115 protein-coding genes, 2 tRNA genes, 5 pseudogenes and 2 riboswitches (1 of these 124 only partly in view) are annotated in these 109,806 nt (G+C 61.8%); of the genes and pseudogenes, 70 read left to right on the top strand and 52 right to left on the bottom strand.

Annotated elements, in window-relative coordinates:
- Positions 1–31 precede the first annotated feature (31 nt).
- A tRNA-Ser gene (locus LZK81_RS11850) sits at positions 32–121 on the top strand.
- A 73-nt stretch (positions 122–194) separates the two neighbouring features.
- On the opposite strand, the gene LZK81_RS11845 is transcribed toward LZK81_RS11850, so the two are convergent.
- The gene (locus tag LZK81_RS11845; protein ID WP_046606996.1) at positions 195–605 is read right to left on the bottom strand and encodes a VOC family protein; all 411 of its coding nucleotides are present in this window, start codon (positions 603–605) and stop codon (positions 195–197) included.
- An 83-nt stretch (positions 606–688) separates the two neighbouring features.
- Positions 689–1,117: a tautomerase family protein gene (locus tag LZK81_RS11840; RefSeq protein ID WP_233953414.1), complete on the bottom strand. Its 429-nt coding sequence runs from the start codon at positions 1,115–1,117 to the stop codon at positions 689–691.
- Between the two features lie 117 nt (positions 1,118–1,234).
- On the opposite strand from LZK81_RS11840, the gene LZK81_RS11835 reads away from it, so the two are divergent.
- Positions 1,235–1,867 (top strand): TetR/AcrR family transcriptional regulator, encoded by a 633-nt coding sequence (locus tag LZK81_RS11835; protein ID WP_046606998.1) that lies wholly within the window; start codon positions 1,235–1,237, stop codon positions 1,865–1,867.
- A gap of 15 nt (positions 1,868–1,882) precedes the next feature.
- On the opposite strand, the gene LZK81_RS11830 is transcribed toward LZK81_RS11835, so the two are convergent.
- On the bottom strand, positions 1,883–2,602 hold the full coding sequence (locus LZK81_RS11830; RefSeq protein WP_233953413.1) for a Crp/Fnr family transcriptional regulator: 720 nt from the start codon (positions 2,600–2,602) through the stop codon (positions 1,883–1,885).
- A gap of 142 nt (positions 2,603–2,744) precedes the next feature.
- On the opposite strand from LZK81_RS11830, the gene LZK81_RS11825 reads away from it, so the two are divergent.
- The 17 genes and pseudogenes from LZK81_RS11825 (at position 2,745) to LZK81_RS11745 (ending at position 19,836) form a co-directional block, all read left to right on the top strand.
- Positions 2,745–2,993, top strand: coding sequence for a DUF6894 family protein (locus LZK81_RS11825; protein ID WP_105430413.1), 249 nt, complete (start codon positions 2,745–2,747; stop codon positions 2,991–2,993).
- A 256-nt stretch (positions 2,994–3,249) separates the two neighbouring features.
- Positions 3,250–4,302, top strand: a complete 1,053-nt coding sequence (locus LZK81_RS11820; RefSeq protein ID WP_233953412.1) for a septal ring lytic transglycosylase RlpA family protein — start codon at positions 3,250–3,252, stop codon at positions 4,300–4,302.
- 67 nt (positions 4,303–4,369) lie between these two features.
- Positions 4,370–5,548 carry a D-alanyl-D-alanine carboxypeptidase family protein gene (locus tag LZK81_RS11815; RefSeq protein ID WP_233953411.1) on the top strand — a complete coding sequence of 393 codons (1,179 nt, stop codon included), beginning with the start codon at positions 4,370–4,372 and terminating at the stop codon, positions 5,546–5,548.
- Positions 5,549–5,599: 51 nt separating this feature from the next.
- Positions 5,600–6,298 carry a dTMP kinase gene (tmk, locus tag LZK81_RS11810; protein WP_304655747.1) on the top strand — a complete coding sequence of 233 codons (699 nt, stop codon included), beginning with the start codon at positions 5,600–5,602 and terminating at the stop codon, positions 6,296–6,298.
- Positions 6,295–7,323: a DNA polymerase III subunit delta' gene (locus LZK81_RS11805; RefSeq protein ID WP_233953410.1), complete on the top strand. Its 1,029-nt coding sequence runs from the start codon at positions 6,295–6,297 to the stop codon at positions 7,321–7,323. The genes tmk and LZK81_RS11805 overlap by 4 nt, the downstream gene beginning before the upstream one ends.
- Positions 7,324–7,427: 104 nt before the next feature.
- Complete coding sequence (metG, locus tag LZK81_RS11800) at positions 7,428–8,981, top strand: methionine--tRNA ligase (RefSeq protein ID WP_233953409.1); 1,554 nt, start codon at positions 7,428–7,430, stop codon at positions 8,979–8,981.
- 10 nt (positions 8,982–8,991) lie between these two features.
- Positions 8,992–9,775: pseudogene (locus tag LZK81_RS11795) on the top strand (TatD family hydrolase).
- Between the two features lie 3 nt (positions 9,776–9,778).
- Positions 9,779–10,600 (top strand): MBL fold metallo-hydrolase, encoded by an 822-nt coding sequence (locus LZK81_RS11790; RefSeq protein WP_233953408.1) that lies wholly within the window; start codon positions 9,779–9,781, stop codon positions 10,598–10,600.
- A gap of 174 nt (positions 10,601–10,774) precedes the next feature.
- The gene (locus tag LZK81_RS11785; RefSeq protein WP_233953407.1) at positions 10,775–11,785 is read left to right on the top strand and encodes an IS30 family transposase; all 1,011 of its coding nucleotides are present in this window, start codon (positions 10,775–10,777) and stop codon (positions 11,783–11,785) included.
- Between the two features lie 184 nt (positions 11,786–11,969).
- Positions 11,970–12,128, top strand: a complete 159-nt coding sequence (locus tag LZK81_RS11780; protein WP_233953406.1) for a hypothetical protein — start codon at positions 11,970–11,972, stop codon at positions 12,126–12,128.
- A 94-nt stretch (positions 12,129–12,222) separates the two neighbouring features.
- Positions 12,223–12,570 (top strand): DMT family protein, encoded by a 348-nt coding sequence (locus LZK81_RS11775; protein WP_037082394.1) that lies wholly within the window; start codon positions 12,223–12,225, stop codon positions 12,568–12,570.
- A gap of 332 nt (positions 12,571–12,902) precedes the next feature.
- Positions 12,903–14,786, top strand: a complete 1,884-nt coding sequence (locus LZK81_RS11770; RefSeq protein WP_046607006.1) for a peptidylprolyl isomerase — start codon at positions 12,903–12,905, stop codon at positions 14,784–14,786.
- A gap of 19 nt (positions 14,787–14,805) precedes the next feature.
- Entirely contained in the window at positions 14,806–15,822 is a 1,017-nt protein-coding gene (gene trpD, locus LZK81_RS11765) for an anthranilate phosphoribosyltransferase (RefSeq protein WP_046626476.1), read from the top strand.
- A 4-nt stretch (positions 15,823–15,826) separates the two neighbouring features.
- On the top strand, positions 15,827–16,642 hold the full coding sequence (gene trpC, locus LZK81_RS11760; protein ID WP_233953405.1) for an indole-3-glycerol phosphate synthase TrpC: 816 nt from the start codon (positions 15,827–15,829) through the stop codon (positions 16,640–16,642).
- Positions 16,642–17,121 (top strand): cyclic pyranopterin monophosphate synthase MoaC, encoded by a 480-nt coding sequence (gene moaC / locus LZK81_RS11755; RefSeq protein WP_233953404.1) that lies wholly within the window; start codon positions 16,642–16,644, stop codon positions 17,119–17,121. The genes trpC and moaC overlap by 1 nt, the downstream gene beginning before the upstream one ends.
- 3 nt (positions 17,122–17,124) lie before the next feature.
- Positions 17,125–18,339 (top strand): gephyrin-like molybdotransferase Glp, encoded by a 1,215-nt coding sequence (glp, locus tag LZK81_RS11750; RefSeq protein WP_233953403.1) that lies wholly within the window; start codon positions 17,125–17,127, stop codon positions 18,337–18,339.
- Positions 18,340–18,402: 63 nt separating this feature from the next.
- Entirely contained in the window at positions 18,403–19,836 is a 1,434-nt protein-coding gene (locus LZK81_RS11745) for a cryptochrome/photolyase family protein (RefSeq protein WP_233953402.1), read from the top strand.
- A gap of 24 nt (positions 19,837–19,860) precedes the next feature.
- On the opposite strand, the gene LZK81_RS11740 is transcribed toward LZK81_RS11745, so the two are convergent.
- A complete protein-coding gene (locus tag LZK81_RS11740) occupies positions 19,861–20,265 on the bottom strand; it encodes a VOC family protein (RefSeq protein ID WP_233953401.1) in 405 nt (134 codons plus the stop codon).
- Between the two features lie 113 nt (positions 20,266–20,378).
- Positions 20,379–21,521, bottom strand: a complete 1,143-nt coding sequence (locus LZK81_RS11735; protein ID WP_233956532.1) for a citrate synthase — start codon at positions 21,519–21,521, stop codon at positions 20,379–20,381.
- A gap of 79 nt (positions 21,522–21,600) precedes the next feature.
- Here LZK81_RS11735 and LZK81_RS11730 point away from each other — a divergent pair, with 79 nt between their 5' ends.
- On the top strand, positions 21,601–22,692 hold the full coding sequence (locus LZK81_RS11730; protein ID WP_233953400.1) for a citrate synthase/methylcitrate synthase: 1,092 nt from the start codon (positions 21,601–21,603) through the stop codon (positions 22,690–22,692).
- A 7-nt stretch (positions 22,693–22,699) separates the two neighbouring features.
- On the opposite strand, the gene LZK81_RS11725 is transcribed toward LZK81_RS11730, so the two are convergent.
- The 5 genes from LZK81_RS11725 to LZK81_RS11705 all read right to left on the bottom strand — a co-directional run bounded on the left by LZK81_RS11725 (position 22,700) and on the right by LZK81_RS11705 (position 27,722).
- A complete protein-coding gene (locus LZK81_RS11725; RefSeq protein ID WP_233953399.1) occupies positions 22,700–23,470 on the bottom strand; it encodes an SDR family oxidoreductase in 771 nt (256 codons plus the stop codon).
- Positions 23,471–23,600: 130 nt separating this feature from the next.
- Entirely contained in the window at positions 23,601–25,238 is a 1,638-nt protein-coding gene (locus tag LZK81_RS11720) for a CTP synthase (protein WP_326491511.1), read from the bottom strand.
- Between the two features lie 126 nt (positions 25,239–25,364).
- The gene (gene secG / locus LZK81_RS11715; RefSeq protein ID WP_233956408.1) at positions 25,365–25,826 is read right to left on the bottom strand and encodes a preprotein translocase subunit SecG; all 462 of its coding nucleotides are present in this window, start codon (positions 25,824–25,826) and stop codon (positions 25,365–25,367) included.
- Positions 25,827–25,922: 96 nt separating this feature from the next.
- Positions 25,923–26,693: a triose-phosphate isomerase gene (gene tpiA / locus LZK81_RS11710; RefSeq protein ID WP_233956407.1), complete on the bottom strand. Its 771-nt coding sequence runs from the start codon at positions 26,691–26,693 to the stop codon at positions 25,923–25,925.
- A 144-nt stretch (positions 26,694–26,837) separates the two neighbouring features.
- Positions 26,838–27,722 carry an alpha/beta hydrolase gene (locus LZK81_RS11705; RefSeq protein ID WP_233956405.1) on the bottom strand — a complete coding sequence of 295 codons (885 nt, stop codon included), beginning with the start codon at positions 27,720–27,722 and terminating at the stop codon, positions 26,838–26,840.
- 195 nt (positions 27,723–27,917) lie between these two features.
- Between LZK81_RS11705 and parE the strand changes: the two genes are divergently transcribed.
- Complete coding sequence (gene parE, locus LZK81_RS11700; RefSeq protein WP_046607017.1) at positions 27,918–29,969, top strand: DNA topoisomerase IV subunit B; 2,052 nt, start codon at positions 27,918–27,920, stop codon at positions 29,967–29,969.
- Positions 29,970–30,011: 42 nt separating this feature from the next.
- Here parE and LZK81_RS11695 read toward each other — a convergent pair whose 3' ends face one another.
- Positions 30,012–32,561: an HWE histidine kinase domain-containing protein gene (locus tag LZK81_RS11695; RefSeq protein ID WP_233956403.1), complete on the bottom strand. Its 2,550-nt coding sequence runs from the start codon at positions 32,559–32,561 to the stop codon at positions 30,012–30,014.
- Between the two features lie 233 nt (positions 32,562–32,794).
- On the opposite strand from LZK81_RS11695, the pseudogene LZK81_RS11690 reads away from it, so the two are divergent.
- Positions 32,795–34,034 (top strand): annotated as a pseudogene (locus LZK81_RS11690) (AI-2E family transporter).
- On the opposite strand, the gene LZK81_RS11685 reads toward LZK81_RS11690, so the two are convergent.
- Positions 34,012–34,470 carry a GNAT family N-acetyltransferase gene (locus LZK81_RS11685; protein WP_046611789.1) on the bottom strand — a complete coding sequence of 153 codons (459 nt, stop codon included), beginning with the start codon at positions 34,468–34,470 and terminating at the stop codon, positions 34,012–34,014. The pseudogene LZK81_RS11690 and the gene LZK81_RS11685 overlap by 23 nt on opposite strands.
- Positions 34,471–34,589: 119 nt before the next feature.
- On the opposite strand from LZK81_RS11685, the gene LZK81_RS11680 reads away from it, so the two are divergent.
- Positions 34,590–35,033 (top strand): hypothetical protein, encoded by a 444-nt coding sequence (locus LZK81_RS11680; protein WP_046607020.1) that lies wholly within the window; start codon positions 34,590–34,592, stop codon positions 35,031–35,033.
- An 8-nt stretch (positions 35,034–35,041) separates the two neighbouring features.
- On the opposite strand, the gene LZK81_RS11675 is transcribed toward LZK81_RS11680, so the two are convergent.
- Positions 35,042–36,169, bottom strand: coding sequence for a DUF2336 domain-containing protein (locus tag LZK81_RS11675; RefSeq protein ID WP_233956401.1), 1,128 nt, complete (start codon positions 36,167–36,169; stop codon positions 35,042–35,044).
- Between the two features lie 110 nt (positions 36,170–36,279).
- Between LZK81_RS11675 and LZK81_RS11670 the strand changes: the two genes are divergently transcribed.
- Complete coding sequence (locus LZK81_RS11670) at positions 36,280–36,936, top strand: aldolase/citrate lyase family protein (RefSeq protein WP_233956399.1); 657 nt, start codon at positions 36,280–36,282, stop codon at positions 36,934–36,936.
- On the opposite strand, the gene LZK81_RS11665 is transcribed toward LZK81_RS11670, so the two are convergent.
- Positions 36,926–37,546 carry a flavin reductase family protein gene (locus LZK81_RS11665; RefSeq protein WP_046607023.1) on the bottom strand — a complete coding sequence of 207 codons (621 nt, stop codon included), beginning with the start codon at positions 37,544–37,546 and terminating at the stop codon, positions 36,926–36,928. The two genes, LZK81_RS11670 and LZK81_RS11665, sit on opposite strands and share 11 nt — an antisense overlap.
- Positions 37,547–37,554: 8 nt before the next feature.
- Entirely contained in the window at positions 37,555–38,133 is a 579-nt protein-coding gene (locus LZK81_RS11660; protein WP_233956397.1) for a nitroreductase family protein, read from the bottom strand.
- A 105-nt stretch (positions 38,134–38,238) separates the two neighbouring features.
- On the opposite strand from LZK81_RS11660, the gene LZK81_RS11655 reads away from it, so the two are divergent.
- On the top strand, positions 38,239–39,225 hold the full coding sequence (locus tag LZK81_RS11655; RefSeq protein ID WP_046607024.1) for a hypothetical protein: 987 nt from the start codon (positions 38,239–38,241) through the stop codon (positions 39,223–39,225).
- Positions 39,226–39,327: 102 nt separating this feature from the next.
- On the opposite strand, the gene thrS is transcribed toward LZK81_RS11655, so the two are convergent.
- The 4 genes from thrS to LZK81_RS11635 all read right to left on the bottom strand — a co-directional run bounded on the left by thrS (position 39,328) and on the right by LZK81_RS11635 (position 42,838).
- Positions 39,328–41,349: a threonine--tRNA ligase gene (gene thrS, locus LZK81_RS11650; protein ID WP_233956396.1), complete on the bottom strand. Its 2,022-nt coding sequence runs from the start codon at positions 41,347–41,349 to the stop codon at positions 39,328–39,330.
- Positions 41,350–41,474: 125 nt separating this feature from the next.
- On the bottom strand, positions 41,475–41,999 hold the full coding sequence (locus tag LZK81_RS11645; protein WP_233956395.1) for a DUF1697 domain-containing protein: 525 nt from the start codon (positions 41,997–41,999) through the stop codon (positions 41,475–41,477).
- A gap of 7 nt (positions 42,000–42,006) precedes the next feature.
- A complete protein-coding gene (gene yidD, locus LZK81_RS11640) occupies positions 42,007–42,384 on the bottom strand; it encodes a membrane protein insertion efficiency factor YidD (protein ID WP_233956393.1) in 378 nt (125 codons plus the stop codon).
- Positions 42,385–42,388: 4 nt separating this feature from the next.
- On the bottom strand, positions 42,389–42,838 hold the full coding sequence (locus LZK81_RS11635; protein WP_233956391.1) for an iron-sulfur cluster assembly scaffold protein: 450 nt from the start codon (positions 42,836–42,838) through the stop codon (positions 42,389–42,391).
- A gap of 286 nt (positions 42,839–43,124) precedes the next feature.
- Here LZK81_RS11635 and folE point away from each other — a divergent pair, with 286 nt between their 5' ends.
- The 3 genes from folE (at position 43,125) to LZK81_RS11620 (ending at position 45,296) form a co-directional block, all read left to right on the top strand.
- Positions 43,125–43,739, top strand: coding sequence for a GTP cyclohydrolase I FolE (gene folE / locus LZK81_RS11630; RefSeq protein ID WP_007760073.1), 615 nt, complete (start codon positions 43,125–43,127; stop codon positions 43,737–43,739).
- A 27-nt stretch (positions 43,740–43,766) separates the two neighbouring features.
- Positions 43,767–44,228, top strand: coding sequence for a phosphoribosyl-AMP cyclohydrolase (gene hisI / locus LZK81_RS11625; protein ID WP_046607029.1), 462 nt, complete (start codon positions 43,767–43,769; stop codon positions 44,226–44,228).
- Positions 44,229–44,336: 108 nt separating this feature from the next.
- Positions 44,337–45,296 (top strand): patatin-like phospholipase family protein, encoded by a 960-nt coding sequence (locus tag LZK81_RS11620; protein WP_046607030.1) that lies wholly within the window; start codon positions 44,337–44,339, stop codon positions 45,294–45,296.
- Between the two features lie 63 nt (positions 45,297–45,359).
- Here the strand turns inward: LZK81_RS11620 and LZK81_RS11615 are convergent, their stop codons facing one another.
- Entirely contained in the window at positions 45,360–45,794 is a 435-nt protein-coding gene (locus LZK81_RS11615) for a CBS domain-containing protein (protein WP_046607031.1), read from the bottom strand.
- 130 nt (positions 45,795–45,924) lie between these two features.
- The gene (locus LZK81_RS11610) at positions 45,925–46,683 is read right to left on the bottom strand and encodes a rhomboid family intramembrane serine protease (protein ID WP_233956390.1); all 759 of its coding nucleotides are present in this window, start codon (positions 46,681–46,683) and stop codon (positions 45,925–45,927) included.
- Between the two features lie 220 nt (positions 46,684–46,903).
- Between LZK81_RS11610 and LZK81_RS11605 the strand changes: the two genes are divergently transcribed.
- The 6 genes from LZK81_RS11605 (at position 46,904) to LZK81_RS11580 (ending at position 52,424) form a co-directional block, all read left to right on the top strand.
- Positions 46,904–47,485 (top strand): PAS domain-containing protein, encoded by a 582-nt coding sequence (locus LZK81_RS11605; protein ID WP_233956389.1) that lies wholly within the window; start codon positions 46,904–46,906, stop codon positions 47,483–47,485.
- Positions 47,486–47,595: 110 nt separating this feature from the next.
- Complete coding sequence (locus LZK81_RS11600; protein WP_046607034.1) at positions 47,596–48,207, top strand: PilZ domain-containing protein; 612 nt, start codon at positions 47,596–47,598, stop codon at positions 48,205–48,207.
- A 543-nt stretch (positions 48,208–48,750) separates the two neighbouring features.
- Entirely contained in the window at positions 48,751–49,362 is a 612-nt protein-coding gene (locus LZK81_RS11595; RefSeq protein WP_233956387.1) for a transglutaminase-like cysteine peptidase, read from the top strand.
- Between the two features lie 247 nt (positions 49,363–49,609).
- Positions 49,610–50,344 carry a hypothetical protein gene (locus tag LZK81_RS11590; RefSeq protein ID WP_046611364.1) on the top strand — a complete coding sequence of 245 codons (735 nt, stop codon included), beginning with the start codon at positions 49,610–49,612 and terminating at the stop codon, positions 50,342–50,344.
- A gap of 159 nt (positions 50,345–50,503) precedes the next feature.
- The gene (locus LZK81_RS11585) at positions 50,504–52,066 is read left to right on the top strand and encodes a D-alanyl-D-alanine carboxypeptidase (RefSeq protein ID WP_418936490.1); all 1,563 of its coding nucleotides are present in this window, start codon (positions 50,504–50,506) and stop codon (positions 52,064–52,066) included.
- An 88-nt stretch (positions 52,067–52,154) separates the two neighbouring features.
- A complete protein-coding gene (locus LZK81_RS11580; protein WP_233956386.1) occupies positions 52,155–52,424 on the top strand; it encodes a hypothetical protein in 270 nt (89 codons plus the stop codon).
- Between the two features lie 15 nt (positions 52,425–52,439).
- On the opposite strand, the gene LZK81_RS11575 is transcribed toward LZK81_RS11580, so the two are convergent.
- Both LZK81_RS11575 and LZK81_RS11570 read right to left on the bottom strand, forming a co-directional pair.
- Positions 52,440–52,877: a DUF1489 family protein gene (locus LZK81_RS11575; protein WP_046607038.1), complete on the bottom strand. Its 438-nt coding sequence runs from the start codon at positions 52,875–52,877 to the stop codon at positions 52,440–52,442.
- A 69-nt stretch (positions 52,878–52,946) separates the two neighbouring features.
- Positions 52,947–54,347, bottom strand: a complete 1,401-nt coding sequence (locus LZK81_RS11570) for an L-serine ammonia-lyase (RefSeq protein ID WP_233956385.1) — start codon at positions 54,345–54,347, stop codon at positions 52,947–52,949.
- A gap of 513 nt (positions 54,348–54,860) precedes the next feature.
- Here LZK81_RS11570 and LZK81_RS11565 point away from each other — a divergent pair.
- Both LZK81_RS11565 and LZK81_RS11560 read left to right on the top strand, forming a co-directional pair.
- The gene (locus LZK81_RS11565) at positions 54,861–55,559 is read left to right on the top strand and encodes a DUF599 domain-containing protein (protein ID WP_046607040.1); all 699 of its coding nucleotides are present in this window, start codon (positions 54,861–54,863) and stop codon (positions 55,557–55,559) included.
- Positions 55,560–55,582: 23 nt separating this feature from the next.
- A complete protein-coding gene (locus LZK81_RS11560; RefSeq protein ID WP_233956383.1) occupies positions 55,583–56,569 on the top strand; it encodes a DUF1624 domain-containing protein in 987 nt (328 codons plus the stop codon).
- Positions 56,570–56,584: 15 nt separating this feature from the next.
- Here LZK81_RS11560 and LZK81_RS11555 read toward each other — a convergent pair whose 3' ends face one another.
- Entirely contained in the window at positions 56,585–56,977 is a 393-nt protein-coding gene (locus tag LZK81_RS11555; RefSeq protein WP_037082306.1) for a MerR family transcriptional regulator, read from the bottom strand.
- A 57-nt stretch (positions 56,978–57,034) separates the two neighbouring features.
- Positions 57,035–58,453, bottom strand: a complete 1,419-nt coding sequence (gene mgtE / locus LZK81_RS11550; protein WP_233956382.1) for a magnesium transporter — start codon at positions 58,451–58,453, stop codon at positions 57,035–57,037.
- 195 nt (positions 58,454–58,648) lie between these two features.
- Here mgtE and LZK81_RS11545 point away from each other — a divergent pair, with 195 nt between their 5' ends.
- The 3 genes from LZK81_RS11545 to LZK81_RS11535 all read left to right on the top strand — a co-directional run bounded on the left by LZK81_RS11545 (position 58,649) and on the right by LZK81_RS11535 (position 60,036).
- The gene (locus LZK81_RS11545; RefSeq protein WP_233956381.1) at positions 58,649–59,140 is read left to right on the top strand and encodes a peptide deformylase; all 492 of its coding nucleotides are present in this window, start codon (positions 58,649–58,651) and stop codon (positions 59,138–59,140) included.
- Positions 59,141–59,209: 69 nt separating this feature from the next.
- On the top strand, positions 59,210–59,467 hold the full coding sequence (locus tag LZK81_RS11540; RefSeq protein ID WP_052753650.1) for a BON domain-containing protein: 258 nt from the start codon (positions 59,210–59,212) through the stop codon (positions 59,465–59,467).
- Between the two features lie 77 nt (positions 59,468–59,544).
- The gene (locus LZK81_RS11535; protein ID WP_046607044.1) at positions 59,545–60,036 is read left to right on the top strand and encodes a BON domain-containing protein; all 492 of its coding nucleotides are present in this window, start codon (positions 59,545–59,547) and stop codon (positions 60,034–60,036) included.
- 13 nt (positions 60,037–60,049) lie between these two features.
- On the opposite strand, the gene LZK81_RS11530 is transcribed toward LZK81_RS11535, so the two are convergent.
- Both LZK81_RS11530 and LZK81_RS11525 read right to left on the bottom strand, forming a co-directional pair.
- Positions 60,050–60,472, bottom strand: coding sequence for an OsmC family protein (locus LZK81_RS11530; RefSeq protein ID WP_233956379.1), 423 nt, complete (start codon positions 60,470–60,472; stop codon positions 60,050–60,052).
- A 183-nt stretch (positions 60,473–60,655) separates the two neighbouring features.
- A tRNA-Leu gene (locus LZK81_RS11525) sits at positions 60,656–60,740 on the bottom strand.
- A 177-nt stretch (positions 60,741–60,917) separates the two neighbouring features.
- Here LZK81_RS11525 and lipB point away from each other — a divergent pair.
- From lipB to LZK81_RS11470, 11 genes and pseudogenes are all read left to right on the top strand, one after another.
- Positions 60,918–61,646 (top strand): lipoyl(octanoyl) transferase LipB, encoded by a 729-nt coding sequence (gene lipB, locus LZK81_RS11520; RefSeq protein WP_233956377.1) that lies wholly within the window; start codon positions 60,918–60,920, stop codon positions 61,644–61,646.
- A gap of 62 nt (positions 61,647–61,708) precedes the next feature.
- Positions 61,709–62,629 (top strand): DMT family transporter, encoded by a 921-nt coding sequence (locus tag LZK81_RS11515; RefSeq protein WP_233956376.1) that lies wholly within the window; start codon positions 61,709–61,711, stop codon positions 62,627–62,629.
- A 175-nt stretch (positions 62,630–62,804) separates the two neighbouring features.
- Positions 62,805–63,443, top strand: coding sequence for a hypothetical protein (locus tag LZK81_RS11510; protein ID WP_233956374.1), 639 nt, complete (start codon positions 62,805–62,807; stop codon positions 63,441–63,443).
- A gap of 137 nt (positions 63,444–63,580) precedes the next feature.
- Positions 63,581–64,849, top strand: coding sequence for a hypothetical protein (locus LZK81_RS11505; protein ID WP_233956373.1), 1,269 nt, complete (start codon positions 63,581–63,583; stop codon positions 64,847–64,849).
- Positions 64,850–64,926: 77 nt separating this feature from the next.
- On the top strand, positions 64,927–65,541 hold the full coding sequence (locus tag LZK81_RS11500; RefSeq protein ID WP_233956372.1) for a GNAT family N-acetyltransferase: 615 nt from the start codon (positions 64,927–64,929) through the stop codon (positions 65,539–65,541).
- 105 nt (positions 65,542–65,646) lie between these two features.
- Complete coding sequence (locus LZK81_RS11495; protein ID WP_233956370.1) at positions 65,647–66,774, top strand: S-(hydroxymethyl)glutathione dehydrogenase/class III alcohol dehydrogenase; 1,128 nt, start codon at positions 65,647–65,649, stop codon at positions 66,772–66,774.
- Positions 66,775–66,859: 85 nt separating this feature from the next.
- Positions 66,860–67,048, top strand: coding sequence for a YegP family protein (locus tag LZK81_RS11490; protein ID WP_038587050.1), 189 nt, complete (start codon positions 66,860–66,862; stop codon positions 67,046–67,048).
- 88 nt (positions 67,049–67,136) lie between these two features.
- Positions 67,137–67,584: pseudogene (locus LZK81_RS11485) on the top strand (YaiI/YqxD family protein).
- A 17-nt stretch (positions 67,585–67,601) separates the two neighbouring features.
- A complete protein-coding gene (locus tag LZK81_RS11480; protein WP_046607051.1) occupies positions 67,602–68,264 on the top strand; it encodes a DUF1345 domain-containing protein in 663 nt (220 codons plus the stop codon).
- Between the two features lie 18 nt (positions 68,265–68,282).
- Positions 68,283–69,116, top strand: coding sequence for an S-formylglutathione hydrolase (gene fghA / locus LZK81_RS11475; RefSeq protein WP_233956369.1), 834 nt, complete (start codon positions 68,283–68,285; stop codon positions 69,114–69,116).
- 66 nt (positions 69,117–69,182) lie between these two features.
- On the top strand, positions 69,183–69,422 hold the full coding sequence (locus LZK81_RS11470) for a DNA-binding protein (RefSeq protein ID WP_233956368.1): 240 nt from the start codon (positions 69,183–69,185) through the stop codon (positions 69,420–69,422).
- A 3-nt stretch (positions 69,423–69,425) separates the two neighbouring features.
- Here LZK81_RS11470 and LZK81_RS11465 read toward each other — a convergent pair whose 3' ends face one another.
- From LZK81_RS11465 to crcB, 5 genes are all read right to left on the bottom strand, one after another.
- Positions 69,426–69,758, bottom strand: coding sequence for a hypothetical protein (locus tag LZK81_RS11465; protein ID WP_233956367.1), 333 nt, complete (start codon positions 69,756–69,758; stop codon positions 69,426–69,428).
- Between the two features lie 214 nt (positions 69,759–69,972).
- On the bottom strand, positions 69,973–70,764 hold the full coding sequence (locus LZK81_RS11460; RefSeq protein ID WP_233956365.1) for an ATP12 family chaperone protein: 792 nt from the start codon (positions 70,762–70,764) through the stop codon (positions 69,973–69,975).
- A 12-nt stretch (positions 70,765–70,776) separates the two neighbouring features.
- Positions 70,777–71,430, bottom strand: a complete 654-nt coding sequence (locus LZK81_RS11455; RefSeq protein WP_233956364.1) for an HAD family hydrolase — start codon at positions 71,428–71,430, stop codon at positions 70,777–70,779.
- Positions 71,427–72,422 carry an RluA family pseudouridine synthase gene (locus LZK81_RS11450; protein ID WP_046607056.1) on the bottom strand — a complete coding sequence of 332 codons (996 nt, stop codon included), beginning with the start codon at positions 72,420–72,422 and terminating at the stop codon, positions 71,427–71,429. Before LZK81_RS11450 ends, LZK81_RS11455 begins: the two co-directional genes overlap by 4 nt.
- A gap of 49 nt (positions 72,423–72,471) precedes the next feature.
- On the bottom strand, positions 72,472–72,849 hold the full coding sequence (gene crcB / locus LZK81_RS11445) for a fluoride efflux transporter CrcB (RefSeq protein ID WP_046607057.1): 378 nt from the start codon (positions 72,847–72,849) through the stop codon (positions 72,472–72,474).
- A 115-nt stretch (positions 72,850–72,964) separates the two neighbouring features.
- On the opposite strand from crcB, the gene LZK81_RS11440 reads away from it, so the two are divergent.
- A complete protein-coding gene (locus tag LZK81_RS11440) occupies positions 72,965–73,252 on the top strand; it encodes a hypothetical protein (RefSeq protein ID WP_052753652.1) in 288 nt (95 codons plus the stop codon).
- Positions 73,253–73,269: 17 nt separating this feature from the next.
- Here the strand turns inward: LZK81_RS11440 and LZK81_RS11435 are convergent, their stop codons facing one another.
- Entirely contained in the window at positions 73,270–74,865 is a 1,596-nt protein-coding gene (locus LZK81_RS11435) for an EAL domain-containing protein (RefSeq protein WP_233956363.1), read from the bottom strand.
- 175 nt (positions 74,866–75,040) lie between these two features.
- Complete coding sequence (locus LZK81_RS11430; protein WP_046607059.1) at positions 75,041–75,526, bottom strand: Lrp/AsnC family transcriptional regulator; 486 nt, start codon at positions 75,524–75,526, stop codon at positions 75,041–75,043.
- Between the two features lie 138 nt (positions 75,527–75,664).
- Between LZK81_RS11430 and LZK81_RS11425 the strand changes: the two genes are divergently transcribed.
- Positions 75,665–76,081 (top strand): DUF2000 domain-containing protein, encoded by a 417-nt coding sequence (locus tag LZK81_RS11425; protein ID WP_233956361.1) that lies wholly within the window; start codon positions 75,665–75,667, stop codon positions 76,079–76,081.
- Between the two features lie 40 nt (positions 76,082–76,121).
- On the opposite strand, the gene LZK81_RS11420 is transcribed toward LZK81_RS11425, so the two are convergent.
- Complete coding sequence (locus tag LZK81_RS11420) at positions 76,122–76,610, bottom strand: copper chaperone PCu(A)C (RefSeq protein ID WP_418936489.1); 489 nt, start codon at positions 76,608–76,610, stop codon at positions 76,122–76,124.
- 67 nt (positions 76,611–76,677) lie between these two features.
- Positions 76,678–77,055 carry a hypothetical protein gene (locus LZK81_RS11415; RefSeq protein WP_233956360.1) on the bottom strand — a complete coding sequence of 126 codons (378 nt, stop codon included), beginning with the start codon at positions 77,053–77,055 and terminating at the stop codon, positions 76,678–76,680.
- Between the two features lie 195 nt (positions 77,056–77,250).
- A riboswitch (glycine riboswitch) is annotated at positions 77,251–77,338 on the top strand.
- A riboswitch (glycine riboswitch) is annotated at positions 77,339–77,418 on the top strand.
- A 67-nt stretch (positions 77,419–77,485) separates the two neighbouring features.
- On the opposite strand from LZK81_RS11415, the gene gcvT reads away from it, so the two are divergent.
- From gcvT to gcvP, 3 genes are read left to right on the top strand one after another with little or no spacing between them, the layout of a single operon-like run.
- Positions 77,486–78,622, top strand: a complete 1,137-nt coding sequence (gene gcvT, locus LZK81_RS11410; protein ID WP_233956359.1) for a glycine cleavage system aminomethyltransferase GcvT — start codon at positions 77,486–77,488, stop codon at positions 78,620–78,622.
- Between the two features lie 16 nt (positions 78,623–78,638).
- Positions 78,639–79,001 carry a glycine cleavage system protein GcvH gene (gene gcvH / locus LZK81_RS11405; RefSeq protein WP_233956357.1) on the top strand — a complete coding sequence of 121 codons (363 nt, stop codon included), beginning with the start codon at positions 78,639–78,641 and terminating at the stop codon, positions 78,999–79,001.
- On the top strand, positions 78,998–81,865 hold the full coding sequence (gcvP, locus tag LZK81_RS11400) for an aminomethyl-transferring glycine dehydrogenase (protein ID WP_233956356.1): 2,868 nt from the start codon (positions 78,998–79,000) through the stop codon (positions 81,863–81,865). The genes gcvH and gcvP overlap by 4 nt, the downstream gene beginning before the upstream one ends.
- A gap of 110 nt (positions 81,866–81,975) precedes the next feature.
- On the opposite strand, the gene LZK81_RS11395 is transcribed toward gcvP, so the two are convergent.
- Positions 81,976–82,374 (bottom strand): hypothetical protein, encoded by a 399-nt coding sequence (locus LZK81_RS11395; RefSeq protein ID WP_233956355.1) that lies wholly within the window; start codon positions 82,372–82,374, stop codon positions 81,976–81,978.
- A 314-nt stretch (positions 82,375–82,688) separates the two neighbouring features.
- On the opposite strand from LZK81_RS11395, the gene LZK81_RS11390 reads away from it, so the two are divergent.
- Complete coding sequence (locus tag LZK81_RS11390; protein WP_046607066.1) at positions 82,689–83,018, top strand: flagellar basal body protein; 330 nt, start codon at positions 82,689–82,691, stop codon at positions 83,016–83,018.
- A 102-nt stretch (positions 83,019–83,120) separates the two neighbouring features.
- On the opposite strand, the gene LZK81_RS11385 is transcribed toward LZK81_RS11390, so the two are convergent.
- Together LZK81_RS11385 and dusA are read right to left on the bottom strand one after the other, a co-directional pair.
- Positions 83,121–84,410: an MFS transporter gene (locus tag LZK81_RS11385; protein WP_233956354.1), complete on the bottom strand. Its 1,290-nt coding sequence runs from the start codon at positions 84,408–84,410 to the stop codon at positions 83,121–83,123.
- An 884-nt stretch (positions 84,411–85,294) separates the two neighbouring features.
- Complete coding sequence (gene dusA / locus LZK81_RS11380) at positions 85,295–86,290, bottom strand: tRNA dihydrouridine(20/20a) synthase DusA (protein WP_233956352.1); 996 nt, start codon at positions 86,288–86,290, stop codon at positions 85,295–85,297.
- Here dusA and LZK81_RS11375 point away from each other — a divergent pair.
- Positions 86,267–86,809: a hypothetical protein gene (locus LZK81_RS11375; protein WP_233956351.1), complete on the top strand. Its 543-nt coding sequence runs from the start codon at positions 86,267–86,269 to the stop codon at positions 86,807–86,809. The genes dusA and LZK81_RS11375 overlap by 24 nt on opposite strands.
- Here the strand turns inward: LZK81_RS11375 and LZK81_RS11370 are convergent.
- Positions 86,714–87,697, bottom strand: coding sequence for an SDR family oxidoreductase (locus LZK81_RS11370; protein WP_233956350.1), 984 nt, complete (start codon positions 87,695–87,697; stop codon positions 86,714–86,716). The two genes, LZK81_RS11375 and LZK81_RS11370, sit on opposite strands and share 96 nt — an antisense overlap.
- Positions 87,698–88,040: 343 nt before the next feature.
- Complete coding sequence (locus LZK81_RS11365; protein ID WP_233956348.1) at positions 88,041–89,378, bottom strand: MFS transporter; 1,338 nt, start codon at positions 89,376–89,378, stop codon at positions 88,041–88,043.
- 163 nt (positions 89,379–89,541) lie between these two features.
- Here LZK81_RS11365 and LZK81_RS11360 point away from each other — a divergent pair, with 163 nt between their 5' ends.
- The 5 genes and pseudogenes from LZK81_RS11360 to LZK81_RS11340 form a co-directional block, all read left to right on the top strand.
- Entirely contained in the window at positions 89,542–90,465 is a 924-nt protein-coding gene (locus LZK81_RS11360) for an AraC family transcriptional regulator (RefSeq protein WP_233956530.1), read from the top strand.
- A 530-nt stretch (positions 90,466–90,995) separates the two neighbouring features.
- Complete coding sequence (locus LZK81_RS11355) at positions 90,996–91,466, top strand: DUF2147 domain-containing protein (RefSeq protein WP_233956347.1); 471 nt, start codon at positions 90,996–90,998, stop codon at positions 91,464–91,466.
- A 399-nt stretch (positions 91,467–91,865) separates the two neighbouring features.
- Positions 91,866–92,330, top strand: a complete 465-nt coding sequence (locus LZK81_RS11350) for a (2Fe-2S)-binding protein (protein WP_233956346.1) — start codon at positions 91,866–91,868, stop codon at positions 92,328–92,330.
- A 10-nt stretch (positions 92,331–92,340) separates the two neighbouring features.
- The gene (locus LZK81_RS11345; protein ID WP_233956344.1) at positions 92,341–94,650 is read left to right on the top strand and encodes a xanthine dehydrogenase family protein molybdopterin-binding subunit; all 2,310 of its coding nucleotides are present in this window, start codon (positions 92,341–92,343) and stop codon (positions 94,648–94,650) included.
- Between the two features lie 25 nt (positions 94,651–94,675).
- Positions 94,676–94,879, top strand: a pseudogene (locus tag LZK81_RS11340) (SAM-dependent methyltransferase); the annotation flags it as partial.
- A gap of 120 nt (positions 94,880–94,999) precedes the next feature.
- Here the strand turns inward: LZK81_RS11340 and LZK81_RS11335 are convergent.
- Positions 95,000–95,956: a LysR family transcriptional regulator gene (locus tag LZK81_RS11335; protein WP_046611372.1), complete on the bottom strand. Its 957-nt coding sequence runs from the start codon at positions 95,954–95,956 to the stop codon at positions 95,000–95,002.
- Positions 95,957–96,098: 142 nt separating this feature from the next.
- On the opposite strand from LZK81_RS11335, the gene LZK81_RS11330 reads away from it, so the two are divergent.
- Both LZK81_RS11330 and LZK81_RS11325 read left to right on the top strand, forming a co-directional pair.
- Complete coding sequence (locus tag LZK81_RS11330; protein ID WP_233956529.1) at positions 96,099–97,061, top strand: MBL fold metallo-hydrolase; 963 nt, start codon at positions 96,099–96,101, stop codon at positions 97,059–97,061.
- A gap of 25 nt (positions 97,062–97,086) precedes the next feature.
- Positions 97,087–97,671, top strand: a complete 585-nt coding sequence (locus tag LZK81_RS11325; RefSeq protein WP_046611313.1) for an intradiol ring-cleavage dioxygenase — start codon at positions 97,087–97,089, stop codon at positions 97,669–97,671.
- Between the two features lie 152 nt (positions 97,672–97,823).
- On the opposite strand, the gene LZK81_RS11320 is transcribed toward LZK81_RS11325, so the two are convergent.
- Both LZK81_RS11320 and LZK81_RS11315 read right to left on the bottom strand, forming a co-directional pair.
- Entirely contained in the window at positions 97,824–98,876 is a 1,053-nt protein-coding gene (locus tag LZK81_RS11320) for an AI-2E family transporter (RefSeq protein WP_233956343.1), read from the bottom strand.
- A 189-nt stretch (positions 98,877–99,065) separates the two neighbouring features.
- Positions 99,066–99,509 (bottom strand): SRPBCC family protein, encoded by a 444-nt coding sequence (locus LZK81_RS11315; protein ID WP_046611315.1) that lies wholly within the window; start codon positions 99,507–99,509, stop codon positions 99,066–99,068.
- 247 nt (positions 99,510–99,756) lie between these two features.
- Here LZK81_RS11315 and LZK81_RS11310 point away from each other — a divergent pair, with 247 nt between their 5' ends.
- A complete protein-coding gene (locus tag LZK81_RS11310; protein ID WP_233956342.1) occupies positions 99,757–101,436 on the top strand; it encodes a Na/Pi cotransporter family protein in 1,680 nt (559 codons plus the stop codon).
- On the opposite strand, the gene LZK81_RS11305 is transcribed toward LZK81_RS11310, so the two are convergent.
- Positions 101,433–101,966 (bottom strand): NUDIX hydrolase, encoded by a 534-nt coding sequence (locus LZK81_RS11305; protein ID WP_233956528.1) that lies wholly within the window; start codon positions 101,964–101,966, stop codon positions 101,433–101,435. The two genes, LZK81_RS11310 and LZK81_RS11305, sit on opposite strands and share 4 nt — an antisense overlap.
- A gap of 94 nt (positions 101,967–102,060) precedes the next feature.
- Here LZK81_RS11305 and LZK81_RS11300 point away from each other — a divergent pair, with 94 nt between their 5' ends.
- Positions 102,061–102,705 (top strand): DUF47 domain-containing protein, encoded by a 645-nt coding sequence (locus tag LZK81_RS11300; protein WP_233956340.1) that lies wholly within the window; start codon positions 102,061–102,063, stop codon positions 102,703–102,705.
- Positions 102,705–103,709: an inorganic phosphate transporter gene (locus LZK81_RS11295; RefSeq protein WP_233956339.1), complete on the top strand. Its 1,005-nt coding sequence runs from the start codon at positions 102,705–102,707 to the stop codon at positions 103,707–103,709. The genes LZK81_RS11300 and LZK81_RS11295 overlap by 1 nt, the downstream gene beginning before the upstream one ends.
- Positions 103,710–103,811: 102 nt before the next feature.
- On the opposite strand, the pseudogene LZK81_RS11290 reads toward LZK81_RS11295, so the two are convergent.
- Positions 103,812–104,033, bottom strand: a pseudogene (locus tag LZK81_RS11290) (short-chain dehydrogenase/reductase); the annotation flags it as partial.
- A complete protein-coding gene (locus LZK81_RS11285) occupies positions 104,017–104,232 on the bottom strand; it encodes a hypothetical protein (protein WP_046627396.1) in 216 nt (71 codons plus the stop codon). The gene LZK81_RS11285 and the pseudogene LZK81_RS11290, both read right to left, overlap by 17 nt.
- A 425-nt stretch (positions 104,233–104,657) precedes the next feature.
- On the opposite strand from LZK81_RS11285, the gene LZK81_RS11280 reads away from it, so the two are divergent.
- Together LZK81_RS11280 and LZK81_RS11275 are read left to right on the top strand one after the other, a co-directional pair.
- Positions 104,658–105,344: a fumarylacetoacetate hydrolase family protein gene (locus LZK81_RS11280; RefSeq protein ID WP_233956338.1), complete on the top strand. Its 687-nt coding sequence runs from the start codon at positions 104,658–104,660 to the stop codon at positions 105,342–105,344.
- A 24-nt stretch (positions 105,345–105,368) separates the two neighbouring features.
- Positions 105,369–105,896, top strand: a complete 528-nt coding sequence (locus LZK81_RS11275) for a gamma carbonic anhydrase family protein (protein WP_233956336.1) — start codon at positions 105,369–105,371, stop codon at positions 105,894–105,896.
- On the opposite strand, the gene LZK81_RS11270 is transcribed toward LZK81_RS11275, so the two are convergent.
- The 3 genes from LZK81_RS11270 to LZK81_RS11260 are packed head-to-tail and all read right to left on the bottom strand — an operon-like array spanning position 105,893 to position 108,046.
- Positions 105,893–106,333: a Fur family transcriptional regulator gene (locus tag LZK81_RS11270; protein WP_046606928.1), complete on the bottom strand. Its 441-nt coding sequence runs from the start codon at positions 106,331–106,333 to the stop codon at positions 105,893–105,895. The genes LZK81_RS11275 and LZK81_RS11270 overlap by 4 nt on opposite strands.
- Positions 106,333–107,157, bottom strand: a complete 825-nt coding sequence (gene znuB, locus LZK81_RS11265; protein WP_233956335.1) for a zinc ABC transporter permease subunit ZnuB — start codon at positions 107,155–107,157, stop codon at positions 106,333–106,335. The genes LZK81_RS11270 and znuB overlap by 1 nt, the downstream gene beginning before the upstream one ends.
- Positions 107,150–108,046, bottom strand: coding sequence for a metal ABC transporter ATP-binding protein (locus tag LZK81_RS11260; protein ID WP_233956333.1), 897 nt, complete (start codon positions 108,044–108,046; stop codon positions 107,150–107,152). Before LZK81_RS11260 ends, znuB begins: the two co-directional genes overlap by 8 nt.
- Positions 108,047–108,141: 95 nt before the next feature.
- On the opposite strand from LZK81_RS11260, the gene LZK81_RS11255 reads away from it, so the two are divergent.
- Complete coding sequence (locus LZK81_RS11255; RefSeq protein ID WP_233956331.1) at positions 108,142–109,149, top strand: zinc ABC transporter substrate-binding protein; 1,008 nt, start codon at positions 108,142–108,144, stop codon at positions 109,147–109,149.
- Between the two features lie 96 nt (positions 109,150–109,245).
- On the opposite strand, the gene LZK81_RS11250 is transcribed toward LZK81_RS11255, so the two are convergent.
- Together LZK81_RS11250 and LZK81_RS11245 are read right to left on the bottom strand one after the other, a co-directional pair.
- Entirely contained in the window at positions 109,246–109,578 is a 333-nt protein-coding gene (locus LZK81_RS11250; protein WP_037082235.1) for an RcnB family protein, read from the bottom strand.
- Positions 109,579–109,703: 125 nt separating this feature from the next.
- On the bottom strand, positions 109,704–109,806 hold the final stretch of the coding sequence (locus LZK81_RS11245; protein ID WP_233956329.1) for a glycoside hydrolase family 43 protein. It continues 1,511 nt past the right edge of the window; the window shows 103 of its 1,614 coding nt (coding positions 1,512–1,614); its start codon lies beyond the right edge, outside the window; the stop codon is at positions 109,704–109,706.

Raw genomic sequence — 109,806 nt, 5'->3', positions numbered from 1 at the left:
GGACGCGTGACCGTTATAAAGCCAGCGCACTGGAAGAGTGTCCGAGTGGTTTAAGGAACCGGTCTTGAAAACCGGCGTGCGGGAAACCGTACCGTGGGTTCGAATCCCACCTCTTCCGCCAAACTGCTGACGGTCCGCGCCAAGCGCGATATTCTGCGCAGCAGCTACATCGCACTCCGATCACCGGCCGGCTATTACCGCGCGGCAGTCTGGGATAGGCAGTCCAGCATCCACTGGACACCGAACCGGTCGGTGAGTTTGCCGTAATAACTGCCCCACGGCTGCACCGCCAGATGTGTGGTAATCTTGCCGCCATCGGCAAGCGCCATGAATAATCGGTCTGTCGTGGCGCGATCGTCGATGATGAGCATGTGAGCGGAGCCTCGCATCGGCTCGGCATCGTGATTGTCCGAGGCGAAGAACAAAAGGCCAGGTCCCTCGAAGCGGGAGTGCATGACTTTGCCGCGCATACTTTCAGAGGCGAGCGGCACTCCGTGGTCGCCGTGACGCATGAGCGCAGTGACCCGACCAAGGCCACATTTGGTATAGAAGTCGAGCGCTGCTTCGCACTGGGTCGTAAAAAAGAGATAGTTGGCAAGCTGCATGGCATGGCCTCCAATGAGAGGTACCAGACCGCGAAATCTTGGCGTTTCGCAGTCCAGCTTTGAGGAATTTAGAGATGCGAACGCTACAGGGTGACACCGGTGCCCGCTATGGCCTCGATCAAGCTGGCATTGTCGTAGCTGCGGCCGGCGATGCCCCAGGCTCCTTCGGGAGCGTAGACTATGTTTGACCAGATATGTTCACGCTTCAGCCGTCCCCCAGCCGCCTTTTCGACGACATCCGTTGCCTTCTCGATAAAAGCGTTTTTAGCCTCAGGCGTCGCCAGGGCGATCTCGGGGAGCTTAAGTTCGATAAAAGCTGCTGCCACCACCTTGCCACCGGCAAGCATATTGTCCTTCGGCAACACGTTGATCGAACCCACGATGTTGGCTGTCATGAAGGCATTGCCGGTCAGACCCGAGACTTCGAGAATCGCGTCTGTTAATCCGGAAAAGGCCTCGGCCTGCGCTTGTGGCGATAGCAGGCCTTCGGGCACGGTGAGCGTAATGGGCATGGGGTCTCCTCATTTGAACAGGAAAGGCATTTGATATATACCGAATGCTCTCTATCTATAAACACCGATCGCTCTTTATTCAAGGGATAAAGAGCAGTCACTCTTAATGAGGATGGCATGCGCTACAGCCCGGAGCATAAGCAGGAGACCAAATCGAAGATCGTGGCGGCGGCGGGCCGGGTTTTCCGGAAGGAGGGCTATGGTGGCGGCGGCATCGAAGCATTGACCAAGGCCGCTGGCGTGACCAACGGCGCCTTCTATGGGCACTTTAAGTCCAAGAGCGAAGCCTTCCGTACCGCCGTGCTGTCAGGCTTGGAAGAGTTGCGGCAAGGGATTGCAGCGCTCAAAGGCAGCGAGCAGACGAACTGGCTGACGACCTTCGTGGGATTCTATCTTGGTTACAAACGGACCTGCGATCTTGGCGAAAGCTGTGCCTTGCCGAGCCTGTCCACCGACGTGATGCGCGCCGATGACGATACGCGCGCTGCTTATACGGCAGAGTTGAAGCGCCTCGTCGAAGAGGTCGCCGCAGGTTTGCCGGAGAATGATGCTCCAGGCACGCCCGCCGGTTCGCAAAAAGATCAGGCGATCGTGCTGCTCGCCATGCTCAGCGGAGGCGTTACGCTTGCCCGTGCCGTATCGGACCCGGAGTTGTCGGACCGCATCGCCCACCTCGTAGGGCAGGCAGCGTTACGCTTGGCCGGTCCGAAGGCGTTGGACGGCGCGCGTTCGAGTTCTGCCGACCATTGAAGTTGTCACGCCTCGTCACCGTGGCTCCACAGACAGGCTCAGATAGGTGGGATCGAATTCCGCCACTTCCTGCAACCGGTCCCAGTCGAGAATGGTGATCGTGTGGTTGGACCAGGAGATCAGGCGTTCTCGCCTGAGCGTCTGGATGACGCGGTTCATGTGGACGAGCGACAATCCCAGCACATCTGCCATCTCGCCCTGTGAGAGCGGAAGGTGAAAGCTCCAGCCGTTGGTGCGGCGGACCACTCCCAGCCGGACGTAGAGTTCGCAAAGAATATGGGCGAGATGGGAGGTCTTGGAGCGGCGCCCCATGGCGACGATCCAGGCCCGGTGGATCGAGCCGTGGACCAGCGTATCGAGCCACAACATCCGGGTCAGGTGCGGATGCTGTTCCGTCACCTGCTTCAGATCGGCATGGTCGCAAAGGCTGATATGGCATGGAGACAGCGCGACGACGCCGTGATCCATGGTTTTCAGCAGGAAGGCATGCAGGTCTACGAAATCGCCGGCGACGTGGATTGCCGTGATCTGCCGCGTGCCTTCCGCCGTCAGTTTGTATCGGGCCGCGAACCCGTCGACGAGGAGGCTGCTGTAGCCCGGCCTCGATCCCTCCGAGACGAAATCTTCTCCCGTCAGAAAGCGCCTTTCACGGCCGACGATTCGCCTGAGAATGTTGCGTTCTTCATCGGTAAGAACGTCATGCTGTTCGAGATTTAGAAGTAGAGAGTCGATCACGATTGTCCTCGGCGGGCATCAATATCCAGGGAAAGAACGGATGAGGAGGCCATATAGATCCCTCGGAAGAACTGACCACTGGGCGGGAACAAATGCGGTCGAAAGAAATTTGGTCGGTAATACTCAAGGCAGTGAGCATGGCATGGCGCGATACTTCTTCGATTTGATCAACGGCGACGGGCCTGTGCGCGACAATGAGGGCCAGGAAATATCGACCCGCGAGGAGATCAGCCGGGAGGTGAGCCGGATATTGGCGGACATCGCCCGCGAGGAATTTCCCGAGCGGGGGAAGGGCTCGATCTCCATCGAGGTGCGTAACGAGTCTGGGCAGTCGGTATTTACCGGCCACCTGTCGTTCCAGACACAATGGCATGACGATCCGGAACTTTGATTGTGCAATTCCTGGATTCCTGAGAAGTTAATCTTGGCTGCAAGTGCTCGTTGTTAGCGCATGATTAACCATATCAAATAGAATTTTATCTTTTCCCCCGTTTTCGTTCGCATTTTTGCCGCGATGCTAGCAAAGGTTCGCCTTCATTGTGTCCGTCGGCATAGGGGTATGTCCCGGACTGGTTCAATGGCTGTGAAAGGCGGTACGGTCGCGAGGATCGTTCGCAGCCTGGTGCAGTGAAGGCGGCATGGGACGGATGAGTTTGGGTGTGAGTGGCTGCAAGCTTTCGCTGGGTGCGAAATGGCTCGGGATAACGATGGTCTGCGCGGGTATGGCATCCTGCGCCACGACCGAGGCACCGAAGTCGAAACCCCGCAGCAAAGAGTATTTTTCCGAAAAGGAATATGGCGTCAAGGCGAGCCCGCGCGTGGTCGGCGACGACCGGCCGGTGCCGAAGGGTGGCGGCCGCTTCATGGTCGGCCAGCCCTATGAGGTGAAGGGCCAGACTTACGTTCCGAAGGAAGATCCGAATTACAACAGGAGCGGTCTTGCCTCCTGGTACGGGTCCGCCTTCCACGGCCGTCTGACCGCCAATGGCGAAGTTTATGATAGCGACCACCTGTCTGCCGCGCATCCGACCTTTCCGCTGCCGAGTTATGCCCGCGTGACCAATATCGACAACGGCACCTCGGTCATCGTCCGGGTCAATGACCGCGGCCCCTATCATCCGGGCCGTATCATCGACGTTTCCGACAAGACCGCCGAGATGCTGGATATGAAGCGGATCGGCACCGCCAAGGTCAACGTGCAATATGTCGGCCGCGCCCGCATGGACGGCAAGGACATGCCGTTCCTGATGGCCTCCTATGTCCGCAAGGGTGATCGCCTGCCGTCGATCCGGCCGGAAGGCCAGATCGCAACTGGCGTCATGGTCGCGTCGAACCAGACGCTGGGCGACCAGCTCCAGAATTACGGCTCGGCCATGCCGCGTCCGACCGCGCTGGCAGGCCGCACGCCGAGCGGCCCGGCGCCGGTAGCCTCTGCGCCCCCGGCCTTCAAGGCTCTCGAGAATTTCTCGACATCGCCGCAGGTCGGTCCGCACCCGATCGAGCGGCCGGTCGCCGGGGTTGCTCCCGCGCAGAACCGGCAGGTAGCCTCTTCCTACCCCGTCGAGGCTCAGACGCGGCCGTCGCAGGGCCGGAGCCTGGAAACCGCCTATTCATCCGCTCCGCAGGCAAAAACTCCGCGGGTCGTGTTCGGCAACATGGTGCTGGAAGGTCCCAAGGCCGCTCAAAAGCCCGTGCGATAGTTCTTGGGCGATTGCAGGTTGCAATCGCCACTGCTAGGCATAGGTAGGGACGGTTCGTGGGGTGATCATGCGGCGCCTGCTGATTCTGCTTTGCCTAGTATTGCTGCAAGTATTCCTGCAAGCGGGTGCGCCTTCGGGAGCCGTCAACGCACAGGAACCACCGCCCGCCTTCGTGACCAAGGCGAAGCAGATCTATATGGTCGAGGCGAAGACCGGCACGGTGCTGCTCGCCTCCAACGAAAATCAGGGATTCCCACCGGCCTCGCTCGCCAAGCTGATGACCATGGAAGTGGTCTTCAGCGCATTGAAGCGCGGCGAGATCAGCCGCGACACGACCTTCCCGGTCACCGAATTTGCCTGGCGCACCGGCGGGGCGCCCTCGGGCACCACCACCATGTTCGCGGCGCTGAAATCGCAGATACGCGTCGAAGATCTCGTCAAAGGCGTCGTCGTCCAGAACGGCAATGATGCCTGCATCGTGCTGGCGGAAGGCATTTCCCATTCGGAAGGCGAGTTTGCAGCGCGGATGACGGCGCGCGCCAAGGATCTCGGGCTCGGCCGTTCCGTCTTCGGTAATTCCACCGGCCTGCCGGACACGGAGAGCCGCACGACCGCCCGCGACCTTGTCGAACTCTCTCGTCATATCTTTCGCGAATATCCGGAATTCTATCCGATCTACGCGCAGCCGGATTTTACCTGGAACAAGATCTTCCAGCGTAACAAGAACCCGCTTTTTTCGCTCAATATCGGCGTCGACGGCCTTGGCGCCGGTTTTGCCGAGGGTTCGGGTTATGCGCTGGTGGCGTCGGTGGCACGCAATGGCACCCGGCTCTTCCTTGCCATGGGCGGGCTTGCGAGCGACAAGGAACGGCTGGAAGAGGCGAGAAGGGTGCTCGAATGGGGGCTGTCTTCGTTCGAGACCAAGGTCCTGTTCAAGCAAGGCGAGGTGATCGGCCAGGCGAGCGTCTATGGCGGCACGTCGAGCCATGTCGATCTCGTGGCCCGGGAACCGGTCGATATCTATCTGCCGGCCAACAATCCCGACCGCCTTTCCGGACGAATCGTCTATCGCTGGCCGCTCAGGGCTCCGGTGACCGAAGGTCAGGATGTCGGCGTGCTGAGGATTTCTTCGGGCGACCGGGTGGTGCGGGAAGTGCCGCTGGTGACGGCCAAGCCGATCGAAACCGGTAGCCTCGTCAGCCAGGCGACGGACGCGCTGCTCGAACTGATGTTCTTCTGGCTTTGACAACACGATGTTTCGCAGCGCACCCATATGCGTTATAAGCTGAAGCATAAAATGAGTGCGGAAAGACGCGTGGCAGAACATTCCGGATTGTTCGTAACTTTCGAAGGCGGCGAGGGGGCTGGCAAATCCACCCAGATTCGCCGGCTCGCAGATCAGCTGCGCCGCCGCGGCCATGATGTGCTGATGACCCGCGAGCCTGGCGGCTCGCCGGGGGCGGAAGCCGTGCGCCACGTTCTGCTCTCAGGGGCTGCGGAAGAGTTCGGCGTGCGGATGGAGGCGATCCTGTTTGCCGCCGCCCGCAACGACCATGTCGAGGAGGTGATCCGGCCGGCGCTCGAAAGTGGCGCAGTCGTGCTCTGCGACCGGTTCATCGATTCCTCACGCGTCTACCAGGGTGTCACCGGCAATCTGGAGCCCGATTACATCGAGGCGCTGCAGCGGGTGGCGATCAACGGGGTGGTGCCGGATTGCACGCTGATTCTCGACCTGCCGGCCGAAGTCGGGCTGAAACGTGCCCGCAAGCGCGGTGCCGACAGCGCGCCCGATCGTTTCGAGCGCGAAGAGATCGAAACCCACGAAAAACGCCGCGAGGCCTATCTCGAAATCGCCGAGGCGGAACCGGAACGCTGCCATGTGGTCGACGCCGAGCGCTCCGAAGACGAGATCGCCGACGAGATTTTCGCGATCGTCGAGCCGCTGGTGCGCGAACTGAGCTTTACTCAGAAGAGCAGCGCGGAATCGGTCGGATGAGCGAGGAAACCGCCGGCATTCTGGAAGGCGCCGTGCCGCCGGCGCGCAATCCGCATCTCTATGGGCATCAGGCCGCCGAGGATTTTCTGGCGCGCAGCTACCGCTCGGGGAAGGGGCACCACGCGATCCTGATCGAGGGGCCGGAGGGGATCGGCAAGGCGACGCTCGCTTTCCGCTTTGCCAACCACGTGCTTTCCCATCCCGATCCCGCGATCGCCCCCGATCATATCGCCGATCCCGATCTCAATTCGCCCATCAGCCGCCAGATCGCCACCGGCGCCTCGCATAACCTGTTGCATCTGGCGCGGCCGGTGGACGAGAAGACCGGCAAGACGAAAACCGCGATTACGGTCGACGAGGTGCGCCGGGCCGGGCATTTCTTCTCCCAGACTTCGGGCACTGGCAATTGGCGGATCGTCATCATCGATCCGGCCGATGATCTCAACCGCAACGCCGCGAACGCCATCCTGAAGATCCTCGAGGAACCGCCGCGCCGTGCGCTTTTCCTGGTCCTCTCGCATGCGCCCGGAAAACTGCTGCCGACGATCCGTTCGCGATGCCAGTCGCTGCGGTTGTCACCGCTCGGCGACCGGGATCTTGCGAAGGCGCTCGCGGGCCTGGGCATGCCGCTCGACGGCGGCAAGACGGAAGAGATGGTGCTCGGCATGTCCAAGGGCAGCGTTTCCCAGGCGCTGAAACTCCTGAACTATGGCGGCACAGAGATCATTTCCGCCTTCGATGAGGTAGTCGCGGCCGACGGTCCGACAGCCCGCAAGGCGATGCACCGGCTGGCGGATGTGCTGTCCGGCAAGGACAGCGAAGTGATCTTCGGCTTTTTCCTAGAGCACCTGAGCGACCACCTGATCGCCAAGGCGCGCAACGCGGCCCTTGCCGGCGATCTTCCGACGGCCGACAGGCAGGCGAAACTCGTCAGCGACATGACCGAGAAGATCACCATCGCGCAGGCCTATAATCTGGACCGCAAGCAGACGATCCTGTCGATCCTCGATGCCGCGCGGCGCTGATCGAAGGGCAGGGGCGGGAAGCTCACAAGGAACTTTGTGTTTCGCATCCGCGAAACATGCGCTAAGAGCGGCATGATCCAAATCCAAGTGCCCGAGTGCCCCTGATGTCCGACAAGACGCCCTATTACATCACCACTGCGATTTCCTACCCGAACGGCAAGCCGCATATCGGCCATGCCTATGAGTTGATCGCGACGGATGCCATGGCGCGCTTTCAGCGCCTGGACGGCAAGGATGTCTTCTTCCTGACCGGCACGGACGAACATGGCCAGAAGATGCAGCAGACGGCGCGCGCCGAAGGCATTACGCCGGAAGCGCTTGCCGAGCGCAATTCGGGTGAATTCCGGGCCATGGGCAAGCTACTCAACGCGTCCAACGACGATTTCATCCGCACCACCGAGCCGCGCCACCACGAGGCCTCCAGGAACATCTGGAACCGCATGGCCGACAATGGCGACATCTACAAGGACACCTATGCCGGCTGGTATTCGGTGCGCGACGAAGCGTTTTATGCCGAGGACGAAACGTCGGTCCGCGATGGCGTCCGCTACGGGCCGCAGGGAACGCCGGTGGAGTGGGTTGAGGAGTCCAGCTACTTCTTCAAGCTTTCCGAATACGGCGACAAGCTGCTGAAGCATTACGAGGAAAACCCGGATTTCATCGGCCCCAACGAGCGCCGCAACGAGGTGATCTCCTTCGTGAAATCCGGCCTGCGGGACCTGTCGGTATCGCGCACAACCTTCGATTGGGGTATCAAGGTACCCAACGATCCGGCGCATGTCATGTATGTCTGGGTCGACGCACTGACCAACTACCTCACCGCGACCGGCTACATGGAAGACCCGAACGGCCCGCGCGCCAAATACTGGCCGGCGGACGTGCATATCATCGGCAAGGACATCATCCGCTTCCATGCGATCTACTGGCCGGCCTTCCTGATGTCGGCCAGGCTGCCGTTGCCGAAGCGCGTCTTTGCCCACGGCTTCGTGCTGAATGCCGGCGAGAAAATGTCGAAGTCGGTCGGCAATGTCGTCGATCCGTTCGAGCTTCTGGAGAAGTTCGGGCTCGACTACGTGCGCTATTATCTCTGCCGCGAGATTTCCTTCGGCCAGGACGGCAATTGCAACGACCAACTGATCGCCACCCGCGTCAATGCGGATCTGGCCAACGGCATCGGCAACCTTGCAAGCCGTTCGCTGTCGATGATCGTCAAGAATTGCGACGGCCATGTTCCGGAACCGGGCGAGCTCACCGATGCCGACAGGCAACTGCTTGCGGCTGCCGACGGCCTGATCGCCATCTGCCGCGAGGAAATGGACAAGCAGCTCATCAACCGCGCTCTTGCGGCGATCATCGGTATCGTTTCCGACACCGACCGCTATTTTGCGGCGCAGGCGCCGTGGGTGCTGAAAAAGACCGATCCGGCCCGCATGGGCACGGTGCTTTACGTCACGGCGGAAGTCGTGCGCCAGATCGCCATCCTGTTGCAACCTTTCATGCCGGACTCGTCGGCCAAGCTGCTCGATCTCGTGGCTTCTCCGGCCGATAAGCGGGATTTTGCGGCGCTTGGCGAAGCCGGTCGCCTGAAGCCCGGCACGCCGCTCGAAGCCCCGACGCCGGTCTTCCCGCGTTATGTGGCGTCGGAAGCGAGCGCATAAGGCCTTATCCATGCTGATCGATACCCATTGCCACCTGGATTTTGCCGATTTCGCCGAGGAGCGCGACGCGATCGTGTCGCGTGCCCACGAGGCCGGCGTCGGCCAGATGGTGACGATCTCGACGCGGGTGCGAAAACTCGACGGCTTGCTGGCTCTCACCGAGCAATATCCGTCGGTGTTCTGCTCGGTCGGAACACATCCGAACAATGCCGGCGAAGAGCTGGACATCCAGACGGAAGACCTGGTGCGGCTCGCCAATGCGCATCAGAAGATCGTCGCGATCGGCGAGGCCGGGCTCGACTATTTCTACGACACGCAGACGCCGGCCGACCAGAAGACCGGGCTGACCCGCCATATCGCCGCCGCCCGGGAAACCGGTCTGCCGCTTGTCATTCACAGCCGCAGCGCCGACGATGACATGGGCGAGATCCTGACGAGCGAAAGCGGGAAGGGGGCCTTCCCTTTCATCCTGCATTGCTTCTCGTCCGGCGCAGAGCTTGCCCGCATCGGCATCGAGCTCGGCGGTTACGTCTCGTTCTCAGGCATCCTGACATTCCCGAAGTCGGAAGACCTGCGCGCGATCGCCAAAACCGTGCCGCTCGACCGGCTGCTGGTCGAGACCGACGCGCCTTATCTGGCGCCAGAAGCGCTGGCGCGGCAAACGCAACGAGCCTTCCTATGTGGTCAATACGGCCGAGGTGCTCGCCGAATGCATGGGCGTCAGCTACGAGGAAATAGCCAAGGTTACCACGGAGAACGCGTTCCGCATCTTCTCCAAGATGCCGAGGCTCTGACCTGTGGCGAGGTATCGGCGACGCTTCACCATTCTTGGCTGCTCGTCGTCGCCCGGCGTGCCAAGGCTGAATGGCGACTGGGGCGCCTGCGATCCGAATAACCCGAAGAACCGCCGCACGCGTGCCGCCTTCATGGTCGAGCAGATCGCGCCCGATGGCGGCAGCACCGTGGTGGTCATCGACACCGGTCCCGACTTTCGCGAACAGATGATCTCCGCCAATGTGCAGCGGGTCGATGCGGTTCTCTATACCCACGCCCATGCGGATCATCTGCACGGCATCGACGACCTGCGCGGTTATTTCATCCTGCAGCACCATCGCATCCCGATCTATGCCGATCCGGTCACCATGGACCGAATCCGCCAGGGGTTCGGTTATTGCCTGGAAACGCCGCCGGGCGGCAATTACCCGCCGATCGTCCGGCCGTTCCTGATCGAGACCATGGACGAGCCGATCGTCGTGGACGGGCCGGGCGGACCGATCCGTTTCCTGCCGCATCTGCAGGTGCATGGCGACATCCATTCGCTGGGTTTCAGGATCGGCGACGTGGCATATTGCAGCGACGTCAGCGACTTTCCGCCTGAGAGCGTCTCGAGGCTCGGCGGGCTCGACGTGCTGATCATCGACACGTTGCAGTACAGATATCACCCGAGCCATCTGTCGCTCGAACAGTCGCTCGAATGGATCGCCAAATTTGCGCCGAAACGCGCGATCCTGACGCATATGCATCTTCCGCTCGACTACGACACGGTGATGGCGCAGACGCCGCAGCATGTCGAACCGGCCTATGACGGTCTCGCGTTCGAGGTTGCTCTTGATCTCTGATCGCTGGCAGAACTAGTGGAGTGGCCGAAAACCCCGGTTTACCAGGCTTGCCGCGTATTGGTGTAGTTCCATAATTTACCTTATGCGATATTTGTATCGTATCGGGGTGGGTTCAAGGATGAAGTGCGACTTGCGAATGATGCCAATGGGTTATCACTCCGCAAGGAAGACGCAATGAGACGCACCTATTCCCAGATTGGATTGGACGAACGCCGTAAGATTGCTCGCTGGAGGACGGCTGGCCTCAGTGTCGCGGTCATCGCCGAGAAGCTCGGACGACATCGTTCGACGATCTTTCGTGAAGTCAGACGCAATATGTTCGTCGACAAGCAGATACCCGATCTCAGCGGCTATTATTGCGTGACGGCGCATGAGATGGCTTGCGAACGTCGTGCGAAGCTGCGGAAGCTTGCGCGCTTCTCACACGTTCGACAATCGGTGATCGAGCGCATCGTGCACGGCTGGTCACCGCAGCAGATCGCCGGTCGAATGCGGCTGGAACGTCATCCGATCTCGGTGAGCCATGAGACGATCTACAAGTTCGCCTATTCGGCCGACGGCCATGCCATCAAGCTGTGGCGGCATTTGCCGGAGCATCGTGCCAGGCGCAGACCACGACACGCCAGACGCAAGCACGGCCAACGGTTTAGCCCGGACTTGAACATCCTGCGCCGCCCAGACGTCGTTGCCGATCGCAAGCAGTTCGGCCATTGGGAATGCGATCTGATCCAGTTCCGCAAGAAGTTCGGAAAGGCCAATGTGACGTCGCTTGTCGAGCGGGTCAGCCGCTTTGCGATCTTTCTGCGCAACAATGATCGGCAGTCCCGGCCTGTTATGGACGGCCTCATACAAGCCCTGCAGTCCCTGCCCCATCTTGCCCGCCGTTCGATCACCTTCGACCGCGGGACGGAGTTCACCGACTGGCCGTATCTCCAGGCCAGCATCGGCACCCAAACGTGGTTCTGCGATCCACAATCACCCTGGCAGAAGGGCACGGTCGAGAACACCAACGGCAGGGTAAGGAAATGGCTTTCGAGAGAGGTCGATCCACTGTCGGTCACAGACGCCGATCTGATCGAGATCTGCAATCGGCTCAATGCGACACCGCGCAAATGTCTTGGCTATCGAACGCCAGCCGAAGTCTTTCGCAAAAAACTGCTCGCTCAGATGAGACACGCCGGTTAGCTTGGGCAGCCCCGCAAGTCGCGGTTCAGCATGAACTCACACGGGAACGTTACCGACGAACGCCCGTTCCCTCTCTCGCTGAGGCTTTCCAGACCGCTGGCCTCTTCGTCAAGCTCGGCGCAAGCAAGCGTCCCTAACGTCGGCCTCACCCGGAATGACTCCGGCTCAGATTGAGGACAATGATATGTCGAACGAAGCCAATAGCCACCAGCCGTCCGAACAGTCGCTCGCGCTGTTTCTTCAGGACAACGACGCCGACAAGCTGACCGATATTCTGGTCGAGGCGCTCTACGAAGCCTTCCGCATTCTCGAAGACGAGGTCCGTCCCGAAACGTTTCACTAGATCTTCCGTGCTGCTCGAGGGCTGGAACATGCTTGTCTTTTGCGTGCGAACATGATTGCCGTACGGCATTAGCAGCCCACACGGATTCTCCATCATGTTCGCAAGCGCCACGCCCTTCCTCACCATCGGCCTTCTGATTCTGTCGAACGTCTTCATGACTTTTGCCTGGTACGGGCATCTGAAATTCGAGAGCAAGCCGCTTTATCTCGTCATCATGGTAAGCTGGGGCATCGCCTTCTTCGAATATTGCGCCCAGGTGCCGGCAAACCGCATCGGCTACGGCTACTTCAATGCAGCGCAGCTGAAGACCATTCAGGAGATCATCACGCTCTCGGTCTTCGTCATTTTCTCCGTCCTTTATCTTGGCGAGCCAATTCACTGGAAGCAGATCGTCGGCTTCGGTTTCATCGCGCTCGGAGCGTTCTTCATCTTCACCAAATAGAGCGGGTACCGGGAACCGGCGCGCCGCAGATGTGTTCGGGCCACCATGACGTCAGGTGGTGCAATGAAGAAGATACCCGGATCGGCATTTCGGGCTGGATGACGAGGCGCTCGACCGCTGGGCGCTGCACGCGCCGCGGGATGCGCAGGCCTTCGCCGACCGGCTGGATGCGGGGCCGATTTCGTCGATTGTAAAGACCGCCAGACGTGCCTGAACGGGAGGTTTTCGCTTTTCCGTCGGCACGCCTTCATTTCTATCTCGGTTTGATTTAGAGACAGTCCTTCAATCCGCCTTTTCCGGGCGGTAGGACTGTTCGCAAGGTATGTTGATCGATGCTTGATTCCCTCAGAAACGCCGCCCGCTCCTGGGTTGCCAAGTCGCTTCTCCTGCTTCTGGTTGCCTCGTTTGCCATCTGGGGTGCTTCTCAATCGTTGGTGACGACCGGTGGCAACACGGTGATGACCGTCGGGGACCAGCAGATTTCGAGCGAGGAATTCCGCCTCGCCTATCAGCGGCAGATCGCCAATCTCAGCCGCCAGTTCGGGACACAGCTGACGGCCGAGCAGGCCCGCGCCTTCGGCATCCAGAACGAGGTGTTCACACAGCTCGCAGCCGGCGCCGCGCTCGATCAGCTTTCCGACGACATGAACCTCGGCCTTTCGGAAGACCGCCTCGCCAACCTGATCGCCGAGGACCCTGCCTTCAAGGGCGTCAACGGCCAGTTCGACCGCAACCTCTTCACCTCCCGCCTGCGCAATGCCGGCATTCGGGAGGACGATTACATCAAGGAGCGCAGCAAGGTCGCGGTCCGCAGCCAGATCGTCGAGGCGGTTTCGGACGGCTTCCAGCCGCCGAAAGTGCTGGTCGATGCCTTGAAGAGCTATCGCGACGAGACCCGCACGATCGACTACGTCCTGCTGTCCAACGCCAATATCGATCCGGTGAAGGCGCCGGCAAACGATGTACTCGCCGCCTGGTTCGAGGGCGTGAAGACCCGTTACCGCGCACCGGAATACCGCACCTTCACCTATGTGAAGCTGCAGCCGGGCGATATCGCCGACGCATCTTCGATCACCGACGAAGCCGCGCGCGCCGAATATGACAAGCGCAAGGACAGCTTCAAGACGCACGAAACGCGCACGATCGAGCAGCTCCCCTTCCCCAACAAGGAAATGGCGCAGGCCGCCGCAACGCAGCTGAAGGACGGTACTGCCACGTTCGACCAGATCATCAAGGATCAGGGCAAGACGGCGACGGACGTTCTGCTCGGCGATTTCACCAGGGAGAATGTGCCCGATCCGGCCTTTGTCGATCCGGCCTTCAAGGTTGCTGCCAGCGGCGGAACGACGCCGGTCATCGACGGCACCTTCGGCCCGGTCATCCTGCGCGTCACCAATATCCGCCCGGAGACGACGCGTTCGTTCGACGAGGTCAAGGAAGACATCCGCAAGCGGCTTGCCGTCTCTTCCGCATCCCAGGAAGTCCTGAGCGTTCACGACCGTTTCGAGGACATGCGCAGCGGCGGCACCTCGCTCGAGGAGACTGCCAAGGCGCTCAATCTCAAGGCTGTCACCGTGACGTCCGATGCCTCCGGCCGCGACGAGAAGGAGCAGCGCATCACTGAACTGCCGGCTTCCACCGCGCTGCTCGGCGATGTTTTCCGTACCGAGCCGGGCGCCGACACCATTCCGGTCAACCTCGGCAATGATGGTTATGTCTGGTTCGAGGTGCGCAACATCGTGCCCGAGCGCGACCGGCCGCTCGCCGACGTACGCGAAAAGGCCGTTGCCGACTGGACCGCCGAACAGCAGCGCCAGTCGCTCACCGCCCGCGCGACCGAACTCAAGGGCCGCCTCGACAAGGGCGAGACGCTTGCAGCCATCGCCACCGAACTTGGCGTAGCGGTCGAAAACAAGCAGGGCCTGCGCCGTGGCGCCGAGGATGCGATCTTCGGCAACGAGGCGATTTCGGCGGCCTTTTCCGGCCCGGTCAATATGACAGCGACCGCGATCGGTTCCGACGGTGAAAGCCGCCTTCTGATGAAGGTAGCCGCCGTCGACCAGGCAACGACGGATGCGGTTTCCGGCGACCAGCAGCTGCAGCAGATGGCGAACGCTGCCGGCGACGACATGCTCGATCAGATGGTCAACAGTCTGAAGACCAGCTACGGCGTGTCCGTTAATCAGACCGTGGTCGACCAGGCCATGCTGCAGTAAACCAGAGGGACGGCCGACCATGCCTGAGCTGAAACCCCTGCTTGCCAAGGTTGCCAATGGCGAGAGCCTCAGTCACGAAGAGGCGCGAGGCGCTTTCGACATCCTGATGTCCGGCGAAGCGACGCCGTCGCAGATCGGCGGCTTCCTGATGGCGCTGCGCGTGCGCGGCGAGACGGTTGCCGAGATCACCGGCGCGGTCGAAACCATGCGATCGAAGATGCTGCCCGTCTCCGGCCCTGCCGATGCCATCGACATCGTCGGTACCGGCGGCGATGGCCTCGGCACCTATAACATCTCCACCCTCGCCTCGCTGATCGTCGCCGGCTGTGGCGTTCCGGTCGCCAAGCACGGCAACCGGGCGCAGAGCTCGAAATCCGGCACGGCCGATACGCTTGGCGTCCTGGGCGTCAACCTGGACATTGGGCCGGACCTGATCTCGCGCTGCATCAGCCAGGCCGGTATCGGCTTCATGTTCGCCTCGATGCATCACGCGGCGATGCGCCATGTGGGTCCGAGCCGCGTCGAGCTCGGCACGCGTACGATCTTCAATCTGCTCGGCCCGCTTTCAAACCCCGCCGGCGCCAAACGCCAGCTTCTCGGCGTCTTCGCGCCGAAATGGCTGGGGCCTATCGCCGAGGTCCTGCGCGATCTCGGTTCGGAGACGGTCTGGATCGTCCACGGCGACGGCATGGACGAGATCACCACCACGGGCGTTACCCAGGTGACGGCTCTGGAAGACGGCAAGATCCGCTCCTTCGAGCTGACGCCGATGGATTTCGGTGTCCAGCCCGCAACGCTCGACGAGCTCAAGGGCGGCGATGGTGTTCACAATGCCGCTGCCTTGCGGAGCGTGCTCGGCGGTGCCAAAAATGCCTATCGCGATATTTCGCTCTGCAATGCGGCTGCCGCGCTGGTCGTCGCCGGCAAGGCGGAGACAATCGCCGACGGCATGAGGCTTGCCACCCGTTCGCTGGATGGCGGCGAAGCGGCGGCAGCTCTCGACCGCCTGGTTGCCGTCTCGAACGAAAAGGATTGAGGCCATGACGGATATCCTCAAGAAGATCGAAGCCTACAAGCGCGAAGAGATCGCCGCTGCCAAGGCGAGCGTACCGCTTGCGGAGCTGAAGGCCCGCGCTGCGGACCAGCCCTCCCCGCGCGGCTTTCATCGCGCGCTGAAGGCGAGGCAGGATACCGGTGGCTTCGGCCTGATCGCCGAGATCAAGAAGGCAAGTCCGTCCAAGGGCCTCATCCGCCTGGATTTCGACCCGCCTTCGCTTGCAGCAGCCTACGAAGCCGGTGGCGCCACTTGCCTCTCCGTCCTTACCGATGCGCCAAGCTTCCAGGGCGCGCCGGAATTCCTGACCGCCGCCCGCAACGCCTGTTCGCTGCCGGCGCTGCGCAAGGATTTCATGTTCGAGACCTACCAGATCCACGAGGCGCGCGCCTGGGGCGCCGATTGCATCCTGCTGATCATGGCTTCGCTTTCCGACGACGAAGCGCGCGAGCTCTACGATGTTACGGCCGAACTCGGCATGGACGCGCTGATCGAGGTGCACGACGAGCAAGAAACCGAGCGGGCGCTGAAACTCCCCTCGCCGCTGATCGGCATCAATAACCGCAATCTGCGTACCTTCGAGCTCAACCTCGAAACGAGCGAGCGGCTGGCGCCGATGGTGCCGACCGACCGGCTGCTCGTCGGCGAAAGCGGCATCTTTACAAACGAGGACTGCCAGCGCCTGAAAAAGGTCGGCATCAACACCTTCCTCGTCGGAGAGAGCCTGATGCGCAAGGACGATGTGGCCGCCGCCACCCGCCTTCTTTTGACCGGCGAGGCTGCGGCCCAGGCGGCAGAATAATGACCGGCCTCACCCATATCGGCGCTTCCGGCGAGGCGCATATGGTCGATGTCGGCGACAAGGCCGAGACCACCCGCTCGGCGACCGCCGAAGGTTATGTCCGCATGTTGCCGGAAACGCTGGCGACGATCCGCGAGGGCAATGCCAAGAAGGGCGACGTGATCGGCACGGCGCGGCTGGCCGGCATCATGGCCGCCAAGAAGACTTCCGACCTCATTCCGCTCTGCCATCCGCTGATGCTCACCAAGGTGGTCGTGGACATTACCGAGGACGAGACCCTTCCGGGCCTGCGGGTGACCGCGACCGCAAAACTCACCGGCAAGACCGGCGTCGAGATGGAAGCGCTGACGGCCGCCTCGGTCGCCTGCCTGACGATCTACGACATGGCGAAGGCCGTCGACCGGGCCATGGAGATCGGCGGCATTCGCCTTCTCGAAAAGACCGGGGGCAAATCCGGAACCTACCGCGCGGAGGACTGAGAAATGGCGCTGCTGCCCGTTTCCGAAGCGAAGAACCGCCTGCTCGGCAAGGCCAATCCGATCGGCACGGTGGAGACGGTCGCTCTTGGCGAAGCGAACGGCCGAGTCCTTGCGACGGACCTCGTTGCCCGCCTCACCCAGCCTCCCTTCGACGCGTCTGCCATGGATGGCTATGCGCTCAAGGCTTCCGACGCACCGGCGATCGGGGCCGAACTGACCGTGATCGGTACCGCCGCCGCCGGCCACGCCTTCGAAGGCACGGTTGGCAAGGGCGAGACTGCGCGCATCTTCACCGGCGCCCCGGTACCGGACGGCGCCGACTCCATCCTCATCCAGGAAGATGCCGAAAAGCTCGAGGGCGACCGGATTCGCACCAAGTTCGAAGTGGTGAAGGGCCGGCATGTCCGCCCCCGCGGCCAGGATTTTGCCGAGGGCGAAGCGGTCCTGCCGTCTGGCGCGGTGCTCGACTTCTCGCACCTGACGGTCGCCGCCGCAATGAACCATGCGGCGCTTCCCGTCTACCGTCGTCCGCGCGTGGCAATCCTGGCAACCGGCGACGAGCTTGTTCCGCCCGGCGACACACCCGGAAGAGCGCAGATCATCGCCTCCAACACCTTCGGCGTTTCGGCCCTGGTGCGCGACAATGGCGGCGAGGTCCTCGATCTCGGCATCGTCCGCGACCGGCCTGAAGATATCGCCGCAGCCATCGACAAGGCCCGTGCGGCCGAGGCCGACGTGCTGGTGACCCTTGGTGGAGCCTCGGTCGGCGATCATGATCTGGTACAATCGACGCTGAAGGCATCCGGCATGGAACTGGATTTCTGGCGCATCGCCATGCGGCCGGGCAAGCCGCTGATGGTCGGCGCGCTCGGCGAAATGCAGGTTCTCGGCCTGCCGGGCAATCCGGTCGCAAGCCTTGTCACCAGCATGCTCTTCCTTGAACCCCTGATCCGCAAGCTCGCTCGCCTGCCGGAAAGGCGCCGCGAGGTGCAGGGTATCATGGCACACAGGCTTGCAGCCAACGACCAGCGCCAGGATTATCTGCGCGCCAGGTTGACGAGGGACCGCGACGGCAATCTGGTCGCCGAGGCGTTCGAGAAGCAGGACTCGTCGATGATGAAGATCTTCGCCCATTCCGACGGCCTCATCATCCGCCCGGCGCACGCGCCGGAACTGCCGGCCGGCGCCCCCTGCCCGATCCTGCTGATCCGCCCCTGACGGTGATCCGATCCTTTTCGAAATCCGTACCTTGGGGCAGCCATGCCCTGAACGGAGAAGACCGTGTCTCTTGAAAAGCCGGCCCCCGCCATCCTCTGGTTCCGCAAGGATCTGCGTCTCGACGACAACCCGGCACTGCACGCTGCGATCGAGGCCGGAGGCCCGGTCATCCCGGTCTATATCCGCGAGCCGGCACACCTGAACGTCGGGCCGCTCGGTGCCGCACAGGCCTGGTGGCTGCACCACTCGCTGGCAGCACTCAAGGAATCGCTGAGGTCTCTGGGCAGTGACCTCATCCTCATCTCCGGCAAGGCGGAGGACGTGCTCGCCGATCTCGCCCGCAAGGCCGATGCAAAAACCGTCTTCGTCAACCGCGCCTATGAGCGGACGCTGTTCGACCGGGGCATCGCCATTGAGCTGAAAAAGCACGACATCGCTATCCGCGCCTTCCACGGCCAGCTCCTGCACGAGCCGAAATCCATCCGCACCGGTACGGGAAACGCCTTCAAGGTGTTTACGCCATTCTGGAATGCGCTCCAGAAGGCGGGCGAGCCGCACGAGCCCATCGACACGCCAACGAAAATCCTCTCGCCCCAGCACCTGCCGCCGTCCGAAAACCTCGATCACTGGGCCTTGCTGCCGACGAAACCCGATTGGGCCGCGGAGTTTGGAAAGATGTGGGTACCGGGTGAAGCAGGAGCACAGGAGAAACTGCGCGATTTCGTCGATCGCGAGCTGCACGACTACAAGCGCGGCCGCGATCTGCCGTCGATCGATGCCACGTCCCTCCTCTCGCCACACCTGGCGCATGGCGAAGTCTCGCCAGCTCGCATCTGGCACGCCGTCCGGGGCCTGCCCTCCAAGGCGTCGGAGGATGTTGCCCATTTCCGCCGCGAGCTCGCCTGGCGGGACTTCTGCTACAATCTGCTGACCGAATTCCCCGAACTTCACGACAGGAACTGGGACGACAGGTTCGACCGCTTCAAATGGGGATACGACCCGGGGGAGTTTCACGCCTGGACGATGGGCATGACCGGCTATCCGATCGTCGATGCCGGCATGCGCCAGCTCTGGCGCACCGGTTTCATGCACAATCGCGTCCGCATGATCACCGCGTCCTTCCTGATTAAGGACCTGATGATCGACTGGCGCAAGGGCGAAAGATGGTTTCGCGACACGCTGGTCGATGCCGACCCGGCGAACAATTCGGCCAGCTGGCAATGGGTGGCGGGTTCCGGCGCCGATGCCTCGCCGTTTTTCCGGATCTTCAACCCCGTCCTGCAGGGCGAGAAATTCGACCCGGATGGCGATTACGTCCGGGAATATCTACCGGAATTGGCAAGACTGGATCGCAAATACGTCCACAAGCCTTTCGAAGCGCCAGAGCATGTCCTGGAAAAGGCGGGCATCGAGCTCGGAAAGACCTATCCGAAGCCGATCGTCGATCACGCTTTTGCCCGCGACCGGGCACTGGCTGCCTATCGCGACATCCGTTGATCGAGCCGAACGGCCAAGGCGAGACTATTCCTCTTCCGGTTCCTGTTCGGTCAACACCCATACATGGCCTGCAGGATCGAAGATCGAGGCCACCTGCCGGCCGTCCATGTCCGTCTGGATCCTGTCACGCATCATGCCGCCGAATTGGAACGCCGCCTCGACGACGCTTTCGACATCCGGCACCGTCAGCTGGAAGATCGTGCTGACGGCACCGTCGTTTTTCGGATGGTAAGGCCCCTGATAGGAAGGCGCGGCCTCCCGTTCCGGATCCGATCCGCAGACGACGATGCCGATCGGTCCGAGCTGCAGCTCGATCATCGTGAGGCGCAGCATTTCATAGGAATTCGTTTCCGTGGCGCCGAAGACGTTCTTGTAGAACTCGGCCGTGTCGCGCTCGCGCCCCTGTGCCACGAACAGGCTCAAACTCAAGCTGAAATTACTACCCAACATCGTCCATGTTCACCCGTGATTCCCCGTCAGGATAAAGGAGTTATTGTGATGGTGTCATGTCAGCCGTGGAGGCCTCCGGCCTTTAACGGACGCTATGCACCGGATTCGCTACCGGGGCCCGCATAACGCGCCCGTGGCCGGATCAGGTGTCCGCTCTCGACCTGCTCCATGGCATGCGCCAGCCAGCCGGCGGTGCGCGAAAGCGCAAAGATCACGAGCGGTGCGTCTTCCGGAAGCTGGAAGGTCGCGGCAAGCGATGCCAGTGCGAAATCGATGTTGATCGGCTCGCCGAGCAGTTCCTCCCCGGCCTCGGCAAGTGAGGCGTAGAGCGGCGGCGCCTCGAAACTCGCCATCAGCGCCCGTGCCCGCGGATCGCCATGCGGATAGAGCCGGTGGCCGAAGGGCCTGACGACGCCTTCCGAGGATAACATGCTGCGGATCGCCTCCCGCACGCCGACGGACGCCGCCTTTTCCGCGAGCACCGGTACGCTGGTCCAGGCGCCGCCATGCCGCGGACCCGTCAGCGTCGCAAGGCCCGAAAGCGTCGCAGCGGAGAGTGCGGCACCCGACGACGCCGTTACGCGCGCCGCGAAGGCGGAAACGTTGAGTTCATGTTCGGCCGCCAGCACCAGTGCCCTGCGGATCGGTTCGGCCGCATCGGGACGCTGCCAGCCGAGCGCCAGCCGCTCATGCAGGGGCAGCGGTTCCGGCCAAGGCGCAAGCGCCGTGGCAATTGTCGATAGCACGTCGGCTGCTTCGGCGCGCAGGATGAAGGGTTTCCGCCGCAGAGCCGGCAGGTCGATCATAACGCGGCAGGCAAGCCCGGCAAAGGCCGCAGCCATGCGGGGGGAGCCGCTATGCCCTGCCCTGCCCGCCGTAACCAGAACGTTTTCCGTATCCCAGAGAAGTGCGGCGACCTCTTCCAGCCTCGCATGTTCGCACAGCTCGACAGCATCGCGGCCGCGATAGAAAAGCCGCTCGTTGGAAATCGTCGAGATTGTCGTCGGCAGGACCGGATCGCCCCAGCGGATCGCGTCCGCTGCCACCGCCGCCGATTGTCGCCGCCCCGCATGCCGTTCCGAAAGGCGCTTGACGTCGTCGGCCTGATAGAGGCTGCGGCGCGGATCGGCTGGATCCGGCTTCGCGCGGATGCGGCCGCGGCTGACATTGGCATAAAGCGTCTGCGGTTTGGTCCCGAGGCGGGAGAGCGCTTCTTCGGCGGTGATCCAGAGCATGTTCATATTGATCGATTGCATCAAGATTGACGTCAATAAGACTAGGTCCGATCATCCTTCACGTAAAGGAGAAACACCCATGAAAAACAACGGACTTGAAGATGTCATCGCCGCCGAAACCCGGCTTTCGGACGTGGACGGAGAAGCGGGCCGCCTCGTCATTCGCGGCGTATCTCTCGACCTGCTCGTCGAGCGCGCGACCTATGAAGACGCTGCAGCGCTGCTCCTGGATGGTTTCCTGGAGCGTTCCGTCACGGCGGCCGATCTCAAGGCGCGCCTCGGTCAGGCCCGCGCCGAAGTTTTTGCGCATGTGCGCGGGGCAGATGCCGCGCTTCTGAACCTGCCGCCAGTCGATGCCATGCGCGCCCTGATCGCGCGGTTGCCGGACGGCGAAGATTTCGAAACGACGCTCCGACTGCTGGCCGCTCCCGCCGTCTTCCTGCCGGGCGTGCTGAGGCTCCAGAAGGGAGAAACGCCGGTGGCGCCCAGCCCGTCGCTTTCCCAGTCCGCCGATATCCTCGCCATGCTGAACGCCAGCCTGCCGACGCGTGAACAGATCGCAGCGCTGGACGCCTATCTGGTGACGATTGCGGATCACGGACTGAATGCCTCGACCTTCGCCTCGCGCGTCGTCGCCTCGACCGGGGCAGGCCTCACTTCATCGGTGCTGGCTGCCATCAGCGCGCTCAAGGGACCGTTGCATGGTGGTGCGCCGGGACCGGTGCTCGACATGCTGGATGCGATCGGCAGCGAGGACAATGCCAGGACCTGGCTCGGTCAGGCGGTCGATCGCCGCGAGCGTCTGATGGGGTTCGGCCACCGTATCTACCGCGTCCGCGATCCCCGCGCCGATGCGCTGCAAGGTGCATTGCGTCCCTTGGTCATGACCGGACAGGTGGACCCGGACCGCATCCGGCTCGCCGAAGCCGTCGAGCAGGCGGCACTCGCCGTTCTTAGGGAGCGTAAGCCGGACCGGCCGCTCGACGTCAATGTCGAGTTCTACACGGCCCTGCTGCTCGATGCGCTGAAATTTCCGCGGGCTGCCTTCACCGGCGTCTTTGCCATCGGCCGCACGGTCGGCTGGATCGCCCATGCCCGCGAACAGGCGCTGGAAGGCCGGCTGATCCGGCCCCGCTCGGTCTATGTCGGCCCCCTGCCCCAGGCGGCGTGACTGGCGATCACATTTGGATGGACATGCCGCCGTCGACGGTCAGCACATGGCCGTTGACGAAGGAGCCGGCGTCGCTTGCCAGGAACAATGCGGCGCCGGCGATCTCTTCGGGCTGGCCCCAGCGCTGCAGCGGCACGCGCTGGCGCATGAATGCGATCATGTCGGGATCCGCGGAAATCCCCGCATTGGTCTCTGTGGCGAACATTCCCGGCGCAATCGCATTGCTGGTGACGCCGAACGGGCCGTATTCGGCCGCAAGGCTTCGGACCAAGCCGGTCAGGCCCTGTTTGGCGATAGGATAGATGGCGTCGCCGGGACGGGCCATGCTGCCGATGATCGACGTGATCGAGATGAGACGGCCATGGCCCTGAGCCTTCATGATATCAGCGGCATTGCGCGACAGCGCGATTGCCGAGAGCAGGTCGGTCTGGATCAGGTTCAGGATTTCGGCATCGCTGAATGCTGCAAACGGGCGCCGGTCACGGGCGCCGACATTGTTGATCAGGATATCCAGCCGGCCATGATCTGCATGAAGCCTGGCGATCGTCTCGCGTCCGGCATCGAGATCTGCGACGTCGAAGGCAGCAGCACTCGCCTTGCCGCCCGCACCGGTGATGGAAGCCACTGCCTGTTCGAGCATCTCGCTCGAGCGGCCGCTGACCACGACATGCGCGCCGGCCTCCGCCAGAGCCGTCGCCATCTGCAGGCCAAGCCCTCGGCCGCTGCCTGTCACCAGCGCCACGCGTCCGTTAAGAGAAAATCTGTCGAAAATACCCATATCGCACCGCTGAAATGAAAAGAGCAATTCCGGCGAGCATAGGGGATGTCGCGGCAGTGCCGCCAGAGCGAAAATCTCCGCCTGATGGCAAAAAGGCAGGATGCGGGATCCTGCCTTTTGTCTCATATCCTCAAACGAGGCGGCTTTGTTCCAGCGCCGCTTCGACGAAGCTCGCAAACAGCGGATGCGGATCGAGCGGCCGGCTCTTCAGCTCCGGATGGTATTGGACGCCGATGAACCACGGATGGTCCGGATATTCGATCGTTTCAGGCAATACGCCGTCCGGCGACATGCCCGAGAAGACCAGGCCACAGCTTTCCAGCCGGTCCTTGTAGTCGATATTCACCTCGTAACGGTGACGGTGCCGCTCGGAAATATCGGTCGAACCGTAGATCTCGGCGATCTTGGTGTCCTTCTTGAGCGCCGCCTTGTAGGCGCCGAGGCGCATCGTGCCGCCGAGGTCGCCGGCCGCCGAGCGGACTTCGAGCTCGTTGCCCTTCACCCATTCGGTCATCAGGCCGACCACCGGCTCCCTGGAGGGGCCGAATTCCGTCGACGACGCCTTCTCGATGCCGGCGAGATTGCGGGCCGCCTCGATGACGGCCATCTGCATGCCGAAGCAGATGCCGAAATACGGCACCTTGCGTTCGCGCGCGAAACGGGCCGCATTGATCTTGCCCTGCGAACCGCGCTCGCCGAAGCCGCCCGGTACCAGAATACCGTGAACCTTCTCAAGCCACGGCGCCGGATCCTCCTTTTCGAAGATCTCCGACTCGATCCACTCGAGGTTGACCTTGACGTGGTTGGCGATGCCGCCGTGATGCAGCGCCTCGATCAGCGACTTGTAGGCGTCCTTGAGGCCCGTGTACTTGCCGACGATCGCGATCGTCACTTCGCCTTCCGGGGTGCGGATGCGGTTGCAGACCTCCTCCCAGGCGTCGAGGCGCGGCTTGGGGGCCGGTTCGATGCCGAAGGCGGCGAGCACCTCGTTATCGAGGCCTTCCTTGTGGTAGGCCATCGGCACGTCGTAGATATTGGCGACGTCAAGCGCCTGGATCACGGCGGAGGCCCGCACGTTGCAGAACAGCGAAAGCTTGCGGCGTTCGGCCTCCGGAATTTCGCGGTCGGCGCGCACCAGCAGGATATCCGGTGCGATCCCCATCGCCTGCAGTTCCTTGACGGAATGCTGGGTCGGCTTGGTCTTGAGTTCGCCGGCCGCCGGAATGAACGGCATCAGCGTCAGGTGGACATAGATCGCAGTGCCGCGCGGCAGGTCGTTACCGAGCTGGCGGATCGCTTCCATGAACGGCATCGCCTCGATGTCGCCGACCGTACCGCCGATCTCGCAGATGACGAAATCGTAGTCGTCATTGCCTTCGGTGACGAAATCCTTGATCTCGTTGGTAACGTGCGGGATCACCTGGACGGTCGCGCCGAGATAGTCGCCGCGGCGTTCCTTGTCGATGATGTTCTTGTAGATGCGACCCGTGGTGATGTTGTCGGTCTTCGTCGCCGAACGCCCCGTAAAGCGCTCGTAATGACCGAGATCGAGGTCGGTTTCCGCCCCGTCGTCGGTGACGAATACCTCGCCGTGCTGCGTCGGGCTCATCGTGCCCGGGTCGACGTTGAGATAAGGATCGAGCTTCCTCAGCCGAACCCGGTAACCTCGTGCTTGTAACAAAGCTCCGAGTGCCGCGGCCGCAATTCCTTTTCCGAGGGAAGAAACCACGCCGCCAGTTATGAATACATATCGCGCCATGGGATTCACCGGATACCTTTTCATTGGTGATTCCGCCAGCCCAAATCGTCTGCTTTATAAAAACGGCTGTGGAATCTTCACAAAATAAAACCGGCAGGCTTTTGGCCTGCCGGAGCTTGAAACGTTGACCGAGCCTTATTGGCCGGTCGGAACACCCGTCGGTGCGGCCGGAGCCGAACCGGTCGCGGGCGCCGCAGGAGCCTGCGTTGCAGGCGCAGCGCCGGTTGCCGGGGCTGACGGAGCGGATGCGCCGGAGCCGGACGGAACGCCGTTGCCTGCCGGAGCGGGCGCAGGCGCCGGGCCGAGCTGGTCGAGAATGCCGCCGCCGGTGCCCTGCTGGCTCTGCGGGATGCGGTTCAGGATGTCGCTCGGGCGGGATTCGTACCGCGCCAGGATGCCGAGTGCCAGCGAGGTGATGAAGAACAGCGTCGCGAGGATGGCGGTCGTGCGGGTCAGCGCATTGGCGGTGCCGCGTGCCGACATGAAGCCGGAGCCGCCGCCGATGCCGAGCCCGCCGCCTTCGGAGCGCTGGATCAGCACTACGCCGACGAGCGCCAGCACGATCATGAGATGAATAACGATCAGAACGGTCTGCATGAATTAAAGATCCCTGCCCCTCGACGAGGCAATAGAAGAAGATTGGCGGCTCTTTACATGAGGCTCGCGTGCATTCCAAGCCCTTATCAAAAAGCTTTAGGCCGTCAGTCCCTCATAGACCCGATAGATGGCGAGAAAGTCCTCGGCTTTCAAGCTCGCGCCGCCGATCAGTGCGCCGTCGACATTCTCGACGCCCATCAACTCCCTGGCATTGCCCGGCTTGACCGAACCGCCATAGAGAATGCGCATCTGTCTGCCTTCGTCGCCGAACCGCTGAATAAGTTCTGCCCGCATGAAGGCATGGGCGATTTCGATATCCTTGACGGTCGGCGTCAGTCCGGTGCCGATCGCCCAGATCGGTTCATAGGCGACGACAGTGTTGGCGGCGTTTGCCGACAGGGGCAGCGAGCCGAAAATCTGGCGTTTCAGGATATCGAGGGTCTGGTATGCGTCGCGTTCGTCGCCGGTTTCGCCGATGCAGATGATCGCCGTCAGGTCGGCGGCATAGGCCGCCTCCGCCTTGGCGCGGACCAGATGATCGGTTTCGGCATGGTCGGCGCGGCGTTCGGAATGCCCGACGATCACATAGGTGCCGAAGCAGTCGGCGATCATCTCCGCGGAAATATCGCCGGTATGGGCGCCGCACATGTTCTGGTGGCAATCCTGGCCGCCGATTTCAAGCGGACTGTCGGTCGCCAGGGCGGTTGCGACATAGAGCAGCGTCGCCGGCGGGCAGATCAGCGTATCGACCTTTTCCGACAACGGTCCTATCACACCATCGGCAATCGTCTTGATTTCGGTCAGGAACTCGCGGGTGCCGTTCATCTTCCAGTTTCCGGCAACGAGCGGGCGCACATCAGGCGTCATAGGCAAATAATTCCTCTCCGTTCGGTTCCGACCAGCAAAACCGAGGCCTCCGTCTATTCGGGAAACTGGTTTTAGACATATCCTGCGTGAATTGGTATGCAAAAGACAGGTTTTGGTTCAGGACCTTGGTTAACGAGCGGTCTTTCAGTGGCCGGTCAGCAGAAAATTCAGGACCTTCCTCCAATCGACCATCCGGATCGGCGTGCCGTGGCTGCCGCTTGCAAACAGCGTGAACCGGGTCGGGTAGCGCGCGGCCTTCAGCTTGCGATAGACCGCTTCCTGATCCTCGAACTTGTAGACGCTGTCGCTGCCGCCATGCGCGAAATAAATGGGCAGCCTGCGCTTTGCCAGAGGCGATTTCGGCAATTCCGGGTCCGGCGGGCCGCCGAGCAGTGCCACGCCCTTCAGATACCGCACGGCCTGTGCGTCGCGGCTGATGCCCTGGCAGATGAAGCCGCCCATCGACGCGCAGGCGAGGATCACCGGCCGTCCCGACGACTGATCGGAGGCGTAGCGGATCAGCGCCGCGATATCGGCAACCCCTTGGTCGTCGAACGAGGTGACGCTCGGCGAATAATAGGTGCCGCCATTGCCGGTGACGAGGTTCTTCAGGCGGTTGAAATTGCCGCCGAACGTATAGTCGTTGACGCCGAGCCGACGGTCGCCGCCGCGTCCGTGGATGAAGATCACCGTGAAGGCGGCGCCGTCCGGCTGTCCCACCCTGGTGACATCGAGCCGGCGCCCGGAAAGGTTCAGCGTCTCGTTCTGCTGATAGCGCCTGACGCCCAGGGAAACATACTCGTCCTTGACGCGCCGCGCCGGCTCGCGGTCGCGGCCGTTGATGTCGCGCATTTCCTGGTAGTCTATTACCTCGTAGGCGCCGCCGTCCGAGGATTGCTGCACCGTCATCTGCGAAAACAGCTCGTCCTTGAAAGGCTTTATCGGCCCTTCCTGCGCTTCTGCCCGCACAGTGGCAAGAGTTGACAGAAGAGCAAGAACCGTGCCGAAAACGAAATGAACTGTGGACATGCTTTGTTTCATCCGGTTCCTTCAGCCTCGCAAGCTTGCCATGGCCCGATCGGCGCAGCATTGGTGAAAAACGACCGTTTCCATGCGGCATCGCGAAAAAGCCGGGTTTCTGGCAGAATCGCGAGTGATTCGAAACAGCACGAGATGGGTATGGCTTCCTCTTCCGCACCCCGACAGGTAGTACCGACGCAGCCAATGGATGACAATAACGACCTTTTTGCCGATTTGCCGGTGACAGCCAAGGCGGTCGCCGTCGAACCCGCGCCTGCCCTCAAGGCGGAGCCCTCGACACCACGTCCGGCGCCGACGACATTGTCCGGCGACGATTACGGCGCCTCCTCGATCCGTGTGCTCGAGGGCCTGGAGCCGGTGCGCATGCGCCCCGGCATGTATATCGGCGGCACCGACGAAAAGGCGATGCACCACCTCTTCGCCGAAGTCATCGACAATTCGATGGACGAAGCGGTTGCCGGCCATGCGGACTTCATCGACGTCCATCTCGATGCCGAGGGTTTCCTGACGGTCACCGACAACGGCCGCGGCATCCCCGTCGAGAACCACCCCCAGGTTCCGGGCAAATCGACGCTCGAAGTCATCATGACCAAGCTGCATGCGGGCGGTAAGTTCGACGGCAAGGCCTATGAGACATCCGGTGGTCTGCACGGCGTCGGCGTTTCCGTCGTCAATGCCCTGTCCGATCTTCTCGAGGTGGAAGTCGCCCGCAATCGAAAACTCTACCGACAGCGCTTTTCGCGCGGCGTGCCGCAGGGCGGCCTGGAGGAACTCGGCGACGTCCATAACCGCCGCGGCACCAGGGTGCGCTTCCATCCCGATCCGCAGATCTTCGGCGACCACGCGAAATTCGATGCCGGCCGTATCTTCCGCATGGCGCGCTCCAAGGCCTATCTGTTCGGCGGCGTCGAAATCCGCTGGAGCTGCGATCCCGGAATGGTGCCCGCCGGCGGCGACATTCCGGAAAAGGCCGTCTTCCACTTCCCCGGCGGCCTCAAGGATTATCTCTCCGCCACGCTCGGCAAGGATTTCACCGTCACCCGCGAAATCTTCGCCGGCCGCACCGAGAAGACCGGCGGCCATGGCGCGATGGAATGGGCGATCACCTGGTATGGCGGCGATCCCGAACTGCATTCCTACTGCAACACCATCCCGACGCCCGAAGGCGGCACCCATGAAGCCGGTCTGCGCATCGCGCTCACCAAGGGCCTCAAGAACTATGCGGACCTGACCCAGAACAAGCGCGCGAAGGAAATCACCACCGACGACGTGATGATCTCGGCGGTCGGCATGCTTTCGGTCTTCATCCGTGAGCCGGAATTTGTCGGCCAGACCAAGGACAAGCTCGCGACCGTCGAAGCCCAGCGCCTCGTCGAAAACATCCTGCGCGATCCCTTCGACCACTATCTTGCCGGCAATCCGGCCGAGGCTGCAAAGCTCCTCGAATGGGTAATCGAACGCGCCGAGGAGCGGCTGCGCCGCCGCAAGGAAAAGGAAGTCAACCGCAAGACGGCGGTACGCAAGCTGCGCCTGCCCGGCAAGCTCGCCGACTGCTCGCAGAACACCGCCGAGGGTGCCGAACTCTTCATCGTCGAAGGGGACTCGGCAGGTGGCTCCGCCAAGCAGGGCCGCAACCGCGCCAACCAGGCGATCCTGCCCCTGCGTGGCAAGATCCTCAACGTCGGCAGCGCCAGCCGCGAAAAACTGTCAGCCAACCAGCAGATCGCCGATCTCATCCAGGCGCTCGGCTGCGGCACGCGCACCAAATACCGCGAGGAAGACCTTCGTTACGAGCGCATCATCATCATGACCGATGCCGACGTCGACGGCGCCCATATTGCTTCGCTGCTGATCACCTTCTTCTACCAGGAAATGCCCGAGCTGATCCGCGGCAACCATCTCTATCTGGCGGTGCCGCCGCTCTACGTCCTGCGCCAGGGCGGCAAGACCGTTTACGCCCGCGACGATGCCCATCGGGCGGAGTTGATGGAAACGATGTTCAAGGGCAAGAAGGTCGAGATCGGCCGCTTCAAAGGCCTTGGCGAAATGATGGCGGCGCAGCTGAAGGAAACCACGATGGATCCTGCCCATCGCACGCTGCTGCGCATCTCGATCGACGACGTGGATTTCGAAGGCACCCGCGAAGCCGTCGACAATCTGATGGGCACCAAGGCGGATGCCCGCTTCCGCTTCATCCAGGAGCGCGCGGCGTTTGCCGAAAACCTCGATATCTGAGCCGGTTTTCCGGCTCGGATACCTCCGGCTTGGTCATGAAAGTCAGCTCCGTTCGACGAGCACCTTGGTAACGGCGCCGATCAACGCGGCCGCCTCATAGGGCTTGAGGACGACAGGCGCCGAAAAGCTTGCCGGGATGATCGACTTGTCGCTGTAGCCGGTCGCGAAAATGAACGGAATGTCCAGGCGGATCAGTTCCTCGGCGATCGGCAGCGATGTGCCGGAGCCGAGATTGACGTCGAGGATCGCGACGTCGAACCTGAACTCCTTGAGCTTGCGGAACGCGTCGGCGACAGAGGGCGTCGTCGTCACCTTGTCGATGCCATGCTCGGCAAGCATCGCTTCCACGTCCGCGGCGATCAGCATCTGGTCCTCCACCAGCAGGAATTCGAGATCCTGAAGCCGCGGCATAGCCGTGTCATCGCTGACAGTGCTGCTGCTCTCCTCGGATTCGACTTCCGCCAGCTCCTCATCGCCGTGGATGTGTTTCGACGGCACCACGAAGCGCGCCCTCACCCCCTCGGGCGGATATTCGATCTTCGCCTCGCCCTCCAGCTCGTAAGGCACGCTGCGGGTGATCAGGACGCTGCCAAATCCGGCTCGTGACGGGAGGCTTACCGGCGGCCCGCCGTTTTCGGTCCAGACGAGCTCGCACTCGTGGTTGGCAAGCCGTCGCCACTCGACATCCAGCCGTCCGCCATTGACGGAGAGCGAACCGTATTTTGCCGCATTGGTCGACATCTCGTGCAAGACCAGCGCCATCACCGAAAAGGCGCGGCTGTCGAGCCATATGCGCGGACCCTTGAGTGTGACGTTGCGCGTTCCCTCCCTGTAGGGCTTCAGCTCCGCTTCCAGAAGATCGGACAGTACGCCGCCGTCGCCGCCGCGCACGACCTGATCATGGGCGAAGGCAAGCGCCTGGATGCGTCCCTTGAGCGAGGCGACATAATCCTTGAGGCTGACCTCGGCGTCGACCGAGTGTCCGACCAGCGCCTTGATCACCGCAAGGATGTTCTTGACCCGGTGGTTGAGCTCCTCGTTCAGCATCCGCTGACGCACGTCCGCCTTGCCGCGTTCGTCGGCCAGCAACTCGTTGTGATGCAGGACCACCTCGACAAGCACTGCGCGGATCGCGTCGGCGATCTCGCGGTCGGCGTCGCTCCAGGGCTGGGCCTGCTGATGCACCATCTCCTTCCAGATGGCGAAACTCTTGCGGGGCGTCAGTCGATCTCCGAGCGGCCCCGTTTTGTAGGACTTTTCAGGATTACCCGCCCAGTCGAGCGTCTGCACCATTTCGCGGCGGAAGAAAAACAGGTAGTCACGCGGCCTCTGCGAGAGCGGAATGGCCAGCAGGCCGCATATCGTGTCCGGAGAAACGGGCAGCCCCGGCAGATCCACCGAGAGCTGAAAACTCGACCAGATCCTGCCGCCCGCGGCACCGCCGACAAGTTCGGCGAGCTCTGCTATCAGGCTCTGCGGCGGCACGGCCCCTTCACCGGTCCATACGCCGTCGAGCAACAGGCCGACGCCATCGCAGGTCAGCATCTGGCTGAATTCTGCAAGCGAACTGCGCAGCAGGCCGGTGATGTCCGCATGGTGGGAGGCCGCCTGCAGGAAACGGTCGAGCGACCGTCTCGCCTGTCCCGCGGTCTCCATGAGCTGCCGCTGTTTCAATGCGCTCAGATGCAGCGAGAAGAATTCACCGAAGGTTTCCGCCGCCACCCGCTGCGGCATCGAGAGCACTTTCGGAGAATAATGGTGGCAGGCGATCAGGCCCCAGAGCTCGTTGTCCACCACGACCGAGATCGACATCGATGCGGCGACGCCCATGTTGCGCAGATATTCGCAATGGACGGGCGAAACGCTGCGCAGGTGCGCGAAGGACAGATCGAGCGCCTCGCCTGTCTCGTCGGTTTCCGGCACGATCGGGATGCGCGGGTTGCTGGCGTCGGAAATCACCCGGACGGTGTTCCTGACGTAAAGCGCGCGTGCCTGTTTCGGGATGTCACCCGCCGGGAAATACTGGCCCTTGAAGCTTTCGAGATCGCGCCTCTTGTATTCGCTGACGACTTTTCCGGCACCGTCCTCCTCGAAACGATAGATCATCACCCGGTCGTAGCCGAGCATGGCATAGATCAGCCGCGCCGAGCTTTCGATCAGCCGGTCGAGGCTGGCGACGTTGCGGATGCGGCTGATCAGCATGCGCGCCACTTCGAGCGGCTGGTCGGAATCGATCGATGCCGGCTCGAATTCCAGGATCACCTTCGATTCGAAACGATGGATCGCGACGTCGAAAGCGGCCCCCGAGGCAAACCTGAGACCATGCCGAAGCGCCGGCCTCGCCGGGTTGTCGGACGTGGCGAGCGCATTGCGCAATGTGTGCGCCGCCTCCCCGCCAACGATCTCCTCCAGCCGCCGGCCGTTGATGTCTCCGGTGATCGAAAGCATGTCCGCCACATTGGCGGAGTGTTGCACGATCTCCGCGCCAGCTGCGTCGCAAGCGATAAGACATCCATGCGGTTGAATGCTGCCGGGGATATGGATCGGCTCTCGGTCGCAATTGCTAAGGTCGACCGCATCCCTGTGAGGCATGTTACAAGTCCCTGAAGACAGTCCGGCCAATACAATGGGGACAGCAGACGCTTCGGCATCCTTAAGGTTAGGAAAACTTCATCAAGAAGGTTTGCATCCTACTTCCGGCTCTGCCGGAAGGTGATTTCATATTTCTATCGCATCTGCCGTCTAGGGCAAGGAGTAAGCTTCCTTTTAATGGATGACGCATTAGTCTTGTACCAGTGAACCTCATAAGCCATATGATGGTGAAAATGAAAAAAGGAAATTCGGTGAGCGGAAATAACGATCGCAGGGGCCCGAAGGAGCCGCGCTGGCTTGGGCCAGTCGCACCGAGCAGGGTCGCGCTCATCCCACCGATCTCCGCTGCTCGCTGGCTTCTGGTGCTTGTCGCGGCCGCCGGCATCTATTTCTTCCACGGCTTCCTGGTTCCGGTTCTGGCCGCCCTGGTAATCGGCTTTGCAAGCTGGCCGCTCTATCGGGAGCTGCTGCGCCGCATCGGCGGCAACACCACCATCGGCGCCTCGCTTTCCATCGTCTTCATCCTGACCTTCCTCATCGTGCCGATCGGCATTGCAATCTCCTACACGATCGGCGAAGTGCGCCAGTGGATCATGTGGGCTGCCGAAGTGAACCGTTTTGGCGCGCCCGCCGCCCGCCTGGATCACCGGCCTTCCCTGGGTCGGCGAATGGCTCGGCATCCAGTGGGTCCAGCATGTCGGCTCGCCCGGTGCGGTCGGCGAACTGATCCAGATCGTCTCGGGCGCCAATATCGGCAATATCTACCGCGCCATCGTGGCGGCGGGCGATGGCGCCTTCCATCTGGCGCTGACGCTGCTCTTCATGCTGATTGCGCTGTTCTTCGTCTATCGCGACGGAGGCTCCTTCAGCGAGCAGATCGACCTTCTCGGCGAGCGCATCCTGCCGACCCGCTGGGAGCGCATCTCGCGCATCGTTCCAAGAACGATCAGCTCCACCGTAACCGGCCAGACGCTGATTGCGATCGGCGAAGGTATCGTGCTCGGCATCGCCTACTGGATCGCCGGCGTTCCCTCGCCCGTCACCCTCGGCGTATTGACCGGCCTGATGGCACTCATCCCCGGTGGCGCGCCGCTGTCTTTCTCGCTGATCTCGTTTTATCTGGTTGCCAACGGCGCCTATGTCGCCGGCGGCGGTCTTTTCATCTGGGGCACGGTCGAACTCTTCATCGTCGACAAGACGCTTCGGCCCCGCCTGGTCGGCGGCCCGATCAAGCTTCCTTTCCTGCCGACATTTTTCGGCCTCGTCGGTGGCGTCAGCACCATGGGCTTCCTCGGCCTGTTCATCGGCCCTGTCTTGATGGCGCTGCTGGTCTCGATCTGGCGCGAATGGATCCGGGAAGTGAAAATGGCCGATGTGACCGAGGTCGAATCGGCCGACCTGGCCAAAGGGCCGGCGGTGTCCCCGGACCTTCCGCCCGATCTTCCCGTGGTCAGGAAAGTCTCTTCTCCATGAAGATGCTGAGCGGATCTGGCCGGTAGTTCGAGAATGGTCCGATCTCTGAAAAGCCGTAGGCGCGATAAAGCCCGATCGCCTGCGGTTGATGGATGCCCGTCTCCAGCCGGATCGCCGACAGCTGAAGCTCGCCGCCCCGTTCCAGGATCGCATCCATCAGTCGCCTGCCGAGTTTCAGCCCTCGCGCCGCCTCGTCGATGAACATCCGTTTGATCTCCCCGGTGCCGTCACCCGCCTCGACCAGCGCGCCGCAGCCCAAAACCGTGTCTCCAGTGCGCGCCACGAAGAAGGAAACGCCGGGACCTTCGAGTGTCGCGACGTCCACCATGTGATTGCTCTCAGAGGGATAGAGCGAGGCCGCATAGGCGTCGGAGAGTTCAAGAAGCTTCAGCACGCCCGCCTGGCGCGGCGGTTCGATCGCAATCGTGACGGTCATTTCTGCCTCCCGGAGCTTTGCAAGAGCATGACTTAGCGGATGCGGCATGCCTGCGAAACCTGCCTTGGTCGGGTCAAGATTGTCCGATCTAAGTCATCCACCACATTCCAGGGGACGACATGAATTCCGCACTGATTGTCATGACCATTCTCGGCTGCAACGACGCCGGAACGGACTGCCACTATATTGCCACCGCTGAAAACCGCTGGCCGAGCATCGAATTGTGCAATTCCGTATCGGAACAGCAGCTGTCCGGTTATGCCAACCAGCCCTATCCGATGCTTATCGCCGTTTGCCAGAAGCCGGAAGCCGCCGAAATCGCCAATGCGCCGGTGCCGCGGGCTCGACCCGAGACGCCGCCGCCCGCACCAGCCGGACAGCCGGCCGCGACGCTTGCTCAGGAACCGGTGACGCAGCAGGAGAAGGAAACGCTTGCGGGGCGTGCCATCCAGCGGGTCAAGACCGTGCTGCCGACCACCGAAGGGGTGAAAACGCTGATGACCAGTCCGGTGCGGCTGGTCGAGAACGGCTATTCCTGGGTCGCCAAGAAATTCCAGCGCTAAGCCGGCGGTTACGCCGCCAGCGACACTCCGTTTGCGTAGGACCGTGCGCTGAGCCGGACTTCCAGCCGATGCAGTTTCTCGATCATGTCGAGGAGGTCGGAGACCGGCGAAAGCTGCATGTCCGGCCGCTGGAACTGTTCGAGCAGCAGGCCGGCGATATTGTCGAGTGTGCCGGTTGCCGCCGCCTTGCGCCAGAGGAAGACCGCTTCGACGAAGACGGCGGCGATATCGCGTCCGAGGCCCGAGGCTTCGAAGAGCGCCCGGACCGCATGCATACGGCCGGTCGCAAGGATTGCCCGCACGCGGCGGTCGTCGAGCCCGGAAAGCGACACCATCGCGCCCGCGAAGAAATCGACCTTGCCGCTGCAGAGCGCATGGATGAGAAAGGCGGGCGTCAGCCGTCCGGCCGTGCGCAAATGTTCGACCAGGCCCGGGATTTCTGCCTGCAGCACGGTGCCGGCAATGGCGACGGCCGCAGCCTCGCCTGCCTCGCGGGTCATGTGCTCGATCCGCGCCGGCGCCATGCTGGTCCGCACCAGTCCGGAGCCGGCAAGTGCTGCGGTAATGTGGTTGACGAGCATGTGGCGGGCATCCGCAGGCAGTGCGTCGCGTTCCAGCAGCAGGTTGCGGATTTCGCAGCAATGCCCGAACCGCTCGGCGATCCGCCTGAGCGAAACCCGGGTGATCGAGGCGGTCTGGTTTTCCAGCAGGATGGTGACCTCGCATTCGTCGCCGATCTCGGCGATCGCGGCTGCAACCCCGCGCGAAAGGTTCGGCCTTGCGGCGATCATTCCGCGGGTGAGGCTGTCGCTGCGCCCGGCAAGATCGACGAGGTCGTTTTCGGTAAGTACGGGCGAACAGGCGATGACCGTGCAGGCGATCTCCGGTTGGTCTTCGGCAAGGCACATGATGACGGCCCGCGGCGCATTGGGAGAGTCCGCCAGAGCCTCCGCGAGCGCCAGGCGCACGTGCGGCGATGGATCGTCGAGGAGATAGGTCATGGCAAGGCCCGCGGCGCGATGCTGCTCACCGCCCATGGGCGAATGGAGATAAGCCCGGCCGAGAGCATTGGCCGCCTTCGCCCTCTCAGCCGTCCTTGCCGTTTCTGCCCAACGAAGAAATGCCTGTACGATCACACTCGGCCTCGACTACACATGCCAGTTCGGATCTGGCTGGCTTGATCCGTCAAGCTAGTGCCAAAAAGTTTAAGATTGGTTCACCACGTTCCTTAACTATGGCGAAGTCCTTGAAAATACGGTCCTGGTTTATCGTCGACCCCTCCGCAAAGGCTGCAACCGTCCATTCGGCGGGCGCGGATGTGGTCGTGCTCGATCTTACGGACGTCCCTGAGTCGCGGAATGCGGTTGGGGATTTCTGCCGGGCATGGGCCGACTTGGCGCCGGCCGCGGAGTTGGCGTTCCTCCTCCCGGCTTTGTCTTCGGCACGGACGGAGGCCGCCATCGATCTCGCCATCCGATATGGGGCCGCCTCGGTCGTGCTTCCGGGCGCCCGCAGCGGGGCCGAAGTCCAGAGGCTCGACATGGCTTTGCGCGTGGCGGAAATCCGCGCAGGGCTGGCGCCGGGCAAGACGCAGATCGTCGCGCTTGCCGATGCCGCCGGCATCCTTGCCGCTTCGAGTTTCGCGCGCTGCAGCAATCGCCTGGCGGCCCTCGGCTGGGAAGGCGGCTACGATCCCTCCTCCGATACCGCACGTCTTGCGGCCGGGACCATCGCGCTCACCGCCGCCGCCGCAGGCATAGCGGCCGTCGACGCCGCCTCGCCCGCGGGGGACGCGGCTATCCTTCTGTCCGACTGCGAAAGAGCAAGAGCGAACGGCTTCTCCGGCAAGCTCTGCCGCAGCTCCGATCAAGTTCCGATCGTCAATCGGATTTTCAGCGTTTAGGCTCGGCGCCGGCCGGCCGGGTCATTTCGAACACGTCCGCGCCGCCGTCGGCGAAATCACGATAACCCATGCGCGCGATCGGCCGGGCAAGCCCCATGTCGATCCGCCCGCCCCGCAGGATCTCCTCGCTGATATGGATGCCGACCACCTGGCCGAAAACCATGTAGGCTTCCGCCGGCTCGCCGTCCAATCCGACCGGCTGGATCACCTGCGTGACGCGGCATTCCAGTACCGTATAGGCTTCCGCGACGTAAGGCGCATCGATGAGTTCCGCCATCTTGGCCGTCAGCCCCGCCACCTCGAACTCGCTGACGCCGTAGGGTACCGCCTCCGACGAGGCGTTCATCTGCTCGGCCAGGTGACGGCTTGCGAGGCTTGCGGTGAAGACGCCGGTTTCCTCGGCGTTCTTCAGGCTGTGCTTGCGGCCGCTGGAGGAAAACATCACCAGTTTGGGGCTGTCGGAAATGGCGTTGAAGAAGGAATAGGGCGACAGGTTCATCGACCCGTCCCTGCCCTTCGTGCCGATCCAGCCGATCGGGCGGGGCGCGACGATCGCCTTGAAAGGATCGTGCTTCAGTCCATGCTGGTTGGTGTCGGTCGTGTAGAACATCGAAAACCCTATTCGCCTGCGTAGGTGACGATCTGCGACAATTCCGGCCGCGGGCGGTCCGGCGTCGCAAAATCGCTCGAGCCGATATGGATGAAACCGGCGACCTTTTCGCCCGGCTTCACACCGAGAAGCGCCAGCGCCTCGTCGTCATAGGCGACCCATTCGGTACGCCAGTTGGCGACATAGCCATGCGCGCTGGCAGCCATCAGCATGTTGAAGCAGACGGCGCCGGCCGAAAGCACCTGCTCCCATTCGGGGATCTTTGGATGCGGCGCCGCGGTGCTGACGACGGCGACGACCAGCGGCGCACGGGTGAAGCGCGTCAGCTCCGCCTGGCTGGCGGCCTCGGCCATGTCGGGCGTCTTCTTCAGCGACAGGGCCAGAAACTGTTCGCCGAGCGTTCTGCGCACGTCGCCGCGATAGACGATGACGCGCCAGGGCGCGAGCTTGCCATGATCCGGAATGCGGGTTGCGAAGGTGAGAATCGCCTGCAGTTCTTCCTGCGACGGAGCCGGCTCCTTGATCTGGGCGACCGGCGTGGAATGCCTGTCGCGCAGAAAATCGATGAGTTTAACGTCAATTTGCATGGTCAAAGCTTTCATTTGGAGCTGGCGGTCGGGAAGGTCTTGAAATTGCCTTGTCATTGGTCTTCAAGTGACGTCTCGGAAAACAAGAGTCAACCGGTACAACAGATGGCAGGCACTTCCCTTGCGGCACGCTGGTTCCTCGCCGGAGCGATGGCTCTCGGCCCAGCTTTCAGCGCATTCGCCCAGGAAGAGGCCTTCAAGAATTTTCGCGCGCTGGACAGCACGGCGAAGATGCCCAAGCTCAACGCCTTCTCGGCTCTGCCGGGCGGCCCGCCCGGCGCCCTCTCGAGGGACGTGCAGTTCGACGCCAAGCTGACGTCCGACGGCCAGCCCATGCAGGAAGGCCTCACTTGGCGCGTCTTCAGCCCGATCGCTGGCGAAGATGGAAAATTGCCGCTGGTGGCCAGTTCCGAAGGCGGCTCCGCGTCGTTCCAGCTCGCCCCCGGCGACTATTTCGTCAACTGCGCCTTCGGCCGCGCCGGCGTTACCAAGAAACTGAAGGTCCCCGAAAGCGGAAACGTGCCGAAACAGACGCTGGTGCTCGATGCCGGCGGTTTCGTGCTGAATGCGGTCGCCGGCACCGACCAGCGCATTCCGCCCAAGGAACTGAGCTTTTCCGTCTATTCGGCCGATGTGCGCGACAACGGCGACCGGGCGCTGGTTATGTCGGACGTGAAGCCGAATACGGTCGTGCGGCTGAATGCCGGCACCTATCATGTCGTTTCGGAATATGGCGGCGTCAACGCGGTGGTGCGGGCCGATATCCAGGTGGAGGCCGGCAAGCTCACCCAGGCAGTGCTGCAGCATCGCGCGGCGCAGATCACCCTCAAGCTGGTCTCCCAGCCGGGCGGCGAAGCGATTGCGGATACGGCATGGTCCGTCCTGACCGCCGCCGGTGACATCGTCAACGAAAGCGTCAGCGCTTTCTCGACCATGGTGCTGTCAGAGGGCGAATATCTTGCTGTCGCCCGCAACAAGACCAAGATCTATCAGCGCTCGTTCACCGTCAAAGCCGGCCGCAATACCGAGGTCGAAGTGCTGATGCGCGAAACGCCCCAGGTCGCCGGCGCGGTTTCTAACGACCGGAACTAGCCAATTTCGGCGGGTCGCTTCAGACCGGCCAACGGCCTTTTTTCCACTGACATTGCCGTCTTCTGACAGCACCCGCGTTCACGGGCGCTGTCAGGGATTGGATCAGGCTGCTGCTTTCGCTGCTTTCGCGGCCTTCTTGGCTTCGAGACGGCGCAGCACATCCGGCGGCGTCGCCTCGAGGCTGAGCGAAGCAATCGCCTCGTCCAGCGTCATCGAGGTCTGGGCCTGCGAGCCGAGGCGGCGGATGTTGACCGAACGCTCCTCGGCCTCCTTCTTGCCGCAGACGATGATGACCGGCACCTTGGTGACCGAGTGCTCGCGGATCTTGTAGTTGATCTTCTCGTTGCGGAAATCGGTCTCGACGACCATGCCCGCATCACGAAGAGCTTCCGCGACCTCGCGGCCGTAATCGTCGGCGTCCGAGGTGATCGTCGCCACCACCACCTGCATCGGCGCGAACCAGAGCGGCATGTGGCCGGCAAAATTCTCGATCAGGATGCCGAGGAAACGCTCCATCGAACCGCAGATGGCGCGATGGATCATCACCGGCTGGGTCTTTTCCGAGTTCTGGTCGATATAGAAGGCGCCGAACCGTTCCGGCAGGTTGAAGTCGACCTGGGTCGTGCCGCACTGCCATTCGCGGCCGATCGCGTCCTTCAGCGTATACTCGAACTTCGGACCGTAGAACGCGCCCTCGCCCGGCAGGATGCCGGTCTTGATGCGGCCTTCCGACTGCGCCTCGATCGTCTTCAGCACATCGAGCATGACGGATTCGGCACGATCCCAAAGCGCGTCGGTGCCGACACGCTTGTCCGGCCGGGTCGACAGCTTGACCACGACTTCCTTGAAGCCGAAATCCTCGTAGACCGACAGGATCAGGTCGTTGATCCGCAGGCATTCGGCGGCCATCTGCTCGTCGGTGCAGAAGACGTGCGCGTCGTCCTGGGTGAAACCGCGCACGCGCATCAGCCCGTGCAGCGCGCCGGATGCCTCGTAGCGATGCACGAGACCAAATTCCGCAAGCCGAATAGGGAGTTCGCGGTAGGACTTCAAGCCATGCTTGAAGATCTGCACGTGTCCCGGGCAGTTCATCGGCTTCAGCGCAAAGACGCGGTTGTCCGCTTCCTTGTCTTCCGGATGCGTGAAGGCATAGGCAGACTTCACCGCGAACATGTTCTCCTGGTACCAGCCCCAGTGGCCCGACGTCTCCCAGAGCGAGGCATCGAGAACCTGCGGCGCGTTGACTTCCTCATAGGTGCCGGCAAGCCGGCGACGCATGTAGGCGGTCAGCGTCTGGAACATGCGCCAGCCCTTGCCGTGCCAGAACACCACGCCCGGGCCTTCTTCCTGGAAATGGAAGAGGTCCATTTCCCGGCCGAGTTTGCGGTGGTCGCGCTTTTCGGCTTCCGCCAGTACGTGAAGGTACTGGTCGAGCTCTTCCTGCGTCGCCCAGGCGGTGCCGTAGATGCGGGTCAGCATGGCGTTGTTCGAATCGCCGCGCCAATAGGCGCCGGCAACCTTCATCAGCTTGAAGGCCGTACCGATCTGGCCGGTCGAGGCCATATGCGGACCGCGGCAGAGGTCGAACCAGTCGCCTTGATAATAGATCTTGAGATCCTGGTCCTCCGGGATCGCATCGATCAGCTCGACCTTGTAGCCTTCGCCCTTGGCTGCGAAGACTTCGCGGGCCTTCTCGCGAGACCAGACCTGCTTGGTGAACGGTTTGTTGCGGCCGATGATTTCCTTCATCTTCGCCTCGATCTTCGGCAGATCGTCCGGCGTGAAAGGCGCGTTGCGGGCAAAATCGTAATAGAATCCGTTCTCGATCACCGGGCCGATGGTGACCTGCGTGCCGGGCCAAAGCTCCTGCACGGCCTCCGCCATCACGTGGGCGGCGTCGTGGCGGATAAGTTCCAGCGCTCGGGCGTCGGTGCGGGTGACGATCTCTATCTTTCCGTCGGTCACGGGCTCGGCAAGGTCCTGCACGGTGCCATTGATGGTGACGGCGACAGCCTTCTTGGCGAGCGACTTGGAAATGCTCTCGGCAACGTCACGGCCGGTCGTGCCGGCGTCGAAAACGCGGACGGAGCCATCGGGAAATGTAAGGGAAACGGATTGGGACATGTCTTTCTCCTGTCCAGTCCCGCCAACGAATGCGGGTGGTGTTGGAATAAATGGCGGTTCGCCTTTAGGCGCAGCCGGCGTGGCTGATAAATGCTTTTGGCGTTTTAGTAAAGGCGAGCGGCCGCTCAGCCGATCATTTCGGCAAGCCCGCCGACCGTGTTGGCATTGCGGATTGTGCCGATCCCGAGCTTCCTGGTGGTCATCGCCGACAGCAGCCGCGTCTCGCTCGCCTTGCCGCCGAAATCCACCCAGAGATTACCGTCGACGATGGAAATCTTCTCCTCGCCGCGATGGCGCTCGAGCAGGTCCAGGACGCTTTCGTCGAGCGGTTGTCGCATCACCCGCACGCCGACCTCGGAACCTTCTCCCGACGGAAAAGGATTGCCGGCCGCGAGCTTCAGCCAATCGGCACCGGTTCTTGCGATGATATCGATATGTTTGCCGAACCGCTTTTCGAAGGCGGTCTCCAGTCTCTGCTCGAGATCACTGATCGATGACCTGCGGGTTTCGAAGACGAGATTGCCGGTCGAAACCAGGGTCCGGCAATTCCGGTAGCCGAGATCCTCCGCCATGGCGCGCAGGTCGGCCATCACGACCCGCTTGCCGCCGCCGAGAACGATGCTGTGAAGCAGCGCGACATAGGTAATCATCGGATACTCATGGTTGCGATGCCGGTTTGACATGACGGCGCCAGTATCTCCACGGCGTCCACCAATGCTGCCGGGCTTCGAGCGTTTCCGGCACCGGATCGAGCCCGCCTGTGCCGCCCGGCCCGCAGCGCGCCACCCGAAACAGCGTCATCCATCCGCCGGGCCACAGCCCATGCCTCGCCACCGACTCGTAACCATATTCCGAGCAGGTCGGAATATGCCGGCAGGAATTGCCGATGAAGCCGGACAGCGTCAGCTGGTAGAGGCGGATCAGCCCCATGCCGAACAGCCGGCCGGGCGTCTTGGCGAAAGGTCCGGACCAGTTGCGGGACAAGCCGGGCTTGGGCTTGGAATGGTCATGCCCGCAGTCGGGAGCGTCGCACATCGGATCAGACGGTAGCCGCTTCGGACCGCTCGTTCGCCTCGATCTGGTCGATCGCATCGACGACCGCTTCGAAGGTCAGCATGGTGGAGGGATGACGGGCTCTGTAATCTTTGACCGGCTTCAGGTAGCGCATCTCCTCGAACCGGCCGTCCGGCCCCTCGCCGTCTTCCTTCAGCATGGCGAGCATGTCCTGGCGCGCCTTGCGGATTTCGGCAGTCGTTGCGCCGATCACATGCCGCGCCATGATCGAGGACGAGGCCTGGCCGAGCGCGCAGGCGCGGACCTCATGGGCGAAGTCCGTGACCCGGTCGCCGTCCATCTTCAAATGCACGCGCACCTTCGAGCCGCACAGCTTCGAGTGTTTCTCGGAACTGGCATCCGCATCGGGCAACACCCCCGCATGGGTGATGTTGGCGGCGAATTCGAGGATCTTGCTGTTATAGATGTCGTCCATCAAGGCTCGCTTTTGAAACCGCCGTCGCTCGTTGAACACTGCGTCACGTCCGGCGGGCTACCATAAAAGGGTTCCTGCCATTATATGTGATGTCCGGGCGAGATCATCAAGAAAGGATGTTTTCACGAAATCCTACCGAAAACGGAACAGGATATCTTGTAAAAATGTTCGCCGAAGGTCAGATATCGCCGGATTGCCCAAAAATCAGCCGCAGGTGCCCAGCGGCTGGTCAGTCCGTGAGTAACGCCAGTCGGATGCGGCCTTGAACCGCATCAGGAGACGATAGATGGATGCCATTGTGAAGAATTTCCCGGCTTCGAAAGAGAAGCAGGTCCGCCCCTCGCAGCAGGAAGCCGAAGAAGCGGTGCGTGTTCTGCTGCGCTGGGCAGGTGACGATCCGGCCCGCGAAGGCCTGCTCGATACCCCGAAGCGCGTCGCCGCCGCCTATCGCGAACTGTTTGCCGGTTACGAACAGTCGCCGGAAGACGTGCTCGGCCGCACTTTCGAGGAAGTCTCTGGCTATGACGATATCGTGCTGGTGCGCGACATCCCGTTCTTCTCCCATTGCGAACACCACATGCTGCCAATCATCGGCAAGGCACATGTCGCCTACCTGCCGAACGGCCGCGTCCTCGGGCTCTCGAAGATCGCCCGCGTCGTCGAAATCTTCGGCCGTCGCCTGCAGACCCAGGAAAACCTGACGGCGCAGATCGCCAATGCGATCGAGGAAACTTTAAAGCCGCGCGGCGTCGCCATAATGATCGAGGCCGAGCACCTGTGCATGGAAATGCGCGGCGTGCAGAAGCAGGGCTCGCACACGATGACGACGACATTTACCGGCGAGTTCAAGGCGAACGCCGCCGAACAGGCCCGTTTCTTTACGCTGGCCCGGAACCGCTAAGGCGTGGTTTCCGGGCGGAGTTTGCCGATGTCGCTTTCTTTCGACCAGCCTTCCGCCGACAAGACGGAACTCGAAGGCGCTGGCGCCTTCACCCCCCGCTTCGATCAGAACGGTCTCGTCACCGCCGTCGTCACCGATGTCCGTGACGGCGAGCTGCTGATGGTCGCGCATATGGATGCGCAGGCGCTGGCGCTGACCGTCGAGACCGGCATCGCCCATTATTACAGCCGCTCGCGTGCCAAGATCTGGAAGAAGGGCGAATCCTCCGGCAATCTCCAGACCGTTCATGAACTGCGCACCGACTGCGATCAGGACGCCGTCTGGCTCAAGGTCTCGGTCGCAGGACATGACGCCACATGCCACACGGGACGCCGCTCCTGTTTCTATCGGGTTGTCACCCAAAGTGATGGGCGGGCGGTTCTTGAAATCACCGACGATCAGCGTCATTTTGACCCGGGTGTCGTCTATTCGGATCAAGGAACCATTTAGGGATCTGCCCCGTTTTTTGGCAGGTCTCGACTGAATAAACGATTTTGAAACCTGTCGGTGCGTTAATCGACAGACCGGGGTTTGTTCAGCTGTGGAGGGTTTTTGTCGATGCTGAACTGGAGTTGGAACCGTCACGATCCGCTTGCGGCACCGGCCGAAGGCGGCGAAACGAAAGTTCTCGAACCGACCCCTCCTCCCACTATCGAAGCCCCCAAAAAAGCAAAGCTTGCCCTCGCCCTTGGCGGCGGCGCTGCGCGCGGTTGGGCTCATATCGGCGTCCTCAGGGCTCTCGACGAGGCCGGCATCGAAGTCGGCATGATCGCCGGCACCTCGATCGGCGCCCTGGTCGGCGGATGTTATCTTGCCGGCAAGCTCAACGAGCTTGAGAACTTCGCCCGCTCGCTCACCATGCGCCGCATCGCCGGCCTTCTTGATCTGACGATCGGCGGCGGTGGCCTTTTCGGCGGCATGCGGCTGACCAAGCGGATGCAGGAACATCTCGAGGGTCTGTCGATAGAGGGTCTCGACCGCCCGTTCGTTTCCGTGGCAACAGAACTTCACACCGGCCATGAAGTGTGGATCTCCAGCGGTTCGCTGATCACCGGGCTTCGCGCCTCCTACGCCCTGCCCGGCATTTTCGAACCGGTGAAATGCAACAACCGCACGCTGGTCGACGGCGCTCTCGTCAACCCGGTGCCGACCTCCGTCTGCCGCGCCTACGAACAGCCGCTCGTGGTCGCCGTCAACCTGAACTACGAGATTTTCGGTCGCTCGGCCGTCGTCAAGCACAATGCGAGCGTCCAGCCGATCGATGACGGCCGCAGGAAAGCCGATGACGTTCGCGTCGGCATGACCGGCACCATGGTGCAGGCCTTCAATATCATCCAGGAGCGCATTTCCCGGGCGCGTCTCGCAGGCGATCCGCCGGATCTGGCGCTGCATCCGCGGCTTGCCGATATCGGATTGTCCGAATTCCACCGCGCCGGCGAAGCGATCGACCGCGGCTATACGGAGACGATGGCGCAGATCTCGGCGCTGAAGCGCATGCAGGAAGTTTTCGCGCGCTGAGCGGGCGGCTGGCCTCGCCACGCATGTAAAAAGCCTCGCCTTTCGGCGAGGCTCGGCCAAATATCAGCCGGCGATATAGGCCTTGATGTGTTCGGCCTCCTGTTCGATCTCGCGGATGCGCGACTTCACCACGTCGCCGATCGAGATGATGCCGGCGAGCTTGCCGTCCTGCTCGACGGGCACGTGGCGGAAACGGCCGGAGCTCATCATCCCCATAAGTTCATCGACAGTCGTTTCGTCCTTGCAGCGCTGCACCGCAGTGGTCATCGCCGACTTGACCGGTTGATCGAGCACGGCAGCGCCCTTGCTGGCGACGGCGCGCACCAGATCGCGTTCCGTGAAGATGCCGGCGATGCGGCCTTCCATGCCGGTCACCACGACGGCACCGATCTTCTTGTCGTTGAGGATCCCGGCGACTTCGAGCAGCGTCTTGTCGGGACCGACGGTCACCACGTCACGCCCCTTTGCATCCAGCATGTTCTTGACGACTATTGCCATGGCTCTCTCCTCGCTACCAGTTCGGCTTGGACATCGTCCGTTCCCGAAAAGCAAAGCGCCCGGGTGGAGGAACCGTCCCTGCACGTATGCGGAAGTGTAGAGCGAGGCGGGAAAGAGATCAAGAAAGAGATCAAGGACGCGCGAGCGGCATGACGCGGCGTGGCAAAGGATCGAAAAAACCGAACAGGAGGAAGCCGAACAGGAAGCCGCCGATATGCGCATCCCAGGCGATCGGTCCCATATCCGCGCCGAACAGCGTCACCCCGAAGGCGATCAGCAGGTTGCCGGCGAACCACATGGCAGTGAAGATCACCACGGTGCGGTTGCGGAAGGAGCCGAGGATCGACTGACGCGGATAGAGATGGCCGTGGGTTCGATCATAGCCCCGACGTTCCGGGAAGGCGAAACGGCAGGCGGCCCCCATCAGCGCCGAGACGACCCCCGATGCGCCGATCAGCAGCGTCTCGTTGCCCCAGTTGAGCGCGGCATGGAAGAAAGCGGCGGCCACCGCCGAGAGGATCCAGAAGATCACGTAGCGCAGGGTGCCGATCCGTCGCACGACCGGCGCCCCGAAGGCCATCAGCCAAAGCGCGTTGAAGAGGATGTGTTCGATGCCGCCGTGCAGAAGCGAGTAGGTGACCGGCGTCCACGCCCATGCAAAGCCCTGCTCGCCGAGCGGATAGACGTAACGCAACGGCGAGAACGCCAGATTGACGACCATATAGGCGCGCGTATCCTCGTCCAGCAGATAGTCCTGCACGATGTAGATGACCGCAAGCAGAGCCAGCGTCACGACAAGGCTCCGCGGAAGATTGAAAATCGGCTGCGAGCGCTCTGCGCCCTCATCCGCCTCGGGCTGCTCGTTTGCCATATCCGGCCCGTCGTTCATGCCAGCCCCTTCCGTCTTCTCATTCCCCTGCCGAATGGCCGACAGCCATATAGGAGCGGCCGTTCAAAGGAAAGCGTACCGGGATCACAGTCGCGCCAGCGCATCGGCAGGTCATGGATCGTTAACCCTGACCCCTTTGCCGTGGCATGGATTTCGCTGCTGGAGAAGGACCAGCCGCGCATGAAGCGCGATCTGTCTCGAAATGTAACAGGTAAGATGAATGCGCAACCAGGCCAGCCGGGCGATCTTCGACTACTGGATCAATCTCAAGCACGACGGGGCAGTTCCCCTCAAGACCGAGATCGATCCAGCCGCCTTGCGTCATCTTCTCCCGCATCTTTTCATGGCTGCCCCGGACCCTGCCGGCACCCTGACATTCCGCCTGGCCGGTACCCGCATCTGCGAGCTGTTCGACCGTGAATTCCGGGGCCAGGCTTTTGCGGATGTCTGGCCGGAAACCGATCACCGGCAGCCGGTGGAAATCGCCCACAACGTCATCCACTCGCAACAGCCGGCGCTTCTGGACGTTCTTGCCTCGAATGGCCACATCCGCCATGCCTATGAAATGTTGCTTCTGCCAATCCGATCGGCGGAGACGACGGCGAGTGACCGCATTTTCGGCGCCCTGCTCCCCCGGCTCTCTCCCTATCCCGTAACGGCAACGCCGGCCGCGTTCCTGACGCTCGAGAACTGGACGTTCCTGACCGGCAGCGGTTCGCATTTCGGCGTACCGGTCACAGGTGATCGCGGGATTTTCCACAACACGCGAGGCCGGCTTCCGTCCGACCGTCCTCCCTCATGAGACGAATGCCGGTCGCGGCAGGCAGCAGCGCGCTGTCTTCCAAAACCTTCTGTTAACCGCGGCGCGCTAATACTCTTAACGATAGACTTAGAAGAGAAAAGCTTTCTCAAATGTATTCATTTCAGCCGGCTCATACTCCATCGACATCCAGTGTTCCCGCGCAGCGCTCCTTCCAGCGGGTGTCCGTCAATATTCCAGGACGGTTGATGCTGGCGACGCATGAGGAATTTCCCTGCAACGTCGTAGACATGTCGCCGGGCGACGTCAGCTTTGCTTGCGTCGGTCGCCCTCTCGTCGGCGAACGCGTGATTGCCTATCTCGATCATATCGGCCGGCTGGAAGGCATGGTCGTCAGCCTGTCGGACACCGGCTTCGTGATGTCGATCAACGCGACGGACCGCAAGCGCGAGAAACTGGCCGCCCAGTTGACCTGGATCGCCAACAAGCATGAACTCGGCCTGCCGGAAGATCGCCGCCATGATCGCCTGGCGCCGCGTATTACCCGCACGGAGATCACACTCGACGACGGTCGGCGTTATGCTTGCCGCATCGTGGACCTCTCGCTGTCCGGCGCGGCCGTCGATATCGATATCCGCCCGGCGCTTGGCACACCCGTCCGGCTCGGCAACATGCGCGGCCGCGTCGTGCGCCACTTCATGGAAGGCGTGGCGATCGAGTTCAATTCGGTCCAGTCGCGCGAAACGCTGACCGAATTCCTCTAAGAGCGTTCTTTATTTTAGCCATCCGGAAGCGTCCCGTTCGGGGCGCTTTTTTGTCGTGCACCTCTGCCAACCGTCCCATTTCGTTGCCGGACGGGGCGGAAAAATTCGGCGGCCTGTGCCGAAACGGGCTTTCTTTCAAAAAAATGTCCCCTTTCGGCACTTTTTTTGGGGCCGAGAATCGACCTTGGTGGGCCCGGTTTGACTGTGGTGCACCCTGACTCTGCCCTTTCCTCTCCTGCTCGGACACAACCAGCCGCCGCCATTTCCGGGTTCCCGACGCTTCGGCGGCTGCTCCTGACGTTCGCAAGAAGTGCTTGAGTTACAGTTGGATAGCGGGAAAACGGCAATGGCGGCCGTCGCCGATGGGGCGAATTTTATGAAAACCAATGACAAATTTGCCTCGAATTTTATGAAAGTTCGAGATGCATTTGAGCCATGTTTTAGGCGAATTGAATTCAAATAAGATATTGATTTTACTGCGAGATTTTCCAGTCTATCAAGCCCTGTCTGGCAGTGTTCTTCCCACAACGGGGAGACATAAAAATGAAGTACAGCAAGGGACTGGGCCTCGCCGCCATCACCGCCGTCGTCGCAATCTTTACCGCCGGAAGTTCGTTCGGCATGCCGACCGGCTCCGTGCGGGTTCTCGGGCAGGCCAATCCGCCGCTCGGCCATTATGAGTTTTGCAAGACCTATGTCAGCGAATGCGCCGCGACCTACAAGGACGCCGGCCCGCTGGCGCTGACCGAAGACAAGTGGCGTTCGCTTCTGGACGTCAACTACACGGTCAATTCCTCGATCACGCCGATGACCGATCAGGACATCTACGGCGTCGAAGAGCGCTGGGCCTATCCCCGCACCGTCGGCGATTGCGAAGACTTCGTGCTTCTGAAGCGGAAGATGCTGATCGCGAAGGGCTTTTCGCCGTCCGACCTGCTGATTACCGTCGTTCTGCAGCCGAATGGCGAAGGTCACGCGGTCCTGACGGTCCGCACCGATCGCGGCGACTTCGTGCTCGACAACATGCGCAACAAGGTCATGGTCTGGTCGGATACCGAATACACCTTCCTGAAGCGTCAGGCGAACGACGATCCGGCCCGCTGGGTCAAGCTGCAGGACGGTCGCGCCACCGCCGTCGGCTCGGTCGGCCAGTAATCCACCTGCCCTGCCGGTAAAAGCCGCGGCGATTCGAGCCGCGGCCAACGCGCGCGACTGTGCATCTGGAGGCGAGCGCTGAGGGGATCGCCGGATCCGCCACCATTCCGGACCCGGATCCATTTACGAAGCGTTAACCATAGCGATCCAGACTGCGGCCAAATCGCCTGGCCGCGTTTCCGTATCCCCGTTCTGTCCCATTCCGGCGCTGGCGAATTCCCTCTCGGTCGAGAACATGGAGCGCGTTATGGCAGGTTCAGCACAGAACCTCTCGGCTGGAGAAGAAGCACCGCTCCTGTCCAATCGCTTCGTCTATCGGCTGACTGTCGTCATCGCCGTCCTTGCTCTGTTGACGGCAGCGATCAGCATCAGTGGGCATTGGTTCGGCCAGCGTATCGCGCTTGCCGGCCATACCGACAGTATCGAAGAATTCCTGATCCGGATCGGCCAGGACAATCTCAAGCTTCCGGCCAACACGATTCGCTTCCGCGACCAGCGCCGGGCCGGTATCGCCGAACGCGTCGATCTCTATCTCACCTGGCCGGAACTCGAAGGCTATAGCGCAGGCGCGCGGTCGCGCTTCGATGATGTCGCGCAGTCTTCCTCGTTGATTTTCCTACAGTTATCCCAGAGCACCATGTCGCGCGACATGTCCGGGCGGCTGGAGCCGATATACTCAAAACTGTTCAACGGCGAGCCGCAGCAGGCGGCCTTCGGATTGACGTTTCACCGGCTGCGCGCCGACTCGGGCTATGGCAGCGAAATCGTCCTGACGGGGCGGGTCGCCGGCGCGCCGGATTACGTCGTGCGCTGCGTGCTGCCGGCCGCCGGCGAAAAGGCGACCGGCGGCGACTGCCAGAGGGATATCCACATCGGGCAGGACCTGACGATACTTTATCGCTTCTCCAGCGCGCTTTTGAAGGATTGGCAACATATTGATGCCGCAGTTCGCCTCTTTGTCGAAAACCGGCTGGCGAAATAAGCCACCACGGACGGGTCGGGTCCAAGCCCCAAGTTGATGTCTAAAATGCAGTATATCGAGGCAAGCTGCTGTTCATCATAAACCTCTTGGTAACGCTAATCTTCTAGATTGAGCGGTAACGGTCGTGGCGGGGGCGCGTCCGGATGTGTGACTAATGTGATGCAAGCGATGAGTGCGGCAGTGTCGAAAAAAATGATTTCTGCATCCCTTTCCAAGGGTGGTGCGACGGTCCCGGGGCGGTTCCTCGGTTTTCTCTTCACATTGACTGTGGCGATTTCGATGTTTTCGACGCCGGCATCTGCCGGTCCGAAATACGCCGGCATCGTCGTCGACGCCAAGACCGGCAAGGTTCTCTATTCCGAGGATCCGGACGGTCTGCGCTATCCCGCGTCGCTCACCAAGATGATGACGCTCTACCTCACCTTCGAAGCGCTTGAATCGGGCCGTATCAGCCTCGAGACGCAGGTTCCGGTTTCAGCGCACGCCGCTTCCGAGCCACCCTCCAAGCTCGGCGTTCGCGCCGGCGGTTCGGTCTCGGTCGATCAGGCCATCCGCGCACTCGTTACCCGCTCCGCCAACGACATCGCGACCGCTCTTGGGGAATTCGTCGGTGGCTCCGAAGATCGCTTCGCTTCCTTGATGACCAGCAAGGCGCGTGCGCTCGGCATGACCCGCACCACCTATCGCAATGCCAACGGCCTGCCGAACACCGCGCAGATGACGACGGCACGTGATCAGGCGCGTCTCGGCATGGCGTTGCGCCAGCATTTTCCGCAGTATTACGGTTACTTCTCGATCCGCAGCTTCAATTTCGGCAAGCAGACGATCGGTAATCACAATCGCCTCGTCGGCAACGTCAGGGGCGTCGATGGCATCAAGACCGGGTACACCCGCGCTGCCGGCAGCAACCTGGCGACCTCGGCTCAGCTCGATGGCCGCTCGATCGTCGCCGTCGTGCTCGGCGGCCGTTCCAGCGCCGCCCGTGACGCGACGATGCGCAAGCTGGTCGCCGATTATCTTCCGGAAGCTTCCCGCGGCGGCAACGGCAACCTGATTGCCCAGGCTGCTCCCGCTGCCCCGGTTGCGCCCGCTCCTTCAGCGCCGGTCCGGGCCGCTCCGGCCGTCGCCGCGACGCAGTCCGACGTGCGCCAGATGGCTGCCCTCGACCTGCCGCCGAGCGGCCCGCTGCCGGGCGCCCGTTACGCCGAACAGCAGGCTGCGGCATTCGCTCCTCCTGCCGCATCGGCCTATGCCGCTGAGCCGGAGCAGAAGAAGGTCATCACCCAGGCGATGAACTCGGCCATGGCAGGTGTTTCCGCCGTGCCGACGCCGGCTCCGGAATATATGCCGGCCCGCACCGAGGAAGTCGTGGCACACCGCAGCGGCCGGTCGACCGTCGACGACGTGACGACATCATCCACCAAGGTGTCCACCGTGTCCGCGAAGGCCACGCAGTCTGCGGCTTCAATGGCTTCCAACGGCTGGGTCATCCAGATCGGCGCCTCGCCGAACCAGAAGCAAGCTCAGGATCTCCTGCAAAATGCGCAGGATAAAGGCGGCAAGGTATTGCGTTCCGCCAAACCCTTCACTGTCGCCTTCAGCAATAATGGCGAACAGATCTACCGCGCCCGCTTCGGCGGCTTCGACGACCAGAAGACGGCCATCGATGCCTGCAATGTGTTGAAGAAGAAGGGCATCAGCTGCTGGGCGTCGCTTCAGTGAGCGTCGCCGCCGGCGATCAAGGAAATACCCGCGCGCCGGGTGTTCGGCGCGGAGGGATCTCGAAAGTAACGAGTAGACGGGGTTTCCGATGGCAATGAATGAAAACAGCGCAGAACTGGCCTTCAGGCCGGCGCAGAAGTCCAGAGCAAAGGGCGTCGCCCTCAACCCGCTTCACGAGGCGGCCATGCGGCTGGCCGGTCTCGGCTTGAACCGTTCCAAGGAAAAGACCCGCGACCTGGTCACGATGCTGCTCAGCCACGGTGCCCGCGCCTGGCGGCATTCCCAGCCGGAAGCCAATGTCCACCTGCATATCGGCATCCGCGCCGGCCGTGCGCCGGTCCGTATCAAGCTTCGCTGATCGGAAGATCAGCAGCTACAGAAGTCCAAGTTCGGCGAGTTCCCGCCGCAGATCTTCCGGAAGCGCCGCCACGTCCTCGCCCAGTTTGCCGAGGTCGCGCGGCGCTTCTTCGCTTTTCAGATACCGCCATCCCTGGAAAGGCCGTTTCGGCTGCGGTGCGGTCTCGATGACCTCGGGCCCGAGCACCAGCTGGCAGCGCTGGATGCCGTCGCCGCCGGTAACCGTGCGGATATCGAGCAGTTTTTGCCGCGCCATCACCTGCCCTTTGATCACCCAGTAGAGCGATCCATCCTCAAGCAGTTCCTCCATGCGCTTCGGCGCCATGCGGGTCGTATGGATGCTGTGCGGTTCGAGGCCGGCAGCCATCGCATTGAGCGACCGCTCGGCGACCCAGTCCTGGAGATCCTGGATCGAATCGGCGCCGACGCAGAGTTTGATGAGATGTAGAGCCATGGTTTGGTTGAAGACCCATCCGCACGTGAGGTCAAGCGTTTGCTCGGTTCACTCCACAGCGCGGACGGTTCAGCACTCGACGACGTTGACCGCAAGGCCGCCCGTGGACGTCTCCTTGTATTTCTCGCTCATGTCGTTGCCGGTCTGGCGCATCGTCTCGATACAGGCGTCGAGCGGCACGAAATGCGTGCCGTCGCCCTTGATGGCGAGCGAGGCGGCCGTGACCGCCTTGACGGCCCCGAGCGCGTTGCGCTCGATGCAGGGCACTTGCACGAGACCGGCGATCGGGTCGCAGGTCATGCCGAGATGGTGTTCCAGCGCGATCTCGGCGGCGTTCTCGATCTGCTCAGGCGAGCCGCCCATGACAGCCGCAAGGCCTGCCGCAGCCATGGCGGCGGCCGAGCCCACTTCGCCCTGACAGCCGACTTCGGCGCCCGAGATCGAGGCATTGTGCTTGATGATGCCGCCGACGGCAGCCGCCGTCAGCAGGAAGTTGTGGACGTCGGCCTGAGTCGCGTCGTCGTGGAAATGCAGGTAATAACGTACCGTTGCGGGAATAACGCCCGCCGCGCCGTTGGTCGGTGCCGTGACCACCCGCCCGCCGCCGGCATTCTCCTCGTTTACCGCCATTGCATAGACGCTCAGCCAGTCGTTGGCGAGCAACGGGTTCAACCGGTTGCTGCGCCATTCCTCGTTCAGCTTGTCGTGGATCGACTTCGCGCGGCGCTTCACCTTCAGCCCGCCGGGCATGATCCCGTCGACCTTGAGGCCGCGGTCGATACAGCTCGACATCGCCTCCCAGATGCGGTCGAGACCGGCATCGAGTTCGGCGGAACTCATCCTGGTTTCTTCGTTGGCGCGCTTCATCTGCGCGATCGTCAGTCCCGAACCGCGTGCCATGTCGAGCATCTGCCTGGCGGAGGCGAAGGGATAGGGAATGCGCGCATCGCCTGCCGATTTCTTAGGCGTACGCATCGCCTCCAGCTCGGTATCGGTCACCACGAAACCGCCGCCGATCGAGTAGTAGATACGTTTCAGGAGAAGCCGGCCGTCGCGGTCGAAGGCGGAAAAACTCATGCCGTTGGCATGGCCCGGCAAGGGCTGCTTCTTGTCGAAGATCAGGTCGGTCCTCGGCTGGAATTCGTAAGCCGGATGGCCGGGCGGCGCGACGCGGCCGCTGCGCTCCACTTCGCCGATAATCTCGTCCATCCTGTCGGGGTCGACGGAGTGCGGCTCCTCGCCGACCAGGCCCAGTATCACCGCCCTGCCCGTCCCGTGACCGATCCCGGTGAACGCGAGCGAACCGTGCAGGCTCACCTTCAGCGCCGCGACATGCGCGCCGGTCGGCCGCGGCCAGTCGTTGGACAGAATGAGATCCAGGAAGCGGTTGGCGGCCGACATCGGTCCCATCGTGTGGGAGCTCGACGGACCGATACCAATCTTGAAAACGTCGAAAACGGACAGGAACATGAGAATCCGTGCGGTGATACGAGGGTGGCCGAGCCTATGTCAGACCGCCGCCGTGCCTCGGCGGTTGCCCGACATCCGGTGAACCGGCCGCGACATGGTCTTAAAATAGAAACGGCGCGGTACGAATACCACGCCGAGGACCGAAATTCCGGAATTTCACTGAGACAGTCAGATAGCGCCGAAAAGATACGCGAGGGCCAAGGCACCTGCAAATCCTACCAGCGCCTTGAAGGTCACGCCCCAGCAGGACTTCTGAACGGTATCTTCCATGTCGTCTCCAGGTTCTTGGCGCATTGATCAACGTCCGCTCCGGGTCGTCATGGCTAATGGTCTATTAAAATCCCGCTGCCTGCGCAATCCAAAAATGGCGGAAACATGGCGGAAGTCCAGGTTGGTCGTGTTCGCAACGCCTGCCCGGCCCTAATAGTTCCCTTCCGGATGCAGGAGGCTTGCCGCCGAAACCGAAACAAAGCATGACGGGACGGATCAAGACCGATTCCGACGGTGAGGCCTATGACGAACGCTGATTATGTTGCGCTTGCCCTCTTTGCCGTGCTTTGGGCCCTTTATTCCTGGGTGACCGCCGGCGCCGGCTCACGGCTGTTTCCGCGCGCCAGCCTCAACCGGGCGATGGCAGAACGGCGCAAGGACTGGATCTACAACTCGCTGCGCCGTGACCTGAAGATGATCGATACCCAGATCCTGGCGGGTCTGCAGAACGGCACCGCCTTCTTCGCCTCGACGTCCATCTTTGCGATCGGCGGCTGTTTCGCGCTGCTGGGCGCTACCGAACAGGTGGAAGCGGTCTTCCGCGACCTGCCCTTCGTCGCTTACGGCGGCCGCACGGCCTTTGAACTCAAGGTGGCCGGCCTCACCTTCCTGTTCGGGTATTCCTTCTTCAAGTTCGGCTGGTCCTACCGGCTGTTCAACTACTGCACCATTCTCTTCGGCGCCCTGCCGATGATGCACGACACCCATGCCGACCGGGCGGCGGCCGAGCGGGCGGCCGATCAGGTGGTGCGGATGAACACGATCGCGGCCGGTCACTTCAATTCCGGCCTGCGCGCGCTGTTTTTGTCGATCGGCTATCTCGGTTGGTTCATCGGACCCTATATGTTCATCGCGATGACCGTCGTCGTGATTGTCGTGCTCACCCGCCGCCAGTATTTTTCCGAGGCGCGGCTGGCGATCATGGACCGCGGGACGCCCTGAAATTGGATCCGGAAAGACAAGCAGTGACTGTTGCCGAAGCCCAGAACCCCGCCCCGCGCAGACCCCGCATCACGCTGATCGATACGCTGCGCGGCGTCGCCCTCATCGCCATGGCGACCTATCACTTCACCTGGGATCTCGAGTTTTTCGGCTATGTCGATCCCGGCACGGCGACCCAGGGCTTTTTCAAGGTCTATGCCCGCTCGATCGCCAGCTCCTTCCTGTTCCTGGCGGGCGTCAGCCTCGTCCTCGCGCATTTCCCGAATATCCGCTGGAAGCCCTTCTGGAAGCGTTTTGCGATGGTCGCAGGCGCTGCAGTCGCGATCAGCATCGCGACGCTGGTCGCCTTTCCGAGCGAATGGATCTATTTCGGCATCCTGCACAATATCGCGCTGTCGAGCCTGATCGGCCTCGCCTTCCTGCGCCTGCCACCGTTGCTGACGGGTGCGATTGTCGTTCTGGTCATTGTAGCAATGATCGTCGACTACAGTCTTGTGCCCGGCGCCCTGGATTCGGCCCTGTTCGACGCCCGTTACCTGAGCTGGCTCGGCTTTGCCGAAATCCCGCCGCGCTCGAACGACTATGTGCCGCTGTTTCCCTGGATCGCGGCACTTCTGGCCGGGGTGGCCGTCACGCGGCTGGCGCTATCGAAAAACTGGCTTCCGAAGCTCGCAGCGGTCCAGACGCGGCCGAACCTTCTCTCGAAGGCCGGACGACACAGTCTGATCGTCTATCTCGTCCACCAGCCGGTCCTGATCGCGCTGGTCTACCTCTTCTCGCTGGTGCATCCAGCCCCGCCGCCCGATCCGCGGATCGGCTATGTCAGAAGCTGCGAGGCGGGCTGCACGGGCCAGGGCAACGACGCCGGCCTCTGCCAGAAGTTCTGCGGCTGTACAGCCGACAAGCTGATCGCCCAGTCGCTGATGACGCCGCTGCAGTCCGGCGCCATCGCTCCGCAGGACGAGCGGGTGCAGTCGCTCGCCGAACAATGCTCGATCGAGGCGCAATAGCCGGATTTTGAAAGATCAGGTCCCTACGCCGATTTCGGCAAGCCGGGTCAGGCAGGCTTCCTCGACATTGTCGAGTTCGCTCAGCGTGTCGTCGATATCCTTGCGCTTCTGGCGCAGGTCGTTGCGCTTCTCGTCGAGGCGCGTCATCAACAGCTTGAGCTGCCCCAGCTCTCCCGGTGGCTCCTTGTAGACCTGGATGATTTCGCGGATCTCGGCGATCGTGAAGCCGATCCGGCGGCCGCGCAGGATTTCCTGGATCAGTCGGCGATCCGTTGCCCGGAAAAGCCGCGTGCGACCCCGGCGCTCGGGGTGGATCAGCCCCTCGTCCTCATAGAAGCGCAGCGTGCGGGTCGAGACCCCGAATTCACGCGTCAGCTCCGTAATGCTATAATACTTGTTCACGATCATGTCCTGCTACTCGTCAGCCAAACTAATTGACTTTTACGTAACAGTCAATTTTTGAGCTCAGCCCGTCATGAACCACCAGGTCGCCAATCCCAGGAACGAGAAGAAACCGGTCGTATCGGTAATCGCCGTAACGAACACCGCCGACGATACCGCCGGATCGGCACCGGCCCGGTCGAGCAGCAGCGGGATCATGATGCCGGCCATGGCGGCCGCAAACATGTTGATCAGCATGGCGGTGGCGATCAGCCCGCCGATATGGACGTCGTGGAACCACAGGCCGGCCACCATGCCGACGAGACAGCCGATCACCACGCCGTTGATCAGGCCGACGCCCGCCTCGCGTCGCGCGACGCGCCAGGCATTGTGAATGTCGAGATTGCGGGTCGCAAGCGCGCGCACCGTCACCGTCATCGTCTGCGAGCCGGCATTGCCGCCCATGCCGGCGACGATCGGCATCAGGATGGCGAGCGCCACCACCTGTTCGATCGTCGCCTCGAAAAGCGAGATCACCGACGCTGAAATGAAGGCGGTGAACAGATTGACCAGCAGCCACGGCACCCGTGACCGCGAGGTCTCGCGCACCGAGTCGGACAGTTCTTCGTCGCCGACGCCGGAGAGGCGCATGATGTCCTCTTCCGCCTCCTCCTGGATGACGTCGACCACGTCGTCGATGGTCAGCACGCCGACCAGCCGGCCGTTCTCGTCGACGACGGCGGCCGAGAGCAGGTCGTACTGTTCGAAGAGCTGGGCTGCTTCTTCCTGGTCCATGTCGGCCGGGATCGGATAGTTCGTCTCCCGCATGATCGTCTCGATCTTCACCTGCCGCTTGGCGCGCAGGATACGGTCGAGGTCGAGCACGCCGAGCAGCTTGAAGGTCGGATCGATCACGAAGATCTGGGTAAAGCTCTCCGGCAGATCCTCCTCGTCGCGCATGTAGTCGATCGTCTGGCCGACGGTCCAGAACGGCGGCACCGCGACGAATTCCGTCTGCATGCGGCGGCCGGCCGACTGTTCGGGATAGTCGAGCGCGCGGCGCAGCCGCACCCGCTCGGTGAACGGCAGTTGCGCGAGGATTTCTTCCCGGTCCTCGTGGTCGAGGTCTTCCAGAATGTAGACCGCGTCGTCCGAATCGAGATCGCCGATCGCCGCCGCGATCTGCGCGTTCGACATCTGGTCGACGATCTCCATGCGGATGTTTTCGTCGACCTCGGTCAGCGCGGTCAGGTCGAAGTCGTCGCCGAGCAGCCGCACAAGCGCATGGCGCTGGTCGGGCAGGATCGCTTCGAGCAGGTCGCCAAGTTCCGATTCGTGCAGGCGCGCTACGTGGCTGCGCAGGAAAAGCGTGTCACGATCGGCGATTGCGGCGCCAACCATCGCCAGGAAGTCGGCGCGGATCGCGCCGTCCTCGGAATAGATGTCGTCACCGGCATCGTCGGTTTTTGTGCGCAGGCGGTCGTCCTCGCCGATATCGCTCATCTGCCGCCCTCGCTGCTGGTCTTTGACAAAAGGAGAATGGCGGCAAAAAACATATTGTCAACAACCGGATAGCTACACCCGGCGCTATTGCTCATGCCACCTGTTTTCCTGCTAGAACAATTGCCGTTCCGGGTCCAGAGCGCATGGCGAAACGATGCGGAAAAACCCCGAAGGGCAGCGAGAGGAGTTCGAAAAGTGGCCATCCGAACCATCCTGAAATATCCCGATCCGGGCCTATCCAGCCCCTGCGAACCGGTCATGGTTTTCGACGCGACCCTGACGGCGCTGGCCCATGACCTTCTCGATACGATGCGGGCGGCACCCGGCGTCGGGATCACCGCCGCGCATATCGGCGTCTTCACCCGGCTCGTGGTGTTGGAACTGTCGAGGGAAAGCGGTCCGCGCTTCTACGCCAATCCGCAGGTCCTTGCGTCCTCGGACGAACTGATGCGGCACATGGAAGGCAGCGTCTCCATGCCCGGTGCAAACGACGAGGTCGAGCGCCCGAAAAGGATCCGGTTCCGCTATCAGGATCTCGGCGGTGCCGTTCATGAAGAGGACGCCGAGGGCTTCTATTCCATCTGCATGCAGCACGAGATCGACCAGCTCGATGGCATCTTCTGGCTGAAACGGCTGTCCCGCCTGAAGCGGGATCGGCTGCTGCGCAAATGGGGCAAGGGAAAATAAAAATCCCGAACCGAACCAAATCCGCGTTCGCCCGTTGTCAGGTCGCAAGTCCAGCGAGGAGCTACGACCATGAATGCGACAGCAGACAAGACCGCAGCCGAGCTCGAGCGAAAAGTATCCGAGCGTCTGGCCGCACTGCCGGACGTCGACTCATCGACGATCGAACCCCATGCCGAGGGAACCAAGGTTATCCTCGAGGGTTCCGTCGATACCGTGTTCTCGGCCAGGAAGGCCGTATTGAGCGCGGAAACCGTGGATGGCGTACATGATGTCGAAAGCCATCTGACCCTGACGGGTAACAAGAATGGCGCATCCACGAGCCATTGAAGCGAAGTACCCGGCGCATCAGCCTTTTTGTGAATTGGGGGTGCGCCGGGTCCATTTTGAACTGACAGGAGGCGCTCGTGCCGGGCAAGAAAAAAGCTGACGATATTTCGCGCGAAGAAGATTTCCGCGATTACGATGACCGAAATATCGATGACGGCTGGCCCTATGACGATGCAACCGGCGCCCGCCCCGTCGATAACGCCGCCTATGGCGATCCCAAGGCCAATTTCGACACGGACCGCAATCGTGGCTATCAGGTGGATAACGTCGAAAGCGACGGCTCTGAAGAACGGCTGGTCGATACCATTCGCCCCGGCACGAAGGGGATCGAGGATGCCGACGATCTCGAAGAACGGGTCACCGACGCGATCGACGAGCTCGATATGATCGACATGGCGTCGATCGATGTGCATGTCGAGGATGGCACGGTGACGCTCGAAGGCGCCGTCGACGATGCGGCGACCTCACGCAAGATCGCCCGACGGATTCAACGCGTCGCCGGCGTCCGCGAACTGGTCAACAATCTCCGGCTCGAAGGCGTCGACAGCCACATTCCCGACGACGACTAAGGGCTTGGCGACGCTAACCGATCGTCAGCGAAATATCCGGCGAACTTTTCAGCGTATTGCTGACGGTGCACATCTCCTCAGCCATATGGGCGATCTGCCTTTTCTGCTCGTCGTCGAACTCCCCTTCGACGCGGAAATCCACGATGAATTTGGTGATGCGCGACGGTCCTTCATGGGCCTTTTCGCCCGTCACATGCACCCTCACCTCGCTCAGCCTGTCGAGAATGCCGAGCTTGCTCGCGGCGATCCGGCCGCTGAGTACAAGGCAGGCGGCAAGCGATGAAAACATCAGGTCGAGCGGGTTGAACCCCGGCTCGGAAGCCCCGGTGACCACTTCCACCTGACCACCCGTCTCACTTGTCACCCGCGGGTGACCGAGGCGTCCGAGGATGGCGGTCGCACCGATCGGCCGTGTCTTGATTTTCAGTTCGACCATGGGCTTGTCCTTCCCTTGCACATACGAGCTTGGAGCGAACCCAAGATAGGCGAGGAATTTCAGGATCGCATCCGCGATACGCGATATAGCTCGATGTTTTGCCATCGGAGCGGCAGATGGCCCAATTTCCCAGATGCCATTTCATCCAGGCAACAAAAAACCCGCCGAAGCGGGTTTTTATTTTGGTGCGGTCGAGAAGACTCGAACTTCCACGTCTTGCGACACAGCGACCTCAACGCTGCGCGTCTACCAATTCCGCCACGACCGCATCGTGGTAGATGCCGACTTGCGCCGGCGGGGCTGCATGTAGCAAAAGCATTTGGGGTGCACAAGTGCGCCGTGACAGATTTTTGAAGGATAAAAATTCTTCTCCCGAATGCCTATATAAACCGGGCCGAAAACCGGCCTCTTGCCGCACCCTTTTGTTTTTGCCAGAAGATTTTCCATGCTCACACGCACCGACCTCAATCTGTCCATGCTGCCGCAAGCCGGCTCTCCGCCGGTGCGCTGGCGAATCTCCGATGGGCTTGTCCCTTACGAGGCCGCGGTGGCGGAGATGGAGCGCGAGGTGGCGGCGATCGCCGATGGCCGTGCCGACGAGCTCGTCTGGCTGCTCGAACACCCGCCGCTCTATACCGCCGGCACCAGCGCCGACGCCGCCGACCTGATCGAGCCGGACCGGTTTCCGGTGTTTTCCACAGGCCGAGGCGGCGAATACACCTATCATGGTCCCGGCCAGCGCGTCGCTTACGTGATGCTCGACCTCAAGCGCCGGCGCCAGGACGTGCGCGCCTATGTGGCGGCGCTCGAGGAACTGGTGATCCGCACCCTCGACATGATGAACGTGCGCGGCGAACGGCGCGAAGACCGCGTCGGCGTCTGGGTGCGCCGTCCGGAAAAGCCGCTTCTGCCGGACGGCTCTATGGCAGAGGACAAGGTGGCCGCCCTCGGCATCCGCCTGCGCCGCTGGGTGAGCTTCCACGGCCTGTCCCTCAATGTCGACCCGGACCTCTCGCATTTCACCGGCATCGTGCCCTGCGGAATCAGTGCCTATGGCGTCACGAGCCTCGTCGATCTCGGCCTTCCGGTGATGATGGCCGATGTGGACATGCGCCTGCGCGAAGCCTTCGAGGAAATCTTCGGCGCCACGGCCTCTGACCCTGCCGCCGCCTGATTGTGGCTTGAACATTGCCGGTCGCTGTGGTTGAAGAACCCGGTTCCTCGAAAGTCCCGGGCATGCCCCCTTCCACACCTGAAAATCCGCTGAAGGGCATGGCCATCATGGCCACCTGCATGGTCATCCTGCCGGTGATGGATGCCATCGCCAAATACATGGCGACCTTCGAGGCGATGTCGCCCGGCCAGGTGACCTTCTACCGCTTCTTTTTCCAGCTCGTCTGCATTCTGCCGCTCGCCGTCTTCACGGGCGCTGCCATCTTCCGGCCGAAGCGCCCCTGGATGAACCTGCTGCGCGGCGTGCTGCATGCGGCGGCCAGCCTGATGTTCTTCGCGGCGGTCAAATACATGCCGCTCGCCGATGTCTTCGCCATCTATTTCGTCGAACCTTTCATGCTCACGATGATGTCGGCGATCTTTTTGCGGGAAAAGGTCGGCTGGCGGCGCTGGCTGGCGATCGTCGCAGGTTTCGGCGGTGCCATGATCGTCATCCAGCCGAGCTATGCGATCTTCGGCTGGACGGCGCTTCTGCCGGTCGCCTGCGCCTTCCTCTTCACGCTCTACCTTTTCCTCAACCGGGCGATCGGCGAAGCCGATCTGCCGCTCGTCATGCAGACCATGGCGGGCGTCGGGGGAACGCTGTTCATGGCCGCGGCCCTGGTCATCGGGGATAGCACGGGGGCTGGGGATTTTACGCCGTCGCTCCCCGCCTCCTGGCTCGGTCTCGTCCTGCTGATGCTGCTCGGCTCGATCTCGGGCTATATGCATCTGCTCGTGGTGCGTGCCTTCCGGCTGGCGCCGCTGTCGCTGCTTGCACCCTTCCAGTATTTCGAGATCATCTCGGCGACCGTGCTCGGTTACGCCCTGTTCGGCGACTTCCCGACCGCCTCCAAATGGTTCGGCATCGCCATCATCGTCGCCTCCGGCCTGTTCATCATCTGGCGGGAGCGTTCCAAATCGAAGCAGTTGGAGACCGTCTGAAGGCGCCGTTTCCCACCGGTTAACCGCGCTTCTTTTCTGCCTCTCAACTTCTCTCAATTATCACCCACATTGAGTTTCATGATGAAACGGAGAAATGAAGATGAGCGGGTTCCGCTTTTCTTTTCCGGCATGTGTCATCGCCGGGAAGGGTCGGATTGTGGCCGACGATATTTTGATGCTGCGCAAATACGCGTTCCCGGATGGCATTTGCTCCTCCGAAGACGCGCTCGCCCTTTTTGCGCTGAATGATTCCTGTCCCGAACAAAGCCCCGAATGGTCGACCTATTTCGTCGAAAGCCTGACGGCATATCTCGTGCGCGGCACGGAGCCGCTGGGACGCATCGACGACGCGAAAGCCAGCTGGCTGATGCGCACGATCGCCGCCGACGGTGCCGTTCATTCCGCGCTGGAGCTCGAATTGCTGCTGCATGCCATGGAAGTGGCGTCCGAGGTGCCGGAGAGCCTCTCGGCCTTTGCTCTCGACCAGGTGCGCCTTGCCCTCGAGCCCGGCGCACGCGGCGCCTACCACGCCGCCCGCCCCAACTCTCCTGGCATCGCCGCCTTTGATCTCACCTATATCTGGCGGGTGCTGCGCGGCGCGATGGAACGTGGCCGGCTTATGCTCTCGCCGGTCGAAGCGCGCGTCCTGCGCGGGATCGACGAACTGGCCGATGCTGAAGCCCATCATCCCGCCTGGCGGGAAATGATCGCCACGGTGGCGACCTATGAAAGGCCGAAGGACGTGCTGCGCTCCGGTCCCTGGCTGGTGACCGATGCCGGGCATCGCCTGATGACGCGAGAGGTGGCGGCCTGACGAACCGCCGGTCGCGCCGCGTTGCACGGCTGCTCGTTCACATTTTAGCGGTTGGCTAAACCGCCTGGAAAATCAATCGGCCTAATGGTGTCCGTGATGATCGGCCAATGGCGAGCCGACAGGCTCCCGAGGTCGATATGACTCCCATTGTCTCCGCCGTCCTATTGCTGACGATCAATCTCGGTCTGCTCTGGCTGCTGATGGCTGCACCCGTCGGCCGCCGCACCATCACGCTGCATCGGACGCTCGAAATCGCTCCTGAACGTCTCTGGCACGCCTTTCACCCCGGTGGCGAGGAAGCGAGCTGGAACCCTTCGATCCTCTCCTCAGGGACGGAAAGGGAGCGCGGCGGGATCGAGATCGCCTACAGCCATCCCGATCGCCACGGTGCGCCGATCCGGCGGGTCTTCAAGGTGGAGGAAAATGTCGACAGTACGCAGCGCAGCTACGAGAGCCGTGCACGCGTGGTCGACGACACCGCGCTCGACATTTCTTTCTGGCGCAACTTCGAGGAATACCGCGCCGTGTCGGCCGTGCCCGGCGGTTCCACGATCACCCTCGCCCAGACGGACGACTATCGCGGCCTCGCCGTCTACCTGTTTCGCTATTTCATGATCCGCCGTGAGCTTTCGTCGTTGACTGCCTGGCTGAAAAACGGCCGGCCGAAAACAGGCGGCATGATCGAACACCCGGTCGTCCAGATAGTCCTGGCGCTCCTCTCGACGCTGCTGCTCTGGCCCTTTTTCGGGCTCACCGCGGCGGGCCTGACGATTTCCATAATCCTGACGCTGGTCATCGTGCTGCACGAGCTGGGGCACATGGCGGCCTATCGCGCCTTCGGGCATGAACGGGTCAGGATGATCTTCGTGCCGTTTCTCGGAGGCATCGCCATCGGCGGGCGGCCCTACAACAGCCGCTTCGAAGTCGCCACCTGCGCGCTCATGGGCGCAGGCATGTCCGCCTTCCTCGTACCGGTGGTGATTTCCGTCCACGACCTCTCAAACGCCCACCTATTGTCCTCGTCCCTGCGTGAACCGGCTCTGGTCTTCCTGCTGATCCTCGGGGCCTTCAACCTCCTCAATCTTCTGCCGATGACCCAGTTCGACGGCGGCCGGGTGCTGAGACAGATCTTTCCGACCCGCAGCCTGCTTGTCACCGGCAGTTTCGGAATCACGCTTTTGATGCTGTGGGTCGGTTACCGGATCGGACTGTCGTCGACGGCCCTGATCGCGGCACTTGCCGTCTTCACGCTGATGAGCCTGATGGGCATTTCGTCCGCCAAGCCGCGCGAAAGTCTCGACCCCATGCATCCGGGCGAGCGGCTGATGGCGGGCCTTGGTCTCTACGCCGCGGTCGCCATCCATTCCCACGGTATCGTATACGCCTGCGACCGCCTTTTCGGCTGATCACCTGCCCTCGACATCACTTGCCATCGACGTCTCCGCCCATTGACATCAACCCGCCAAGCGGCTCCAAAGGTTACATGAAAAGCGAAAACCCCACATTACCGTCCGGCTATTCCGCCGTACCTCCGGGCAAGATTGCCACTGTCGTTACCTGCCTCGAGATGCTCGAAAGGCCGCGCAGGAAAACCGCGACGGCGCCGGATACGCTCGTCTTGGAACGCTGGCAGTCTCCTGCTCCCGACGAATACCGCGCGCTGTTCCGCGCGGTCGGCGAGAGCTGGATGTGGGTCTCGCGGCTTGTCATGGGAGAGGACGAACTCGCTTCGGTCCTTAATGATCCGAAGGTCGAGATTTACGCGCTTCTCGACGGCGGCCGCCGGATCGGCCTCCTGGAGCTCGATTTCCGGAAGCAGGGCGAATGCGAGCTCGTCTATTTCGGCCTCGTCGCGGGTGCGATCGGCAAGGGTGCCGGCCGTTTCATGATGAACTGGGCGATCGAGAAGGCCTGGGCGCATCCGATCCGCCGTTTCTGGGTGCATACCTGTCACTTCGACTACCCGGCCGCAATGCAGTTCTATCAGCGGTCCGGGTTCACGCCCTATGCCGTGATGGTCGAAGTCCTCGACGATCCGCGCCTGACCGGCCTGATGCCGCGCACGACGTCCCCGCACGTGCCCCTCATCGGACCTTGATCCGCTCACCGAAATACGACTGCGAACGGCTCGTTCCGGCTTGAGCCGGCCCCCTCGCCTGTGCAAAGGTCGCGCCGAATCTATAAAGCCTCAAGGGAGAACATCATGGATGTCCGCGCCGCCGTCGCCGTTCAGGCTGGCAAACCGCTCGAAGTCATGACCGTACAGCTCGAAGGCCCGCGCGCCGGCGAAGTGCTGATCGAGGTGAAGGCGACCGGCATCTGCCATACCGATGATTTCACCCTGTCCGGCGCCGATCCTGAAGGCCTCTTTCCGGCGATCCTCGGCCATGAGGGCGCCGGCATCGTCGTCGACGTCGGCCCCGGCGTCACCTCGGTCAGGAAGGGCGACCACGTCATTCCGCTCTATACGCCGGAATGCCGCGAATGCCCCTCCTGCCTGTCGCGCAAGACCAATCTCTGCACCGCGATCCGCTCCACCCAGGGCCAGGGCCTGATGCCCGACGGCACCTCGCGCTTCTCGATCGGCAAGGACAAGATCCATCACTACATGGGCTGCTCGACCTTTGCGAACTATACGGTCCTTCCGGAGATCGCGGTTGCCAAGATCAACCCGGGCGCCCCCTTCGACAAGGTCTGCTACATCGGCTGCGGCGTCACCACGGGCATCGGTGCGGTCATCAACACCGCCAAGGTGGAGATCGGCGCAACTGCCATCGTCTTCGGCCTCGGCGGCATCGGTTTGAACGTCATCCAGGGCCTGCGGCTTGCCGGTGCCGACATGATCATCGGCGTCGATCTGAACAACGACAAGAAGGCCTGGGGCGAACGCTTCGGCATGACCCATTTCGTCAATCCGAAGGAAGTCGACGGCGATATAGTCCCCTATCTCGTCAACCTGACGAAACGTGGAGCCGACCAGATCGGCGGAGCCGACTACACGTTCGACTGCACCGGCAACACCAGGGTCATGCGCCAGGCGCTGGAAGCGTCGCATCGCGGCTGGGGCAAGTCGGTGGTAATAGGCGTTGCCGGCGCCGGCCAGGAAATTTCCACCCGCCCCTTCCAACTCGTTACCGGCCGCACCTGGATGGGCACCGCCTTCGGCGGCGCCCGCGGCCGCACCGACGTGCCGAAGATCGTCGACTGGTACATGGAGGGCAAGATCGAGATCGATCCGATGATCACCCACACGATGCCGCTCGAGGACATCAACAAGGGTTTCGAGCTGATGCATGGCGGCGAATCGATTCGCAGCGTAGTAATTTATTGAGCGCGGTTCCGACACGTTCCGGAACACGCTCCAATGCTGCGAATAGACTAGGATTTAACTCCGTTTAATGTGAGGAACGCAGAAGATGTACAAGTTCGAAATCTACCAGGACAAGGCCGGGGAATACCGTTTTCGCTTCAAGGCTTCGAACGGCCAGGCGATGTTCTCTTCGGAAGGGTATTCGGCCAAGGCTTCCGCCGTTTCGGCCATAGAATCGATCAAGAAAAACGTACCCGGCGCAGCAGTCGACGACCAGACGACCTCCGTCGCCTGAGCCATATCCTGCGCGTAGCCCGCTGGGGCGGGCTACGCTGCCTCCCGTCGCGCGGGAGGTCGCCGGATTGGGCCGGAGTTATCCATTCATGATCTACGTCGACGCCGATGCCTGTCCGGTCAAGCCGGAGATCTCTGAAAGTCGCGGAACGCCATAACCTCGAAGTGACGTTCGTCGCCAATTCCGGCCTGCGACCCTCTCGTGATCCGATGGTCCACAACGTCATCGTCTCGGCCGGTTTCGACGCCGCCGACAACTGGATCGCCGAACGCGCCGGACCCACCGATATCGTCGTTACCGCCGACGTGCCGCTGGCGGTACGCTGTGTTGCATCGGGCGCGCTGGTGACCGGCCCGACCGGCCGGGTCTTCGACGAGACCAATATCGGCATGGCGAGCGCCATGCGCGACCTTGGGGCGCATCTGCGCGAGACCGGAGAAAGCAAGGGCTACAACGCCGCCTTTTCGCCGCGCGACCGCTCGAAATTCCTGGAAACGCTGGACAGGCTCTGCCGCCGCGCCAAATCAGCCACGTGAGCGATCGGAAAACCCGGATGCCGAGCCCCTGGCGCAGAGTGACCTATCACCGGCATGGCCCGTTCTTCGCCGGCACCATAGCCTCGCTGGTCTGTCTGCCGTTCCTGCTCCTTTACGTGCCGGAACTCGCGCCCGGCATTGCAGTCATCGTCTTCTTCCTGATCTACCTCGTCATGATGGCCGCCCGCATCCCGAAGCTCGATGGCGCCACGTTCAGAAAGAAAGGCCAAAACGACGACGAGCCCGCGCCGGTCATCTTGGGGGTAACTTTGCTCGCCGTTGCCGCTGCCGTGGTTTCGCTGTTCGAAGCGCTGAACCGTTCGCAGCCTGCGGGCCTTGCCGCCGTGTCGCTTGCCTTCGCATCCGTCGTGCTCGGCTGGCTGACGATCCACACGATGTTCGCCATGCATTACGCCCACCGCTTCTGGCGGCCGGACGAGCAGGCCGAGCAGAACGAGGCGAAGCGCGGCGGCCTCGATTTTCCCGAAACCGACGAGCCCGGCGCCTACGATTTTCTCTATTTCTCGTTCGTCATCGGCATGACCGCCCAGACTTCGGACGTCCAGATCACCACGACCGGCATGCGCCGCATCAACCTCCTGCATGCGGTCGTGTCCTTCTTTTTCAACACCGTCCTTGTCGCCGCGGCCGTCAACGCCGTCGTGTCGATGAGCAACTGATATCTTCGAGGAGCGTCGATGAAGGTCCTTTCCCAGAACACCGCGTTCGGCGGCATGCAGGGCGTGTTCATGCACGAATCCGAAGCCTGCAAATGCGAGATGACGTTCGCCGTCTTCGTGCCGCCGCAGGCGATCAAGGAGCCCTGCCCGGTCGTCTGGTATCTTTCGGGCCTCACCTGCACCCATGCCAACGTCATGGAAAAGGGCGAATACAGGCGGATGGCCGCGGAACTCGGGCTGATCGTCATCTGCCCGGATACCAGCCCGCGCGGCAATGACGTGCCGGACGAGCTCACCAACTGGCAGATGGGCAAGGGCGCCGGCTTCTATCTCGATGCGACGGAAAAGCCGTGGGCCGAGCATTATCAGATGTACACCTACATCACCGAGGAACTGCCGAACTTCGTCAGCCAGCATTTTCGCATGGACATGGACCGCCAGGGCATTTTCGGCCATTCCATGGGCGGTCACGGCGCGATGACGATCGCGCTCCGGAACCCCGACCGCTTCAAGAGCTGCTCCGCCTTCGCGCCGATCGTCGAGCCCTCGACCGCCGACTGGTCGGCATCCGCCTTCGAGAAATATCTTGGCGCCGACCCCTCGGCCTGGCGCCAATATGATGCCTGCGCACTGGTCGAAGACGGCGCCCGCTTTCCGGAATTCCTGATCGACCAGGGCAAGGCCGACGGCTTTCTCGAAAACGGCCTGCGCCCCTGGCTGTTCGAGGAGGCGGCCAAGGGAACGGATATCGACGTGACGCTGCGGATGCACGAGCGCTACGATCACTCGTATTATTTCATCTCGACCTTCATGGACGATCACCTGCGCTGGCACGCGGAACGGCTGGGCTGAGCTCTTGATCGGACGCACTTTTAGGTAGAGATAAAAGGCTGGCGTTGTTATGGAGAGGGTCAGGTCGTGAGCAAGAGCGGGTCCGCCGGCGAACTCAGCGAACAGGAAATCATCGCGCTATCGGAGACCGACGAATGGGTGCCGGTTGGCGACACCGAAAACCGCAGACGCGTCTGGCAAGATGCCGCGCGCAGGGCGCGATCGAAAGTAAACGGCAGGGCCGCACGCCTGAAAGCCAAGGCGCTTGAACAGGGCATGCCCTATCAGACGCTGATCAATTCGATCCTGCACAAATACGTTTCCTAGGTCTCACGGAAACAGCGCGGTCGCCATGGTCGGGCGGCGCTGGCCGTCGAGGCGGAATTCGCCGGAGATGCGGTCGGCGATCTTTTCGGCGAGGTCACGGTCCGCGGTATCTCCGTCCAGCAGGAAGATCGACGTCTTGAATGTCCCCCTGGCGATCGGTTCGCCGGTATTCACCGATATCGCCTGCACCGTCACCTTCGCCTCATGCCGGCTGCCGATCAGCATCGGCAGATGCGACATCTCGTCGATGCGCACCGAGATGATCGTCCGCGGCAGGGCGATCGACCTGACGGTTGCACGGATCGCCTCGTCGACCAGCATGTCGGTGGCGATCACCAATCCCTTCTGGCACATCCGGCCGCGCGGTCACGAAAGCGCCGCGCACGTCATAGAGAAGTTTTTCCTGCGCCGTATTTGCCTGTTCCAGACGGAACGACATCAGCGGCAGGGCCGTCAAAGCAATGAGACAGAAACGAGACAGACGACGAAACATGAAGGGACCTGCAAGACGGCACCTTCAGATGTTCCAACGAACACGGTTAGAGAACGATTAAGCCGAGGGCTTCAAGGCAAGAAAAGTTTCGGTTGCCGCCCGCATTTCCTTGAACCGCTTGGCGCGCCGATGCTCGGCCTCCGCGTCCGCGCCCCAATGTTCGTTCGTCCAGTCCTCGTCGAGGTGGGCGAGCGTCCAGGCCTCGTCGGCGGTCAGGTGGCCTTCCGCAAACGCGAGCGCCAGGATCGCCGAGCCGGTCAGCGTCGTCACCGTGTGCAGCACGGCGAGTTCGATCGGCGTATCGTATTTCTTCAGGGTCACCGCAAAGGCGGCCGTCGCCTCCTTCGGCTGTTCCTGCGGCATCACGCCTTCGACCAGGATGAAGCGGGCGCCGAGTTCGTTCGCCGCCCAATCGACGATCGGGTCCCACAGGTCGTTCTGGCGTGCCACCAGGTTTTCCGGTGCTTCGGCGCGGTAGCAGAGCAAGTCGCTCGAAGAGAACCGCAGGATATCCTCGAACACCGCCTGCGGATCTATCGCGATGCCGTCGATCGCCGTGTTGACGAGCCGCGTCACCGGCATGGTGCCGGGATCGATCACATCCACCTGGTTCGCCCATTCGTCGCGGATCAGTTCGGCAAGCCGCGCTGTCGGTGCCATGAGCCCGTTCTTGGCGGGCGTCCGGACCGGCCGGCCGTCGAGATGGATGGCGTGGCCGCCCTCGCCTTCGGCAACCGATACTTCCTTGTAGAAGCGCTTCGGCAGCGGCTTGTGCATCTGGATCTGCGCCCGCCGCGTCGGGTCCGGATGGCTCAGCGCTTCGGATGGATCGGGAAACATGTCACGCATGGAAATAAAACCTCAGCCGATATGGCTCAGCAACTCGCTCGGATGATGGATGATCGCGTCGGCTCCGGCCTTGTTCAGCTCGTCCACCGAGGCGTAACCCCAGGCAACGCCGATCGCCGTGGTACCGGCCGCCTTCGCCATCTGCATATCGTAAATGGCATCGCCGATGACAAGGGTATCGGACGGTTTCATGCCGGTCTCGTCGCAGCATTCGGTCACCATCGCCGGATGCGGTTTCGAGGGGCAGTCGTCGGCGGTGCGCGACACCATGAAATACTTGTCGAACCCATGCGTCTCCACGACCAGCTTCAGGCCGCGCCGCGATTTGCCGGTCACCGCGCCGATCAGCAGATCCTTGCGCGGACCGATCGCGTCGATCAGTTCGCGAATCCCTTCGAACAACGGCTCCCTGAAACCGAGATCCTGGCGCACGACGGCAAACAGCGTCTTGTAATAGGCCATCATCTCGACGGCTTCGTCGTCCGCATGCGGCTTGCCCTGCATGCGGGCAATGGCGATGTCGAGCGTCAGCCCGATGATCGCCTTGGTGTCTTCAACCTTGGGCTCCGGCTTGCCGAAATGGGCAAAGGTGCGGCGCATGGTTTCATGGATCAGGTTCGCGCTGTCGACCAGCGTGCCGTCGCAATCGAAAAGGACCAGTTTCATTCGTCGTCGTCGTCCCTGCGGCCGTTTTCCATGTCGAACCCGAGAAGGTTCCAGCTCTGCACCATATGCGGCGGCAAAGGTGCCGTGACCTTCAGCCGTCCGCCGTTCGGATGCGGTATGTCGATATGGCGCGCATGCAGATGCAGCTTCTTCTGGATGCCGCCCGGAAAATCCCAGTTGTGATCGTCGTCGAAATATTTCGGGTCGCCGATGATCGGATGGCCGATATGCAGCGCATGCACGCGCAGCTGGTGGGTGCGGCCGGTATAGGGCTCCATCTCCATCCAGCAGAGCGTCTGCGCCGCCATTTCCAGCACCCGGTAATAGGACACCGCGTGATCGGCGCCGTCCTCGCCATGCCTGGCGATCCGCATGCGGTCGCCGTCCGGCGTCTGTTCCTTCACCAGCCAGGTGGAGATCTTGTCCTCGTGCTTGCGCGGCACGCCCTTGACCAGCGCCCAATAGGTCTTTTTGGTGTCGCGTTCGCGGAAGGCGGCCGTCAGCTTCTGCGCGGCACCACGGGTGCGGGCGATCACCAGCACGCCCGATGTGTCGCGGTCGAGCCGGTGGACGAGCCGCGGCTTTTCGCCCTTCGGGCTCACCCAGCTGTCGAGCATCTGGTCGATATGGCGCGCGACGCCCGATCCGCCCTGGACGGCCAAGCCCGCCGGCTTGTTGAGCACGATCACCTTCTCGTCCTCGTGCAGCACCATGCGCGACAGCAGTTCGAAATCGCTGGAATGCTTGAGATCCTTGCCGGCGATCGGACCCGTCTTCTTCGCATCCACGTCCAAAGGCGGGATGCGCACTGTCTGTCCCGGCTGTACGCGGGCGTCGGATTTCACGCGTCCGCCATCGACGCGCACCTGTCCGGAGCGCAGCAGTTTCTGCAGCGGCCCGAAGCCGAGGCCCGGGTAATGGATCTTGAACCAACGGTCGAGCCGCATGCCCGCCTCGTCCGCTTCGACGCGGATATGCTCGATGCCTGCCATCAAAGCTCTTTCATATCTGGATGTGGGCCAACGGCCCTTTGCCCGGTCTTTAGAGCATTGCCCGCCCGAGCGCCAGTCCGGCAAAAACCGCACAGAGCGAGATCGCCACGCTCGCGACGATATAGGTGACGCCCACCATGGTCGCGCCCCGCTCCAGGAGCGACACGACATCCAGCGAAAAGGCCGAGAACGTCGTGAAGCCGCCGAGAAAGCCGGTGATGATCAGCAACCGCATCTCGGGCGACGCATCGAAGCGCCGGACGATCAGCTCCGCAAGGAACCCGATCGCGAACGAGCCGGCGATATTGACGGCAAGCGTCCCCCACGGAAACGCCGGCCCCCACAGGCGCAGCGCCCAGAGCCCGACGAGATAACGGCAGACGGAGCCGATCGCTCCGCCGACGGCGACGAGAAGCATGTTGGTCATGGAACTTTCTCTAGGGCAGAAACGAGAATCGTCAAATCGATAAAATGCCGACGTTTTGTTTAAAGGGGAACAAATCAGGGCCGCCGTAATTATCATATTCTGAGAAAAGAGAGTGATGGGCGAGATGACACTACTGGTCAGCATATCGGCAAGCACCGCCGCACTCGCCATCGAGGCGCTGAAGCCCGGCCGGCGCATCTCGGCCAAGGATCAGGTCAAGGACATCAAGGCCGATTCGGACCGCAACCAGCGCCGCGCCGAAAACGCCGGCGACCCCGGCGATACCGAATTCATGATCCCCGCCACCACCGTTTCGCTCGACATGCTCACCGCCGACCAGAAGCCGCGCCAGCAGGTCACGTTCAGCCAGGTCGAGTCGGCCTATCGCGATCTGGAAGATTGATATCGCCCGGCGGGCCCTCATGCCGCCACGCACCGGATATTATGCCGCCCGCTCCCCGAGCGGGATCTCGCGTTCCAGTGATAGTCGATGAAATCGGCGGCCGGCAGCGGTTTGGAGAACAGCCAGCCCTGGCCGAAATGCACGTCGTGAGCCTTCAGATAGTCCGCCTGCTCCTCCGTCTCCACGCCTTCGGCGACGATCTGCAGGTCGAGCGTCTTCGCCATCTCGATGATGTGGCCGGTGACCGAGCTGGTGGCGCTGTTGCGGCCGATCGTGTCGACGAAGGACTTGTCGATCTTCAGCGCATCCATCGGCAGCCCCTGCAGGTATTGCAGGCTGGAATATCCCGTACCGAAGTCGTCGATCGCTACCGAATGGCCTCTTTGCCGAGCCGCGGTTAATGTCGTCCGCGCCGCCTCGATGTCGATGAAGCCGCGTTCCGTGGCCTCCAGCCAGATCTGCCCCGCCGCTATTCCAGTCTTCGCGAGTTTCCTGTCGAGCACGTCGAGTATGCGCCCGGAGGTGACGTCGGCGGCGGAAAGGTTGACGGCGATATGCAGCAAACTGTCCGCCCTGAGCAGTCCACCGAGATCGGCAATGATCGCTTCGATGACCTGGTCGGTGATTGGCAGAATAAGTCCGCTCTCCTCGGCGAGCGGAATGAACAGGTCCGGGCGCACCAGCGACCCATCCGGTCGCCGCCAGCGCACCAGCGCCTCGGCGCCGACGCAGATGCCGGTCTTGAGCTCGATGATCGGCTGGTAGTGGACGATGAATTCGCGCTTGCGCACTGCGATCGCCAGCTCCCCGAGCGGTGACAGTCTTTTCCTGGACAGCCAGACCACCACGCCGACAATGAAGATGGCGACGAAGGCACCGACCGGCAGCAGCAGGAGCTGTTCCTCCCGCAGCCTGCCGGTCAGGTTGGAGCGCGGCTCCATGGCGATCGCGATCAACCCCTTGTTGCGTGCTATCGCGTAGAGAACCGAGGAGGTCATGCCGTTCTTCGGCTCGTCGATCAGCGCGTTGACCAGGTCCGTTTCGGGGGAATTGAGTTCGTTGATCAGCATGCCCTGCCGGTTGGCGAGCGCCAGGGAAATGTCGGCGTCCACCAGGATGTCGATGAAACGGGCCGGGTCTACCAGCACGTTATAGGGGCCGTAATGCAGCCCCATCATCGGATTGCCCATGCTGACCGCCGGCTGCACGCGGGTGGCGACTTCCACGCCGTCGGGCGTCATGTAGTCGATCCACGGCCTGTCGACCTTGCGCTCCTCGATCCCCCAGGAGGTGCATTTCAGCAGGCCGTTCTCGAAATAGCCGACTTCCTTGACCGAGGGCGTATTGAAGGCGATCACCCGCATCCGGGCGATATGCTGGTCCGAACAGGGCACCAGGCGCGGATAGGCGAGCGAATCGAGCGCCGCCCGCGCGTCCTCGAACGTCCTGCTCGCACGCATGATCGTCTGCTCGGCGAGCCGTTCGAGATTGTTCTGCTGTTTCTCGACCGTGATGACCCACGAAATGTAGACCATCGCGCCAATCGGAACGATTGCCCCGAGCAGGCCGAGAAAAATGGCCGCCGCAATCACCCCAGAACGTCGCAGTTCCATTGCCGAAACCTTTGATGAGAGGTCTTGGCGACATTCATCGCGGACTTCTGTTAAGATTTCTTGATGCAACTCGATCAGGTTGTATCGAAGCAATTTCTAAAGCCCTGCCGGTTGCGTACTGCCCGCGCAAGTCGGGCCGAATGGGCATCTCCGTCCGGCAAGCCGGGAGAGGATTTTAGGCCCGGCGGCCTGCGAAACGCAGCGGAAGTCCGTCGAAAGCTTTGATTTCCTTCAGGACGAAGGTCGTCTGCATTTCCTTGATGCGCGGTAACCGCCGCAGCGTCGACATGGCGAAATCCGCATAGGCGTCGAGATCCGGTGAGACGACCTGCAGCAGGAAATCCGCGTCGCCCGCGATGCTGTAACAGGCGATTACCTCGTCCAGCCCGATCACCTCCGCCGCGAACGCTTCCGCTTCTTCTTCGCTATGGCTGTCGATCTTGACGCGGATGAAGGCGAGTACGCCGAGGCCGATCGCCTTTCGGTTCAGCACCGCCTTGTAGCCCTGGATGACGCCCGTCTCCTCGAGGTGCCGGACGCGCCGCCAACTCGGCGATGTCGAAAGCCCGATCCTGTCCGCGAGCGCCTGATTGGTCAGGCGGCCGTCCTCCTGCAACGCTTCCAGAATTCGTATATCTGCCGGCTCAACGTCGTTCGCCATCAAACTCTACCCACAGTTCCATTTCAATAGGTAGATCCTACCCCAAAATGCTTGAAGGGAGAAGTAAAAGGCAGGATCGACCGGACGATCTCGAGTAATCTGCGGCCCCTCTTCCACTGATGGATACCCTGCCCGCCCATGACCGACGAAATCCGCATCGCCATCATCGTCAACCCTGCCCTGCCGCTCGGCCTCCTTGCCAACACGGCCGGCGCCATCTCGATCGGCCTCGGCGCTCGCGTGCCCGCGCTCGCGGCTCGCCGGCTGACCGATCGCCAAGGTCGCACGATCGATATCAGCTCTTCCCTGCCGGTGCCGATCCTGCAGGCGCCGGCGGATACGATCAGATCCCTGTTGCTGAAGGCCCTGTTGCTGTCGCAGGACTACGCGATTGTCCCCTTTCCGGCTTTCGCCAGATCGCTGCATGACTATCGGGCCTACGAGGCCGCCTTCCCCGATCGCGATCTGGCGGAAGAGGAGATCGACGGCCTTGGCCTTGCCGGGCCTTCTAAATGGATAAAGTCGCTGACCGGCAGCCTCAAACTGCTGCGCTAGAGACGAAGAGCCCGCTCCGAGGAGCAGGCTCTGTCGAACTTCACTTGTGTACGTGGCCGCCCGGCCCCGCGGCCTCGACCGGCAGTGTGATGTCGATCTTACCGGCCTTCTCGAAGGTCAGGGTCACCGGGACCTTGCCGCCCTGCGTGAAAGGTTCCTTGACCTTGATGAACATCAGATGCAGCCCGCCGGGCGTCAGTTCGACGGTCTTGCCCGCCGGGATGGCTATGCCGGTATCGAGCCTGCGCATTTTCATCACCTCGCCCTGCATGGCCATCTCGTGCAGCTCGACGGTGCCTGCGACGGGCGAGGCAACCGAGACCAGCATGTCGTCGGATTTGCCGCTGTTCTTGATGGTCAGATAGCCGCCGCCGACTGGCTGGCCGGGCAACATGGCCTTGGTGAAGGCGCTGGTAATTTCCAGGTCGCCGAGTTTGACGGGCGCATCATCAGCGGCCGCCGCCCCAGAAAAAGCGATGCTGGTCGCAGCGAAAATGCCGAGGAAAGCGAGTTTGGTGAAGGTCTTCATGAAATATCCCCATACGGTGACTGGATCCATGCCGGTCGACCGCGATTGATCTGAGCAGATTAAAGGATCAGATCGAGATCGGCGGGGCGCGGGATTTCGGCCGGGCGACGGCCGTGATGCCGAGCAATTCGGAAAACCGGCGCAGCGGATTGGCAAGCGAGGCGCGCTCGCCGGCAAGCCAGGCCTCGTCGTCCGGCGGCGGCAGGATGACCGATGCGGCCAGCAGGCAGACTTCGCAGAGCGGTTTTGCCGCCGGCATCCGGTGGCCGTGCTCGCCTTCGGAACAGATATCGGCAAACGTGCCGTCCGGCAGCCGATAGGCTTCGCTGTAGGAATCGATGGGTGCCGAGGCCTGCACCGGCTGATGCGCAAACCCCAGCAAAAGCAGCAGCATCGCGCAGAAAACGCGCGTCCAGCTCGCCGCCATGTCCAGTCTTGCCGTCATTGTTCCGCCTGTTCGACCGATGCGGGGAATAACCCAGATCACGATAAAGCGCAAAAGCCCTTTTGTCGCGTGATACCGCATCTCTGTCGCCTCGCATTGCATTAGATCAAATCGCGTTTGCTGCGCTGCGACAAAAATCGTGCCCACCGCGACATCAGGGGCTTGCCAAACCGTGATCGAGGTCGATAATACCACTCAGACTCGCTGGGAGAAGCCGCTTAGATGCGGTGCCGAAGGAGCAACCGCCCCGGAAACTCTCAGGCAAAAGGACCAGCAGTCGACCGACAGGAACTCTGGAGAGAGGCCCGAAGAGGGCCCGCCGAAGGGATAACAATCTCAGGCGACAAGGACAGAGGGGGCTCATAAACCGGTGCGTCACTGCGCCTGAATCTGAGCCGGCGCTCGAAATGCGCCAACCCTGGAGGCGTCCTTGGACGATCAAACCGTTCTCAAGACCACCCCGCTTCACGCCCTCCATCTGTCGCTCGGCGCCAGGATGGTGCCCTTTGCCGGCTACGACATGCCGGTGCAATATCCGGCCGGCGTGCTGAAGGAACATCTGCACACCCGCACCGCCGCGGGGCTTTTCGACGTCTCCCATATGGGCCAGGTCGTCATCCGTGCGAAATCCGGCGCTTACGAGGATGCAGCCCTTGCGCTTGAAACCCTGGTGCCCGTCGATATTCTCGGCCTGAAACCCGGCCGCCAGCGTTACGGCTTCTTCACCGACGACAATGGCGGCATCCTCGACGACCTGATGATCACCAATCGCGGCGACCACCTGTTCGTCGTCGTCAACGCCTCCTGCAAGGACGCTGATCTCGCCCATATGCAGGCGCACTTGGCCGGCTGCGATGTCACGCTCCTTGAAGACCGCGCGCTCCTCGCCCTCCAGGGTCCGCGCGCCGAGGGCGCCCTGGCGGCTCTCTGGCCGGATGTCACCTCCATGAAGTTCATGGACGTCCGCGACGCGTCTCTGCACGATGTCGACGGCATCATCTCCCGCTCCGGTTATTCCGGCGAGGACGGGTTCGAGATCTCGGTTCCGGCAGACCAGGCAGAGCAGATCGCGAGCGCGCTGCTCGAAGACCTGCACTGCCAGCCGATCGGCCTCGGCGCCCGCGATTCGCTGCGCCTGGAAGCCGGCCTCTGCCTCTATGGCAACGACATCGACACGACCACCTCGCCGATCGAGGCGGCGCTGGAATGGGCGATCCAGAAACCCCGCCGCCTGGGCGGCGCCCGCGCCGGCGGTTTTCCGGGCGCGGGCCGCATCCTCGGTGAACTGGCGAACGGCACCTCCCGCCGCCGTATCGGCCTGAAGCCGGAGGGCAAGGCGCCCGTCCGCGCCCACGCAAAACTTTATGCGGATGCGGAAGGGCGGACCGAGCTCGGCGAAGTTACCTCCGGCACCTTCGGCCCCTCGGTCGAAGGCCCCGTCGCCATGGGCTACGTGCCGACCCGCTTTGCCGAACCCGGCTGCCAGATCTTCGCGGAGGTGCGCGGCAAATATCTGCCCCTCACCGTCTCCGCCCTGCCTTTCATCACCCCTACTTACAAACGATAATCCTCCGGAGAGAACCATGTTGAAATTCACCGCCGAACACGAATGGCTGAAGCTCGAAGACGGTGTTGCCACCGTCGGCATCACCTCTCACGCTGCCGAACAGCTCGGCGATCTCGTTTTCGTGGAACTGCCGGAAGTAGGCAGCCAGCTCACCAAGGACGGCAATGCCGCGACCGTCGAAAGCGTCAAGGCTGCCTCCGACGTTTATTGTCCGCTGGATGGCGAAGTCACCGAGGTCAACCAGGCGATCGTCGACGATCCCTCGATCGTCAATTCCGATCCGCAGGGCAAGGGCTGGTTCTTCAAGCTGAAGCTCAAGAACGTGCCCGACGCCGACGCATTGATGGATGAGGCCGCCTACCAGGAACTGATCGCATGACCACCGACAGCACCGATTTCCATTTCACCGACTACCAGCCCTACGATTTCGCCAACCGCCGCCATATCGGCCCCTCGCCGACCGAAATGGCCGAGATGCTGAAGGTCGTCGGCTACAAAAACCTCGACGCCCTGATCGACGCCACCGTGCCATCCTCAATCCGCCAGACGACACCGCTCGCCTGGGGACCGGCGCTGACCGAACGCGAGGCGCTCGACAAGCTGCGCGATACCGCAAACCGGAACAAGCCGCTCGTCTCCCTGATCGGCCAGGGCTATTACGGCACGATCACCCCGCCGGTCATCCAGCGCAACATCCTTGAAAACCCCGCCTGGTACACCGCCTACACGCCCTACCAGCCGGAAATTTCGCAAGGCCGCCTCGAAGCGCTCCTCAATTTCCAGACGATGATCTGCGACCTGACCGGCCTCGACGTCGCCAACGCCTCGCTGCTCGACGAGGCGACCGCCGCCGCCGAAGCCATGGCGCTCTGCCAGCGCCAGGCGAAGTCGAAGGCGACCGCCTTCTTCGTCGATGCCGCCTGCCACCCGCAGACGATAGCCCTCATCGAAACCCGCGCCGCCCCGCTCGGCTGGAGCGTCATCATCGGCGACCCGATGACCGATCTCGATCCGGTCGACGTTTTTGGCGCGATCTTCCAGTATCCGGGCACCAACGGCCATGTCCGCGATTTCACCGGCCTGATCTCCCGCCTGCACCAGACCGGCGCCGTCGCCGCCGTCGCTGCCGATCCGCTGGCGCTGACGCTGCTCAAATCCCCCGGCGAAATGGGCGCCGACATCGCCATCGGCTCCTCCCAGCGTTTTGGCGTGCCGGTCGGTTACGGCGGCCCGCATGCGGCCTATATGGCGGTCAAGGATGCCCACAAGCGCGCCATGCCCGGCCGCCTGGTCGGCGTCTCGGTCGACAGCCGCGGCAATCGCGCCTACCGCCTGTCGCTGCAGACCCGCGAGCAGCATATCCGCCGCGAAAAGGCGACCTCGAACATCTGCACCGCCCAGGTGCTGCTGGCCGTCATGGCCTCCATGTACGGCGTCTTCCACGGCCCGGACGGCTTGAAGGCGATCGCCCAGCAGGTCCACCGCAAGGCCGTGCTGATGGCCAAGGGCCTCGAAAAGCTTGGGTATACGATCGAACCCGACACCTTCTTCGACACGATCACCGTCGAGGTCGGCCACATGCAGGGCCTGATCATGCGCGCCGCCGTCGCCGAAGGCGTCAACCTGCGCAAGGTCGGTGAAACCCGCATCGGCATGTCGCTCGACGAGCGTACAAGGCCGGCGACGCTCGAAGCCGTCTGGCGTGCCTTCGGCGGCAATTTCAAGGTCTCGGATTTCGAGCCCACCTGGCGCCTGCCGACCGCGCTGCTGCGCAAATCCGACTACATGACCCACCCGATCTTCCACATGAACCGCGCCGAAAGCGAAATGACCCGCTATATCCGCCGGCTCTCGGACCGGGACCTGGCGCTCGACCGGGCGATGATCCCGCTCGGCTCCTGCACCATGAAGCTCAATGCCACAGCTGAAATGCTGCCGATCACCTGGCCGGAATTTGCCGACATCCACCCCTTCGTGCCAGCGGACCAGGCGCTCGGCTACAAGGAAATGATCGACGACCTGTCGCAGAAGCTCTGCCAGATCACCGGCTACGACGCCTTCTCCCTGCAGCCGAATTCCGGCGCGCAAGGCGAATATGCGGGCCTGCTCACCATCCGCAACTACCACATCGCCAAGGGCGATACTCACCGCGACGTCTGCCTCATCCCGACCTCCGCGCACGGCACCAACCCGGCGTCCGCCCAGATGGTCGGCATGAAGGTCGTCGTCGTAAAAGTCCGAGACAACGGCGATATCGACCTCGACGATTTCCGCGCCAAGGCGGAGCAATATGCCGAAAACCTCTCGGCCTGCATGATTACCTACCCCTCGACCCACGGCGTCTTCGAGGAAACGGTGCGCGAGATCTGCGAGATCACCCACGCCCACGGCGGCCAGGTCTATCTCGACGGCGCCAACATGAACGCCATGGTCGGCTTGTCCCGCCCCGGTGACATCGGCTCCGACGTCTCCCACCTCAACCTCCACAAGACCTTCTGCATCCCGCATGGCGGCGGCGGTCCCGGCATGGGCCCGATCGGCGTCAAGTCGCATCTGGCGGCACATCTCCCCGGCCACCCGGCGACGGATGGTCGTGACGGTGCCGTCTCGGCCGCGCCCTTCGGCTCGCCGTCGATCCTGCCGATCTCCTGGTCCTACTGCCTGATGATGGGCGGCGAAGGCCTGACCCAGGCGACCAAGGTGGCGATCCTCAACGCCAACTATATCGCGGCACGCCTGAAGGGCGCCTATGACGTGCTCTACAAGTCGGAGGCAGGCCGCGTCGCGCATGAATGCATCATCGACACGCGCCCGCTCAACGTCTCGGCCGGCGTCAGCGTCGACGATGTCGCAAAACGCCTGATCGACTGCGGTTTCCACGCCCCGACCATGAGCTGGCCGGTCGCCGGCACGCTGATGATCGAGCCGACCGAAAGCGAGACCAAGGCCGAACTCGACCGGTTCTGCGATGCGATGCTGGCGATCCGCGAGGAAGCCCGCGCCATCGAGGAAGGCCGCATGGACCGGACGAACAACCCGCTGAAGAACGCCCCGCACACGGTGGAAGACCTGGTCGGAGAATGGGATCGCCCCTATTCCCGCGAACAGGCCTGCTACCCGCCCGGCGCCTTCCGCGTCGACAAATACTGGTCCCCGGTCAACCGCGTCGACAACGTCTACGGCGACCGCAACCTCGTCTGCACCTGCCCGCCGCTGGAGGCTTACGCGGAGGCAGCCGAGTAAGGCGCTCACATATGCTCAGCCAAATGTAAAAATGCGGTATTTTAGTTGATCAATCTACAATCGCTGGCATCGGCCAGCGGTTGTAAGAAAGTGAATTCACCATCAAAATATCACTGGAATAGTTTCCTCCATAGAATAGTCAGAAGAATAAAAGCAGTAATTGTTATTGAGATATATAAAGAGACATATACATAGAAAATGGGAATGGCTCCTAAAATCGGATAGCCAAAAACTCCCGATAGATCAAAAGACATGATCTTTAAACCTGTTGATATTTTTATCGGAAGCTCCTCAATCGCGGACGGCACCGTGATGATCAGGGAAATTGCACATGAAAATGCAATGCAACCAAGTATAAGAATTGATTTTATTTCTTTGACATAGTGGTGGCGAACATCTTCAGAGAACGAGACGGCAAATGCCAATACGGCCCCGCCGATACCCACAATCCATGTCCCCCATCCTCTGATTTCCCGAAGAGCCTCCAGCTGGAGCTGAATCTCATCCATCAACGCCTCCCGTGAATACTATCAACTCGAGGAATGTGAACCTCGAGAATACAGGAGCCTTTTCAAATTGCATCACATTTCAACTTTTGCGTTAAATTTAGTTATTCTACGTTTAGCTTGGAAGTGTCCAGGGGAGATCCGCAGATAAACGAAAATGGTCAGTCATCGGGGCTCAAGCAACAATCTGCAGAATATGTCGCCCCGTTCCGGCACATCTGTGCCGCGCCGTAATACGCTTCCCTTACCCTTCCCGTTCAGTCTTCCTTGAAGCTCTTGCCCTAAAACATCTGTCATCGGGTTTGGGGATGCTTGCCATGGGTCTGTCGGCGGTGATGAACATTGCGGTTTCGGGCATGCAGGCCCAGGCCAAACGCCTTGCGACCGCGGCGCACAACATCGCCAATGCCCAGACCCCCGGCTACAACCGCCTCGACACCCAGGTCTCCTCGCTCCCCAATTCCGGCGGCGTCACCACCACCGTCACCCCGTCCACCTCGGTCACCTTCCCCGAAAGCTCGAATGTCGACATGGCCAGCGAAATGCTCGACGCCTTCACCTCGGCGCAGGGCTTTGCCGCCAACGCGGCAGCGTTCGAGACGGGCGCGGACATGTGGGACGTGCTGATGAGCATCAAGCGGGATTGAGGGAGCCGTCTGCCTCACGCAGACGGCGTTAGGCGAGAGTCTGGCACGATATGACTGCTGTCGGCCCTGACCGATTGATGCTGCAGGTCGCATGAATGACCGCTATTCATTCTGTGCGGCAAGCCGTTTGGCTAGGATACCGATCAGGATCGCGGCAATAACAAGAAACACGGCGCCGACAATCCAAGCCGTAGGTGTTGAGTAGACCTCAGCGATGGCTCCCGCCAAAATCAGGCCCAAAGCTGCTCCGAGTTGCTGTATCAGTGACCTCAGAGACAGCATTGTGGATCGCTGGCGGTCTTCTACGCATCTATGCAGAATACTGCTGGCCGGCGTCTCAGAAACACCAAGGAGAACAGAATAGAGGATGAAAACCGTCACAAAGCCGACGATGCTGCCTTGTAAAGCCAATGCGATCTGAACGCCCGCCAAGCAGGCAAAAGCCGCCGCAAGTGTAATCGCGTGCCGCCGTCTGAAAATCCGACTGATCCGTGGAGACAACCATGCGCCGAATGCGATTGAGAAGAAATAGGCAGCGGTCAGGACACCGATAATTGTATTTGCATAGCCTTCCTCCAACATGGGTTTTGCATGGGTCGGCCAGATCACCTCTACCGGGTTGGTCGCCATTAGGAAAAACGCCAGAGCTGCCAAAAGTACCGACAACGCCGGATGTCTCAGTGCGAGAAGACCTGCGTCTTTGACCACCAATGGTACAGTTGCGACCCCCTGTTTCAGAGCATGGGGGTTCAGCGGGCGCGGTTTTTCCACAATGAAAAACAGGGTATAGACGAACACCCCAAGCATCACTGCCAAGCTCGCCGCGTAAGACACATCATAGATACTGAAACCCAGCCTCTCTGCCACTGAGCCAAAGAGATCGGGCAGAAGGCCCCCCAAAACAGCCCCCACCGCCAAGCCCATGGCATTGGCCCATTGCGCTTTTGCGAGAGCGGGTTGAACATCCACATTCGGCGCAGCGGCTTTAAAGGTTTCAACGAACCAAGCGTCGAGCGTGCCCGACCGTAGTGCACGTCCAAAACCGATGAAGGCAAATGAGAGCGCGAGAACATAGAAATCGCTTGTCGAGAGAAAGAGTGCGAGGGAGATCAAGCTGACGACAACCGCGGCCAAAAAGACCGGCTTGCGTCCAATGTTGTCGGCCAACCCGCCGAACGGGAGTTCCATCGCCATGGTCGTAAGTGAGTAGACCCCAAAAAGTAGTGAGATCTGGAAGAGGTCCATGCCTCGATCGGTCAAGGCCAGTGCAACAACGGCAACCGTCAAACCCATCGCAAAACGATCGAGAAACTGGTGGACCTGAAATACCCGGATGTGCCGTCTCGCCGGAACGGTCAGCGCAGCGAAGGAGAAATCTAATTCAATTGCCATGGTCGCACCTTCGGCTTTGCAGGCAACTTGCGCAATACCTCGGTGGACCCGGGCCTCATCTAGCGCACACTAAAGCGGTCGTTCGAACAAGTGCGGCGAAAGCCCGGTTTGTCCCGCAAAGCAGCCATGGTCTTATGCATTTGGCATTGGCTTTTTGCGTGGATTATAGTTTTGGGGGCGTTAGTAGCCCCTCCTCAACGGGGATACTCCTGAACACGTCCTCCAACCCTTTCAACACCTTACCGCAAATCTCCATCCTCTTTCATCCCCTCCCTTCCAACCCGTGCCTACAATCCCGCCGTTCCGTCGCGGATACACCGGCAGGCGTGCCGGCGAGGCGGGACCGACGCGGACGTCAAGGGCAAGACGCAAAACCTTGGCGTTCGGGTTCGCTGAAAATGGTCTCCCTCCGGCGACAACGGGGAGAGATGAAGGCAAACGGACCGAGCCTTCGTCTCTTGAAGCCCGAAAGCGCGCGCCGGACGTGCCTGTGCGGCACACATGGTGGCTGACCGGATGGTGTCGCCGGATTTTTCAAAGTCCGACCGACCCTCGTCCTCGGGTTAAACCCGAGGATAACCCGAGGGCATCGGAGAAACCGGCGGAGATTTGTGGATGCCTTGCCGATCAGATCGGATGGGGCGTCCCGGGTCATACGAACACCGTCCGGAAAGGCCACGGCAGAGGGACCGAAGTCGCGGGCATAAACCGCCGAACGGGGCGCTGAGAGGTGTCACTTATTACTTACCTTACGAGGCAGCTTTCAGCGCCCCGTCCGATCCTCGCCCTCGGGTTAAACCCGAGGGCCGCCCGAGGATGACGAAAAGAAACTCAAGCTCGCCAAGGGAGGAGTGTGTCCGATGGGAGCTCGAAAATCTCCGCCCTCACCCCGCCAGCTTTTTCTCCTCGGCTTGGACCCGCGGGCCGCCGTCGATATCGACCACCGCAAAGGCGGCCGCGATGACCTCCGGTCCGGCACCCGGGCGGGTGGCGTCGGTGGAGAGGATCTGACGAAACCGCCGTGCGCCGGCAAATCCCTGGAACAGCCCGACCATGTGCCTTGTGACGTGATGCAGCCGCCCGCCCCGGCCGATCAGCTCCGCCGCATAGTCCGCCATCGTATCGCGCAGCGCCGGCCAGTCGAATTCGGCGGTGGCGACCCCGGCAGGGCTGGCATCCTTCAGGAACGCATCCACCCCGGCCAGAAGTCCGGTATTGTGATAGGCGGCGCGGCCGAGCATCACCCCGTCCATATGGGCGAGATGGTTTGCCGCCTGTTCCAGATCGGCGATGCCGCCGTTGATGCCCATGAACACGTCCGGGTTTTCCCGCTTCATGGCATAGACCAGCTCGTAATCGAGCGGCGGCACTTCGCGGTTTTCCTTCGGCGAAAGCCCCTGAAGCCAGGCCTTGCGGGCATGGATCCAGACCGCATCCGCCCCCGCCCCGATCACCCGGCCAAGAAAGTCCGGCAGCACGTCCGTCGGCTCCTGGTCGTCAACGCCGATGCGGCATTTCACGGTGACCGGCACGCTCGACACCCGCTTCATCGCCGCGACGAGGTCAGCGACATGTGCCGGATCCCGCATCAGGCAGGCGCCAAAGGTGCCCGACTGCACCCGGTCCGACGGGCAGCCGACATTGAGGTTGATCTCGTCATAGCCGTAATCGGCCGCGATCCGCACCGCCTCGCCAAGCTTTTCCGGGTCCGAACCGCCGAGCTGCAGCGCAACCGGATGTTCGGCCGGCGAAAAGGACAAGAGCCTCTCGCGCGGCCCATGAATGATCGCATCGGCCACCACCATCTCGGTATAGAGCAGCGCGGATTTCGACAATTGCCGATGCAGGAAACGGCAATGCCTGTCGGTCCAATCGATCATCGGCGCAACGGCGAAAACTGGAGCCTTGAAATATCTGTTTTTATCTTTTTTTGCAGGCTGTTGCAGCACTCAGTTCTCCGTCTTGTCTACGCTCGTTTTGTACCAAATTCGCCTGTTTTGAGGCCGGACCTGGCACAATGTACCAACTGGAATCGCCATGTACCAAACGGGGATACGGTCATGGGCACTATCACCGCGCGCAATCGAAAAGATGGCAGCGTCAGCTACATGGCACGCTTGCGAGTTATGCGGAATGGCGCAACTTATCACGAGACAGAGACTTTTAACAGACGGCAGGTGGCCGCCGCGTGGATGAAGAAGCGCGAGCGTGAACTCGAAAAGCCGGGAGCTATCGCCGGCGCTATTGCGGTTGACCCGACCTTGGCGAAAGCCATCAATCGCTACACAGAGGAGTCCACGCCCTTAGATCTCACGATCGGCTGCCGACGCATCCAGATCCGCGACGGTTGGCAGCGCCTTCTGCTCGCCGAATCTCACGCCCGTCAGCTTCTCGGATAGGTCCCAAAGCCGGCTGGCGACCTGCGTCTCCAGCGATTGCTTCGGAGGCCTTGCGTCGATCGGGTAGCCGCGCGTCTCGCTCAGCTTGTCCGGACCGTAGTACCCCCCTTTGCGGGCGTGGGGAGACGTTGCCGCGAACAAGGTCGGTAGAGCGCCTTGCGCTGCCGGCTGGAACAAGAACCACAGCAGCGAGCGAACGAGGCCTTGAGCACTGCGGCGACCCGGCGCGTTGTGCAGGAGATCTGTCCGCGAGATACCGGGATGCGCGGCGATACTCGTGATGCCCCAGCCGGCGGCGTCGCTTCGGCGCTGGAGTTCGAACGCGAACATCAGGCAGGCGAGCTTGGACCGGCTGTAAACCGGCATGGGCTTGTAATCCCGTTCGGCCTGCAGGTCATCGAAGTTGATCGCGGCGCTGCTGCTGCGGGCGGCGACGCTGGAGAGCGTCACGACGCGCGGATTTTGGCCGCGTCCGAGAAGCGGCAGAAGATGCGCCGTCAGGGCAAAATGGCCAAGATAGTTGGTGCCGAACTGCAACTCGAAGCCGTCGGCGGTGGTCCTGCGATGTGGCGGCGTCATCACTCCTGCATTATTGATGAGGACGTCGACGCTCTCTCGGCTATCGCCAAGCCGCCTGCCGAATGCGGCGATCGAGCCCAGATCTCCGAGATCGATCGCCTCGAAGGTTACAGCTGCGCCTGGCACACTCTGGTTGATCCGAGTGACGGCGGCGGCCCCTTTTGCCGGGTTCCGTCCAGCGATGATCACATCGCCACCGGCGCGGGCGAGCGCCAGCGCGTCTTCGAAGCCGAGACCGCCTGTGCCGGTCACGACGATCGTTCTGCCACGTTGGGACGGGATACTCTCGGTGGTCCAATTCTTGGGCATCGTAGTTCCTTTCGTTCAGATAAGCCGCTGATCCAGGTGCGGCCACCGAAGGCGCTCATGTCGGGAGTGACCTTCGGTGGCCCTGGAGGACGCCATGGGATTGGGGCGGGCGGCGACCTCCATCGGATCTGAGGGAATGGGGTGGTTCCCCGATCCGATTTCTGTCCGTCGTGACCGGAATCGTGACCAGCGGCGGCTGCGGTGCACGTCTCAGACGAAGCCGCCGTTGGCGAACACGAGTTGGCCATTGATCTGTTCGCCCTCGGTCGCACCCAGGGCAGCGACCCCGTTCGCGACGTCCTGCGGCTTGCCGCGGCTTGCCGATACGTCCGGATCCAGCCCTTCACGACCGCCGAAGCGAAACGGAAATGCGCCGGTTTGCGATCAGCATGGCGAGGCCCGTCAGGACACTGGCGACCGGGATAGTCAGAAGCCCAAGGCCGAGGCCATTGGGAATTTGCGCCGCTGTCGCCCAGTCGCTGATCATGCCGACGATGAGGGGTCCAAATGCCGGACCCAGGAGGCCGGAGCCGATCATGACAAGGCTCGTCGCCATCGCCTCCTTGCCTTTGCCTGCGACCAGATGCGCTGCACCAAAACCCCATGGCAGCATGAATGCAAAGGACAACATGCTCGGCACCAGAAGCAGAATAGAAATCCATCCGACTGGTGTGAACAACGCTGCGGCCGTCGTTACGCTGGCGATCAGGAAGAGAACACCGGGAGGTCCAAGTACCCGTCCGGTGCCCGAACTGACCGCTCGGTCGAACAAGCGTCCGCCGGCGAGCGTTCCAACAATGCCCATCATGCCTTGCAGGAGCCCGAAGGCCAGTCCGGCTTCGCTGGCCGTGTATCCGTGGGTGCGAATGAGGAAGGTCGTCGCGAAAGCGTAAAACGGCGCTGCGGCAAAGCTGCCCGCAACCGCACCAATGAACAGCCAACGGAATGCCTGAGACGAAAGCAGTTGCAGGCTCGACCGCAAGAAGGACTCGCTGCGGGGGCCTGCGCTTTTGAACGGCGGCGTCGGTCCCAAGACTACCAACGCGAACACAGCGATCAAGGCTCCCATGGTTCCGGCACCGATCAGAGCGGTCCGCCAGCCAAACGTGTCGCTAATCGCGCCACCAGCAGCAAAGCCGACCATGGTGCCGAGCGGGATGCCCATGGCGAAAAGACCGATCGCCAAGCCACGGCGCTCCGGCCTGATTTTTCGGGCTATGATCGCATGCCCGGCAGGGGTCCCACCGGCTTCCCCAAACGCGACGCCAAACCGCGAGAAAGCCAGGAACAGGAAACTCGCGGCGAGCCCACCCAGCGCAGTCATTGCGCTCCACCCTAGAATGCACAAAACGAGGACAAGCCGGGGCGATCCCCTATCGGCAGCACGCGCGAGCGGCAATGACAGAAACGAGTAACAGACAGCAAAGGCAACGCCGGTGAGCAATCCGATCTGTGTATCGCTAAGCGAAAGTTCTTCTTTGATCGACTCTGCCAGGATGAATGGCAGCATCCTGTCAATCTGACAAATCATGCTTACCAGAAATAGCGCAACAAATATTGCAATAAAACGCCATCCATGCGCTTCTTCACTGGAAGATTCCTTATGTGCGGGAGAAGAAATTTTATATTTATTCTTTTTTCCTTGTGGGGTTCCTGTTGACGGTGCGATGATTTCTGTCATTCTACGCACTTCCCAGCTTCGACCAGCTCCCCGAAGTTAGAGGAATAGCCAGATGACAAGAATGCCTGATACTGCAATAAATTTGCCTATTTCTACAGGTGACGATACCTTGTCGCGAGAAGGTGGCGTGTTGCACTGGCCGTCAAGCAGATCAGGGGCCCACGTGTCATCAGCGCTTCTTGCCGAAGTCACAGGTTACATCGAGAGCCAGGGTGGTGGTGAAGGCCTGTTTCCGACGCAGCTTGGCGGCGTCAACATCCTCCGATCCTTCCAGCAAAGGATGCCGATGCGGCAGATCTATCGGCCGTCGCTCTGCGTCGTGATAGAAGGGGCGAAAGAAATTCTCTTCGGCGAGGACAGGCTTCGCTACGGTTCCATGCAGTGTTTGGTCGTCAGCATGGAAATGCCGGCCAGCGGGCGCATCGTCCAGGCCAGCCCAGAGGTACCATATCTTGGTGTTACCATAGATCTTGACGTGGCGATGCTGCGCGAGGTGCTGGAACAGTTGGATACGTCACCAGTTGCGCCAGCCGGACACGGGCGGTGTGTGTTTGTGGCCCAGGTCGACGAACCGTTAGCGGAATGTGTTGTCCGCCTGATCCGGATGGCTCAGACGCCAAAGGCTATTCCGATCCTTTACCCTTCGGTCATGCGCGAGATCTGCTATTGGCTTCTGACCGGCCCGAACGGCGGCGAGCTTTGCCATCTTGCCCTGCCGGAATCAAATACCATGCGGGTTGCCAAAGCCATCTACTTTCTACGCGACAATTTCGCCAAGACGCTGCGTGTGGAACAACTGGCTGAGGTGGCGCGAATGAGTCCATCATCGTTCCATCAGCACTTCAAGGTGCTCACATCGGTGACGCCGCTCCAGTTCCAGAAACAGCTGCGCCTTCTCGAGGCACGGCGCCTGATGGTGGCGGAAGCTGCCAGCGTGGAGCAGGCCGCCTACCAGGTCGGCTACGAAAGCCCTTCGCAATTCAGCCGCGAATACTCCCGAATGTTCGCAGTTGCTCCAAAGCAGGACGCGCTGAACCACCAGCGCATGTATAGCCAGTACGCCAGCCGCAAAGCACGCAGCGCTTAGATCATCCTTCAAGAGGTCGCCCTTTGTGGTTCTTGCTGGGAGCGGCACTCTCGATCTCAATAAGCGGATGCGATCGGGCCCCTTGCAAGGGGCCTGATTCCGCCCTTCCAACGCTCTACGCGGCGACTTCGCAGCAAGCTGTCGCCGGCGGTTACTAGGGGCCAAAAGGATTTCAAGGCTTGACAGGTCTAACGGGCATCGCGGGCGTCCCTGCCGCTGCTCGGGATCGACGGTCTGCGGCAACTTGTGGGCCTCTTTGGAGCGGCCAGGTGAGGTATCTTTCGGTTAACCGCAGGAGCTGGGAGACCTCCGCCAGCCTGGAGGATTAGGCAGAAAATTTGCGCTTTTCGGCATTCGGCACCGCGCTGCCGGCGTGTAGCTTGACAGCGCAATGCCCGGCAATCCTCCGGGCAGGGTCCAAGGCCGCGCTCCTTCTCAAGGAAAAGCGCTGGATCATTGGGTAGCCAGTCTCGGCGGCACGACCTCTCGGGTCGATCGTCCGTCCAAGATCATCACGAAGGAAACGTACAATGTTGAAATCGGTAAGCGGGCCTTTGTTGGCCGCAGCGCTCACGGCGGGAATGACAGCTCTCCCGGCTGGGGACACCTTCGCACAGGCCCCTTCGCCTGATCGAATTATCGGCGTCTGGGAATCGGACGACGGCGACTTCAAATTTGAGATGTTTGACGCCGGAGAAACCTATGCGGCCCGGGTCATCTACGCAAAGCCCCTGGTCGAGGCTGATGGTAAGACCTTCAAGAAAGACACCCTCAATCCAGATCCGGAGCTCCGAAGCCGTTCCTTGAAGGGAATCGTCTTCCTGAACGATCTCAAGTGGGATGCCGGCGATCATCGCTGGGAAGGCGTCAGTCTCTACAGTGGGGCTACCGGTCGAACCGTTTCCGCCCGCGTGACCTTAGTGGGCGAGAAGATGGAGCTCCGCGGTTACATGGGAACGCCCACGCTCGGCCGGACCACCGTCCTGCATCGTGCGCAATGACATGACTAAAGCACGTCATCGAACCGTTGCTCGGCAAGTCATTCTTCGACGTAGTAATGCTCGCCTCCGAAATCAGCCGGCCCAGCAAGACGCCGGATGGGGCGTAGAAAGCCTGGCAGCGCTTCCCGGCATCTTCGTTCTACCGTTCCTGTTCCAGCCCGCATGGCAAGGCGCCCTGCCCGCGCTCTTTACGGCGATCGACGCGGCAAGCTGCCCGCCATCGGGGCCTCTTGCGAATCTGTAAAGGCGCGACTTGGTGCAGGATCAGGCAAATTTTCCGAGAATTTGGGCATGGGGATACCAGGTCGGCCGACGTAACGATGAACTGTATTGAACAGTACGGTCACGTTCGAATGTCGACCAAGCCTTACTGTCCACACATAGCCAGTGGAGATCGAGATGGCATCCCTGACAATCAACGGTTCTCGTGTGCAGGTTGAAGCGGAGAACGACAAGCCCCTCCTCTGGGTGCTTCGGGAGGATGTTGGCCTTCTTGGACCCAAATATGGCTGCGGCATCGCCCAGTGCGGCGCCTGCCGGGTCCTCATCGACGGCGAGTCGACACCATCTTGCGCTGTCCGGCTTGGCAGTCTCGCCGGATCTTCGATTGTAACCGTGGAAGGCCTTTCGGGCCAGGACGGGACACTTTCGGCCTTGCAGCAGGCATGGATCGATGAGCAGGTTCCGCAATGCGGCTTTTGCCAGCCCGGATTCCTCATCGCTGCCACGGCGCTGCTGGCGCGCGTTCCGCGACCCACCGATGCCCAGATAGACGAGTCGATCACCAATATCTGCCGGTGCGGCACCTATCCCCGCATCCGCCGTGCCATCCATCGCGCCGCTGCCGTGCTGTCTGAAGGCTGAGGAGTTCCCCATGTCCCGTCTTCTTTCACGACGCACCTTCCTCATCACCGGCGCAGCTATCGGCGGCACGGCAGCCGCTGCTGCTCTGGCCGGGATCGGCTATTTGTCCACGATCGATGTCGACGGGCTCACCGGTTTTGTCGATGGCGACCGCGCCGTTCTCAATGCCTTCGTCGTCATCCATGACGACGGCCGGGTGGTCGTCAACGTGCCGAAGACCGAGATGGGTCAAGGCATCCATACCGGCCTTGCCATGGTTGTCGCCGAGGAACTGGACATTCCTTTCGACGATCGGATCAGCGTGGAATTCCCGGTCGAGCCCCTTCCGGCCTATTCGACCTGGTTCAACATGCTGCAGGTCCGGCCGGAGGAGGCTTCGGGGCCTGTCGTCTGGCTCGGGCGGCGGGTGCTTGGACAACTCGGCTTCATCGCCACCGGGGCGTCGGGATCGACGATGGGAATGTGGCACCCGATGCGGGTCGCAGGCGCAGCAGCCCGGCAGATGCTGCTTGCGGCAGGCTCAGCGCGGCTTGGCGTTCCCGTGGCGCAGCTCACGACCGGCGACGGTTTCGTCCGGCACGTGGCTTCGGGCCGCAGCCTGTCTTATGGCGAGCTTGCACGGGAGGCTGCCGTCCTGCCGCCACCGCGCGAACCGGAGCTGAAACCTGCCGCCGAGTGGAGGCTGATCGGCAAATCGCAGCCCCGTGTCGACCTGCCCGCCAAGGTCCGGGGCGAGCCGGTTTTCGGCATGGATGTCGTTTTGCCGGACATGCTCCATGCCACGATCCGTCAGGCACCAGTGTTTGGGACACTGGTGGCGAGCGTCGCCAACGAGGCCGAGATGCGCGCTGCCCCAGGCGTGCTGGATGTCGCGATCATCGACGGGCGTCACGTGGCCGTGGTGGCCGATTCCTGGTGGCGCGCAGAACAGGCGGCCTGGCTGCTGGATATCGCGTGGGCAAAGACCGAGGCCGACGCAATGACGAGCGCGGACATGTCCAAGCGGCTGCACGCGGCGCTGGATAGCGATGACCCACACGAGCATCTCAATGAAGGTGACGGGGAAGCCGTCATTTCAGGCGATGCCGGATCGGTGGTGGAAGCCACCTACGACGTCCCATTCGTCACGCATGCCTGCATGGAACCGATGAACGCCACGGTGATCGTCCGGCAGGACGGATCGGCCGAGGCCTGGGTACCGTCCCAATCTCCGATGGCGATGCGCCAGGGTGCGCAGAAGGGCGCCGGTTGGGCAGGAGTGGAACTGACCTCCGTCACCTGCAACGTCACGATGAACGGAGGCGCCTTCGGCCGCCGCAGCGATCAGGACGTCGTCGCACAGGCGGCCTTCCTGGCGGCCCGTCACCGCGGGCGGCCGGTCAAGCTGATGTGGCCGCGTGAGGAGGACGTCGCCCGCGGCCTCTTCCGCAGTCATGCGGCCGCGCGGCTGCGCGCCGCGCTAGGGCCCGATGGCCTGCCTGTCGCCTACGATGCGCTTGTCGCGGCACAATCGATCATACAGTCCGTCGCCAGCCGCAACATGCCTTTCAACCTGGGTCCCGATGGTGATCGCCTCACGGTCGAGGGGTTGGACAAGCTTCACTATGCCATCCCCAACCGCCGGATGCGCAGCCAACATGTGCCCAGTCACATGCCAATCCACTTCTGGCGATCGAACGGCTTCTCATTCAACACCTTCTTTACCGAGAGCTTCATCGACGAATGTGCGCTGGCTGCGGCAGCGGACCCATTGGACTATCGCCGGGCGCTTTTGCGGGACAGTCCGCGACATCTCGCCGTGCTGAACCGGGTGGCGGAAATGGCCGGATGGAGCACGGCCATGGCGTCGGGGCGCGGGCGCGGCATCGCCATCGAGGAATGCTATCGAAGCGTGGTGGCGCAGGTGGCCGAGGTCACCGTGGCAGAAGATGGAGAGATTGCCGTGGACCGCGTCTTCTGCGCGATCGATGTGGGGATGGTGGTGAACCCCGATGCGGTGGTGGCGCAGATGGAGGGCGGCATCATATTCGGGCTGACCACCGCTCTCATGAGCGCGGTCACGCTCGAGGGCGGCGCCGTGATGGAATCCAACTTCCACGACTTCCCCATGCTCAGGATTACCGACGTGCCGGACATTGTGGTCGACATCGTGCCGAGCGACCTCCCGCCGGGCGGCGCGGGCGAGCCGGGGATCGTGCCCGTGGCCGCTGCCTTGGCCAACGCCATCCACGCTGCAACCGGCAGGCGCCTGCGCTCGCTGCCGCTCGCGCTCACCGAGACGATCGGGGAACGGCGGACACGCAGGATCCTGCGAACGTGATCGATCTATACTGTCGTGACTGCCAAAGGTCGTTGCAATACTCTTGGGCAGTTTCCGACACATGAGTGGAAACGGCAGGTTCTATCAGTTCACCTACGGTCCACGTTGTCCGGTTCCCCGTCGAATTCTCGACCGGCTGGGGCTGAAGGCGGTTCGCATCGGCTGGACCTCGCACAATATCCCTCCTGCCGCCGTCTATCGGATCTCAAGGCGTCGCATTCTGGCTTGAATATCCCATAAGCAAAACCTGGTTCATCACTGGCGCGTCATCAGGCCTCGGCCGTGAAATGGCGCAGCAGCTCCTCGGCCCAATAATCCTGGGCTTCCGCGGCGCGCTGATGATTGGACATCATCTCTGATCGCGGATGTATTCGAGGAAAACCCGAACGGCTGCGCTCGTATGCCGCCGGCTCGGATAATACAGATACCAGCTCGGCAGCTTCTGCTTCCAGTCGTTCAGCAATTCGACAACTCTGCCTTGTTCGACATCATCACGGACATAATCCTCAAACAGGTGAGCGACCCCCGATCCCGCCAGCGCAGCCTGGAGCTCTTGATGCGCTGAACTCAGTGTCAACCGACCTTTCGGGGTGATTTCCACCTCGTCGCCGTCCTTCTCAAATTTCCACGTCACCATTGTTCCGCCGGGGAAACGGCGACGAATACAGTCGTGCTGCAAAAGATCGCGCGGCGAGTCGGGTCGACCACGCTTGCGAAGATAATCGGGCGAGGCCACGATCGCATATCGCAAAGCGGGGCCCAGGGGCATTGCGATCATGTCTTGGGCGAGTTGGTTCCCGAAGCGAACACCGGCGTCGAAACCCTGCTCCACGATATCGATGATCGCAGCATCGCTGACGATTTCGACGTTGATGTCGGGATAGATTTTCATGAATTCAAAGGCCAAAGGGCACAGAACGTGGTCGGCGGCCGGACCCGGTGCATTGATCCGCACGGTGCCCGATGGGCGCTCGCGAAGCTGATTGAGATCGTCGATCGCTGTTCTGATGTCGTGAAGAGCGGGCCTCAGCCGCTCGAGAAGCTGCTCGCCTGCTTCAGTCGGCGCGACGCTACGTGTCGTCCGATTCAGCAGCCGGATGCCCAGGGCTTCCTCGAGCACGCTGATCGATTGACTGATGGCAGACGACGAAACGCCCCTGCCAAGCGCGGCGGCTCTAAACCCACCACAGCGCACGACGTCCTCAAAGATCTCCAAGCTGTCAAGGCGCAGCGGTCGCATTGCAAAGTCCTGCTTAATAAGCTGATCCGTTTTGGTTAGCTTATCCGCACGGCCGATCCGTGTCATCCCTAGAGAACATGTCGCGAGGCGGCGCCACGGACAATCGCGGCCCTTGCCACCGACACTGAAATCAAACGCGACACCAGCGATCAGATATTTGGACGGGATGGCAAGTATGAACGAAATCACATTGAACCGCAGGAAGATCATGCTGACAGCCGCGTCGGCCGCGACGGGACTGATCTTGCCGACCGGCATGGCCGTTGCGCAGGCTGCTCCCGCAGCGTCGCCCCCAGCCCGCGATGGCAATGCCGGCCATTACCGCTTTCGCGTCGGCGACATCTCAGCGACCGTGTTGAGCGACGGGCTTATCGGCGGTCCTCCGCGGGTCTACGCCAGCGATGCGCCGGAGGCGGAGCTGCAGGAGGTTCTGAGGCTCGCCTTCCTGCCGACCGACCGCCTGACGCTCAATCTCAACACACTTCTTATCGAGGCGAATGGCAGGCGGATCCTCCTCGAAGCCGGGGCCGGGCAGACCATGGGTCCGCAAGGCGGCCGCGTCTTCCAGAACCTGGCCGCCATCGGTTTACGGCCCGAGGACATCGACGTCGTGGTTGTCTCGCACACGCACCCGGACCATGTCGGCAACCTTCGAACCGCGGACGGCGGCAAGGCATTTCCGCGGGCGGCCGTCTTTGCGCCTCGGGCCGATTGGGACTTCTTCGTCCGCAACGATCCGGACCTTTCCTACATGCCGGTGCCCGAGGATTTCCGCCGTAGTTTCGCAGCGGCCATTAAGCGGAGCGTCGAACCCGTCACGAATGGGATCGAGTTGTACGAAGCCGGCGCGGAGATCGTCCCTGGGCTGACCACGCTTCCGGCGTTGGGCCACACCCCCGGCATGGCGAACTTCCTTGTTCAATCCGGGAACGATCAACTCCTGCTGACGGCCGATCTCGCCTACCACCCGATCGTCAATGTCGACCGGCCATGGGTGCCTGGGCCAGATCGCGACAAGGACACCGCACTCGCCTCCCGCCGCCGCATCTTCGACATGGCGGCGGCAGATCGGCTCCTCGTTCTCGGCTTCCACTATCCGTTCCCTGGCCTTGGCCGTATGCTCAAGACAGACGCCGGCTATGCCTGGGTCCCGGTCAGTTGGCAGTTCTAATTCGGTGAGTAACGGAGGCCCCGCAATGACGACATCAAGGCGCGCACTTCTTTCGGGTTTTCTCGCAATTCCGCTCGTGCCGCTCTCCGGAGCGATCGCTTTCGGACAGGAGGCACCGTTGCTGCCGCTGACGCGCGCCTGCGCCGACGGAGATGAACCCACGCCCGCCCGTGAGGCCGGTCCGTTCTTCAAGCCGAATTCACCGTTGAAGCAGGATCTCTATCTGGATGCGCCGCGCGGCGAGCGCATCACCATCGCCGGCTATGTCCGCGATGATCGCTGTCGCCCAACGCCGCGGAGCCTCGTTGAGATCTGGCAAGCGGATGAAAGCGGCGAGTACGATCGTCAGGGCTTCCGCTTGCGGGGACATCAGTTCGCCGACGAGCAGGGACGTTGGTGGTTCAACACCGTCGTGCCGGCGCTGTATCCGGGACGCACGCGACACTTCCATTTCAGGGTTCAACGGCCGGGCGGAGATGTCCTGACGACGCAGCTCTTCTTTCCGGGCGAGCCTAGCAATGCGCGCGATCGGATCTTCGATGAAACGCTGCTCATGACGATCAGCCCCGCGGGCGACGGTCAGTTCGCGCGCTTCGACTTCGTGGTCTGAGCCATGGGTCGCCGCAACGATCGGCAACGCGATCTTCCATGCCACGGGGCGACGGCTTCGAGAACTGCCGATCCGCATCCACTCATGGCTTCACCTCCATGAGACGGAAGTTCCGAAGGCCGTCTTAAAAATGCACGGAGAGGTCGTTGCCCTCATCGGATATCAGCAACACTCTCCTCCTCGACGAATATTCCCCATGCGGCGATGAACAGAGCAGCGACGAGCGGTCCGATGACGAACCCATTGATACCCATCAGAGAAATGCCGCCAATGGTGGAAATCAGGACGACATAGTCGGGAAGCTTGGTCTCCCTGCCGACCAGGCGCGGCCTCAGAAGATTATCGACAAGACCGATGACAAGAGCGCCGACCGCAACCAGCACGATGGCCTTCACCCAAAAGCCGGCAAGCGCCAGGTAAACGGCTGTTGGCATCCAGATCAATGCAGCACCGACCGCCGGCAGCAGCGACAGGACGCTCATCAGAACGCCCCACAGCAAGGCCGGCTCCACGCCGAGCGCCCAGAAGGCGATGCCGCCGATCAAACCCTGGATGATGGCGATGATGATATTGCCCCGCACCGTCGCGTGGATGACGGCGGTGAACTTCGAGGTGAAACGACGGGTATGCGCGTCGCTCAGAGGCAGTGCCTTTCGGATTGTACGGGCGAGCACCTGCCCGTCCCGGAACATGAAGAACAGCAGATAGAGCATCACGCCGAAAGTGACGAAGAACTGCAGGGTGTTCTGACCAAGGCTCAAGGCGCGGCCGGCAAAGAAACCGCCGCCCTGCATCAGCGCCGTGGAGATACGCTCCCGAAGCGTGTCGAAGCCCTCCAGCTCGATCCGCTCGATCCAGCCGCGGACGAACAGGGGCAGCGCCTCCTGCAGCTCCTGGAAAAACCTCCGGACATCGATCTCGCCGTTGTCGATGCGTCCATAGAGAAGGTTGCCCTGCTGGACGAGCGAGCTGAGGACGATCAGCCCCGGAATGATGACGACGCAAAGGCAGATCAGGACGGAAAGCGCCGCGGCAACATTTCTGCGCCCACCCAGCCGGGCCTCGATACGAGCGTGGAGAGGAAAGAAGATGATAGCGAGGACGATTGCCCAGAATATCGCTGAATAAAACGGCAGGACAACTGCGACGAACGCAATGGTCACCAGGACCAGAAGCACATAAAAACTGACACGCTGAAGGGGCATTCGACCTTTCCGCTCTGAGACCGCTGGGATGGTAACACAAATAGGGCTGCGGTCTTTAACCCCACTGCCTTAGTTTTGCGCGCACGCCCCGACGGCCGCAGGGTTCGAAACGCAGGCAACTGCTTCCCATACCGGATCGCGAAAGTCACCGACGCGATCCGGTCCCACGGCTTGCGCCGTCACGATACGTTATTCGTTGATCTCAGGCTCTACGACCCTTGCCAGGTTCCGCAGCGACTCCTGCCAGCCGAGATAGCAGGCCTCGGGCGGGATGACGTCCGGCACCCCTGCCTGCGTTATATTCACCTCGGTACCCACCGAAACCTTCTTCAACGTCACCGTGACTTCCATTTCGCCCGGCAGGTTGGGATCGTCGAATTTGTCCGTGTAGCGGACAAGTTCGCCTGGGACGAGCTCAACAAATTCACCGCCGAAGGCATGGCTGTTGCCCGTCGTGAAGTTCCGGAAGGACATTCTGAACTTGCCGCCGACTTTCGGTTCCAAGTGATGCACAGTGCACAAAAAACCGTTGGGCGGAAGCCATTTGGCAAGCGCGTCAGCCTCGATGAATGCGCGATAGATCTTTTCTGGGCTGGTTGCCAGAACGCGATGCAGGCGTATGGTATTCGGCATGGTCGTGATCCTTTAAATTGCGGAATGGACGACTCTAAGGACGAACCAGACTTTGCCAACCCGACATCCTCTCGTCTCGTTTCAAAAAAAGCTCCACCTTCCGGGCAGTGCCGGATGGTAGCCCCCCAATGCCTACCGGTCAGACCTCAGCCTTGAAAAAGCAACGAATCCCGGCAACTATGTTAGCTGGCTAACATCCTGCGCTGCCAGTCGATTCTCCATCCGGCTGATTATTTACGGAAATGCCATGCCCTTCATTATTGCAATCATCACCATTGCCGGACACATAGCCCTCCTTCTATGGGGGACGCGGATGGTGCAGACGGGCATCCAGCGTGCTTTCGGCCCCAATCTCAGGTCTTTTCTCGGCCGCGCGCTGAACAATCGGATAAAAGCGTTTTTTTCCGGATTGGGCGTCACGGCAATTCTTCAGAGCAGCACGGCAACCGGGCTGATGGCATCGGGGTTCGCGGCCGACGGGCTGGTCGATCTTGTTCCGGCCCTTGCCGTCATGCTGGGCGCCAATGTCGGCAGCACGCTCATCGTGCAGGTCCTGTCCTTCGACGTGGCCGCCGCGTCACCGGCTCTCGTATTGCTCGGCGTCCTGATGTTCCGCCGGACGCAAAATCCGCAGGTCCATGACCTCGGTCGCGTGTTTATCGGGCTCGGCTTCATGTTGCTCGCCCTGCACCAACTGCTCGATGTGCTGACGCAATATGCCGGTACACCGGCCTTCGCTGCGGTTCTTTCAGCCATTTCGACCACGCCGCTCCTCAGCCTTCTGCTCGCGGCCGCACTGACCTGGGCGGCCCATTCCAGCGTCGCGGTGGTCCTGCTCGTCATGTCACTTGCGAGCCAGGGGCTGATCGATCCCTACCAGGCCTTCGCTCTGACCCTCGGCGCCAACCTGGGAACGGCGATCAATCCGGTTGTCGAGGGTCAGTCCGGGAAGGATCTTGCGGCCAGACGGCTTCCGATCGGCAATCTGATCACCAGGATCCTCGGCGTTTTGGCAGCGTTCGCGCTTCTCTCCCCGATTACGGCACTGATGATCCAGATCGAGGGGGATGGAGCCCGGCTGGTCGCGAATTTTCACACGGCATTCAACCTCTTGGTCGCGGTCGTCTTCATGCCGTTCCTTTCGCCGTTCGCAAACGCCCTCGTCAGGCTGCTGCCGCGGCGGATCGACGAGAGCGATCCCGGCCATCCGCGATATCTCGATCCTTCCGCCAAGGAAACGCCGGTCGTCGCGCTACAGGGAGCGGCGCGGGAAGTCCTGCGGCTGGTCGACGTGCTGGAGGAAATGCTGGCGGGAACGAAGGCTGCCTTGACGAGCACCGATCGCCGCGCCCTGGCGGAACTACGGCGCAAGGACAACGTCCTCGACCGCCTGAATACGGCAGTCAAACGGTACCTCACGTCCATCGATCCGGAAGAACTCAGCGATATCGACCGGAGGCGCCTTGACGAGATTCTGCTGTTCTCGACCGGCCTGGAACACGCGGGCGACGTCATCGACCAAAACGTGCTTCCCCATCTTGTCAAAAGACTGCGCCGAGGCATGACCTTTTCGAAGGAAGGGCAGCATGAGCTCAGCGGCCTGCTGGACCGCCTCTCCACCAATCTGCGCACCGCCGCTGCGCTTTTCATGTCGCAGGACGAGCGCGTCGCACGCATGCTCGCCGATGAAAAAATCGTCTTCCGGCGGGCGGAGCGTGACGGAACCAACGCTCATTTCCAGCGGCTGCGCGAGGGCGATTTCGATACGGCGGAAACCAGCTCTCTGCATCTCGACCTGTTGCGGGATTTCAAGCAGATCAATTCGCACCTCGTCGCAGCCACGGCCTATCCGGTTCTGGAACGGCAAGGCGAGCTGCTGCAGAGCAGGACCACCCACCAAAGCGTCGGCGATCAGGTTCAGAATTAGCCGCGATTGCGCCTCTTGCGACCCCGCGGCTCAAATTCGACGAGCAGCGACTTGAGCTCGATCTCGCGAACGCGTCGTGCCGCTTCATCGGGGCTGACCCATTCGAGAATACGCTGCCCCTGTTCCTTGAAGCCACCCGCGACCTCCGTGACTTCGATCTGGAACACGTCGACGATACAGGGGACCACATCGCCGTCGTCGAGTTCTTTCAGGTAGGTATAGCGGCCGACCGGTTTCTTCTTCACCGTCCCGCGTACGCCGGCTTCGTCCCAGGCTTCCGTCGCCGCCGCTTCGAACGGCTTTTTTCCCTTCATCGGCCAGCCTTTCGGGATGACCCACCGCCCGGCCTCGCGCGAGGTGACCACCAGGATTTCAACGTGAGGGCCATCCCCCCGATATCGAAAGCACAAGGCGCCATATTGTTGGTGAAACGCTCCGGCGAAGAGCCTTCCGGGAACCGCCGCGAGTTGCTTGAGTAGCGTCTGGGACCTGTCCGGTCGCGGCTTGCTGCGTTTTTTTGTGGATTTCATGCGGATCAAACTGTCGATTTTGCGTGTTGCTTCAATTGCCCGAGCATGTTTATGACACATTTATGACAGTCAGCCGCATGGAAGGTCGCACGGTATGATGAGTATTTTTCGGAAGCTGATGCCGCGCGAAGACAGATTCTTCGAAATGTTTTCCCAGCACTCGAAAGCTGTCGTTGCGGCCGCCCACGCGCTTGACCAGCTCCTCAAGGGCAACGAGGTCGAGAAGAACTGCGAGTTGATCGTCGCATTGGAGAATGAGGCCGACGACATCACGCGGGACGTGCTTCTCGCCGTCCGGCGTAGCTTTATCACGCCCTTCGACCGCGGTGACATCAAGGATCTCATCCAGTCGATGGATGACGCGATCGACATGATGCATAAAACGGTCAAGACGATCAGGCTGTTCGAGCAATCCGGCTTCGATCCGCTCATGCAGCAGATGGGTGACGAAATCGTCAAGGCGGCGAACCTTATTTCGGAAGCAATTCCCCTCCTCAACAAGGTGGGCTCCAATGCTCACCGCCTTGCCGCGATCGCCGAGGAGATCACCCGCGTGGAAGGCCGGTCGGACGACCTTCATGACCAGGGTCTGAAAGACCTGTACCGGCGTCACGGAGCGAGCGGCGATGCGATGGCCTACATGATCGGCAGCGAGATCTACGGCGAACTGGAAAAGGTCGTCGACCGCTTCGAGGATGTCGCCAACGAGATCAGCGGCATCGTTATCGAGAACGTTTAATGGATATGTCTCTCGCCTTGCCGCTTCTCTTCGGGCTGATTGCACTCGCTCTGTTCTTCGATTTCCTCAACGGTCTTCATGATGCGGCCAATTCCATCGCGACGATCGTGTCGACCCGCGTCCTGCGGCCGCAATATGCGGTCGCCTGGGCGGCATTCTTCAATTTCATCGCCTTCCTTTTCTTCGGCCTGCACGTGGCGGAAACGCTGGGCACAGGCATCATCGATCCAGGGATCGTTTCGCCCCGGGTGATCTTTGCTGCCCTCATGGGGGCAATCATCTGGAATATCCTCACCTGGATTTTCGGAATTCCGTCCAGTTCCTCGCACGCACTCGTCGGCGGGCTGGTGGGCGCCGGCCTGGCAAAGGTCGGCTTCAGCTCGATCGTCTGGAGCGGTCTCGGGAAGACGGTCGGAGCGATTTTCCTTTCGCCAGCCATCGGCTTCCTGCTTGCCCTCGCGCTCGTGCTCCTGGTTTCCTGGCTTTTCGTCCGGCAGACGCCGTTTGCGGTGGACCGGACATTTCGCGTGATGCAGTTTATCTCCGCCTCGCTTTATTCCCTCGGCCATGGCGGCAATGACGCGCAGAAAACGATGGGCATCATCGCGGTGCTTCTGTTCAGCCAGGGATATCTCGGTTCGACCTTCTACGTGCCCTTCTGGGTGGTGCTCTCCTGCCAATCCGCCATGGCTCTCGGCACGCTCTTTGGCGGGTGGCGGATCGTCCATACCATGGGCTCGAAGATCACCAGGCTCAACCCGATGCAAGGCTTCTGCGCCGAGACGGGCGGAGCGTTGACACTGTTCGGAGCGACCTGGCTCGGCATTCCCGTCTCGACGACCCACACGATCACGGGAGCGATCGTCGGCGTCGGCGCGGCGCGCCGGGTTTCGGCGGTCCGTTGGGGTCTCGCCGGCAACATCGTGATCGCCTGGATCGTGACGATGCCGGCAACTGCAGCGATATCGGCAGCGTTCTATACCTTCGCGGATTTGCTGCAATAAATGCGATCTTTGACGAGGGGCCGACTTGCCGCGGAGGACCTCCGCAGCAAGCCGGTTCGTGGCGCTTGAAAGGTAGTTGGCGCCAGTGTCAGCCAACCAGCGTCAGCCAGCCAGTGCCACGGCATCGGCCCCGGCAGGAATGCGAGCCGGCGACGACGGATCGGTTGCCGCAAGCCAGACTGCCTCGGCCACGTCAAGCGGCCGGGTGACAGCCGACGGCTCCTGCTCCCATCCGGCGAACACGCTTTGCACCAGACCGGCATACGCCTCGGGGAAGCCACCCTGAGCCTGCATGCGGGACCGCGCGTTATCCCCGAAACGGGATCTGGACGTTGTCGTCGCCCCAGATCACGTTGATCGGAAAATTCGAGGCGAGACAAAGGCTGACGGTTGTCCTCAGACTTTGGGGCCATTGGTCGATCGGCCCCAGCGGTGTGTCGCTCCAGTCCTTTGTCCGGACGAGCTCGGCCATTTCGCCACCGCCCGCCAGGAAGTCTCCGGTGAGTATCTGCTGTGTCGACAACCAGGTAGCCCCATTCTGGCACCGGCTTGGGAACCTAACGCTCGATACAATGGGCCCGCAGCTTAGCCGCTGTAATGTCCAACTGTGTTCGTGAGACCGCCTCCGTGCCGCCTGCCCGTGGCACTATTCCTGACGAGAAAGGTCGCAGAACGGCCCGGACGGATTGTTCAACGAATCACTGAAATAACCTAGCATGAACTATCAAGGGTTGAAATTGCGCTCCATGAGTGTCCCCGATACTTCCTGAAGACTGTAATACCGGTAACGCGGCATTGGCTGTGAAGGCGCGCGATAAAAGCCTGCAAGCCACCCTTCGGGACTTTTCCTGCGCTCTTGAAAAAGTACTAGGATTAACCGACGAATTGGGAGACAAAGGGCGCCGTCTTTATCGCCCCCCGTGCCCACAGTTTTCCAGGATATCTTCCATGCTTGCGACCGTGATCCCCATGCCCGAAACCGTTCTTCTCCCGGTCGAGGGCGTGGCGGAGCGCTTTCCGGTCCGCCGGGTCTATTGCGTCGGCCGCAACTATGCCGACCACGCGATCGAAATGGGCGGCGATCCGACCCGCGAGCCGCCGTTCTTTTTCCAGAAGAATGCCGACAACATCTATAACGGCTTGACCTTCCCCTACCCGCCGCTCTCCTCCAGCGTCCATCACGAAGTGGAACTGGTCGTGGCGCTGTCCGGCGGCGGCGCCGATATTTCGGTCGAGGACGCGCTGTCCAAGGTCTATGGTTACGCCGTCGGCATCGACTTCACCCGCCGCGACCTGCAGGATGTCGCCAAGAAGATGAGCCGTCCGTGGGAGGCTGCCAAGGCCTTCGAGAATTCGGCTCCCGTCTCGGCCCTCGTCCCGGCCGAAAAGATCGGCCATCCTTCGGCGGGCGGCGTCTGGCTTGACGTCAACGGCGCTCGCAAGCAGTCCGGCGACCTCAATCAGCTGATCTGGAAACTGCCGGAGATCATCGCCGAACTGTCGAAGCTGTTCGTCCTCGCTCCGGGCGACGTGATCATGACGGGCACGCCGGCCGGCGTCGGCGCCGTGGTGCGCGGCGACAAGGTCACCTGCGGCATCGACGGCGTCGGAACGCTGTCGCTGACGGTCGTCTGAGGGAACCGCGACAGGGAGGAAACCATGCCGATCTATGCACTCGGAGAATTCGAACCGAAAACGCCCGGCCTCGACCGTTTCTGGCTGGCGCCGGATGCGATCATCATCGGCAAGGTCGAACTCGGCGAGGATGTCGGCATCTGGTTCGGTTCGGTGCTGCGCGGCGACAACGAGCCGATCGTCGTCGGCAAGGGTTCGAACATCCAGGAAGGCGTGATGATCCACACCGATCCGCGCTATCCGGTAACGATCGGCGAAAACTGCACGATCGGCCACCACGCGATCATCCATGGCTGCGTGATCGGTGACAATTCGTTGATCGGCATGGGCGCGACGATCCTGAACGGCGCGAAGATCGGCCGGAATTCACTGGTCGGTGCCAATGCCCTTGTCACCGAGGGCAAGGAATTTCCCGACAACTCCCTGATCGTCGGTTCGCCGGCAAAAGTAATGCGCGTGCTGGACGACGAAGCGGTCGAGAAGCTGAAACAGTCGGCTGTCCGCTATGTCGCCAACTGGAAGCGCTTTGCGCGCGATCTTCGGCTTCTTTAGGCCGCGCAGGCGCCGCACAGCCCGCGGATTTCAATCGTTGTCTTGGCAGGCTTGAAGTTCTTGGCCTTCGCCCAGTCGCCGAGGCGGTGATCGACCTCGTGGTCGTGGAATTCCGATACGTGGCCGCAACTCTCGCAGATCGCAAACGCGACCGTGCCGTGCCCGTGGCCATGCCCCTTGCCGCAGCATTCGCTTTCCGGATGGGCGCAGGCGACGAAAGCGTTGAGGCTTTCCAACCGATGCACCATGCCGAATTCAAGCAGCTTGTCGAGCGCCCTGTAGACCTGCAGCGGCGCACGAAACCCTTGGTCGCGCAGCCGGTCGAGGATCGTATAGGCGCTCATCGGCGCATCGGACCGGTCGAGAACGTCGAAGACGAGCGACTGGTTCTTGGTCAGCGCCGGAGCGGATGTCGGTGTCGAAACTGGTGCGTTCATCATCGCACTCCTTGGTTGCCGGCCTTCTCGGCCGTGTTTTTACCCGCAGCGGGAAGCAGGCTTAAAATGAAAAGTAAGAGCGCCGCGACCACAATGGAAGGGCCGGACGGCGTATCGTAGTGCAGCGAGCCGAACAGGCCGCCGATCACGGCCAGCGCGCCGATCAGCGAGGCGAGCACCGCCATCAGCTCCGGGCTTGCGGAAAACCGCCGGGCCGTCGCCGCCGGGATGATCAAAAGCGCCGTGATCAGCATGATGCCGACGATCTTCATGGCGATGGCGATGACGAGCGCCATCAGGAGCATGAACAGCAGCCGTGTTTGGGCCGGCTTCATGCCCTCGGCTTCCGCTATATCCTCGCTGACCGTGGAGGCGATCAGCGGCCGCCAGAGCCAGACGAGGGCTGCGAGCACCAGCACGCCGCCGCCCCAGATCAGCGCGATATCGGTGCGCGTCACCGCGAGGATATCGCCGAACAGGAAGGCGATGAGGTCGATCCTGACCCAGGTCATGAAGGCGACGAGCACGAGGCCGATCGCCAGCGCCGAATGGGAGAGAATGCCGAGCAGCGCATCCGCCGACAGCGATTGCCGCCGCTGAAGCGCCAGAAGCAGCAGCGACACGACGACCGCGACGCCGAAGACCGCGACCAGCAGGTTGATCTGGAAGAACAGCGACAGCGCCACGCCGAGCAGCGCCGAATGCGCCATCGTATCGCCGAAATAGGCCATCCGCCGCCAGACGACGAAACAGCCGAGCGGCCCGGCAGTCAACGCTACGCCGATACCGGCGACGAGCGCGCGGGTGAAGAAGTCGTCAAGCACGGCCCTCTCCCTTCGCCTCGGCATGATCGCCGCCATGATGGTCATGGTGGGAATGGTCGTGGTCGTGCTCATCCTGATGATGGTGCCCGTCATCGGGATGGCAGTGATCGGTGACCGAACCGTCGCCATGCATGACCCGGCCGTCCGGCAGATGGGTGTGATCGTGATGATGGCTGTAGACCGCTAGCGAACGAGAGTTGCCGAAGAGTTTCAGGTAATCGGCGCTCTGGCTCACCACTTCCGGCGTGCCGCGGCAGCAGACATGGCCGTTGAGGCAGATGACGGTATCGGTTCCCGCCATCACCATATGCAGGTCGTGCGAGATCATCAGGATGCCGCAGCCGGTGGAATTGCGGATCGAGCGGATCAGGTCGTAAAGCGCACTCTCGCCGGCAAAGTCGACGCCCTGCACCGGCTCGTCGAGCACCATCAGATCCGGCTTGCGGGCGATCGCCCGGGCAAGCAGTGCCCGCTGGAACTCGCCGCCCGACAGATATCGTACCTCGGCATCGATGAGATGGGAAATGCCGGTCGAGGCCAGCGCCGCCAGAAGATCGGCGTCATCAAGCGGGCCGGTCAACCGCATCAGCCGGCGCACGGAAAGGGGCATGGTCCAGTCGATCGACAGTTTCTGCGGGACATACCCCACGCGCAGGCCAGACAATCGTGCAACCGATCCTTCGTCCGGGCGCAGCACACCGATGGCAAGCTTTGCGGTCGTCGACTTGCCTGCGCCGTTCGGGCCGATCAACGTCACGACCTCGCCGCGGCGGATCGAGAAATCGACGCCCCGCACCAGCCAGCGACCATCGCGGCGGATGCCGGCATTGGCAAGCGATACCAATTGGCTTTCGGTTTTGGGGGCACGAGCCCGATTGGACATCAGCATGTTTTTCCGGATTCCCTGTTGTCAGTGGCTATGACACACGTTATAGCATAACGCAATTGATGTAATAACATTACGATGCAATGCAAGGACGCAGCATGAAACTGGCTTCGATTTCCTTCCTCTCCGCCGCGGTGTTTTCCGCCAGTGCAGGCACAGGTTCCGCAGCGCCGGACGTGGTGGTTTCGATCAAGCCGATCCATTCGCTCGTCGCCTCGATCATGAAGGGCGTCGGCGAGCCGAAACTGATCGTCGACGGCGCCGCTTCGCCACACACTTTCTCGCTAAAGCCCTCCAATGCAGCCGCCATCGAAGGCGCCGACGTGATCTTCTGGATCGGCCCCGGCATCGAAGCCTTCCTCGAAAAGCCGCTGGATGCGCTTGCCGCCTCGGCAACGGTGATCGAGCTGGAGGATGCACCTGGACTGCAAAAACTCCCCTTCCGCGAAAGCGGCGCCTTCGAGGCCCATGACGACGGGCATGAAGCGGGAGAAGCACCGGAGCATGACGACCATCAACATGGCGACCATGCAAAGGCCGGTGACGACCATGCCGACCACGACGATGACCATCACGACCATGGCGGCTTCGACACGCATCTCTGGCTCGATGCGATGAATGCCAAGGCGATGGCGGCGGAAATCGAAAAGACGCTGGTCAGTGCCGACCCGGTGAATGCCGCAGCCTATCAGGCAAACGGCGCCATGTTGATGAAGGATATCGATGCGCTCGATACCGAGATCAAGGCGACGGTCGCGCCGGTCAAGAGCAAGCCCTTCATCGTGTTTCACGACGCATATCAATATTTCGAGCATCGTTATGGGGTGAGCGTCGCGGGTTCGATCACCGTCAGCCCGGAGACCATGCCCGGCGCCGAACGCGTGGACCAGATCCAGAAGAAGGTGAAGGAGCTCGGCGCAACCTGCGTCTTCGCCGAACCGCAGTTCGAACCGAAGCTGGTGGCGGTGGTGACCGAAGGCACGCCGGCTCGATCAGGCACGCTCGATCCGGAAGCAGCGACGCTGAAGTCGGGTTCCGGCCTTTATTTCGAGTTGATGCGCGGACTTGCCCGCTCCATGAAGAATTGCCTGTCGCAGGGGACGTAAGGTCGGGCATCGAAAAGTGCGACCGCCGATACGCATAGCGGCGAACGCGCGAGGCCTGCGGGAGGGAAGGCAAATACCACCGCAGGCCGATCTTTTTCAGCGAGCTACGATGAAACTCGAGATCACGCCGCTCGCGATGCCGACCAGCAGGAAGTCGTTGTCGACCTTGACCCAGCGATAACCGCGCGGCGGAGCCGACAGGCGGTAGCGGCGGTAATCGCGGATCTCCGCCATGCGGCGACGTTCGGCGGCCGTCATGCGATGCCCCTTCGACCAGCGCGGCTTCACGACCACGACCTTCTTCTGAACCGTCACCGTGCGGGTCACGGTCCTGGTCCGATCCGGGCCGGAATGACGATCCTGCGCCTGGGCGGCAAGCGGAGCGGCAAGCACGGTTGCAGAAAGAAGGATTGCAAAGAACTTTTTCATCGGGTGTCTCCTCGTGTTGAGCACGCTCGGAAACTAGGCCCCGAATGATGAACCATATCTGAACCGATACATTACATTTTCGTAATTAAATTAATGCCTTCCGCTGATTTTCTGATATTTAGAATTTACTGCATTAGTGCTTCATAAACGAAATAATCGAAATCCGCAGTCTTCGCGCGGCCTGATGTATCGAAGGCGAAGAGGCCAACAAATGCGCCGGTGAAAGAG

This window comes from Neorhizobium galegae (assembly GCF_021391675.1).
In the GTDB taxonomy this organism is placed as follows: Bacteria; Pseudomonadota; Alphaproteobacteria; order Rhizobiales; family Rhizobiaceae; genus Neorhizobium; species Neorhizobium galegae_B.
Note: the sequence above shows the minus strand (reverse complement) of the source record. Positions and strands in the feature narration are given on the sequence as shown.

What these genes read in the sequence shown, in the direction of transcription:
- LZK81_RS11845 (WP_046606996.1), bottom strand. Translation starts at nt 605, where the DNA reads ATGCAGCTTGCCAACTATCTCTTTTTTACGACCCAGTGCGAAGCAGCG.
- LZK81_RS11840 (WP_233953414.1), bottom strand. Translation starts at nt 1,117, where the DNA reads ATGCCCATTACGCTCACCGTGCCCGAAGGCCTGCTATCGCCACAAGCG.
- LZK81_RS11835 (WP_046606998.1), top strand. Translation starts at nt 1,235, where the DNA reads ATGCGCTACAGCCCGGAGCATAAGCAGGAGACCAAATCGAAGATCGTG.
- LZK81_RS11825 (WP_105430413.1), top strand. Translation starts at nt 2,745, where the DNA reads ATGGCGCGATACTTCTTCGATTTGATCAACGGCGACGGGCCTGTGCGC.
- LZK81_RS11820 (WP_233953412.1), top strand. Translation starts at nt 3,250, where the DNA reads ATGAGTTTGGGTGTGAGTGGCTGCAAGCTTTCGCTGGGTGCGAAATGG.
- LZK81_RS11815 (WP_233953411.1), top strand. Translation starts at nt 4,370, where the DNA reads ATGCGGCGCCTGCTGATTCTGCTTTGCCTAGTATTGCTGCAAGTATTC.
- tmk (WP_304655747.1), top strand. Translation starts at nt 5,600, where the DNA reads ATGAGTGCGGAAAGACGCGTGGCAGAACATTCCGGATTGTTCGTAACT.
- LZK81_RS11805 (WP_233953410.1), top strand. Translation starts at nt 6,295, where the DNA reads ATGAGCGAGGAAACCGCCGGCATTCTGGAAGGCGCCGTGCCGCCGGCG.
- metG (WP_233953409.1), top strand. Translation starts at nt 7,428, where the DNA reads ATGTCCGACAAGACGCCCTATTACATCACCACTGCGATTTCCTACCCG.
- LZK81_RS11785 (WP_233953407.1), top strand. Translation starts at nt 10,775, where the DNA reads ATGAGACGCACCTATTCCCAGATTGGATTGGACGAACGCCGTAAGATT.
- LZK81_RS11780 (WP_233953406.1), top strand. Translation starts at nt 11,970, where the DNA reads ATGTCGAACGAAGCCAATAGCCACCAGCCGTCCGAACAGTCGCTCGCG.
- LZK81_RS11775 (WP_037082394.1), top strand. Translation starts at nt 12,223, where the DNA reads ATGTTCGCAAGCGCCACGCCCTTCCTCACCATCGGCCTTCTGATTCTG.
- LZK81_RS11770 (WP_046607006.1), top strand. Translation starts at nt 12,903, where the DNA reads ATGCTTGATTCCCTCAGAAACGCCGCCCGCTCCTGGGTTGCCAAGTCG.
- trpD (WP_046626476.1), top strand. Translation starts at nt 14,806, where the DNA reads ATGCCTGAGCTGAAACCCCTGCTTGCCAAGGTTGCCAATGGCGAGAGC.
- trpC (WP_233953405.1), top strand. Translation starts at nt 15,827, where the DNA reads ATGACGGATATCCTCAAGAAGATCGAAGCCTACAAGCGCGAAGAGATC.
- moaC (WP_233953404.1), top strand. Translation starts at nt 16,642, where the DNA reads ATGACCGGCCTCACCCATATCGGCGCTTCCGGCGAGGCGCATATGGTC.
- glp (WP_233953403.1), top strand. Translation starts at nt 17,125, where the DNA reads ATGGCGCTGCTGCCCGTTTCCGAAGCGAAGAACCGCCTGCTCGGCAAG.
- LZK81_RS11735 (WP_233956532.1), bottom strand. Translation starts at nt 21,521, where the DNA reads ATGCTCTGGATCACCGCCGAAGAAGCGCTCTCCCGCCTCGGGACCAAA.
- LZK81_RS11730 (WP_233953400.1), top strand. Translation starts at nt 21,601, where the DNA reads ATGAAAAACAACGGACTTGAAGATGTCATCGCCGCCGAAACCCGGCTT.
- LZK81_RS11725 (WP_233953399.1), bottom strand. Translation starts at nt 23,470, where the DNA reads ATGGGTATTTTCGACAGATTTTCTCTTAACGGACGCGTGGCGCTGGTG.
- secG (WP_233956408.1), bottom strand. Translation starts at nt 25,826, where the DNA reads ATGCAGACCGTTCTGATCGTTATTCATCTCATGATCGTGCTGGCGCTC.
- tpiA (WP_233956407.1), bottom strand. Translation starts at nt 26,693, where the DNA reads ATGACGCCTGATGTGCGCCCGCTCGTTGCCGGAAACTGGAAGATGAAC.
- LZK81_RS11705 (WP_233956405.1), bottom strand. Translation starts at nt 27,722, where the DNA reads ATGTCCACAGTTCATTTCGTTTTCGGCACGGTTCTTGCTCTTCTGTCA.
- parE (WP_046607017.1), top strand. Translation starts at nt 27,918, where the DNA reads ATGGATGACAATAACGACCTTTTTGCCGATTTGCCGGTGACAGCCAAG.
- LZK81_RS11695 (WP_233956403.1), bottom strand. Translation starts at nt 32,561, where the DNA reads ATGCCTCACAGGGATGCGGTCGACCTTAGCAATTGCGACCGAGAGCCG.
- LZK81_RS11685 (WP_046611789.1), bottom strand. Translation starts at nt 34,470, where the DNA reads ATGACCGTCACGATTGCGATCGAACCGCCGCGCCAGGCGGGCGTGCTG.
- LZK81_RS11680 (WP_046607020.1), top strand. Translation starts at nt 34,590, where the DNA reads ATGAATTCCGCACTGATTGTCATGACCATTCTCGGCTGCAACGACGCC.
- LZK81_RS11665 (WP_046607023.1), bottom strand. Translation starts at nt 37,546, where the DNA reads ATGTTCTACACGACCGACACCAACCAGCATGGACTGAAGCACGATCCT.
- LZK81_RS11660 (WP_233956397.1), bottom strand. Translation starts at nt 38,133, where the DNA reads ATGCAAATTGACGTTAAACTCATCGATTTTCTGCGCGACAGGCATTCC.
- LZK81_RS11655 (WP_046607024.1), top strand. Translation starts at nt 38,239, where the DNA reads ATGGCAGGCACTTCCCTTGCGGCACGCTGGTTCCTCGCCGGAGCGATG.
- thrS (WP_233956396.1), bottom strand. Translation starts at nt 41,349, where the DNA reads ATGTCCCAATCCGTTTCCCTTACATTTCCCGATGGCTCCGTCCGCGTT.
- LZK81_RS11645 (WP_233956395.1), bottom strand. Translation starts at nt 41,999, where the DNA reads ATGATTACCTATGTCGCGCTGCTTCACAGCATCGTTCTCGGCGGCGGC.
- yidD (WP_233956393.1), bottom strand. Translation starts at nt 42,384, where the DNA reads ATGTGCGACGCTCCCGACTGCGGGCATGACCATTCCAAGCCCAAGCCC.
- LZK81_RS11635 (WP_233956391.1), bottom strand. Translation starts at nt 42,838, where the DNA reads ATGGACGACATCTATAACAGCAAGATCCTCGAATTCGCCGCCAACATC.
- folE (WP_007760073.1), top strand. Translation starts at nt 43,125, where the DNA reads ATGGATGCCATTGTGAAGAATTTCCCGGCTTCGAAAGAGAAGCAGGTC.
- hisI (WP_046607029.1), top strand. Translation starts at nt 43,767, where the DNA reads ATGTCGCTTTCTTTCGACCAGCCTTCCGCCGACAAGACGGAACTCGAA.
- LZK81_RS11620 (WP_046607030.1), top strand. Translation starts at nt 44,337, where the DNA reads ATGCTGAACTGGAGTTGGAACCGTCACGATCCGCTTGCGGCACCGGCC.
- LZK81_RS11615 (WP_046607031.1), bottom strand. Translation starts at nt 45,794, where the DNA reads ATGGCAATAGTCGTCAAGAACATGCTGGATGCAAAGGGGCGTGACGTG.
- LZK81_RS11610 (WP_233956390.1), bottom strand. Translation starts at nt 46,683, where the DNA reads ATGAACGACGGGCCGGATATGGCAAACGAGCAGCCCGAGGCGGATGAG.
- LZK81_RS11605 (WP_233956389.1), top strand. Translation starts at nt 46,904, where the DNA reads ATGCGCAACCAGGCCAGCCGGGCGATCTTCGACTACTGGATCAATCTC.
- LZK81_RS11600 (WP_046607034.1), top strand. Translation starts at nt 47,596, where the DNA reads ATGTATTCATTTCAGCCGGCTCATACTCCATCGACATCCAGTGTTCCC.
- LZK81_RS11595 (WP_233956387.1), top strand. Translation starts at nt 48,751, where the DNA reads ATGAAGTACAGCAAGGGACTGGGCCTCGCCGCCATCACCGCCGTCGTC.
- LZK81_RS11590 (WP_046611364.1), top strand. Translation starts at nt 49,610, where the DNA reads ATGGCAGGTTCAGCACAGAACCTCTCGGCTGGAGAAGAAGCACCGCTC.
- LZK81_RS11585 (WP_418936490.1), top strand. Translation starts at nt 50,504, where the DNA reads ATGCAAGCGATGAGTGCGGCAGTGTCGAAAAAAATGATTTCTGCATCC.
- LZK81_RS11580 (WP_233956386.1), top strand. Translation starts at nt 52,155, where the DNA reads ATGGCAATGAATGAAAACAGCGCAGAACTGGCCTTCAGGCCGGCGCAG.
- LZK81_RS11575 (WP_046607038.1), bottom strand. Translation starts at nt 52,877, where the DNA reads ATGGCTCTACATCTCATCAAACTCTGCGTCGGCGCCGATTCGATCCAG.
- LZK81_RS11570 (WP_233956385.1), bottom strand. Translation starts at nt 54,347, where the DNA reads ATGTTCCTGTCCGTTTTCGACGTTTTCAAGATTGGTATCGGTCCGTCG.
- LZK81_RS11565 (WP_046607040.1), top strand. Translation starts at nt 54,861, where the DNA reads ATGACGAACGCTGATTATGTTGCGCTTGCCCTCTTTGCCGTGCTTTGG.
- LZK81_RS11555 (WP_037082306.1), bottom strand. Translation starts at nt 56,977, where the DNA reads ATGATCGTGAACAAGTATTATAGCATTACGGAGCTGACGCGTGAATTC.
- mgtE (WP_233956382.1), bottom strand. Translation starts at nt 58,453, where the DNA reads ATGAGCGATATCGGCGAGGACGACCGCCTGCGCACAAAAACCGACGAT.
- LZK81_RS11540 (WP_052753650.1), top strand. Translation starts at nt 59,210, where the DNA reads ATGAATGCGACAGCAGACAAGACCGCAGCCGAGCTCGAGCGAAAAGTA.
- LZK81_RS11530 (WP_233956379.1), bottom strand. Translation starts at nt 60,472, where the DNA reads ATGGTCGAACTGAAAATCAAGACACGGCCGATCGGTGCGACCGCCATC.
- lipB (WP_233956377.1), top strand. Translation starts at nt 60,918, where the DNA reads ATGCTCACACGCACCGACCTCAATCTGTCCATGCTGCCGCAAGCCGGC.
- LZK81_RS11515 (WP_233956376.1), top strand. Translation starts at nt 61,709, where the DNA reads ATGCCCCCTTCCACACCTGAAAATCCGCTGAAGGGCATGGCCATCATG.
- LZK81_RS11510 (WP_233956374.1), top strand. Translation starts at nt 62,805, where the DNA reads ATGCTGCGCAAATACGCGTTCCCGGATGGCATTTGCTCCTCCGAAGAC.
- LZK81_RS11505 (WP_233956373.1), top strand. Translation starts at nt 63,581, where the DNA reads ATGACTCCCATTGTCTCCGCCGTCCTATTGCTGACGATCAATCTCGGT.
- LZK81_RS11500 (WP_233956372.1), top strand. Translation starts at nt 64,927, where the DNA reads ATGAAAAGCGAAAACCCCACATTACCGTCCGGCTATTCCGCCGTACCT.
- LZK81_RS11495 (WP_233956370.1), top strand. Translation starts at nt 65,647, where the DNA reads ATGGATGTCCGCGCCGCCGTCGCCGTTCAGGCTGGCAAACCGCTCGAA.
- LZK81_RS11490 (WP_038587050.1), top strand. Translation starts at nt 66,860, where the DNA reads ATGTACAAGTTCGAAATCTACCAGGACAAGGCCGGGGAATACCGTTTT.
- LZK81_RS11480 (WP_046607051.1), top strand. Translation starts at nt 67,602, where the DNA reads ATGCCGAGCCCCTGGCGCAGAGTGACCTATCACCGGCATGGCCCGTTC.
- fghA (WP_233956369.1), top strand. Translation starts at nt 68,283, where the DNA reads ATGAAGGTCCTTTCCCAGAACACCGCGTTCGGCGGCATGCAGGGCGTG.
- LZK81_RS11460 (WP_233956365.1), bottom strand. Translation starts at nt 70,764, where the DNA reads ATGCGTGACATGTTTCCCGATCCATCCGAAGCGCTGAGCCATCCGGAC.
- LZK81_RS11455 (WP_233956364.1), bottom strand. Translation starts at nt 71,430, where the DNA reads ATGAAACTGGTCCTTTTCGATTGCGACGGCACGCTGGTCGACAGCGCG.
- LZK81_RS11450 (WP_046607056.1), bottom strand. Translation starts at nt 72,422, where the DNA reads ATGGCAGGCATCGAGCATATCCGCGTCGAAGCGGACGAGGCGGGCATG.
- crcB (WP_046607057.1), bottom strand. Translation starts at nt 72,849, where the DNA reads ATGACCAACATGCTTCTCGTCGCCGTCGGCGGAGCGATCGGCTCCGTC.
- LZK81_RS11440 (WP_052753652.1), top strand. Translation starts at nt 72,965, where the DNA reads ATGGGCGAGATGACACTACTGGTCAGCATATCGGCAAGCACCGCCGCA.
- LZK81_RS11435 (WP_233956363.1), bottom strand. Translation starts at nt 74,865, where the DNA reads ATGGAACTGCGACGTTCTGGGGTGATTGCGGCGGCCATTTTTCTCGGC.
- LZK81_RS11430 (WP_046607059.1), bottom strand. Translation starts at nt 75,526, where the DNA reads ATGGCGAACGACGTTGAGCCGGCAGATATACGAATTCTGGAAGCGTTG.
- LZK81_RS11425 (WP_233956361.1), top strand. Translation starts at nt 75,665, where the DNA reads ATGACCGACGAAATCCGCATCGCCATCATCGTCAACCCTGCCCTGCCG.
- LZK81_RS11420 (WP_418936489.1), bottom strand. Translation starts at nt 76,610, where the DNA reads ATGAAGACCTTCACCAAACTCGCTTTCCTCGGCATTTTCGCTGCGACC.
- LZK81_RS11415 (WP_233956360.1), bottom strand. Translation starts at nt 77,055, where the DNA reads ATGACGGCAAGACTGGACATGGCGGCGAGCTGGACGCGCGTTTTCTGC.
- gcvH (WP_233956357.1), top strand. Translation starts at nt 78,639, where the DNA reads ATGTTGAAATTCACCGCCGAACACGAATGGCTGAAGCTCGAAGACGGT.
- gcvP (WP_233956356.1), top strand. Translation starts at nt 78,998, where the DNA reads ATGACCACCGACAGCACCGATTTCCATTTCACCGACTACCAGCCCTAC.
- LZK81_RS11395 (WP_233956355.1), bottom strand. Translation starts at nt 82,374, where the DNA reads ATGGATGAGATTCAGCTCCAGCTGGAGGCTCTTCGGGAAATCAGAGGA.
- LZK81_RS11390 (WP_046607066.1), top strand. Translation starts at nt 82,689, where the DNA reads ATGGGTCTGTCGGCGGTGATGAACATTGCGGTTTCGGGCATGCAGGCC.
- LZK81_RS11385 (WP_233956354.1), bottom strand. Translation starts at nt 84,410, where the DNA reads ATGGCAATTGAATTAGATTTCTCCTTCGCTGCGCTGACCGTTCCGGCG.
- LZK81_RS11375 (WP_233956351.1), top strand. Translation starts at nt 86,267, where the DNA reads ATGCCTGTCGGTCCAATCGATCATCGGCGCAACGGCGAAAACTGGAGC.
- dusA (WP_233956352.1), bottom strand. Translation starts at nt 86,290, where the DNA reads ATGATCGATTGGACCGACAGGCATTGCCGTTTCCTGCATCGGCAATTG.
- LZK81_RS11370 (WP_233956350.1), bottom strand. Translation starts at nt 87,697, where the DNA reads ATGCCCAAGAATTGGACCACCGAGAGTATCCCGTCCCAACGTGGCAGA.
- LZK81_RS11365 (WP_233956348.1), bottom strand. Translation starts at nt 89,378, where the DNA reads ATGACAGAAATCATCGCACCGTCAACAGGAACCCCACAAGGAAAAAAG.
- LZK81_RS11355 (WP_233956347.1), top strand. Translation starts at nt 90,996, where the DNA reads ATGTTGAAATCGGTAAGCGGGCCTTTGTTGGCCGCAGCGCTCACGGCG.
- LZK81_RS11350 (WP_233956346.1), top strand. Translation starts at nt 91,866, where the DNA reads ATGGCATCCCTGACAATCAACGGTTCTCGTGTGCAGGTTGAAGCGGAG.
- LZK81_RS11345 (WP_233956344.1), top strand. Translation starts at nt 92,341, where the DNA reads ATGTCCCGTCTTCTTTCACGACGCACCTTCCTCATCACCGGCGCAGCT.
- LZK81_RS11335 (WP_046611372.1), bottom strand. Translation starts at nt 95,956, where the DNA reads ATGACACGGATCGGCCGTGCGGATAAGCTAACCAAAACGGATCAGCTT.
- LZK81_RS11330 (WP_233956529.1), top strand. Translation starts at nt 96,099, where the DNA reads ATGCTGACAGCCGCGTCGGCCGCGACGGGACTGATCTTGCCGACCGGC.
- LZK81_RS11325 (WP_046611313.1), top strand. Translation starts at nt 97,087, where the DNA reads ATGACGACATCAAGGCGCGCACTTCTTTCGGGTTTTCTCGCAATTCCG.
- LZK81_RS11320 (WP_233956343.1), bottom strand. Translation starts at nt 98,876, where the DNA reads ATGCCCCTTCAGCGTGTCAGTTTTTATGTGCTTCTGGTCCTGGTGACC.
- LZK81_RS11315 (WP_046611315.1), bottom strand. Translation starts at nt 99,509, where the DNA reads ATGCCGAATACCATACGCCTGCATCGCGTTCTGGCAACCAGCCCAGAA.
- LZK81_RS11310 (WP_233956342.1), top strand. Translation starts at nt 99,757, where the DNA reads ATGCCCTTCATTATTGCAATCATCACCATTGCCGGACACATAGCCCTC.
- LZK81_RS11305 (WP_233956528.1), bottom strand. Translation starts at nt 101,966, where the DNA reads ATGAAATCCACAAAAAAACGCAGCAAGCCGCGACCGGACAGGTCCCAG.
- LZK81_RS11300 (WP_233956340.1), top strand. Translation starts at nt 102,061, where the DNA reads ATGATGAGTATTTTTCGGAAGCTGATGCCGCGCGAAGACAGATTCTTC.
- LZK81_RS11295 (WP_233956339.1), top strand. Translation starts at nt 102,705, where the DNA reads ATGGATATGTCTCTCGCCTTGCCGCTTCTCTTCGGGCTGATTGCACTC.
- LZK81_RS11280 (WP_233956338.1), top strand. Translation starts at nt 104,658, where the DNA reads ATGCTTGCGACCGTGATCCCCATGCCCGAAACCGTTCTTCTCCCGGTC.
- LZK81_RS11275 (WP_233956336.1), top strand. Translation starts at nt 105,369, where the DNA reads ATGCCGATCTATGCACTCGGAGAATTCGAACCGAAAACGCCCGGCCTC.
- LZK81_RS11270 (WP_046606928.1), bottom strand. Translation starts at nt 106,333, where the DNA reads ATGAACGCACCAGTTTCGACACCGACATCCGCTCCGGCGCTGACCAAG.
- LZK81_RS11260 (WP_233956333.1), bottom strand. Translation starts at nt 108,046, where the DNA reads ATGCTGATGTCCAATCGGGCTCGTGCCCCCAAAACCGAAAGCCAATTG.
- LZK81_RS11255 (WP_233956331.1), top strand. Translation starts at nt 108,142, where the DNA reads ATGAAACTGGCTTCGATTTCCTTCCTCTCCGCCGCGGTGTTTTCCGCC.
- LZK81_RS11250 (WP_037082235.1), bottom strand. Translation starts at nt 109,578, where the DNA reads ATGAAAAAGTTCTTTGCAATCCTTCTTTCTGCAACCGTGCTTGCCGCT.